95 protein-coding genes, 1 tRNA gene and 21 pseudogenes (2 of these 117 cut by a window edge) are annotated in these 113,135 nt (G+C 60.8%); 75 read left to right on the top strand and 42 right to left on the bottom strand.

Going from position 1 to position 113,135, the window contains the following annotated elements:
- The 5 genes from L0Z65_RS16735 to ccoS all read left to right on the top strand — a co-directional run.
- A protein-coding gene (locus tag L0Z65_RS16735) for a transglutaminase family protein (protein WP_405109353.1) crosses the window boundary here: on the top strand, positions 1 to 564 show its 3' portion. Its footprint begins 162 nt before the window's first position; 564 of the gene's 726 nt are visible here — the last part of the coding sequence; its start codon lies off the left edge, out of view; its stop codon occupies positions 562 to 564.
- Positions 565 to 1,171: 607 nt separating this feature from the next.
- A complete protein-coding gene (ccoG, locus tag L0Z65_RS16740) occupies positions 1,172 to 2,611 on the top strand; it encodes a cytochrome c oxidase accessory protein CcoG (RefSeq protein WP_102898148.1) in 1,440 nt (479 codons plus the stop codon).
- A complete protein-coding gene (locus L0Z65_RS16745; protein ID WP_040174570.1) occupies positions 2,608 to 3,078 on the top strand; it encodes a FixH family protein in 471 nt (156 codons plus the stop codon). Before ccoG ends, L0Z65_RS16745 begins: the two co-directional genes overlap by 4 nt.
- Before the next feature lie 3 nt (positions 3,079 to 3,081).
- A complete protein-coding gene (locus L0Z65_RS16750; protein WP_405109358.1) occupies positions 3,082 to 5,262 on the top strand; it encodes a heavy metal translocating P-type ATPase in 2,181 nt (726 codons plus the stop codon).
- A gap of 43 nt (positions 5,263 to 5,305) precedes the next feature.
- Entirely contained in the window at positions 5,306 to 5,464 is a 159-nt protein-coding gene (gene ccoS / locus L0Z65_RS16755; protein ID WP_024095921.1) for a cbb3-type cytochrome oxidase assembly protein CcoS, read from the top strand.
- An 85-nt stretch (positions 5,465 to 5,549) separates the two neighbouring features.
- Here the strand turns inward: ccoS and L0Z65_RS16760 are convergent, their stop codons facing one another.
- From L0Z65_RS16760 to L0Z65_RS16770, 3 genes and pseudogenes are all read right to left on the bottom strand, one after another.
- Positions 5,550 to 7,139, bottom strand: coding sequence for a D-alanyl-D-alanine carboxypeptidase family protein (locus L0Z65_RS16760; RefSeq protein ID WP_405109361.1), 1,590 nt, complete (start codon positions 7,137 to 7,139; stop codon positions 5,550 to 5,552).
- Between the two features lie 333 nt (positions 7,140 to 7,472).
- A complete protein-coding gene (locus L0Z65_RS16765; protein WP_096872628.1) occupies positions 7,473 to 7,811 on the bottom strand; it encodes a hypothetical protein in 339 nt (112 codons plus the stop codon).
- A 40-nt stretch (positions 7,812 to 7,851) separates the two neighbouring features.
- Positions 7,852 to 8,566, bottom strand: a pseudogene (locus tag L0Z65_RS16770) (HAD family hydrolase).
- Positions 8,567 to 8,654: 88 nt separating this feature from the next.
- Between L0Z65_RS16770 and clpS the strand changes: the two are divergent.
- The 5 genes and pseudogenes from clpS to L0Z65_RS16795 all read left to right on the top strand — a co-directional run bounded on the left by clpS (position 8,655) and on the right by L0Z65_RS16795 (position 12,810).
- Positions 8,655 to 8,996: an ATP-dependent Clp protease adapter ClpS gene (gene clpS / locus L0Z65_RS16775; RefSeq protein ID WP_014875880.1), complete on the top strand. Its 342-nt coding sequence runs from the start codon at positions 8,655 to 8,657 to the stop codon at positions 8,994 to 8,996.
- A 14-nt stretch (positions 8,997 to 9,010) separates the two neighbouring features.
- Entirely contained in the window at positions 9,011 to 10,003 is a 993-nt protein-coding gene (locus L0Z65_RS16780) for a class I SAM-dependent methyltransferase (RefSeq protein ID WP_405109365.1), read from the top strand.
- A 106-nt stretch (positions 10,004 to 10,109) separates the two neighbouring features.
- Positions 10,110 to 10,913: an SDR family NAD(P)-dependent oxidoreductase gene (locus L0Z65_RS16785; protein ID WP_118068810.1), complete on the top strand. Its 804-nt coding sequence runs from the start codon at positions 10,110 to 10,112 to the stop codon at positions 10,911 to 10,913.
- Positions 10,914 to 10,949: 36 nt separating this feature from the next.
- Positions 10,950 to 11,844: pseudogene (gene hemF / locus L0Z65_RS16790) on the top strand (oxygen-dependent coproporphyrinogen oxidase).
- 126 nt (positions 11,845 to 11,970) lie between these two features.
- On the top strand, positions 11,971 to 12,810 hold the full coding sequence (locus L0Z65_RS16795; protein ID WP_405109369.1) for a GH25 family lysozyme: 840 nt from the start codon (positions 11,971 to 11,973) through the stop codon (positions 12,808 to 12,810).
- A 77-nt stretch (positions 12,811 to 12,887) separates the two neighbouring features.
- On the opposite strand, the pseudogene hemC reads toward L0Z65_RS16795, so the two are convergent.
- A pseudogene (gene hemC, locus L0Z65_RS16800) lies at positions 12,888 to 13,852 on the bottom strand (hydroxymethylbilane synthase).
- A 110-nt stretch (positions 13,853 to 13,962) separates the two neighbouring features.
- Here hemC and hemE point away from each other — a divergent pair.
- Complete coding sequence (gene hemE, locus L0Z65_RS16805) at positions 13,963 to 14,997, top strand: uroporphyrinogen decarboxylase (RefSeq protein WP_405109372.1); 1,035 nt, start codon at positions 13,963 to 13,965, stop codon at positions 14,995 to 14,997.
- 99 nt (positions 14,998 to 15,096) lie between these two features.
- Positions 15,097 to 15,264, top strand: coding sequence for a hypothetical protein (locus L0Z65_RS16810; protein WP_405109375.1), 168 nt, complete (start codon positions 15,097 to 15,099; stop codon positions 15,262 to 15,264).
- A 1-nt stretch (position 15,265) separates the two neighbouring features.
- Here the strand turns inward: L0Z65_RS16810 and L0Z65_RS16815 are convergent, their stop codons facing one another.
- On the bottom strand, positions 15,266 to 16,366 hold the full coding sequence (locus L0Z65_RS16815; RefSeq protein ID WP_405109377.1) for a CaiB/BaiF CoA transferase family protein: 1,101 nt from the start codon (positions 16,364 to 16,366) through the stop codon (positions 15,266 to 15,268).
- Positions 16,367 to 16,581: 215 nt separating this feature from the next.
- Here L0Z65_RS16815 and L0Z65_RS16820 point away from each other — a divergent pair, with 215 nt between their 5' ends.
- A complete protein-coding gene (locus L0Z65_RS16820; RefSeq protein ID WP_405109380.1) occupies positions 16,582 to 18,762 on the top strand; it encodes a heavy metal translocating P-type ATPase in 2,181 nt (726 codons plus the stop codon).
- 29 nt (positions 18,763 to 18,791) lie between these two features.
- Here the strand turns inward: L0Z65_RS16820 and L0Z65_RS16825 are convergent, their stop codons facing one another.
- Positions 18,792 to 18,986 (bottom strand): SlyX family protein, encoded by a 195-nt coding sequence (locus L0Z65_RS16825; protein ID WP_096873209.1) that lies wholly within the window; start codon positions 18,984 to 18,986, stop codon positions 18,792 to 18,794.
- Positions 18,987 to 19,191: 205 nt separating this feature from the next.
- Between L0Z65_RS16825 and hisS the strand changes: the two genes are divergently transcribed.
- The 4 genes and pseudogenes from hisS to L0Z65_RS16845 all read left to right on the top strand — a co-directional run bounded on the left by hisS (position 19,192) and on the right by L0Z65_RS16845 (position 23,393).
- On the top strand, positions 19,192 to 20,679 hold the full coding sequence (gene hisS, locus L0Z65_RS16830) for a histidine--tRNA ligase (protein ID WP_096872619.1): 1,488 nt from the start codon (positions 19,192 to 19,194) through the stop codon (positions 20,677 to 20,679).
- A 3-nt stretch (positions 20,680 to 20,682) separates the two neighbouring features.
- Positions 20,683 to 21,771, top strand: coding sequence for an ATP phosphoribosyltransferase regulatory subunit (locus tag L0Z65_RS16835; RefSeq protein ID WP_405109383.1), 1,089 nt, complete (start codon positions 20,683 to 20,685; stop codon positions 21,769 to 21,771).
- Positions 21,768 to 22,462: pseudogene (hisG, locus tag L0Z65_RS16840) on the top strand (ATP phosphoribosyltransferase). The gene L0Z65_RS16835 and the pseudogene hisG overlap by 4 nt, the downstream one beginning before the upstream one ends.
- Before the next feature lie 268 nt (positions 22,463 to 22,730).
- Positions 22,731 to 23,393, top strand: coding sequence for a hypothetical protein (locus L0Z65_RS16845; RefSeq protein ID WP_118068794.1), 663 nt, complete (start codon positions 22,731 to 22,733; stop codon positions 23,391 to 23,393).
- A 55-nt stretch (positions 23,394 to 23,448) separates the two neighbouring features.
- Here L0Z65_RS16845 and L0Z65_RS16850 read toward each other — a convergent pair.
- The 5 genes from L0Z65_RS16850 to L0Z65_RS16870 all read right to left on the bottom strand — a co-directional run bounded on the left by L0Z65_RS16850 (position 23,449) and on the right by L0Z65_RS16870 (position 27,878).
- Positions 23,449 to 23,525 (bottom strand) — tRNA-Pro (locus L0Z65_RS16850).
- Between the two features lie 43 nt (positions 23,526 to 23,568).
- Complete coding sequence (locus L0Z65_RS16855; protein ID WP_102896265.1) at positions 23,569 to 24,525, bottom strand: DMT family transporter; 957 nt, start codon at positions 24,523 to 24,525, stop codon at positions 23,569 to 23,571.
- Between the two features lie 213 nt (positions 24,526 to 24,738).
- Positions 24,739 to 25,842: a 3-isopropylmalate dehydrogenase gene (leuB, locus tag L0Z65_RS16860; RefSeq protein ID WP_040174534.1), complete on the bottom strand. Its 1,104-nt coding sequence runs from the start codon at positions 25,840 to 25,842 to the stop codon at positions 24,739 to 24,741.
- A 141-nt stretch (positions 25,843 to 25,983) separates the two neighbouring features.
- Positions 25,984 to 27,048, bottom strand: a complete 1,065-nt coding sequence (locus tag L0Z65_RS16865) for an endonuclease/exonuclease/phosphatase family protein (RefSeq protein ID WP_405109388.1) — start codon at positions 27,046 to 27,048, stop codon at positions 25,984 to 25,986.
- Positions 27,045 to 27,878 carry a hypothetical protein gene (locus L0Z65_RS16870; RefSeq protein ID WP_405109391.1) on the bottom strand — a complete coding sequence of 278 codons (834 nt, stop codon included), beginning with the start codon at positions 27,876 to 27,878 and terminating at the stop codon, positions 27,045 to 27,047. Before L0Z65_RS16870 ends, L0Z65_RS16865 begins: the two co-directional genes overlap by 4 nt.
- A gap of 368 nt (positions 27,879 to 28,246) precedes the next feature.
- Between L0Z65_RS16870 and L0Z65_RS16875 the strand changes: the two genes are divergently transcribed.
- Positions 28,247 to 29,236, top strand: a complete 990-nt coding sequence (locus L0Z65_RS16875; protein ID WP_405109394.1) for a DUF2332 domain-containing protein — start codon at positions 28,247 to 28,249, stop codon at positions 29,234 to 29,236.
- Positions 29,237 to 29,293: 57 nt separating this feature from the next.
- On the opposite strand, the gene leuD is transcribed toward L0Z65_RS16875, so the two are convergent.
- From leuD to L0Z65_RS16890, 3 genes and pseudogenes are all read right to left on the bottom strand, one after another.
- Positions 29,294 to 29,899 carry a 3-isopropylmalate dehydratase small subunit gene (leuD, locus tag L0Z65_RS16880; protein WP_096872613.1) on the bottom strand — a complete coding sequence of 202 codons (606 nt, stop codon included), beginning with the start codon at positions 29,897 to 29,899 and terminating at the stop codon, positions 29,294 to 29,296.
- A 12-nt stretch (positions 29,900 to 29,911) separates the two neighbouring features.
- Positions 29,912 to 31,316, bottom strand: a pseudogene (gene leuC / locus L0Z65_RS16885) (3-isopropylmalate dehydratase large subunit).
- A 55-nt stretch (positions 31,317 to 31,371) separates the two neighbouring features.
- Positions 31,372 to 31,485 carry a hypothetical protein gene (locus L0Z65_RS16890; RefSeq protein ID WP_027248644.1) on the bottom strand — a complete coding sequence of 38 codons (114 nt, stop codon included), beginning with the start codon at positions 31,483 to 31,485 and terminating at the stop codon, positions 31,372 to 31,374.
- Positions 31,486 to 31,622: 137 nt separating this feature from the next.
- Between L0Z65_RS16890 and L0Z65_RS16895 the strand changes: the two genes are divergently transcribed.
- The 3 genes from L0Z65_RS16895 to rlmH all read left to right on the top strand — a co-directional run bounded on the left by L0Z65_RS16895 (position 31,623) and on the right by rlmH (position 34,139).
- Positions 31,623 to 32,984, top strand: coding sequence for a mechanosensitive ion channel family protein (locus L0Z65_RS16895; protein ID WP_040174518.1), 1,362 nt, complete (start codon positions 31,623 to 31,625; stop codon positions 32,982 to 32,984).
- A gap of 230 nt (positions 32,985 to 33,214) precedes the next feature.
- Entirely contained in the window at positions 33,215 to 33,583 is a 369-nt protein-coding gene (rsfS, locus tag L0Z65_RS16900; protein WP_024095960.1) for a ribosome silencing factor, read from the top strand.
- 85 nt (positions 33,584 to 33,668) lie between these two features.
- The gene (gene rlmH / locus L0Z65_RS16905) at positions 33,669 to 34,139 is read left to right on the top strand and encodes a 23S rRNA (pseudouridine(1915)-N(3))-methyltransferase RlmH (protein WP_405109400.1); all 471 of its coding nucleotides are present in this window, start codon (positions 33,669 to 33,671) and stop codon (positions 34,137 to 34,139) included.
- Between the two features lie 39 nt (positions 34,140 to 34,178).
- On the opposite strand, the gene L0Z65_RS16910 is transcribed toward rlmH, so the two are convergent.
- A complete protein-coding gene (locus L0Z65_RS16910) occupies positions 34,179 to 34,547 on the bottom strand; it encodes a hypothetical protein (protein WP_405109403.1) in 369 nt (122 codons plus the stop codon).
- Positions 34,548 to 34,583: 36 nt separating this feature from the next.
- Positions 34,584 to 35,342 carry a DUF599 domain-containing protein gene (locus L0Z65_RS16915; RefSeq protein ID WP_405109406.1) on the bottom strand — a complete coding sequence of 253 codons (759 nt, stop codon included), beginning with the start codon at positions 35,340 to 35,342 and terminating at the stop codon, positions 34,584 to 34,586.
- Positions 35,343 to 35,432: 90 nt separating this feature from the next.
- Here L0Z65_RS16915 and L0Z65_RS16920 point away from each other — a divergent pair, with 90 nt between their 5' ends.
- The 6 genes and pseudogenes from L0Z65_RS16920 (at position 35,433) to L0Z65_RS16945 (ending at position 41,795) form a co-directional block, all read left to right on the top strand.
- Positions 35,433 to 36,881 (top strand): FAD-linked oxidase C-terminal domain-containing protein, encoded by a 1,449-nt coding sequence (locus L0Z65_RS16920; RefSeq protein WP_405109409.1) that lies wholly within the window; start codon positions 35,433 to 35,435, stop codon positions 36,879 to 36,881.
- 84 nt (positions 36,882 to 36,965) lie between these two features.
- Positions 36,966 to 38,067 (top strand): annotated as a pseudogene (locus L0Z65_RS16925) (FAD-binding protein).
- A gap of 3 nt (positions 38,068 to 38,070) precedes the next feature.
- A complete protein-coding gene (gene glcF / locus L0Z65_RS16930; protein ID WP_405109412.1) occupies positions 38,071 to 39,405 on the top strand; it encodes a glycolate oxidase subunit GlcF in 1,335 nt (444 codons plus the stop codon).
- Between the two features lie 130 nt (positions 39,406 to 39,535).
- Positions 39,536 to 40,390 carry a trypsin-like serine peptidase gene (locus L0Z65_RS16935; protein ID WP_405109415.1) on the top strand — a complete coding sequence of 285 codons (855 nt, stop codon included), beginning with the start codon at positions 39,536 to 39,538 and terminating at the stop codon, positions 40,388 to 40,390.
- Positions 40,387 to 41,202, top strand: coding sequence for a serine protease (locus L0Z65_RS16940; protein ID WP_096872605.1), 816 nt, complete (start codon positions 40,387 to 40,389; stop codon positions 41,200 to 41,202). The genes L0Z65_RS16935 and L0Z65_RS16940 overlap by 4 nt, the downstream gene beginning before the upstream one ends.
- Before the next feature lie 133 nt (positions 41,203 to 41,335).
- Positions 41,336 to 41,795: pseudogene (locus L0Z65_RS16945) on the top strand (Hsp20 family protein).
- A gap of 102 nt (positions 41,796 to 41,897) precedes the next feature.
- On the opposite strand, the gene L0Z65_RS16950 reads toward L0Z65_RS16945, so the two are convergent.
- Positions 41,898 to 44,087 carry an esterase-like activity of phytase family protein gene (locus L0Z65_RS16950; RefSeq protein ID WP_405109418.1) on the bottom strand — a complete coding sequence of 730 codons (2,190 nt, stop codon included), beginning with the start codon at positions 44,085 to 44,087 and terminating at the stop codon, positions 41,898 to 41,900.
- Positions 44,088 to 44,219: 132 nt separating this feature from the next.
- Positions 44,220 to 45,695, bottom strand: a complete 1,476-nt coding sequence (locus L0Z65_RS16955) for an NAD-dependent succinate-semialdehyde dehydrogenase (RefSeq protein WP_096872602.1) — start codon at positions 45,693 to 45,695, stop codon at positions 44,220 to 44,222.
- A 198-nt stretch (positions 45,696 to 45,893) separates the two neighbouring features.
- Here L0Z65_RS16955 and L0Z65_RS16960 point away from each other — a divergent pair, with 198 nt between their 5' ends.
- The 11 genes and pseudogenes from L0Z65_RS16960 (at position 45,894) to L0Z65_RS17010 (ending at position 57,979) form a co-directional block, all read left to right on the top strand.
- Entirely contained in the window at positions 45,894 to 46,679 is a 786-nt protein-coding gene (locus tag L0Z65_RS16960) for an alpha/beta hydrolase (protein WP_405109422.1), read from the top strand.
- 218 nt (positions 46,680 to 46,897) lie between these two features.
- The gene (locus L0Z65_RS16965; protein WP_405109425.1) at positions 46,898 to 48,106 is read left to right on the top strand and encodes an aminopeptidase P family protein; all 1,209 of its coding nucleotides are present in this window, start codon (positions 46,898 to 46,900) and stop codon (positions 48,104 to 48,106) included.
- A 307-nt stretch (positions 48,107 to 48,413) separates the two neighbouring features.
- Positions 48,414 to 49,167 (top strand): annotated as a pseudogene (locus tag L0Z65_RS16970) (CDP-alcohol phosphatidyltransferase family protein).
- A gap of 18 nt (positions 49,168 to 49,185) precedes the next feature.
- Positions 49,186 to 49,812, top strand: a complete 627-nt coding sequence (locus L0Z65_RS16975; RefSeq protein WP_040174489.1) for a class I SAM-dependent methyltransferase — start codon at positions 49,186 to 49,188, stop codon at positions 49,810 to 49,812.
- Between the two features lie 218 nt (positions 49,813 to 50,030).
- Complete coding sequence (locus tag L0Z65_RS16980) at positions 50,031 to 51,113, top strand: hypothetical protein (RefSeq protein WP_102896281.1); 1,083 nt, start codon at positions 50,031 to 50,033, stop codon at positions 51,111 to 51,113.
- A gap of 319 nt (positions 51,114 to 51,432) precedes the next feature.
- Positions 51,433 to 52,554, top strand: coding sequence for a hypothetical protein (locus L0Z65_RS16985; RefSeq protein WP_405109430.1), 1,122 nt, complete (start codon positions 51,433 to 51,435; stop codon positions 52,552 to 52,554).
- A 143-nt stretch (positions 52,555 to 52,697) separates the two neighbouring features.
- Positions 52,698 to 54,637, top strand: a pseudogene (locus tag L0Z65_RS16990) (ATP-binding protein).
- 163 nt (positions 54,638 to 54,800) lie between these two features.
- A complete protein-coding gene (locus L0Z65_RS16995) occupies positions 54,801 to 55,673 on the top strand; it encodes a putative phage abortive infection protein (RefSeq protein ID WP_405109433.1) in 873 nt (290 codons plus the stop codon).
- Positions 55,670 to 57,055, top strand: coding sequence for a DUF6638 family protein (locus tag L0Z65_RS17000; RefSeq protein WP_405109436.1), 1,386 nt, complete (start codon positions 55,670 to 55,672; stop codon positions 57,053 to 57,055). Before L0Z65_RS16995 ends, L0Z65_RS17000 begins: the two co-directional genes overlap by 4 nt.
- On the top strand, positions 57,055 to 57,321 hold the full coding sequence (locus tag L0Z65_RS17005) for a hypothetical protein (protein WP_024095981.1): 267 nt from the start codon (positions 57,055 to 57,057) through the stop codon (positions 57,319 to 57,321). The genes L0Z65_RS17000 and L0Z65_RS17005 overlap by 1 nt, the downstream gene beginning before the upstream one ends.
- Before the next feature lie 10 nt (positions 57,322 to 57,331).
- Positions 57,332 to 57,979, top strand: a complete 648-nt coding sequence (locus tag L0Z65_RS17010) for a DUF1523 family protein (protein WP_405109439.1) — start codon at positions 57,332 to 57,334, stop codon at positions 57,977 to 57,979.
- A 55-nt stretch (positions 57,980 to 58,034) separates the two neighbouring features.
- On the opposite strand, the gene L0Z65_RS17015 is transcribed toward L0Z65_RS17010, so the two are convergent.
- Positions 58,035 to 59,612, bottom strand: coding sequence for a DUF5928 domain-containing protein (locus tag L0Z65_RS17015; RefSeq protein WP_040174474.1), 1,578 nt, complete (start codon positions 59,610 to 59,612; stop codon positions 58,035 to 58,037).
- Between the two features lie 141 nt (positions 59,613 to 59,753).
- Here L0Z65_RS17015 and L0Z65_RS17020 point away from each other — a divergent pair, with 141 nt between their 5' ends.
- The gene (locus L0Z65_RS17020) at positions 59,754 to 60,572 is read left to right on the top strand and encodes a sulfotransferase family protein (RefSeq protein WP_040174472.1); all 819 of its coding nucleotides are present in this window, start codon (positions 59,754 to 59,756) and stop codon (positions 60,570 to 60,572) included.
- Between the two features lie 129 nt (positions 60,573 to 60,701).
- Here the strand turns inward: L0Z65_RS17020 and L0Z65_RS17025 are convergent, their stop codons facing one another.
- From L0Z65_RS17025 to L0Z65_RS17035, 3 genes and pseudogenes are all read right to left on the bottom strand, one after another.
- Positions 60,702 to 61,169 carry an NUDIX hydrolase gene (locus tag L0Z65_RS17025; protein ID WP_102896288.1) on the bottom strand — a complete coding sequence of 156 codons (468 nt, stop codon included), beginning with the start codon at positions 61,167 to 61,169 and terminating at the stop codon, positions 60,702 to 60,704.
- Positions 61,170 to 61,283: 114 nt separating this feature from the next.
- Positions 61,284 to 63,129: pseudogene (gene ilvD, locus L0Z65_RS17030) on the bottom strand (dihydroxy-acid dehydratase).
- Between the two features lie 120 nt (positions 63,130 to 63,249).
- On the bottom strand, positions 63,250 to 64,455 hold the full coding sequence (locus tag L0Z65_RS17035; RefSeq protein ID WP_405109444.1) for a benzoate/H(+) symporter BenE family transporter: 1,206 nt from the start codon (positions 64,453 to 64,455) through the stop codon (positions 63,250 to 63,252).
- 149 nt (positions 64,456 to 64,604) lie between these two features.
- On the opposite strand from L0Z65_RS17035, the gene L0Z65_RS17040 reads away from it, so the two are divergent.
- The 6 genes from L0Z65_RS17040 to L0Z65_RS17065 all read left to right on the top strand — a co-directional run bounded on the left by L0Z65_RS17040 (position 64,605) and on the right by L0Z65_RS17065 (position 69,728).
- Positions 64,605 to 65,159: a helix-turn-helix domain-containing protein gene (locus L0Z65_RS17040; protein ID WP_096789847.1), complete on the top strand. Its 555-nt coding sequence runs from the start codon at positions 64,605 to 64,607 to the stop codon at positions 65,157 to 65,159.
- A gap of 174 nt (positions 65,160 to 65,333) precedes the next feature.
- On the top strand, positions 65,334 to 66,197 hold the full coding sequence (locus tag L0Z65_RS17045; protein WP_405109447.1) for a DMT family transporter: 864 nt from the start codon (positions 65,334 to 65,336) through the stop codon (positions 66,195 to 66,197).
- Positions 66,198 to 66,261: 64 nt separating this feature from the next.
- Positions 66,262 to 66,738: an SsrA-binding protein SmpB gene (smpB, locus tag L0Z65_RS17050; protein ID WP_040174459.1), complete on the top strand. Its 477-nt coding sequence runs from the start codon at positions 66,262 to 66,264 to the stop codon at positions 66,736 to 66,738.
- A 212-nt stretch (positions 66,739 to 66,950) separates the two neighbouring features.
- Positions 66,951 to 67,526, top strand: coding sequence for a hypothetical protein (locus tag L0Z65_RS17055; RefSeq protein WP_405109451.1), 576 nt, complete (start codon positions 66,951 to 66,953; stop codon positions 67,524 to 67,526).
- Between the two features lie 139 nt (positions 67,527 to 67,665).
- Positions 67,666 to 68,517 (top strand): 3-mercaptopyruvate sulfurtransferase, encoded by an 852-nt coding sequence (gene sseA / locus L0Z65_RS17060; RefSeq protein WP_040174456.1) that lies wholly within the window; start codon positions 67,666 to 67,668, stop codon positions 68,515 to 68,517.
- Positions 68,517 to 69,728, top strand: coding sequence for an aromatic amino acid transaminase (locus L0Z65_RS17065; RefSeq protein WP_405109454.1), 1,212 nt, complete (start codon positions 68,517 to 68,519; stop codon positions 69,726 to 69,728). Before sseA ends, L0Z65_RS17065 begins: the two co-directional genes overlap by 1 nt.
- A gap of 133 nt (positions 69,729 to 69,861) precedes the next feature.
- Here the strand turns inward: L0Z65_RS17065 and L0Z65_RS17070 are convergent, their stop codons facing one another.
- Both L0Z65_RS17070 and L0Z65_RS17075 read right to left on the bottom strand, forming a co-directional pair.
- Positions 69,862 to 71,205: an ammonium transporter gene (locus L0Z65_RS17070; RefSeq protein WP_405109457.1), complete on the bottom strand. Its 1,344-nt coding sequence runs from the start codon at positions 71,203 to 71,205 to the stop codon at positions 69,862 to 69,864.
- Between the two features lie 26 nt (positions 71,206 to 71,231).
- Positions 71,232 to 71,570, bottom strand: a complete 339-nt coding sequence (locus tag L0Z65_RS17075; protein WP_024095995.1) for a P-II family nitrogen regulator — start codon at positions 71,568 to 71,570, stop codon at positions 71,232 to 71,234.
- A 271-nt stretch (positions 71,571 to 71,841) separates the two neighbouring features.
- Here L0Z65_RS17075 and L0Z65_RS17080 point away from each other — a divergent pair.
- A pseudogene (locus tag L0Z65_RS17080) lies at positions 71,842 to 74,103 on the top strand (transglycosylase domain-containing protein).
- A gap of 132 nt (positions 74,104 to 74,235) precedes the next feature.
- On the opposite strand, the gene L0Z65_RS17085 reads toward L0Z65_RS17080, so the two are convergent.
- Together L0Z65_RS17085 and L0Z65_RS17090 are read right to left on the bottom strand one after the other, a co-directional pair.
- Positions 74,236 to 74,844, bottom strand: coding sequence for a phospholipid-binding protein MlaC (locus L0Z65_RS17085; RefSeq protein WP_096872585.1), 609 nt, complete (start codon positions 74,842 to 74,844; stop codon positions 74,236 to 74,238).
- Positions 74,834 to 75,613 (bottom strand): VacJ family lipoprotein, encoded by a 780-nt coding sequence (locus L0Z65_RS17090; RefSeq protein WP_096872584.1) that lies wholly within the window; start codon positions 75,611 to 75,613, stop codon positions 74,834 to 74,836. Before L0Z65_RS17090 ends, L0Z65_RS17085 begins: the two co-directional genes overlap by 11 nt.
- Before the next feature lie 185 nt (positions 75,614 to 75,798).
- Between L0Z65_RS17090 and L0Z65_RS17095 the strand changes: the two are divergent.
- From L0Z65_RS17095 to L0Z65_RS17120, 6 genes and pseudogenes are all read left to right on the top strand, one after another.
- Positions 75,799 to 77,530, top strand: a pseudogene (locus tag L0Z65_RS17095) (type I secretion system permease/ATPase).
- A pseudogene (locus tag L0Z65_RS17100) lies at positions 77,527 to 78,844 on the top strand (HlyD family type I secretion periplasmic adaptor subunit). Before L0Z65_RS17095 ends, L0Z65_RS17100 begins: the two co-directional pseudogenes overlap by 4 nt.
- A gap of 125 nt (positions 78,845 to 78,969) precedes the next feature.
- Complete coding sequence (locus L0Z65_RS17105; RefSeq protein ID WP_072503792.1) at positions 78,970 to 79,428, top strand: RidA family protein; 459 nt, start codon at positions 78,970 to 78,972, stop codon at positions 79,426 to 79,428.
- Positions 79,425 to 80,198: a glycerophosphodiester phosphodiesterase family protein gene (locus tag L0Z65_RS17110; protein WP_405109462.1), complete on the top strand. Its 774-nt coding sequence runs from the start codon at positions 79,425 to 79,427 to the stop codon at positions 80,196 to 80,198. The genes L0Z65_RS17105 and L0Z65_RS17110 overlap by 4 nt, the downstream gene beginning before the upstream one ends.
- 46 nt (positions 80,199 to 80,244) lie before the next feature.
- A complete protein-coding gene (locus L0Z65_RS17115) occupies positions 80,245 to 81,432 on the top strand; it encodes a GNAT family N-acetyltransferase (RefSeq protein WP_405109465.1) in 1,188 nt (395 codons plus the stop codon).
- Positions 81,429 to 81,719, top strand: coding sequence for a 4a-hydroxytetrahydrobiopterin dehydratase (locus L0Z65_RS17120; RefSeq protein ID WP_040174427.1), 291 nt, complete (start codon positions 81,429 to 81,431; stop codon positions 81,717 to 81,719). The genes L0Z65_RS17115 and L0Z65_RS17120 overlap by 4 nt, the downstream gene beginning before the upstream one ends.
- A 76-nt stretch (positions 81,720 to 81,795) precedes the next feature.
- Here the strand turns inward: L0Z65_RS17120 and L0Z65_RS17125 are convergent.
- A pseudogene (locus L0Z65_RS17125) lies at positions 81,796 to 82,285 on the bottom strand (peroxiredoxin).
- A gap of 123 nt (positions 82,286 to 82,408) precedes the next feature.
- On the opposite strand from L0Z65_RS17125, the pseudogene L0Z65_RS17130 reads away from it, so the two are divergent.
- From L0Z65_RS17130 to L0Z65_RS17145, 4 genes and pseudogenes are all read left to right on the top strand, one after another.
- Positions 82,409 to 83,619 (top strand): annotated as a pseudogene (locus L0Z65_RS17130) (NAD(P)/FAD-dependent oxidoreductase).
- Entirely contained in the window at positions 83,616 to 84,170 is a 555-nt protein-coding gene (rsmD, locus tag L0Z65_RS17135; RefSeq protein WP_405109468.1) for a 16S rRNA (guanine(966)-N(2))-methyltransferase RsmD, read from the top strand. The pseudogene L0Z65_RS17130 and the gene rsmD overlap by 4 nt, the downstream one beginning before the upstream one ends.
- Positions 84,171 to 84,194: 24 nt before the next feature.
- A complete protein-coding gene (locus tag L0Z65_RS17140; RefSeq protein WP_405109471.1) occupies positions 84,195 to 84,863 on the top strand; it encodes an HAD family hydrolase in 669 nt (222 codons plus the stop codon).
- 186 nt (positions 84,864 to 85,049) lie between these two features.
- On the top strand, positions 85,050 to 85,376 hold the full coding sequence (locus L0Z65_RS17145) for a hypothetical protein (RefSeq protein ID WP_040181163.1): 327 nt from the start codon (positions 85,050 to 85,052) through the stop codon (positions 85,374 to 85,376).
- Positions 85,377 to 85,461: 85 nt separating this feature from the next.
- Here the strand turns inward: L0Z65_RS17145 and map are convergent.
- Positions 85,462 to 86,272, bottom strand: a pseudogene (map, locus tag L0Z65_RS17150) (type I methionyl aminopeptidase).
- 157 nt (positions 86,273 to 86,429) lie between these two features.
- On the opposite strand from map, the pseudogene L0Z65_RS17155 reads away from it, so the two are divergent.
- Positions 86,430 to 87,349: pseudogene (locus L0Z65_RS17155) on the top strand (mechanosensitive ion channel family protein).
- Positions 87,350 to 87,353: 4 nt separating this feature from the next.
- Here the strand turns inward: L0Z65_RS17155 and sfsA are convergent.
- Complete coding sequence (sfsA, locus tag L0Z65_RS17160) at positions 87,354 to 88,052, bottom strand: DNA/RNA nuclease SfsA (protein ID WP_405109474.1); 699 nt, start codon at positions 88,050 to 88,052, stop codon at positions 87,354 to 87,356.
- 50 nt (positions 88,053 to 88,102) lie between these two features.
- Between sfsA and L0Z65_RS17165 the strand changes: the two genes are divergently transcribed.
- The 4 genes from L0Z65_RS17165 to L0Z65_RS17180 all read left to right on the top strand — a co-directional run bounded on the left by L0Z65_RS17165 (position 88,103) and on the right by L0Z65_RS17180 (position 91,122).
- Entirely contained in the window at positions 88,103 to 88,825 is a 723-nt protein-coding gene (locus L0Z65_RS17165; protein WP_040174416.1) for a molybdopterin-binding protein, read from the top strand.
- Positions 88,822 to 89,565, top strand: coding sequence for a GNAT family N-acetyltransferase (locus tag L0Z65_RS17170; RefSeq protein ID WP_405109478.1), 744 nt, complete (start codon positions 88,822 to 88,824; stop codon positions 89,563 to 89,565). The genes L0Z65_RS17165 and L0Z65_RS17170 overlap by 4 nt, the downstream gene beginning before the upstream one ends.
- Positions 89,566 to 89,568: 3 nt before the next feature.
- Positions 89,569 to 90,144, top strand: coding sequence for a peroxidase-related enzyme (locus tag L0Z65_RS17175; RefSeq protein WP_096872559.1), 576 nt, complete (start codon positions 89,569 to 89,571; stop codon positions 90,142 to 90,144).
- 75 nt (positions 90,145 to 90,219) lie between these two features.
- Positions 90,220 to 91,122 (top strand): OmpA family protein, encoded by a 903-nt coding sequence (locus L0Z65_RS17180; RefSeq protein ID WP_405109481.1) that lies wholly within the window; start codon positions 90,220 to 90,222, stop codon positions 91,120 to 91,122.
- Between the two features lie 87 nt (positions 91,123 to 91,209).
- On the opposite strand, the gene L0Z65_RS17185 is transcribed toward L0Z65_RS17180, so the two are convergent.
- On the bottom strand, positions 91,210 to 92,115 hold the full coding sequence (locus L0Z65_RS17185; protein ID WP_014875799.1) for a LysR family transcriptional regulator: 906 nt from the start codon (positions 92,113 to 92,115) through the stop codon (positions 91,210 to 91,212).
- Positions 92,116 to 92,312: 197 nt separating this feature from the next.
- On the opposite strand from L0Z65_RS17185, the gene L0Z65_RS17190 reads away from it, so the two are divergent.
- From L0Z65_RS17190 to L0Z65_RS17205, 4 genes are all read left to right on the top strand, one after another.
- Positions 92,313 to 92,768: a DUF4399 domain-containing protein gene (locus L0Z65_RS17190; RefSeq protein WP_405112610.1), complete on the top strand. Its 456-nt coding sequence runs from the start codon at positions 92,313 to 92,315 to the stop codon at positions 92,766 to 92,768.
- A gap of 98 nt (positions 92,769 to 92,866) precedes the next feature.
- Entirely contained in the window at positions 92,867 to 93,190 is a 324-nt protein-coding gene (locus tag L0Z65_RS17195) for an NIPSNAP family protein (protein ID WP_102896308.1), read from the top strand.
- The gene (locus L0Z65_RS17200; protein WP_405109484.1) at positions 93,187 to 93,543 is read left to right on the top strand and encodes an antibiotic biosynthesis monooxygenase family protein; all 357 of its coding nucleotides are present in this window, start codon (positions 93,187 to 93,189) and stop codon (positions 93,541 to 93,543) included. Before L0Z65_RS17195 ends, L0Z65_RS17200 begins: the two co-directional genes overlap by 4 nt.
- A complete protein-coding gene (locus L0Z65_RS17205) occupies positions 93,540 to 93,938 on the top strand; it encodes a hypothetical protein (protein WP_405109487.1) in 399 nt (132 codons plus the stop codon). The genes L0Z65_RS17200 and L0Z65_RS17205 overlap by 4 nt, the downstream gene beginning before the upstream one ends.
- Positions 93,939 to 94,007: 69 nt before the next feature.
- On the opposite strand, the gene L0Z65_RS17210 is transcribed toward L0Z65_RS17205, so the two are convergent.
- Complete coding sequence (locus L0Z65_RS17210) at positions 94,008 to 94,559, bottom strand: type 1 glutamine amidotransferase domain-containing protein (protein ID WP_096873203.1); 552 nt, start codon at positions 94,557 to 94,559, stop codon at positions 94,008 to 94,010.
- Between the two features lie 152 nt (positions 94,560 to 94,711).
- Positions 94,712 to 96,740, bottom strand: a pseudogene (locus L0Z65_RS17215) (FAD-dependent oxidoreductase).
- Between the two features lie 158 nt (positions 96,741 to 96,898).
- On the opposite strand from L0Z65_RS17215, the gene L0Z65_RS17220 reads away from it, so the two are divergent.
- Together L0Z65_RS17220 and L0Z65_RS17225 are read left to right on the top strand one after the other, a co-directional pair.
- Positions 96,899 to 97,381, top strand: coding sequence for an RNA pyrophosphohydrolase (locus tag L0Z65_RS17220; RefSeq protein WP_040174398.1), 483 nt, complete (start codon positions 96,899 to 96,901; stop codon positions 97,379 to 97,381).
- Between the two features lie 39 nt (positions 97,382 to 97,420).
- Positions 97,421 to 97,924, top strand: coding sequence for a hypothetical protein (locus L0Z65_RS17225; RefSeq protein ID WP_405109492.1), 504 nt, complete (start codon positions 97,421 to 97,423; stop codon positions 97,922 to 97,924).
- On the opposite strand, the gene L0Z65_RS17230 is transcribed toward L0Z65_RS17225, so the two are convergent.
- Entirely contained in the window at positions 97,921 to 98,814 is an 894-nt protein-coding gene (locus tag L0Z65_RS17230; protein ID WP_405109495.1) for an EamA family transporter, read from the bottom strand. The genes L0Z65_RS17225 and L0Z65_RS17230 overlap by 4 nt on opposite strands.
- 81 nt (positions 98,815 to 98,895) lie before the next feature.
- Here L0Z65_RS17230 and L0Z65_RS17235 point away from each other — a divergent pair, with 81 nt between their 5' ends.
- The gene (locus L0Z65_RS17235) at positions 98,896 to 99,384 is read left to right on the top strand and encodes a MarR family winged helix-turn-helix transcriptional regulator (protein ID WP_040181242.1); all 489 of its coding nucleotides are present in this window, start codon (positions 98,896 to 98,898) and stop codon (positions 99,382 to 99,384) included.
- Between the two features lie 109 nt (positions 99,385 to 99,493).
- Here the strand turns inward: L0Z65_RS17235 and L0Z65_RS17240 are convergent, their stop codons facing one another.
- Together L0Z65_RS17240 and nth are read right to left on the bottom strand one after the other, a co-directional pair.
- A complete protein-coding gene (locus L0Z65_RS17240) occupies positions 99,494 to 100,483 on the bottom strand; it encodes an adenosine kinase (RefSeq protein WP_040174395.1) in 990 nt (329 codons plus the stop codon).
- Positions 100,480 to 101,126 (bottom strand): annotated as a pseudogene (nth, locus tag L0Z65_RS17245) (endonuclease III). Before nth ends, L0Z65_RS17240 begins: the two are co-directional and overlap by 4 nt.
- 177 nt (positions 101,127 to 101,303) lie before the next feature.
- On the opposite strand from nth, the gene L0Z65_RS17250 reads away from it, so the two are divergent.
- Positions 101,304 to 102,161: a methylated-DNA--[protein]-cysteine S-methyltransferase gene (locus L0Z65_RS17250; protein WP_405109500.1), complete on the top strand. Its 858-nt coding sequence runs from the start codon at positions 101,304 to 101,306 to the stop codon at positions 102,159 to 102,161.
- On the opposite strand, the gene L0Z65_RS17255 is transcribed toward L0Z65_RS17250, so the two are convergent.
- On the bottom strand, positions 102,116 to 102,400 hold the full coding sequence (locus tag L0Z65_RS17255) for a hypothetical protein (RefSeq protein ID WP_096872539.1): 285 nt from the start codon (positions 102,398 to 102,400) through the stop codon (positions 102,116 to 102,118). The two genes, L0Z65_RS17250 and L0Z65_RS17255, sit on opposite strands and share 46 nt — an antisense overlap.
- 103 nt (positions 102,401 to 102,503) lie before the next feature.
- Here L0Z65_RS17255 and L0Z65_RS17260 point away from each other — a divergent pair, with 103 nt between their 5' ends.
- The 3 genes from L0Z65_RS17260 to L0Z65_RS17270 all read left to right on the top strand — a co-directional run bounded on the left by L0Z65_RS17260 (position 102,504) and on the right by L0Z65_RS17270 (position 104,749).
- Positions 102,504 to 103,211, top strand: coding sequence for a helix-turn-helix transcriptional regulator (locus L0Z65_RS17260; RefSeq protein WP_405109503.1), 708 nt, complete (start codon positions 102,504 to 102,506; stop codon positions 103,209 to 103,211).
- Between the two features lie 125 nt (positions 103,212 to 103,336).
- The gene (locus L0Z65_RS17265) at positions 103,337 to 103,996 is read left to right on the top strand and encodes an OmpA family protein (RefSeq protein WP_096872536.1); all 660 of its coding nucleotides are present in this window, start codon (positions 103,337 to 103,339) and stop codon (positions 103,994 to 103,996) included.
- 210 nt (positions 103,997 to 104,206) lie between these two features.
- Positions 104,207 to 104,749 carry an NADPH-dependent FMN reductase gene (locus L0Z65_RS17270; protein WP_096872534.1) on the top strand — a complete coding sequence of 181 codons (543 nt, stop codon included), beginning with the start codon at positions 104,207 to 104,209 and terminating at the stop codon, positions 104,747 to 104,749.
- A gap of 74 nt (positions 104,750 to 104,823) precedes the next feature.
- Here the strand turns inward: L0Z65_RS17270 and L0Z65_RS17275 are convergent.
- Positions 104,824 to 105,242, bottom strand: a pseudogene (locus L0Z65_RS17275) (VOC family protein).
- Positions 105,243 to 105,265: 23 nt separating this feature from the next.
- Positions 105,266 to 106,333, bottom strand: a complete 1,068-nt coding sequence (locus L0Z65_RS17280; RefSeq protein WP_405109507.1) for an NAD(P)/FAD-dependent oxidoreductase — start codon at positions 106,331 to 106,333, stop codon at positions 105,266 to 105,268.
- Positions 106,334 to 106,391: 58 nt separating this feature from the next.
- Between L0Z65_RS17280 and mnmD the strand changes: the two genes are divergently transcribed.
- Together mnmD and L0Z65_RS17290 are read left to right on the top strand one after the other, a co-directional pair.
- The gene (gene mnmD / locus L0Z65_RS17285) at positions 106,392 to 107,090 is read left to right on the top strand and encodes a tRNA (5-methylaminomethyl-2-thiouridine)(34)-methyltransferase MnmD (RefSeq protein ID WP_405109510.1); all 699 of its coding nucleotides are present in this window, start codon (positions 106,392 to 106,394) and stop codon (positions 107,088 to 107,090) included.
- A 92-nt stretch (positions 107,091 to 107,182) separates the two neighbouring features.
- A pseudogene (locus tag L0Z65_RS17290) lies at positions 107,183 to 108,012 on the top strand (DMT family transporter).
- Here the strand turns inward: L0Z65_RS17290 and L0Z65_RS17295 are convergent.
- Positions 107,986 to 109,944 carry a lytic transglycosylase domain-containing protein gene (locus tag L0Z65_RS17295; RefSeq protein ID WP_405109513.1) on the bottom strand — a complete coding sequence of 653 codons (1,959 nt, stop codon included), beginning with the start codon at positions 109,942 to 109,944 and terminating at the stop codon, positions 107,986 to 107,988. The pseudogene L0Z65_RS17290 and the gene L0Z65_RS17295 overlap by 27 nt on opposite strands.
- 141 nt (positions 109,945 to 110,085) lie before the next feature.
- Here L0Z65_RS17295 and dapA point away from each other — a divergent pair, with 141 nt between their 5' ends.
- Positions 110,086 to 110,958, top strand: coding sequence for a 4-hydroxy-tetrahydrodipicolinate synthase (gene dapA / locus L0Z65_RS17300; protein ID WP_014881062.1), 873 nt, complete (start codon positions 110,086 to 110,088; stop codon positions 110,956 to 110,958).
- Positions 110,959 to 111,325: 367 nt separating this feature from the next.
- Here dapA and sigJ read toward each other — a convergent pair whose 3' ends face one another.
- The 3 genes from sigJ to L0Z65_RS17315 form a co-directional block, all read right to left on the bottom strand.
- Positions 111,326 to 112,207 carry an RNA polymerase sigma factor SigJ gene (gene sigJ, locus L0Z65_RS17305; protein ID WP_405109516.1) on the bottom strand — a complete coding sequence of 294 codons (882 nt, stop codon included), beginning with the start codon at positions 112,205 to 112,207 and terminating at the stop codon, positions 111,326 to 111,328.
- The gene (locus L0Z65_RS17310; protein WP_405109519.1) at positions 112,204 to 112,674 is read right to left on the bottom strand and encodes a carboxymuconolactone decarboxylase family protein; all 471 of its coding nucleotides are present in this window, start codon (positions 112,672 to 112,674) and stop codon (positions 112,204 to 112,206) included. Before L0Z65_RS17310 ends, sigJ begins: the two co-directional genes overlap by 4 nt.
- Positions 112,675 to 112,819: 145 nt before the next feature.
- On the bottom strand, positions 112,820 to 113,135 hold the 3' portion of the coding sequence (locus L0Z65_RS17315; protein ID WP_405109522.1) for a dimethyl sulfoxide reductase anchor subunit family protein. Its footprint extends 572 nt past the window's final position; only the last 316 of its 888 coding nucleotides appear in the window; the start codon falls outside the window, past its right edge; the stop codon is at positions 112,820 to 112,822.

Genomic DNA, 113,135 nt, shown 5'->3' on the forward strand with positions numbered 1-113,135 from the left:
GTGGCCGACACGCGCCCCGCCTCGTTGGTACTTGCGGATGGCTACGGTCAGTGCAACACAAAGGCGACGCTGCTGATGGCCGTGTTGCGCGCGCTTGGCATTCCGTGTCGACTGCACGGGTTCACCATCGATAAGAGCCTGCAACGCGGAATAGTGCCTGAACTTGTGTATTGGATGGCCCCACGCAACATCCTGCATTCTTGGGTTGAGGTTCGTCTGGACGCCCGATGGATCAATCTTGAGGGGTTCATTCTAGATCAGCAGGTCTTGGGTTCGTTGCAAGCGGCGTTTCCGGGCCGGACGTCGTTATGTGCCTACGGCGCGGGCACGGATTGTCTGCAAGCGCCAATGGTCAGCTGGCAGGGGCGAGATACCTACATTCAGCGAACCGGTATCAATGGCGATCTTGGTGTTTTCGACAGTCCGGATGCGTTTTTTGGCGCATATGAACAGGCACTGACGGGGGTGCGGGGGTGGCTCTACCGAAACATAATTCGTCATTGGATGAACCACCGGGTGGCTGCGATCCGGCGCGGGGCTGTCGCTGGCGCTGCCTGGCGGTGATAACGCACTGATGCCGGATGTTTCCGCTCGAGTTTTTACGGATCGCTGAAATCGCAGCACCTATTTTACGGGTCTTTGATCCCTGTCAAATACCCAAGCAGCGTTCCTGGGTAATATCCCTTCTTGAGACAGTGCCGTCGGTTCGCCCTTTCCAGCGCCGATGGCTGTCCAGTTCGCCCTCCTGCTTTGCAGCGGCGGACCCGGCGTCGGCTTTTCGATCTGTTCGCGCGTTTCCTGAAAAGCCGACGCTCTGACGCTCCCAGAGGACTGACAGGGCTGATGTGTCCTTGTGAACGTCGCGCTACCCAGCGCGCAGCGATCACGCTATGCTCTTTCTCAGAGAGAAGGTGCTTAGCGAATGGGCCTGCGCTCTGGTGTCACATCTGCGACGCGGCGACGCGCGGGGGCTTGTCGCAATAACATGTAAACACCTGTATTATATGAGATTATGGTGCGTGCTGTAATTTCGGACAGAATGCCGCGCCCGGTTGACGGCGTCCGAGTAGCGGCAAAGATGCGTTCCGTATATGCGTTTGATCCACGTCAAGGTTCGTCCGTGGCGCATCTGGGACAACCGCTGCAACAAAGCAAGATTTGGAGTGAGTCCGTGAGCGATTCCGATCCCGCCCCCAGCCTGTATGCCGCCCATGAGCCGATATTCCCTCGCCGTGTGTCCGGGCCGTTTCGAAACCTGAAATGGTATATCATGGCGGTGACGCTGGGGATCTACTACCTGACGCCCTGGATCCGCTGGGACCGGGGGCCCGCACTGCCGGATCAGGCGGTTTTGCTGGATCTGGCCAACCGGCGCTTTTATTTTTTCTGGATCGAAATCTGGCCGCATGAATTCTACTTCGTCGCGGGCCTGCTGATCATGGCCGGTCTGGGGTTGTTTCTGTTCACCTCGGCGCTTGGCCGTGTCTGGTGTGGCTACACCTGTCCGCAGACTGTCTGGACCGACCTGTTCATTCTGGTGGAACGCTGGATCGAAGGGGATCGAAACGCACGATTGCGTCTACACCGCCAGAAAAAGCTGGATTTCCGAAAGGCGCGGCTGCGGGTAACCAAATGGGTCGTCTGGCTCCTGATCGGGCTCGCAACCGGGGGCGCATGGGTGTTCTACTTTGCGGATGCACCAACCCTGCTGCGGGATCTGCTGACGGGTCAGGCCCACCCCGTTGCCTATACCACGATGGCCATTCTGACCGGCACCACCTTCCTTTTTGGCGGCTTTGCCCGAGAGCAGATCTGTATCTATGCCTGCCCTTGGCCGCGTATTCAGGCCGCGATGATGGATGAGGACACTTTGACCGTAGGCTACCGCGAATGGCGCGGAGAGCCACGTGGCAAGCCTCGCAAGACCGATGAGCCCGGTTTGGTGCATGGCGACTGCATTGATTGTATGGCCTGCGTCAACGTCTGCCCGATGGGGATCGACATTCGCGATGGGCAACAGATGGAGTGTATTACCTGCGCCCTCTGTATTGATGCCTGTGATGATGTGATGGAGCGGATCGGCAAACCGCGCGGATTGATCGACTACATGGCGCTGAGCGATGAGGCGAATGAGCGCGCAGGACATGCACCCAAGAACATCTGGAAACACATCCTGAGGCCGCGGACCATCATGTATACGGCGCTATGGGGGAGTGTCGGTCTGGCGCTGTTGTTTGCCCTGTTCATCCGCTCTGACATCGAACTGACGGTTGCTCCGGTGCGCAACCCAACCTTTGTGACCCTCTCCGACGGATCGATCCGCAACACCTACGACGTGCGGCTGCGCAACAAGACTGGTGAGCCTCGTCCATTTGAGCTGTCGATCAAGGGGGAGCCTGCAATGCAACTGGAACTGGAAGGGGTCGATGGCACGATTGTCACCGTACCTGCGGATACCAGCTTCCTTCAGCGGGTCTATATCGTGGCACCAAAAACCGCCGAGGCTGCATCTGCACGCAGTACGCCGGTGCGGATCTGGGTCGCTGATCTCGACAATGGAGAGCGCGCGTATAAGGATACCAGCTTTAATGGGCGGGGAGCCGGGCAATGAGTGAAGGTAAAACACCACGGCAGTTCACCGGCTGGCACATGCTCATGGTCTTTGGCGGGGCGTTCACCGTGATCATCGGCGTCAATATTGCGCTGGCAGTCAATGCGGTGCGCACCTTTCCAGGGCTTGAGGTGAAGAACAGCTATGTCGCCAGCCAAAGCTTTGATGCCCGCCGCGATGCGCAGCAGGCGCTGGGCTGGTCGGTCTATGCCTCGGCTATTGGCGATCAGGTGAAACTGGAAATCACCGATGCCGATGGTGCCCCGGTTGAGGTCGCCGCGTTGCGCGCGACCCTTGGCCGCGCGACCCATGTGAAGGATGATCAGACCCCGGATTTCCGGTTTGACGGCACGGCTTATGTTGCTCCGGCTGAGTTGAGCGCTGGAAACTGGAACATCCGAATGGTCGCACGGGCGGAGGACGGTACGGAGTTTACGCAGCGTGTCATCCTGCATGTGGCGCGGTAAACGATGAGCACCGCCGTCCGCCCTCAGCTTGCGGCCTGTCCGGGCTGCGTTGCCGCACCAAATGGCACAGTAGAACAGGCGCCAACGGAGGCGCGTCTGGCGCTGTCACTGCCCAGCATCCACTGTCAGGCCTGTATCTCAACCGTCGAGCGCGGATTGAACGCGGTGCCGGGCGTGCGGAGCGCGCGTGTGAATCTCACACTGAAGCGCGCGCTGATTGAGGCGGACCCCGAAGTGCGCGCATTGGATCTGGTGCCGGTGCTGGAACGTCTGGGGTTCGAGGCGCATGAGCTGGACCTCGCGGCGCTAAGTGCAACCCAGACAGATCAGGCCGGTCGTGACCTGTTGATGCGGTTGGCGGTTGCCTTCTTCGCCTCCATGAACGTAATGCTGCTGTCGATTTCGGTCTGGTCCGGGGCGAGCGACGCAACCCGCGATATGTTCCATTGGATCTCTGCGGCGATCACCTTCCCGGCGATCTTGTTTGCGGGGCAGCCGTTCTTCCGCAATGCCTGGCAAGCCCTTCGGGTGGGGCGGTTGAATATGGACGTGCCGATTGTTCTGGCAATTGTTCTGGCCCTGCTGACATCGCTGTGGGAGACCTCCCTGTCCGGAGAGCATGCGTATTTCGATGCGGCGCTGACGTTGACCTTCTTCCTGCTGGCCGGGCGGTATCTGGATCATCGCACCCGCGCGGTCGCCCGGTCCGCTGCGGAGGAATTGGCCGCCCTGGAAGTGCCGCGTGCGCTACGCCTGGAGTCGGCGGGGCAACCGGTGGAAGTGGCGGTCGCAGATCTGGTCATTGATGACCATATTCTTGTGCGCCCCGGTGGGCGAATGCCCGTAGATGGCGTCGTGCTGGACGGGCAGTCTGAACTGGACCGATCCCTGCTGACCGGCGAAACGCTGCCGGTTTTTGCCGAAGTCGGAAGCTCGGTTTCGGCAGGTGAGGTCAATCTGACCGGTCCCTTGGTGATCCGCGCGACGGCGGTCGGGAACGAAAGCTCTCTGAATCAGCTGGCGGATCTTGTCGCCATCGCGGAATCCGGACGCTCGCGCTATACCTCATTGGCGGATCGGGCTGCAAAGCTCTATGCGCCGGGGGTTCACATTCTGTCGGGGCTGGCCTTCCTCGGCTGGTATCTCTTCACCTTCGACATGCGGGTCGCGCTGAATATCGCGGCAGCTGTCTTGATCATCACCTGCCCCTGTGCGCTGGGCCTGGCCGTGCCTGCGGTGACCACGGCAGCTTCGGGCCGGTTGTTCAAAAAAGGTATGTTGATCAAACATGCAACCGCGCTGGAACGTCTGGCTGAGGTGGATACCGTCGTTTTCGATAAAACCGGCACGCTGACCAACGGGCAGCCGCGCTGTGATGATTTCGACCAATTGTCATTGTCGGACCAGAGGCTGGCCTATGCGTTGGCGCAGGGATCGGACCACCCGCTGTCAGTCGCAATCTGCCGTGCGGCCGTGCAGGCCGGGATCAAGGCGGCCGTCGTGACCGCACAAGAAGAAGTTCCCGGATATGGCAGTGAGGCCTCGTATGAGGGCCAACGAGTGCGTCTTGGTCGTGCGGCCTGGGTCGGGGCCGAACCGGGAGAGAAGACAGCGGCCTATCTTGATCGGGGGGCAGGCGCACCGCAGGCTCTGACGTTTTCCGACAGTCTGCGGCCCGGCGCTGCTGATGCCGTTGAGGCGCTTTTGAACGCGGGCAAAGATGTCTGGCTGATCTCCGGTGATGCAGAGGGGGCGGTTCGTGATCTCGCAACGCGTCTAGGAATTAAGAGCTGGATTGCCGCAGCCTTGCCGCAGGACAAATGCGACCAGGTATCACTGTTGTCGCAGCAGGGGCATCGGGTGTTGATGGTGGGCGATGGGCTTAATGACACGGCAGCGCTGGCGGCGGCCCATGTCTCCATCTCGTCGGCCTCAGCGCTGGATGCAGCACGGGTGGCCTCAGATATTGTTCTGCTGGGGCAGGATCTGTCACCTATCGCTGAAGCCTGCACCGTTGCCCAGAAAGCCACCCGCCGCATCCGCGAGAATTTCCGCATTGCGACGCTTTACAATGTGATCGCAGTCCCCCTCGCAGTCGCTGGGCTTGCGACCCCATTGGTGGCCGCCTTGGCGATGTCGACCTCGTCGATTACAGTATCCCTGAACGCGCTGCGCCTGCGGTAATGAACTGCGCGCACGACTGCGGCCCCAGACCAAGAGAGTTTTGATGAGCGTACTGACCTATCTGATCCCGATATCCCTGTTCCTGGGGGGCGTTGGCCTTGTCGGGTTTCTTTATACCGTGCGTTCGAATCAATATGATGATCCTGAAGGGGACGCCCGCCGCATCCTGAGCGATGAGTGGGACGACCATCCAAAGCCCTGATAAGGCCCTTTCCAACCTGTAGCAGTCAGTCAAAAGAAAAGGCGCCTCAGGGGCGCCTTCTCCTGTTGGCTCTGCGATCCCGCGCTTAGGAGGGACCGACCGTTTCGCAAGTGATATTGCGGGCAGAAAGGCGGCGGCAGGCGAGGGCCGCACTCTCTTTGGTCATGCCAAGAAAATTGGCATCAAAGCCACGAGGTGTTCTGACAACTTTGCGTAGGCTGCCGTCCAGGGTGGCCATTTCGGCCAAGGCCGTACGCAGCAGCACCTTTTCAGCCTGATAGCGGCTGCCGTAGCGCCCGACATTGATCCCCCAGTACCGCCCGCCTGATGTAGACAGGCGGGTGACAACGACGGGTTCCGGTTCTGCGGTCGTCTGGTTTTCGGCCAGCCGCGCGGGACGGGCCATCGGACGCAGCCCGACAAAGGGGCGCGGCTTGGCGATCGGGGTTGAGGCTTGCTCGGCGACGGCAGCGATGACTTCTGCCTCGGCAATTGCTGCCGTGATGCTGGCCTGTAGCACATCGCGATCCAGCTTTGGTGCGGCTTCGCTTGCGGCCGAAGGTGCTTCGGTGGTTGGCGCATCGGCGGTCGTGGTGCTTGTCTGCGCCTCTGCCAGCAGCGTCGATGTGTCCGGTTCGGCGGATGCCGGGCGACCTTTGGGACGCAGGCTGGTTTTCACCAGACCCGAAACGCGAATGGTTTTGCCTGCGGCACCATTTGGCGCGCTGTCGCCAGCGTCGGCCAGCTGCGTTCCAAGACCCCGATTGCCTTGATAAGGCGGGCGGGCTGGGCGGCGGAGTTTGGCGCGACTGGGCGCGCGGCGAAAGCCGAGATCCAGCAGTTCGGCCACTTTGGCATTGCGGGAGGTAGAGGATTTGCCACCAAAAACCGTAGCTATAACCCGTTCATTGCCACGTTCGGCCGAGGCGACGAGGTTGAAACCGGCGGCACGGGTGTAGCCAGTCTTGATCCCATCGGCGCCACGGTAGGCCGCCAGCAAGCGGCGGTTGGTGTTGGGCACCTTGCGCACGCCCGCATCCGTCGATCGGCGCGAGAACAGGTTGTAGTATTCGGGATAGTCATAGAGCAGGTGCCGCCCCAGCGTTGTCATGTCGCGGGCAGTGGACATATGCCCTTTCTGGGTCAGGCCGTGCGCGTTTTTGAAAGTGGTGCGCGACATGCCAAGCGCCTTGGCAGTGCGGGTCATGCGCCGGGCGAAAGCGGCCTCAGATCCGGCCAGTGTCTCGCCGATGGCAGTGGCGGCATCATTGGCGGATTTCACTGCAGCAGCGCGGATCAGGTAACGAAAGGCAATGCGCTGACCAGTTTTCAGGCCCAGCTTGGAGGGCTGTTCGGAGGCGGCGTTACGGCTGATTTTTACCTTGGTATCAAGGCTGATCTCGCCGTTGCGAACCGCCTCGAACGCGATATAGAGCGTCATCATCTTGGTCAGGGAGGCGGGGTGCAGCCGGGTATCAGCGTTGCGCGAGTGCAAGACCTCTCCAGTCCGGGCATCAATCACCATCGCAGCGTATGGCGCAGCCATTGCATCGGGGGGCGCAGTTGCGACCATCGATAGGAAAATAACCAGTCCCAAGACCCAACGCCCCAGACGGGAACACGCCCGTCCTGCGCGGATCAGCGGAGTCCGCCTGACCTGCACGATATCTGCCATTTTTGCCTCTTGCCGCCGGTTTTCCGACTGACGTTTTTTGCCTGTATTAAAAAAGCGTAACACAGGGTCTGTTCGGAATAAACAGTGAGGTTTTTAAGGGAAAATCGCGAACAGGCCAGAGGCTTCGATATCTAGTGGAACGTCTGGAGAGTACCCACTACATCGGCGGTTGGTTAAGGAAGTGTTAGCAAAAAAAGTCGCAGAGCTTGGGGTCTTGAGCGGTTGTGCGCTGCCATCTGGTGCAGGGATGCAACAAGGTCGAGCGCAGGCACGTCCTGTTGGCTCCTCGTTAGTGTGACGGGTCGCTTGCAGCGCTTTTGCCCGGGCGCCTCATCAGGGGTGATGCTGGCCGGTAAAGTAGAAGGGACCTGTATAGGCCAGTTCCAGAGAAAACGCACAGGGGGCAGAGATTCGCGCGGTGATAGCCGCCCGCAGCGCTGCAAGTAACCTGTTGGAAAAATCTGCATCGCGATGGGGCTTCACCAGCACGGAGACCTTCACCGCAACATGGGTGTGGTGATAGGTATCGGTCGGGTAACCGCGCCCCTTGCAATCGCCCGCACCGTCGTCGTGGGACAGGATGACCTGTTCGATCTCAGCAAGGATCGCGGGGATATCAAGATCGAGATCGCTGCTGTATTTTATTTCGGCATGAGGCATGAGCGTGTCCATTGTGTTGGGTCTTGGGGCGTTTACTGAGGTAGAAAGTGTATCAACTGATCCGCGCCACCAGCGCGGGCAGGGCGCTCAGATCGGCAATTTCTGTATATCGGGAACTGTGAACCGGGGCCGGGGCGTATTCGACTTCCCAGACCAAACCATGCGGTACATAGGTGCCCCAGCCACCCGCCTCGATGATGGGCACCACGTCTGATCGCATAGAGTTTCCCACCATCATCGCATGTTCGGGGCCATCGCCGTGTCGTGCAAAAATCTCGGCATAGATCTGTGGCGTTTTCTCCGAAACGATCTCAACGCCGTCGAACAGATCCCCCAAACCGGACTGTGCCAGTTTGCGCTCCTGATCCAGAAGATCGCCCTTAGTGACCAGCACCACCCGGTGGCTGTCAGCCAACGCCTCAACCGCGCTTTGCGCGTTGGGCAGCAATTCGATCGGGTAGGACAGCATCATCTGGCCTGCGACAATCAACTCCTGAATCACGCTTGCTAAGCACGCGGGCATCCGTCACCTCAATGGCGGTTTCAATCATCGACAGGGTGAAGCCTTTCACGCCGTAGCCATAGCGGCCAAGGTTCTGCTTCTCCGCGGCCAGCAGACGCGCGCCGAGAGCTTGCGAATCGAGCTCCCGCGGGACGTGGTCCATCAGCAATTCGGCAAAGCGATCCTGAGTAATGCGGAAAAATCGTTCATTATGCCAAAGGGTATCATCGGCATCGAAGCCAATTGTTGTCAATTTTCGGGTCAATACGACACGCTCAATGCCTTTTCCTATTCACCAGAAAGGCTATATAAGCGGAACACCAAAATCCATCCACGATCGGAAGTCTGTGCCAATGCTGCCCACGCCAGTTATGATGTCGGATCATTCAGATGACGATACCGATCTCGGTGTCCTCACCAAGACCCGGCCCAAAACGCAGCGTCCGCCGCGCTATAAGGTGCTGTTGCTGAACGATGACTATACCCCGATGGAATTCGTGGTCATGGTGCTGGAACGGTTCTTCAACATGACCCATGCCGAGGCGTTTGAAGTGATGCTGACCGTGCATAAAAAGGGCGTCGCTGTGGTTGGCGTGTTTAGCCACGAGATCGCCGAGACCAAGGTCGGGCAAGTTATGGATTTTGCCCACCGCCATCAGCATCCTCTGCAATGCACGATGGAAAAAGAAGAATAAAAAGAGGCCCCTAGATGTCTGTGCGTCTGTCACTGGCCGTCGAGACGGGTGGTTTTCCCGTGCCCGAAACCGGCCATATCGCAGTGTTTTACCCCACCTCTGATTTGGATCTGTCGGCACTGCCGAAAGAGCGGGTTCTGATCGTGCAGCCCTTTGCTCCTGATCATGCTGGGCTTGTGGCGCGGGGCTATGACTGCGTGCCTGAGGTGCCTGCTGAGGCACGGTTTGCGGCAGCGGTTGTGTTCCTTTCGCGTGCTAAGGCGCTGACGCGTGGCCTATTGGCGCAGGCGGCAGAGCTCTGCGATGGGCCTGTCCTGGTCGACGGCGGCAAGACGGACGGCGTCGATTCGGTGTTGAAAGCTCTGCGCGCGCGCTGCGAGGTGTCAGCACCTATCTCAAAAGCTCACGGGAAGGCGTTCAGCTTCGATGCGACAGGCACAGATCTGAGCGACTGGCAGGCTGCAACCACGCAGATTGACGGAGGGTTTCAGACCGCTCCGGGAGTGTTTTCCGCCGATGGTGTCGATCCGGCCTCGGCCCTGCTTGTCGCTGCACTGCCGGAGAAGCTGGGCCGTAATGTGGTCGATCTTGGCGCAGGCTGGGGGTATCTGTCCTCAGCGGTTCTTCAACGAGAGAGCGTGCAGGCGCTGCATCTTGTCGAAGCTGACCACAGTGCGCTTAACTGTGCACGACAGAATATAAACGATCCTCGCGCCCAGTTTCACTGGGCGGATGCCCGCAATTGGCAGACAACCGAGCGGGTCGATTGTGTCATCTCCAACCCGCCGTTCCATACCGGTCGCGCGGCTGAGCCATCGCTGGGACAGGCCTTCATCACCGCAGCCTCCGGGATGCTGGCACCTGCCGGGGTGTTCTGGCTGGTTGCCAACCGGCATCTTCCCTATGAGGCCACGCTTGCCGAACAGTTCGCTACGGTGACGGAGGCCGCAGGTGACAACCGCTTCAAAGTGCTGCAGGCCAGCCGCCCACGCCGTCATCGCCGCTGACGCAGGCGGACGACAAAGGATGGTTCACTTGTTTCTGTCCGCAGTCTAGGTTGCAGAAAAGAGGCTGGCCGCTGGTCCGTCCTCTCAGTCCTGACGGAGGTCATTCATGTCTTTTTCCATTTCTGGCAAAACGGCCATCGTCACCGGCTCGGCCAGTGGCATCGGCTTGGCCATAGGTAAGCAATTTGCTGCGGCTGGTGCCAATGTGATGTTTGCCGATACCGATGAACGGGCCTTGCTGAGTGAGCTGGGCACCCAGGCGGATGAGAGCAATATTCGCTATTTTGCCGGAGATTTGCGGGAACGGCTGACCATCGCCAATCTCCTGTCGGCAACGATTGATGCCTTTGATGAGGTCGATATCCTGGTCAACGGCGCCCGGCAGGTGGTGCCGACCGATCCGCTGGATCCGGAAGATGAGTCGATGGAACTGCTGCTCAATGAAACCCTGCTGCCGACCATGCGTCTGTCACAACAGGTGGCACGACGTATGATCAAGCAGGCGGAGCAGCGCGACAGTAGCGGACCAAATGGCGCGATCATCAACCTGTCATCCATCGCAGCGCGCCGGTCCCACCCTGAACTTATGGCCTATTGCGTGGCCTCCGCCGCACTCGATCAGCTGACGCGCTCTTTGTCGGTGTCGCTTGCGCCGCATCGGATCCGAGTCAATTCCATCGCTTTCGGCTCGGTGATGAGTGCCTCGATGCAGGCCACGTTGAAGGACAACCGCGCTTATCGGCAGGATATCGAACGGCATACGCCGCTGGGCCGGATCGCCTCTCCCAGTGAGCTGACCGAAGCGGCGCAGTTCCTTGCTTCCGACGCAGCCGCCTTTATGACCGGACAGATTGTCACATTGGACGGTGGGCGCACGTTGCTGGACACGGTTGCTGTGCCGGTCCATTAAACCATCTCCACCTCTCCTGCGGACATAGGCGATCAGATGAGCACCGATATGATTAACGAAAAGGCCCGCGCAGCGGCCTGGTTCAAATCTTTGCGCGATGACATCGTCGCGGCTTTCGAAGCACTGGAAGACAGCCACAACAGCGGCCCGCTCTGGGATCAGCCTGCCGGTCGGTTTGAGGTCAGCGAAACCACCCGTCGCGCCGAGGATGGCAGCGATGCTCGGCGGCGGCATGATGAGTGTGATGCGCGGTGGCCGGGTGTTTGAGAAGGTTGGCGTCAATATCTCCGAGGTTTACGGCACCCTGGGGGCACGCGCCCAATCTGCCATGGCGGCCCGCAAGGGGATCCCTGGCATGCAGGGCGATCCGAGGTTCTGGGCCTCCGGCATTTCCCTTGTTGCCCATATGCAGAACCCCCATGCGCCCGCAGTCCACATGAACACGCGGATGTTCTGGACCCCGCATGCCTGGTGGTTCGGCGGCGGCTCCGACCTTAACCCTTGTATTGAGTATGACGACGATACGGCCCATTTCCACCGCACCCAGGAACAGCATCTGGCACCGCATGGGGACGCGCTCTATGGAGAGCTGAAAGACTGGGCGGATGAGTATTTCCATATCCCCCATCGCCACCGGGCGCGAGGCGTTGGCGGGATCTTCATGGATGATCGCAACACGGGTGATTGGGAGGCTGATTTTGCCCTGACGCAGGACATTGGCCGCGCCTTTCTTCCCGCCTATCTGCCATTGGTTGAAAAACGGCGGCCGATGGCGTTTGGCGCACCGGAAAAGGACATTCAGCTGGTCCATCGTGGTCTCTATGCTGAATATAATCTGGTCTATGATCGTGGGACCAAATTCGGGCTCGAAACCGGTCATGATGCCAATGCGGTGCTGATGAGCCTGCCACCAATGGCCAAATGGATCTGACGTCGCGGTGTTTTGCTGATTGCGGCATGGGGATGCCTTGATCATTGCTCTGATCGGTCGGTCGCGCTTTACTGAGGCAAAGCGTGGCATTGCACGCAGATCCGGGGCAGATCAGGGCAGGTCCATATGAGCAGACTTTGGCTGTTGATTGCAGCAGTGTTGATGCTGGCCTCTTGCGGGTCACGCACCTCATCTGTCGCGCCGCCTTCACCGCCGATCGGTGAGCCGGTCCAGCCGGGGGAGACCGCTGCCAGCCTCGCCGTGGCGCGCGCGCGGTTGATCACCCAACCCAAATTTGGCGACAGTGATCCACACCCCTGGGATGGCCGCACGCCCTGGTCCTATCCGATCCACGGGATTGATGTTTCGCGCTGGCAAGGCGACATCGACTGGCACCGGGCGAAGGCGGCGGGCATCAGCTTTGCTTATCTCAAGGCGACCGAAGGCGGCGATCTGGCGGATCCGAAGTTTCGCGATCACTGGCGCGGCGCGCGGCGGGCCGGTGTGAAACGCGGGGCTTATCATTATTATTATTTCTGCCGCCCTGCGGCCGAGCAGGCGCGCTGGTTCATCCGCCATGTCCCGCGCGACAGCGCCGCCTTGCCCCACGTGCTGGATATGGAATGGACGCCCCATTCACGTACTTGCACAAAACGGCCTTCCGGCAGTAAAATCCGTGCTGAGGCGGATCGGTTTCTCGATATTCTTGAGGCGCATTACGGACGTCGCCCGGTGCTCTACACCACCGTTGATTTCTACCGTGATACTGGCATCGGCCGCCTGAGGGGCACCGAATTCTGGCTGCGCTCTGTTGCGGATCACCCCCATGTTACCTATCCCGGCGCGCTTTGGCGGTTCTGGCAATATACCGGCACCGGGCGGGTGCCGGGGATTGAGGGGAACGTTGATCTGAATGTCTTTGGTGGCGGGCCAGAGCGTTGGTTGCGCTGGTCCGGTCAGATCTGAGGCACCACACTTTGCGCATCTCCTGGCTGAAAATATCCCGGAGTGCGAGGCAGCGCCTCACATCCCTTGGCCAGCCCTTAGCTTTTCCAGTCGAAGAAGCCTGCCCCGGCTTGGGCCAGCAGCTTTGCCGCCATCTCACGGCCCAGTTCCGCGCCGTCCTCAATCGGGCAGAACTGCTCATCGCTGATCGCCTCGGAACCGTCAGGGCGTAGAACTTCGCCGCGCAATCGCAGTGTTCCGCCGTCCAGGGTGGCCAGCCCGGCAATCGGGGTTTCGCAGGAGCCGTCAAGTGCAGCCAGAAACGCGCGCTCTGCCGCCAGCCGCTCTCCGGTTTTGCGGTCGTGAAGGGCGGCCAGCATATCGCCGGTGCGGCTGTCATCCGCGCGCCGCTCAATCCCGATGGCGCCCTGGGCAACGGCGGGCAGCATGTCCTCAGGCGGAATGGGGGTTGCGGGCACCTGATCTGCGCCGAGCCGGTTCAGGCTTAGGCCATTGCCAGGAATGTGCATTCCGCGACACCATCACGCAGCTTGGTCAGGCGTGTCTGAACGTTACCGCGAAACTCCACCACCTGCAGATCGGGGCGACGATGCAACAGCTGGGCGCGTCGCCGCAGCGAGGAGGTGCCGACAACCGCCCCTTCGCGCAGATCAGCGATGGCAGTGACATCTGGCGAGACGAAGGCGTCACGCACGTCTTCGCGGGGCAGATAAGTTTCCAGCAGCAGCCCGGCAGGCTGTGCCACGGGCATATCCTTCATCGAATGCACCGCGATATCGATGGCTCCAGACAACAGATCCTCTTCGATTTCCTTGGTGAACAGACCTTTGCCGCCCAGTTCCTTCAGCGGTTTGTCCGCCGCGATCAGCGCCTGATTGTCCCCACTGGTTTTTATCACCACGATCTCAAAGGCATCTTGTGGCAGATCGAAGGCCGCAACCAGCCGGGCGCGTGTTTCATGGGCCTGGGCCAGCGCCAGAGGCGAACCGCGGGTGCCGATTTTCAGGGGCGAAGCGGGGGAGGGCAGATCAATCTGTGTCATGTATTGACCCTTAATCGCGACATAATGCCATGACAAGCACCGGTCCTGCTGCCCTTGACAATTTGCCGCCAAGGCTAGACCTCAGATGCAACACAGATATGAGGGTGACCATGGCCGAACAGAAGAAACTGCTGCGCGCATTGGCGGGCGAGACACAGGATGTGCCGCCGATTTGGATGATGCGTCAGGCCGGTCGCTATCTGCCGGAATATCGCGCCACACGGGCCGAGGCGGGCGATTTTCTGTCGTTATGCTACAATCCGGAGCTGGCAACCGAGGTCACCCTGCAGCCAATCCGCCGCTACGGGTTCGACGCCGCGATCCTTTTTGCCGATATTCTTCTGGTGCCGCAGGCTTTGGGGGCGGATCTGTGGTTCGTAACCGGCGAGGGGCCGCGCCTTTCGACAATCACCACCGAAGCGGATTTCGCCAAGCTGGGCCCGGTCAGCGATATTCACGAAACGCTGAACCCCATCTATGAGACGGTGCGCTTGCTCTCTTCGGCGCTGCCTTCTGAGACCACGCTGATCGGCTTTGCCGGTGCGCCTTGGACTGTCGCGACCTATATGATCGCCGGGCGCGGCACCCCAGATCAGGGGCCTGCGCACTTGCTGCGTCAGGATAACAACCCGCTGTTTGAGGCCCTGCTGGCGCGCATCACAGAGGCGACCATTGAATATCTGTCGATGCAGATCAAAGCCGGTGCAGAGGTGGTCAAAATCTTCGACAGCTGGGCAGGCTCGCTGCGTGGCGAGGCGTTTGAGAAATACGCGCTGGAGCCGTGCCGCCAGATCACCGAGGCGTTGAAAAAGCGTCATCCGGGCATCCCGGTCATTGGCTTCCCGCGTGAGGCCGGTGACAAATATGTCGGTTTTGCCAAGGCAACCGGGGTGGATTGCGTCGCGCTCGATAATTCGGTGGATCCTGAATGGGCCGCAGCCCATGTTCAGGTAGACGGCTGTGTGCAGGGCAATCTTGCCTCGCGTCATATGGTCACCGGCGGTCAGGAACTGGTGGATGACACCCGCCGCATCGTCAAAGCCTTTGGCAATGGGCCGCATATCTTCAACCTTGGTCATGGCATCACGCCTGATGCGGACCCGGACAATGTGCAGCGCATGATTGATGCGGTACGGGGCGGCTGATCCGTTTGCACTCTACAATGTAATGCTTGCGATAGTCTTGCGCGCTGAGGCCAATTGCGGCATCAGCGCCTTTTGCGATCACGCCGAAAGGGCAAGTCGATGGACTACAAGAAATCTGGTGCCCCTAAAAAGGGCAAGAACAGCCCGCGCCACCAAGAACACAACGCCAAAGGGTCCGACAAGAACCCCTACGGTGGTCGCGAAACAAAAGCGGACCTGCTGGCGCGGATGAAGGCGGCGGCTGAGAAAACCAAGAAAGTCGACTGACCTAGCGTCGGCGCTGCATCAGGTCCGCCAGTATCTGGGCCGTATGCTCACCGCGTTCTGGCGCGGGAGGGGCGGTCCAATCGCCCTGATCTGAAAATCGCGGCGCGGGTGCCGCCTGCAGGCCATTGTCTGCCATGATCCAGGTCCTGCGCGTGTTCATTGGGTGGTTCATGGCTTCTTCTGGCGACAGGACTGGGGCCACGCAGGCGTCGCTGCCATCGAACAGATCGGCCCAGTAGTCCCGCGTCTGGGTCGCAAAGATCCCGGTCAGCCGCGCGGCGAGCACGGGCCACAGCCTTTTGTCATGCTGCTGGGCGAATTGTGCGTCCTCGTCCAGATTCAGGCATGACAGAAACTTTGCATAGAACTGCGGTTCGAGACATTGCACGCTGATGTGGCCGCCGTCGGCGCAGAGGTAGCAACGGCTCCAATGGGGCCCATCCAGCAGGCTTGTCCCGCGCGCCGTTGCAAACTGCCTGCCCTGTTGCAATGTCATCAGCAGGTTCATCATATGGGCCGATCCATCGTATATCGCTGCGTCGACCACACATCCGGACGGGCTATCATCGTGGGCGCTTCCGCGCTTCACAAGTGCCGCAAGAATACCAGCGACCAGATAAAGCGCACCTCCACCAATATCGCCTACCAGCGTCGCAGGCGGCTGGGGTGGCGTTCCTGGCGTCGCGTCATACCAGAGTGCGCCCGAGAGCGCGGTATAGTTCAGATCATGGCCTGCAGTCTGCGCCAGTGGGCTGTCCTGCCCCCAGCCTGTCATGCGACCATAGATGAGATCAGGGTTGCGAGCATGGCAGTCCGCAGGCCCAAGGCCGAGACGCTCCATCACGCCGGGACGAAACCCCTCAATCAACGCATCGGCGCTTTCGACCAGCTGCAGCAGCGTCTCCACGTCGGCCGCTGATTTCAGATCCAGCATGATTGAGCGTTTGCCCCGGTCGATGATCGGATGGGGTGGCATCAGGCCTGCGTTGTGCCCTTTGCGGTGGACGCAAATCACGTCAGCCCCAAGATCTGCCAGCATCATCCCGGCAAAGGGCGCAGGCCCCAGCCCTTCAATTTCGATCACACGAATACCCTGCAGCACGGCGGCGCCTCCTTGGTCGTGATGCTGGCGGATCGGCCAGGCGTTCTCGGGAGCTTAGCGGCTTTCTGCCCTTCCCCAACAAGGCCGTTGCGGCACGTCCTGAGCAAAACTGAGTTTGTATCGGGTTTTTCTGAAGAAATGTCTTGAAGCTCTAGTGGCTGTAGGAACTACATAGCTCGCTGACAGCATATAAGAGCAGGAAAGGCGGCGTTTACATGGCCAAGGATACGGGTGAGCAGCTGGAGTGGCGGGTCACGGGCATGGACTGTGGATCCTGCGCGACCAAACTGCGCGGTGCGGTTGAGCGATTGCCGGGCGTCAGTGGCGTTGAGGTTGCGATGATGGCCGAACGGCTGCGTCTGGATCTGGACCCGCAAGAGGGGTCGGTGATTGCCGTGGAGAAGGCGGTGCGCAAGTTAGGGTTTGACCTGATGGCCCGTGGTGACGGTGCGGGGACCGACCGGAACTCCTGTTGCGACACCACGCAGGCCGACGCTGCCACCGTGGCCGAGGCACCCGCATGGTATCGCAGCGGTAAGGGGCAACTGCTCCTTGGGACTGGTTTTCTTCTGGTGCTGGCCTGGGGGATCAAACTCATGGCAGCCCCTACGGTGGGTCTCTGGGCGTTCATGCTGGCAACCCTGATTGGCGTGGCCCCCATCGCACGCCGCGCCTTTGCGATGCTGCGGGCGGGAATGCCTTTCACCATCGAAATGCTGATGTCGATTGCGGCGATTGGTGCCTTGTTTATTGGCGCTGCCGAAGAGGCCGCGCTGGTGGTCTTCCTCTTTGCCGTGGGCGAAATGCTGGAAGGATTGGCCGCGAACAAAGCACGAGACGGGATTCGTGCGCTGGCCGATCTCGTGCCCAAAACTGCGTTGGTGGAGCGGGGAGATGTATTGGAGGAGGTCGCAGCAGACAGTCTGCGTGAAGGTCAGATCGTTGTGGTGCGCCCCGGTGACCGGGTGCCAGCGGACGGAGCGGTTATCGATGGGATCTCCGGCGTCGACGAAAGCCCGGTGACAGGTGAAAGCGTCCCATGCCTGAAAGAGCCCGGATCCGAGCTTTTTGCCGGATCCATCAATACCCAGGCCGTCCTGCGGGTGCGCGTGACCCGCGCGGCGGCGGATAACACGATCTCGCGGATCATTCGCTTGGTCGAAGAGGCCGAAAGTGCCCGCGCCCCGACTGAGCGATTTATCGACCGTTTCAGCCGTGTGTACATGCCCATCGTTGTTGGGGTCGCCTTGTTGGTAGCGCTGGTGCCACCGCTTGGCTTCGGTCTGGATTGGGACACCTGGATTTATCGCGCGCTTGCGCTGCTGCTGATTGGTTGCCCCTGCGCGTTGGTGATCAGTGTTCCGGCGGCCATTGCGTCGGCTTTGTCAGCTGGTGCGCGCCATGGTCTGTTGCTGAAGGGAGGCGCGGTCATTGAGGCTGCGGCGGGCACCACACATGTGGCTTTTGACAAGACCGGGACATTGACCCGCGGGCGGCCGCAGGTCACGGATATCGTCGTACATCATGGCAGCGAGGATAAGCTGTTGGAACTGGCCGCCGCGGTTGAACGCGAGTCGAGCCACCCGCTGGCGGAAGCGATCTGCACGCGGGCGTCGGACAGCGGCGTGGAGATTCCGTTGGCACAGGAGGCCCGCGCGGTGCCAGGCAAGGGCGCCTCAGCCAAAGTCGGATCCGTTATGATCACAGTCGGGTCCCCGCGTTTTGCCTCAGAGACCTGTGTCATGACAGAGGCCGCCCTTGCGCAGGCGGCCAAGCTGGAATCGCAGGGCAAGACGGTCGTCGTCCTGTTCAGCGAAGAGATACTCTACGGGCTTATCGCGCTACGTGATGAACCCCGCGAAGATGCGGCTGACGCGGTGCAAGCGCTGGCGCGGATGGGGATCACCGCGACCATGCTGACCGGAGATAATGCCCGCACGGCAGAGGCAATTGCCGGGCACTTGGGCTTGGACCATCACGCGGAGCTGATGCCGGAGGATAAGGTTACGGCGCTACAGGCGCTCACCAAGAGCGCTCAGGTCATGATGGTTGGCGACGGGATCAACGATGCGCCTGCGCTTGCGACCGCTCAGGTCGGGGTTGCAATGGGATCGGGCACTGATGTGGCGCTAGAGACCGCAGATGCGGCGATCTTGAGGAACCGTGTTCGCGACGTGGTTGGCGTAATTCGGCTGTCCCGTGCGACGTTGACCAATATCCGTCAGAACGTCGCCGTTGCGCTGGGGCTGAAGGGGGTGTTCCTTGTCACATCGGTCCTGGGCATGACCGGCCTATGGATCGCCATTCTGGCTGACACCGGCGCCACGGTGCTGGTGACGCTCAATGCGTTGCGCTTGCTGTCGTTCAAACCGTCCCCGGCGAGCAGCGACAGCTGACAGGCGCCCCAGCCAATCGTCCCATAAGATCAGTAATGCGGTGGGCGTTCGTCACCGATGACAACCCCGCCGCCGCCATCCTGGTCACGGGCAGCTTCGCGCTGATACAGCATCGCGACACGGTGGGTCAGCCGGTCGATCTCTGATTGCTGCCGGTTGATGACCTCGCTCAGCTCATCGACGGTGCGCGTCAGGTGGGCGATCTGCTCTTCGAGATGTTGCATGCTTGTCTCCTTGGGGCTCACGCTCTCATATGCGCTGGCGGCGGGCGCGTCCATGCTGTCACAAGTCTGAAACACGGTGCCTTCATGTGAGGCAGCGCAGAGACGCCTTGCTGGGTGTGCACCTCTGCCGCCTTGCTGTCAGCCCGCCCTTGGGCTAGACCGCCGGGCGAGTATCTGACCCATTTGACACCCCGAGGAGGCCAAGATGGCCAAAGTCAAGAAACAGCCCCGCCCCAAGGCGATCACGCCCAAGGGCTTCCGTGACTATTTCGGCGAAGAGGTGAGCCAGCGCAGCGAGATGCTGCAGGCCATCGCGGGGGTTTATCATCGCTACGGGTTTGATGCGCTGGAATCTTCTGCGGTGGAAACCGTTGAAGCGCTGGGCAAATTCCTGCCCGATGTCGATCGTCCCAATGAGGGCGTCTTCGCTTGGCAGGAATACGACGAAGGCGGCAACGGTGATTGGATGGCGCTGCGCTATGACCTGACCGCCCCTCTGGCCCGGGTTTATGCCCAGCACCGCAACGATCTGCCGACGCCATATCGCCGCTACGCGATGGGGCCGGTTTGGCGCAATGAGAAGCCCGGTCCGGGGCGCTACCGCCAGTTTTACCAATGTGACGCCGATACCGTTGGCACTGCTTCTATGGCTGCGGATGCTGAAATTTGCGCGATGCTCTCTGATACGCTGGAAACCGTCGGCATTCCGCGCGGCGACTATCTGGTGCGGGTGAACAACCGCAAGGTCCTGAATGGCGTGCTGGAGGCCATGGGGCTTGAGGCAGGCGATGCCAAGCGCGACGATGTGCTGCGCACCATCGACAAGTTCGACAAGGTGGGCGAGGCTGGCGTGCGCGAATTGCTGACCAAGGGGCGCCTGGATGCCTCTGGTGCCTTTATTGACGGTGTTGGTTTGTCGGAAGATCAGGCCGCGCCGGTGCTGGCCTTCCTGACGTCCAAGGGGGTGGATGCCGCCAAGACCCTTGCCAACCTCCGCGACGCGGTCGGCAGCAGCTCCATTGGGGCTGAGGGTGTTGGCGAGCTGGAGCAGATCGGCGATCTGCTGGCCGCAGGCGGTTACGGTGCAGACCGCATCGACATCGACCCATCGGTGGTACGCGGTCTGGGCTATTACACCGGGCCAGTTTATGAGGCCGAACTCACCTTTGAGATCCTTGACGAGAAAGGCCGCAAGCGGCAGTTCGGCTCGGTCTCCGGCGGTGGTCGTTATGATGATCTGGTAAAGCGGTTCACCGGTCAGGAAGTTCCTGCAACCGGCGTGTCCATTGGCGTCGACCGCCTGTTGGCGGCGCTGCGCGAAAAGGGGCGGATCAAGGCCGAGGCCACTGGACCCGTTGTCGTTACCGTGATGGATAAGGCCCGCATGGCGGATTATCAGACCATGGTCGCTGAGCTGCGCAGTGCAGGCATCCGGGCTGAGGTCTATCTGGGCAACCCCAAGAATTTCGGCAATCAGTTGAAATATGCGGATAAGCGCAATTCGCCGATCGCCGTGATTGAGGGTGGTGAAGAAAAGGACCGCGGTGTGGTCCAGATCAAGGATCTGATCCTTGGCGCTCAGATTGCTGAAAACGCCACCCTGGAAGAGTGGAAAGAACGCCCCAGCCAGTTTGAAGTGCCACGCGGTGATTTGGTCGCCAAGGTGCGCGAAATCCTTGCAGGGCAGGGCTGAACGATGGGGGATCGTCTGAGCGCCCTGACACTGGCCGCCCGGCTGCGCATGAGTTTTGAGGCTGCTGGCGCACGGGTGGTGGAGCCGCCCTTCCTGCAGCCTGCGGAGACCCTGTTGGATCTCTATGGTGAGGACATCCGTGCTCGCGCTTACGTGACCTCAGACGCGCTGCGCGGAGAGCAGATGCTGCGCCCCGATTTCACCGTGCCAGTGGTCGAGATGCACATGCGCGACGGTGCAGAGCCTGCGCGTTACACCTATGCAGGCGACGTATTTCGCCGTCAGGAACACGACGAGGACCGCGCCAACGAATATCTTCAGGTGGGGTATGAGGTCTTTGAACGCCATGATCCGGCGGGATCCGATGCCGAGGTTTTTGCGCTGATTGCGCTGCAGCTGCGCGACCTGCCCGTGCGCGCCGCAACCGGTGATATCGGTATTCTGATGGCTGCGGTTGAGGGGCTTAACACCACGTCGTTGCGCAAGGCAGCCCTGATGCGCCATATCTGGCGGCCGCGCCGGTTCCGGGCAATGCTCGACCAGTTTGCCGGACGCAGCCCAGTTGCGGAAAGCCGTCGCAAGTTGCTGTCTACCGAAGGGGTGCTGACGGGGAAGGTGCCCGCCATTGGCAAACGTCGCCCAGCGGAGGTGGATGCCCGTGTTGAGGCTCTGCGCGCTGATGCAGCAGCCCCGCCAATTGCGGAGAATGAACTGACCGCGCTAGAGGCGCTGATGGCGGTGCGTGAGACCATTCCGTATGCATCTGAACAGCTGCGCGATATCGCGGTGGACCTGCCTGCGATCAACCCTGCGCTAGACCGGCTTGATGCGCGTACCGCGGCGATGAAGGCGCGTGGCATTGATGTCGACAGCCTTGATTTTGAAGCTTCTTACGGTCGCACGTCGATGGAATACTACGATGGCTTCGTGTTCGGCTTTTACGCCGATGGGCGTCCAGATCTGCCGGTGATTGCCAGCGGTGGTCGCTATGACGCGCTGACGCGGCAGCTGGGACAGTGGGCAGAAATTCCCGCCGTTGGCGGTGTGGTTCGTCCCGATCTGATGCTGCTGCTGGAAGGGGCGAAGTCATGAGCCTGAAGCTTGGGGTGCCGTCCAAGGGGCGGCTGATGGAGAAGACCTTCGAATGGTTCGGCAAACGCGGAATTACCCTGTCACGCACGGGGTCGGACCGTGAATATGCTTAAGCGCAGTCGAGGGAATTGAGGGGATCGATCTGGTGCTGCTATCCGCAGGGGAGATGCCCCGCGAACTGGCCGCCGGACGCATCCATCTTGGGGTGACCGGGACCGATCTGGTACAGGAAAAACTACCCCTCTGGGAGCAGCAGGTTGAAGAAATCGCAGGGCTCGGCTTTGGTCATGCCGATCTCATTCTGGCGGTGCCACAAATCTGGGTCGACGTGGAGACCATCGACGATCTGGATGCGGTCGCCGCCGCTTTCCGTGCGAAACACGGCCATCGGCTGCGGATCGCGACGAAGTATCACCGTCTTGTGCGTGAGTATCTGATGGATGCAGGTGTTGCGGATTATCAGCTGGTAGATAGCCAAGGCGCGACCGAGGGCACCGTCAAGAACGAGACGGCTGAAATGGTTGCCGATATCACATCGACCGGGGAAACCCTGCGGGCCAACCACCTAAAGCTGATGTCAGATGGTCTGATCCTGCGCTCGCAGGCCACGCTGTGGCGCAGCCGGGTGGCGAAATACAGCGCCGAGGAAAAGGCCACATTGGGCAACCTGTTGGAACGCCTGCACGGGTAATCCTGGCAAGAGATTCGAGCCTAATTGGCGGATCAGAGCCAAACTCGCGATATGAGAGACAAGGCCGCACTGACACCACTCAGTGCGGCCTTGTTTTATTATGACGCTCACTCTTGGCGGACATGCTTGACCTTTGTTTGAAAACCCCCTGGTGGCTTCTACCTAAAAGACTGGGAGGCGTATGCGCGCGCAGGGCAGGATCCGTGACTGTAGTTTCTGTCGAGAGGCGGTCAGGCGCCCCGTTCGATACAACAGGGGAGACCATAAGATGACAGTGACCATAGCTGCGGCCAAAGCCGCGCTGATCTCTATTCCGCTGCTCTTGAGCGCCGGTGGGGCTGCGCTGGCCCAGGACACCAGCATGAGCTTTTTCGTGACCAGCGTCGGCTCAGGAAAAGGCGGCGATCTCGGCGGACTGGAGGGCGCAGACGCACATTGTGCCAGCCTCGCCGAAGCGGCCGGTATCACGGGCAAAACCTGGCGCGCCTATCTCAGTACGCAGGAAGAGGGGAAGCGCGGGACTTCAGCGCGTGACCGGATTGGCAGCGGTCCATGGCACAATGCCGAGGGCGTACAGATCGCAGGCAATCTGGATGAGCTGCATCTTAGTCCCAATATCGTCAAATCCACTGGGCTGGATGAAAATGGTAATCTGGTAAATGGCCGGGGCGATCGCCCAAATGTCCATGATCTGCTCACTGGCACCATGGCGGATGGCACCGCTTATTTCCCGTGGATGGAGGGCGATAAGACCTGTAGCAATTGGACCAGTTCCGGAGAGGGCAGTGCCACGGTCGGACATCATGATCGCCATGGTGGCGGCAATACATCCTGGAATGCGGCGCATGACACGCGTGGCTGTTCGATGGAAGCTCTTGCCATGACAGGTGGCGCCGGACTGTTCATGTGCTTTGCCACAAACGGCGGCTAAGGGCGGATCACGAACCTGGAAACACAAAAGGCGCCCAAGGGCGCCTTTGCATATTTGGTCGGAGCGAGAGGATTCGAACCTCCGGCCCCTGCCTCCCGAAGACAGTGCTCTACCAGGCTGAGCTACGCTCCGACCGTGGCGCGGGATTACACGGCAGGGCTTGGATATGCAAGCCCTATTCCGCCGGTTTATCCTCGCTTTGCCGTTTCAGCATGAGTGATACATTGGTACCGCCCGCAGTATATCCACGGCTCCGGGTGCGCAGAACCGGAGTATTGTCGGAGCGCCCGCCAAAGGCTTCACGCAGCACAATAAAAATGCCGCTGGCGATGATGATGGCAGCACCGACCAATGTCATCAAATCGACCTTTTCGTTGAAAAGAACCACGCTGAAGATGGTGGCCCAGATGATCTGGGAATACTGCATTGGGGCGACGATCGCCGCCTCGCCGATGGTATAGGCGCTGACCGTCAGCAACGTCGCGCAAAACCCAAACAGGGCCACAATCGCGATGCCGCCAAAGGTCACACCTTCCAGTGGGACATAGACCAGCGGCAGTGCCAACCCCATGACCGCAAAGGTCATCAGCATCGGATAGATCATCAGTACGACCCGGCGTTCATCCGCGCTGATTTTGCGCAGAACGACCGACTGAAAAGCGGCGCAGAAAGAGGCAAAAAGCGCGGCCGCATGACCCAGGCCAAAGCTGGTCGCACCGGGGCGCAGCACCACCATCACGCCGATAAAGCCGACCACGACCGCCGCCAGTCGCGGCAGCCCGACACGCTCGCCCAAGATTGGGATCGACAGCAGGGTGATCAGCAGCGGCGTGGCAAACAGCAACGCATAGGTTTCCGCCAGCGGCAGTTCGGAAAACGCGTAAAAGGCACTTGCAGGGATCACAGCCATGGTTGCCGACCGCGCGGCCATCCACCAAGGGTGGACCGGGCGCAGGTGGCCGGGGGTCGCATCCTTGATCAGCATCAAAACCAGCAGGGGAAAGGACAACAGGCTGCTGAAGAACACCAACTGAACCGGTGACACATCCGCACCGAGGATCTTGACCACCACATCATGGGTGGAAAAAATCGCATAGGCCAAGAGGGCAAGCAAAGCGGCTTTTATGTTCATTGGGTCATCCGGGTCGGCGCAAAAATACGGCAGATGGCCTGCACTATAGCGCTAACACTGTCAGGGAAATACTAAAAAAGCCGTCAGCTGTCGCGGATCGAACCGTCAGTCCGCGCGCGCAATCTGGGCTGTTGCCTGCCAGGTCTTAGATCGGTCTGAGCAGGATGTGGCGGGGCCATTGGCGGCCCGCGCCGCGATTATATACCGAAGCCCTTAGAGGCTGGCGTCGAGGGCTGCGATGATCACATCGCCCATTTCAGACGTGCTGATCGGCGAGACGCCTTCTTCGCCCAACAGATCGCCGGTGCGGTGACCATCAGCCAGAACTTGCTCCACCGCAGTTTCCAGACGGTCCGCCTCGGACCCTTGATCAAAGCTGTAGCGCAGCGCCATCGCAAAGCTGAGGATACAGGCAATCGGATTTGCCTTGCCTTGACCCGCGATATCCGGCGCGGAACCGTGTACCGGCTCATACAGCGCCTTGGGTCGGCCGTTTGCCATCGGCGCGCCGAGCGAAGCAGACGGCAGCATGCCCAGAGAGCCGGTCAGCATTGCGGCACAGTCGGACAGGATGTCGCCAAAGAGGTTGTCGGTGAGGATCACGTCAAACTGCTTGGGCGCGCGCACCAGCTGCATCGCGCCATTGTCAGCATACATATGGGACAGCTCGACCTCTGGGTAGTCGGCGGAGACGCGGGTTGTCACTTCGCGCCACAGGATGCCGGACTCCATCACGTTGGCTTTTTCCATCGAGCAGAGTTTTTTGTTCCGGCGCATGGCCAGTTCAAACGCAGACCGTGCGGCGCGTTCGATTTCACTCTCAGTATAGCGCTGGGTATTGATGCCGACGCGCTCGTTGCCCTCTTCGAAGATGCCGCGTGGCTCACCGAAATAGACACCCGAGGTCAGTTCGCGCACGATCATGATGTCGAGACCGGCAACGATGTCCTTTTTCAAGGAAGAGAAATCCGCCAGCGCGTCAAAGCATTGCGCCGGGCGCAGGTTGGAGTAGAGATCCATCTCCTTGCGCAGACGCAGAAGGCCGCGTTCTGGTTTGACGGAGAAGTCGAGATCGTCGTACTTGGGGCCGCCCACGGCGCCCAACAGAACCGCATCGACTTCTTGTGCCTTCTCCATAGTCTCATCGGCCAGCGGTTTGCCGTGCACATCGTAGGCGGCACCACCAACAAGATCCTCGCTCACATCGAACTGTAGATCGCGCTTTTCGCCATACCAGGTGATGACCTTGCGGACCTCGGCCATGACCTCGGGGCCGATCCCGTCGCCGGGCAGAATCAGAATCGATGGGTTGGACATATGGGTACTCCTTGAAAGCGTTGCAGCCGGGGTAACGGCACATCGCCCTTGGGTCAATGTTCCGGGCGCAGATAGCGGCTGATCGCTTTGTTTTTATGGCTGAGAGGGCGGTTTTCGCGCCATCTTGTTGCAGTGAAACTGCTACGGAATTTGCAGATCTGTCCAGACCAGCGCATGACGGCTGGCAGGGCGGTCCGCGTCGCCGTCTTTGGCCGGGATATTAGCAGGCCATATCAGCCCTGACGCGACAACCTGCAACGCTTGTGAGGGCAGGACGTAGTCGACACGCATCGGACCGGATGTGCCCCAGTTGACGGTATCTGTGTGTCCTGCATTATCCCGTGGTCGTGGGTCTTGCAGGCGCGGATCGCGGAGTAGATCCGCGATGGCCGCGCGGCGACCGGCGCCTTTCTCCGGGTCGAGGTTGGCCCCGCCTACGATGACCCATGGTTCGGCTGGTGCGGGACCAAGCCCGCCATCCAGCAGGACCTGCCAAAGCCTGATTTCGTCTTGGTTGCGCAGTCCGTTGCGGTCTTCCGGCCCGTCAAACAGCGGGGGTGTTGCCTGAAATGCCAGAACTGACAGCGGCTCACCACTGGGCAGCAGGACAGGGACAACCCAGTGCCCGGTTGTCGACAGGCGCTGAGCTGCCAGCGCGTTAGGGCTGGGGAAGGGGGTATCATCGGGGTATGTTGGCAGCGTGGCACCGGGCAGATCCTGCCAAAGCAACGCAGACAAATCTCTCACGTCATCGCGCAGAATGGGCAGCCGAGAGAGGATGGCCATGCCGTCCTGCCCGGTGAACCGGCCATAGCCCTGTGCATCCCGCGCGGTGCCCAAACGCCCATCGCCGTCCATGTCGTGCCCGGTCTGCATGCCAGTATTGGGCCGCGCGGCGTAGATATGCCCATAACGGGGGATGCGTTTGGCCAAGAGGTTGCGTAGTTCGGCCAGGCTGCGGCCTTCGTAGTCCCAATCAATCCCCTGCAAGACAAGTACATCAGCATCGGCCTCGGTGAGTGTTTGCAAAATGGCGGCTATCTGCGGATCCTTGCCGCGTTGCAGATCCCGCAACAACAGGCCGGGTCCCTTGCGGGACAGCTCCGTATTGAAGCTGGCGATGCGCAAGGTCTTTGCAGGGTCCGCTTCGGCAGGGTTGATCAATGGAAGGAGAACGGCCAGCAGGAGCGTGGCCAGCTGTCTCATGCGGTTTGCAATGCCTCTGAACTGGCATAGGCGGCACGGCGCTTCTGCGCGATCAGATCTGAAATCCGCAGCATTGCGAGCCCGCGCATAATCATTGACGCAGGAACAAAGGCCCAGGCCGAAACGACCCAGACTAGGGTCTGCGGGGCCGCCAGCAGGCCGGGGTCCACGATACCGGAGGTGAGCTTCACCATCGCAGGCAGCGCGAAGGGCAGAAGCACGCCACCAACGATATTGATCCGGGCATCCCGTTGTAGCCGCTCAACCACGTCGCCGCCGGTCGTCGGGTCGAAGAGAGGCAGGTTGGTCCAGACATTGAAGGGCCCATTACTGAGCGGCCAGTCCCGAAGCCGGATCGCCAGCGCAAAACCAAGGATGGTGATGAGGGCAATCATATAGCTGAGCGCCGCTGCCGCCATTACCTGTGAGATAAGATCCGGCGCCACATGGGCGGGCATCATCAACCCGGTCAGCTGGATCGGGGAGAACGCGAAATCAAGTGTGTCGCCCAGCCCTGAGGCCAGACCATGCACCAGAGAGGTGAGGGCAGTTGCTTCCATCGGATGGCGGGTCACCAGGCTGACCAGAATGACGATCAGGGCCAGCGATATGAACCGCATTCTGTTCAGCGGAGGCGCCTCGCGAAACTCCACGAAACTTGGATAGCTTGAGAAATACTCGGCGAAGGTCAGTGCTGCGGCGAGGATGGCAAGCAGGGCGATCACCTCGGGTGACCGTGTCGCTGCATCCGGCAACAACAGCGATGGCATTGCAATCAGCAATGCAACAAAGATGCCGCGGATGGCCGCGCCTGTAATCCGTGCTATCACGCCTCGATCCCTTCAAACTGGACTGGCCGGTGCATTGCCGTGCCGTTGTTCCAACTTGATGCCCGCATGCATTTCTTGGTGAAATGTCTCTGCTGAGCGCTGCCTCATTTCCGCCTTATTTGTGCCCGTCAGCGGGATATTGCTCAAGTTCGCACCAGGGTTTCAGCAGGGTTTTGCGTGTTTTGGGTGGTAGGGTGGTGCTGGTTTGCATCAGTGATCGTGGCTGCGTGTGAGTGAAAACAAGGGTTTATGCGGTGGTCCACAATATGTTGTGGGAGAGCCGCGCAACTGGGATAGTGGGGATCAGGGCAGATTTCGGCGCAGGTCAGTCGCCGCGCGTGCTGCTCGCGGTTTGGTTGGAGGCTGGGATGATCCCTCACATTGCAGAACGCTACGTCAGATTCGCGCAATGGGAGGCCGCAGGTCAGTCGCCCATCTATGAGAGGCTGGCGCTGCATGTGGCTCACTCGCAAAACTGTCTCGGCTTTTTGTCGGCGTTGCCTGCAGATCGTCAGCAACCCAATCTTCTGTTTGCGGCAGTGCGCCACGTTGCAGGCCACATTTCCTGTCCGGAAGCATTTGACAGGGTCATCCGCGACCGGGCCGAGGAAGTTGCCGCGGTCATGCGAAGACGGACGACGCAGACGAATGAGCCGGGACGCTGTGCTGTCTTGCTGCCCCTTTTGGCGCAGATCACTGGGCCGATCGCGCTGATTGAGGTGGGCGCCTCCGCTGGTCTGTGCCTGTTGCCAGATATCTATGGGTACGATTGGGGCGACCATAAGCTGCCCCCGCCGCCGGAGTTTGCAGGTTGTGCCCCGGTATTTCAGTGCAGCGCGTCACCGGGTACACCGCGACCGATGGCGCACCCTGATATTGTCTGGCGGGCGGGGCTGGATCTGAACCCTCTTGATGTCAGTTGTGACGCTGACGTGGCTTGGCTGGAACAGTTGGTCTGGCCTGAACATCAGTTGCGCCTTGATCGGCTGCGGTCCGCGATTTCGGTCGCAAAGCACTGTCCGCCACATGTGGTCTCCGGAGATTTGATGCAGGATTTGCCTGCGCTGGTCGCTGAGGCACCGGGCAATGCAACCGTTGTCATCTTTCATACCGCAGTTCTGACCTATGTCGCCGATCAACAGCAGCGGGATGCCTTCGCGAAGCAGATGCTTGAGAGTGACGCAATCTGGATCAGCAATGAGGGGCCGCGCGTCTTCCCTCAGTTTGCAGCCCGTGCAGGTCAGCCTCGGGGCGATATGTTCTTACTTATGCAGAATGGCCAGCCCTTGGCATGGACCGGCCCGCATGGGCAGCAGATCGCGTGGCTGTCTGCAACTAAAGCATCGCGCGCAAGATAAAAAGCCGCCCATGAGGGCGGCTTTTTGCGGTGATATCAAAGGTGACCTGATGTCGGGTCAGACCCAGGGGCGCTCTTGCGCAGCCTTGTCTTCAAAGCTGGTGATAGAGGCGGATTTCTCCATGGTCAGGCCAATATCGTCGAGCCCGTTCAGCAGGCAGTGCTTTTTGAACGCATCAACCTCGAACGTGATCACCTCACCATCGGATGTGGTGATTTCCTGCGCTTCCAGATCGACAGTCATGCGCGCGTTTGCGCCTTTTTCCGCGTCCTTCATCAGCAGATCCACCTGCTCTTGCGGCAGGACAATTGGCAGGATGCCGTTCTTGAAGCTGTTGTTGAAGAAGATGTCGGCAAAGGATGTTGACACAATGCACTTGATGCCAAAGTCGGCAATCGCCCAAGGCGCGTGTTCGCGCGAGGAGCCGCAGCCAAAGTTGTCGCCCGCGATCAGGATCTCTGCATCGCGGTACTGCGGCTTGTTCAGCACGAAGTCCGCAATCTCAGTGCCGTCGCGGTTATAGCGCATCTCGTCGAACAGGTTCTTGCCGAAACCGGTGCGCTGAATGGACTTCAGGAACACCTTGGGGATGATCATGTCGGTGTCGATATTGACCAGCGGCATGGGGGCAGCGATGCCTTGGATTTTTGTGAACTTTTCCATTTTGCTGGCTCCTTAGTTCAGCTCGCGCACATCGGTCAGCTTGCCTGTCAGGGCAGCGGCGGCAGCCATGGCAGGGGACACCAGATGGGTGCGACCCTTGTAGCCCTGACGACCTTCGAAGTTCCGGTTGGAGGTTGCGGCACAGCGCTCGCCTTCGGACAGCTGGTCGGGGTTCATAGCCAGGCACATGGAGCAGCCCGCAAGACGCCACTCGAAACCGGCATCCTGAAGGATCTCGGCAATGCCTTCTTCCTCAGCCTGAGCACGGACCAAACCGGAGCCCGGTACGACCATGGCGCGCATGCCGTCCTTGATCTTCTTGCCCTTCACGACCTCAGCCACGGCGCGCAGGTCTTCGATGCGGCCGTTGGTGCAGGAGCCGATGAACACGGTGTCGATTTCAATGTCGGTCAGTTTCTGACCGGGAGTGAGCCCCATGTATTCAATCGAACGGCGGGCCGCCTCAACCTTGCCGCCGGTGAAATCCTCAGGTGCGGGCACCACACCGGTGATCGGCAGCACGTCCTCAGGGCTGGTGCCCCAGGTCACAATCGGCTGGATGTCTTCGCCCTTCAGGGTGACAACCTTGTCGAAATGGGCGCCTTCGTCGGTGAACAGGGTCTTCCACCAGTTGAGCGCGGCTTCCCACTGGGCGCCCTTCGGGGCGTGCGGGCGGCCTTTGACATACTCGAAAGTGGTCTCGTCCGGCGCGATCAGACCGGCGCGGGCGCCGCCTTCGATTGCCATGTTGCAGACGGTCATGCGGCCTTCCATCGACAGATCGCGGATCGCTTCGCCGCAGTATTCGATGACATAGCCGGTGCCGTGCGGCGGTGCCGGTTTCGCCGATCACGGCCAGGGTGATGTCCTTGGCGGTCACACCCGGCTTCAGCTTGCCGGTGATCTCCACCTTCATGTTCTTGGACTTCTTCTGGATCAGCGTCTGGGTGGCCAGCACGTGCTCCACCTCGGAGGTGCCGATGCCGTGCGCGAGCGCGCCAAAAGCGCCGTGGGTGGCGGTGTGGCTGTCGCCGCAAACCACGGTCATGCCGGGCAGGGTCCAGCCCTGTTCCGGGCCGACGATATGCACGATGCCCTGACGGACGTCATCCACCGGGTAGTAATGCACGCCGAATTCGCGGGCGTTCTTGTCGAGCGCTTCGACCTGGATGCGGCTTTCCTCGTTCTCGATGCCTTTGGCGCGGTCGAGCGTGGTTGGTACGTTGTGGTCCGGCACCGCGATGGTTTTATCCGGGGCATGCACGCCGCGGCCTGCCATGCGCAGGCCTTCAAACGCCTGTGGGCTGGTCACTTCGTGGACCAGATGGCGGTCGATATAAAGCAGGCTGGTGCCGTCCTCGGCTTCATGCGCAACATGCGCATCCCAGATTTTGTCGTAAAGCGTCTTGGGGGACATGAGTCCTCTCCCGTAGTTTTTGGAATGTAGCTGGCAAAAGGGCTTGGCGGCAGCCTTATAGCCGCGCCAGGACCGTGCGGGCGGCACCAAAGAACCGTTCGCGCAGGCGTGCGCGGTCTTGCAGCTCGATATGATGGGCCAAAACGAGGGTCATGGCTGTCAGATACATCTGCTGGGCGTGGCAATCAAGATTCGTTCTGAAACGCAGTGAACAGGATGGTCGCACCTGGGATTGCGATATCCCCCAAAGTCGCGCCTTGATTGGAACCTGAAGGCGCGTCAGACTCGCAAACAAAAGGGAGCGTCATGGATCCGGACGAACAGATCGAGACCAAAGATGCGCTGGCCGAAAGCACGGCCGAGGCGATTGAGCTGGGGCAGCAGCTGTGGGATTTCCTGACCAACACGGCGGAGGTTCTGCTGCGCCCATGGAATGCCTATCAGCTCGGGATCGCAGCCGGTCTGTTGGTCCTGGCCGCGGTGTTGGCCAAACCCATCGCCGGGGCTTTTCACGATTGGCTGCGTGGCCGCACCGGCTGGCCGCGTTGGCGTATGCGGGCAGGGCTTGTCTTGCACAGGCGTATTCGTGGCATCCTTTTTGTATTGCTGATCTGGACCACGGTTCTGATCATGCAGGATATCACTTGGCCCAGCCGATCACGCCTATTGGTGGTGATCGCAAACCTGTCTCTGGCCTGGCTGATCGTGTCCTTTGCGACGCGGCTGGTTGCCAATCCCCTGCTGCGAAAGCTGGTAAAATATGGCGCCTGGATCTGGGTCACCCTACGCATCCTCGGCATTACAGCTGAAGCAACGGCGTTTCTCGACAGTGTGGCGATTGATTTCGGGGATTTGCGGATCTCGCTGTTCTTGATCGTTCAGGCGGTGGTCATTCTGGGTGTGATGCTCACGCTGGCGCGTGCGATTTCATCCGTTGCCGCGAACCGGATCCGCAACAATCCGGATATCTCACCGTCAATGCAGGTGCTTGGTGCCAAGCTGGCGCAGATCCTGCTGCTTGGCGGTGCCTTCTTCATTGGGTTGAAGGCGATTGGAATTGACCTGACGGGCCTTGCGGTTCTGTCTGGTGCCATTGGTGTTGGTCTTGGTTTTGGTCTACAGAAAGTTGTGTCCAATCTGGTGTCAGGCCTCATCATCCTGCTGGATAAATCCATCAAGCCGGGGGACGTAATTTCGCTCGGCGAGACCTTCGGCTGGATCAATTCCCTAGGCGCGCGCTATGTGTCTGTGGTGACCCGGGATGGGCGCGAATACCTGATCCCGAACGAGGATTTCATCACCAATGAGGTGGTCAACTGGTCCCATACAGACCGATTCGTACGGCTGGATCTGAAGTTTGGCACCGGCTACAGCGATGACCCGCATGAGGTGCGCCGTGTCGCGATTGAGGCGGCCAAGACCGTGGGGCGTGTGCTGAGTGGCGGCAACCGGGCGCCGGTCTGTCACATCGTCGGATTTGGGGACAGCAGCGTGGACTATGTGCTGCGGTTCTGGATCAGCGATCCGACCGGCGGGCTGACCAATATTCGCGGGAACGTCTATCTGGCGCTCTGGGACGCCTTCAAGGAGGCCGGAATCTCGATCCCCTTCCCGCAGCGGGAGGTGCGTGTGCTGAACGAGGCCCTGCCTGTGGCAATGCAGGACTGAGACGCGTTCTGACAGGGAAGGCAGCTCAGTCACATCGTCATTTCACGCTGATCTTACGCCTGCGCGGCGCGCATAGCAGCTCAGCCGTCAAGGTTCATTGAAAAACCGCATATGGCTTGCTACATTGAGGCAACCCCAGCGCCGGGGGACCGGCGGCGCGTTACAAGGAGGACAATGTCCTGTCACCCGAACCTCAGGCGGCCCCAGATGCTGGCCGCGGAGTGGCCGTAATGGCTACCAAATCACAGCCAACCAGCGATGAGCTGCTGGCGCGTGTTCTTTCCTCGCTGAATGACGACAAGGCTGAAGATGTCGTGCAGATCGACCTGCGCGGCAAAACGGCTATTGGCGATCATATGGTTATTGCCTCGGGTCGCTCCACCCGGCAGGTGGCGTCTATGGCTGAAAAGTTGGCTGACCGCCTGAAGCAGGACTACGGCATGGTCTGCAAGGTCGAAGGCAAAGACACCGGCGACTGGGTGCTGATCGATACCGGCGATATCATCGTCCATCTGTTCCGTCCGGAAGTGCGCGAATTCTATCAGCTCGAAAAAATGTGGCTGCCTGCGGGCACGTCACCTGCCCAAAGCGAGAACTGATCACCAGATCGGATCCGGTTCCATCAGATCGGCCCGTGCAGAGCGTAGGATGCGCCTGGCGCGGGCCTGTATCGAAAGTGTCCTCATGAAAGTTCATTTCTGTGTGGTCGGGCGGCTGCGGGCCAGCCCGGAAAAGCAGTTGATTGACGACTATATTGAGCGCTTCGACCGCACGGGTCGGGCCCTTGGTCTGGGCCCTTGTCGCATTGTCGAAGTCGAGGACAAGAAAAACGCAGGCATGGCCGCCGAGGCGGAGCTGCTGCGCAAGGCAATCCCCAAGGGGGCTGTCATCTGCACATTGGACGAACGCGGCAAGCTGCTGAGTTCGCCTGATTTCTCAAAACGCCTTGCCGATTGGCGCGATACCGGTCGCCAAGATGTGGCCTTCGTGATCGGGGGGGCGGATGGGATTGATCCCAGCTTGCGTGCTGAGGCCGATTTCTCGATCTCTTTGGGCAAGATGGTCTGGCCACATATGCTGGTGCGGGTGCTGTTGGCAGAGCAGATCTATCGCGCCGCCACTATTCTGGCAGGCAGCCCGTATCACAGAGCCTAGCCTAAAGGGCTCCTCAGCAGAGCGGTGCCATCGATGGCGTCAGCAGGAGGAGCAGGCAAGAGGCAGCACATAGGTTGCTTCGGACCAGCCATCGACATTGCAGCGGGCCTGGATCAACACGGTGTCCAAACCCTCCGGTATTGCCACACCAGCCAATGACCTGGTGAAGGGCTGTTCGTTTACATGCGGATGGGCAAGTTCGCGCAGGCCGAGCACATTGCCTTTGGTGTCCAGCACTCGCCAGCCGTCCGCATAGTGGTCCCAGCCGCTGTCCGGATGGGCCAGTGTGACACTTATGCGCCAGCTGTTGCCCGTCTGCTGTGCAGTCGCTTTAGTTATCTGTGGGTCATCGGCCAGCGCCACCGCAGGCAGCCAAATCAGAGAGAGTAGAGTGATGCATCGGATCATGGCCCGAGTATAGGCGTGACGCGCATTCTGTCGCGGTCACATCTGCGTGTTGCTTCGGTCGGCGCCTACGGTCGCGCCGGGCGCAGGTGGCGTCGTGTTCGCGGGAACCCGTTGCAATATACTGCGTGATTGTGAGGCAAACTCGCGGCGGTAGAGCACGGCAAAGGTCACAAGGCTGGCCGCAATCAGCGCCCATGAGCCGATCAGCCAAGCCACGGCGGCAAGGGCAAAATAGGTGGATCGCATGGCGCGATTGAAACTGCGCGCTGCGGTAATGCTGAGATCCGCCGCCTGACTGGCGCGGGGATAGGCCTGCGCCTCCGCGTCGGTGTTGGGTACCGCCGCCATCAGCACAAAACAATAGCCGAACAATCGGTGCGCCCAGACATACTTCAGAAACGCATTCGACAGTAGCAACAGCACCATCAAGATTTTGACATCCCAGACAAAGGCTGGCGCGCTCTCCAGGCTCAGGTCCTGCGCGACACCAGCCAGTTGATCTGTGTTGCCGATCAAGGCGAGCCCGCCGCCAATGGCGATCATTGAGGCAGAGGCAAAGAAAGCACTGCCTTGCCGCAGGTTCGAGATCAGCTGCGCATCAAAGATTCTCGGATCGCGTTGCACCATCTGAATCATCCAGGCATGCCGGAACTCAGCCATCAGGCTGGAGACGGAAGGATGCTCTTCCGTGGCATTTTCGATGCGCCATCCAATGCCGAGCCAGCACAGGATCAAAAGCACGCAGGCTGCCAGATCAGCGGGTGAAAACAGGGCAATACGGTCGAGCAGGGTCATGCGCTGACCCTAGCTGTGGAACTGCGGACTTGCCAGCTGTGAAAATTGGTAATATTAATTTACCAAATCATGCATCCACAGGAGAGCCCCATGGACATGCCCATCCCAGATCAGACAGTGCTGTCACAGAAAGCTGCGCTGGCATCGCGGCTTGCGGCGGTCTTGCCGGATGATGCGCTGGTTCAGGGCCCGGCGGAGACTCGCGCTTATGAATGCGATGCGCTGACGGCATATAAATGCCCGCCGATGCTGGTTGTCCTGCCGCGCACGACCAAGGAAGTTTCCGATGTGCTGCGGATCTGCCATGCGGCTGGTGTTCCTGTGGTGCCGCGCGGCGCGGGCACCTCGCTTGCCGGTGGCGCTCTGCCGACAGCTGATTGCGTGATCCTTGGTGTCGCGCGGATGAATGCTGTGCTGGAGACGGACTACGACAACCGTATTATCCGGGTGCAGACCGGGCGAACCAATCTGAGCGTATCAGGCGCGGTGGAGGAAGAAGAGTTTTTCTATGCGCCGGATCCATCGTCGCAGCTGGCCTGTGCGATCGCTGGCAATATCGCGATGAACTCCGGCGGTGCCCATTGTCTGAAATATGGCGTCACCACCAATAACCTGATGGGGGTGACCATGGTGATGATGGATGGCACCGTGGTGGAAATCGGCGGCGCCCATCTGGATGCGGGTGGGCTGGACCTGCTGGGTTTGATCTGTGGCAGTGAGGGACAGCTGGGGGTGGTGACCGAGGCCACTTTGCGCATTCTACGCAAACCTGAAGGGGCGCGCCCCGTGCTGATTGGCTACGACAGTAATGAAGTCGCCGGTGCCTGTGTCAGCGATATCATCAAGGCAGGTGTGCTGCCGGTCGCGATTGAGTTTATGGACCGCCCTTGCATTGAGGCCTGTGAAGCCTTCGCCAAGGCGGGCTATCCGATGTGCGAAGCCCTGCTGATCGTCGAAGTCGAAGGCAGCGATGCGGAGATCGACCACCAGTTGCGGCTGATCACCGAGATTGCCCGCTCTCATAATCCGGTGGAACTGCGCGAGGCCCGCGACAGCGATGAGGCCGCCCGCATTTGGCTGGGTCGGAAATCAGCCTTTGGTGCGATGGGGCAGATCAACGACTACATGTGTCTGGACGGCACAATACCGGTCACATCGCTGCCCCATGTTTTGCGTCGCATTGGAGAGATGAGCCAGGAATTTGGCCTGGATGTCGCCAATGTGTTTCACGCAGGCGATGGCAATATGCATCCTTTGATCTTGTTTGATGCCAACAAACCCGGCGATCTGGAAACCTGCGAGGCCTTTGGCGCTGAAATCCTGAAGCTCTGTGTGGAGGTGGGTGGCTGCCTGACAGGGGAGCATGGTGTCGGGATCGAAAAGCGTGATCTGATGCTGGATCAATACGGCGCTGCGGATATCGAGGCACAGCTGCGGGTGAAGGATGTGTTTGATCCCAAGTGGTTGCTGAACCCGGCCAAGGTTTTCCCCCTCTCGACCACGCAAAGCCGTCGAACCCCGGCAGCTGTCCCCCTGTAACAGTGGCCCATGGCAGACCCTGTGCGGGTCTGCGGCGGGGGCTTTGCCCCCACGACCCCCAGAGTATTTTGGAAAGGTGAAAGAATGACACCTCAGAGCGAGGCCGAGCTGGCCAAGATCATCGCAGGGGCAACAGCGCCTCTGGCTGTCAGCGGCGGAGGCACCCGTGGTCTGTCGATGGGCGGTGAGACGCTAAGTGTGGCGGGTCTCAATGGCGTCACACTTTATGAGCCCGGCGCCCTGACACTGGTTGTGCAGGCGGGCACATCGGTGGAGGAGGTGCAGGCGCTGCTGGCGGGGGAAAATCAGCGCCTTGCCTTTGAGCCGATGAATCATCGCGGGCTGCTTGGAACCACAGGAACGCCAACCATGGGCGGGGTGTTTGCTGCCAATGTCTCCGGCCCCCGGCGTATTCAATGCGGCGCGGCGCGGGATTTTCTGCTGGGGGTGCGTTTTGTCGATGGGCGCGGCGCGGTGCTGAGCAATGGCGGCCGGGTGATGAAAAACGTGACCGGTTACGACCTGGTGAAGCTGATGGCTAAGCTCTCATGGCACCCTGGGGGTGTTGAGCGAGGTATCGCTGAAGGTGCTGCCGTGTTCGGAGGCCTGCGCGACGGTGACGGTGCATGTGGCGGATCTGGGGTTGGCGGTTGCTGCGATGTCGACGGCACTCGGTTCGCCCTATGATGTGACCGGCGCGGCGTATGATCCGGCTTTGGCCGCGGTTCATATTCGGGTCGAGGGGTTTGAGGCCTCCGTTACCTATCGCGCCGAGGCCTTGAAAGCGGCGCTGGGTCGATTTGGAGAGGTGAGCCTTGCCCTCGGCGCCGGGGATGCGCTGTGGGATGGGATCCGCGATGTCGCGGCGTTTCATGACCAGCCCGGCGACGTCTGGCGAATTTCGGTCAAACCGTCGGATGCGATTGCACTTGCGCCTGCGTTGCAGGCGGAGGGCTTGCTGTTCGACTGGGGCGGAGGGCTGATCTGGGCGCTGGTTCCGGCAGGGAGCGATCTGCGATCCCGGCTGACGATGCCGGGTCATGCGACCTTGGTGCGCGCCAGCACGCAGACACGGGCTGAGCTGGGCCAGTTCCAGTCACAACCGGGGCCACTCGCTGCGATATCTGAGGGGCTGCGGCGCCAGTTTGACCCGCGCGGCATTCTTAATCCGGGACTGATGGGGTAGACGATGCAGACGACATTCAGCGAAAAACAGCTGCGCGACCCGGGCACCCAGCGTGCCAACGAAATCCTCAGGTCGTGTGTGCATTGCGGCTTCTGCACTGCGACCTGCCCGACATATCAGGTGCTGGGCGATGAGCTGGACAGCCCGCGCGGTCGGATCTACTTGATCAAGGATATGCTGGAAAACGAGCGGGTCCCGGATGCCAAGACCGTGAAGCATATTGACCGTTGCCTCAGCTGCCTGGCCTGCATGACCACCTGTCCGTCGGGGGTGCATTACATGCATCTTGTGGATCATGCGCGCGCCTACATCGACAAACACTATGACCGGCCATGGAGTGATCGTGCCCTGCGTTGGTTGCTGGCCCGGATCCTTCCGTATCCGGGGCGGTTCCGTCTCGCCCTGATCGGGGCCAAGCTGGCACAGCCTTTCAAAGGGCTCATGCCTGATGCTCGTCTGCGTGCCATGCTGGATATGGTGCCGCGGCATATCCCGCCGGTCAGCCGCAACGACGACCCCCAGAGCTTTGCCGCGAAGGCACCACGCAGGAAACGCGTTGCCCTGATGACGGGTTGTGCGCAGAAGGCGCTCAATACCGATATCAATGATGCCACCATTCGTCTGCTGACCCGGCTGGGATGTGAGGTGGTTGTGGCCGCGGGGGCGGGCTGCTGCGGAGCGCTGACCCATCACATGGGGCGCGAGGCGGAAAGCCACGCCACCGCCGCGAAGAACATCCGCGCCTGGACAGACGAAATCGACGGGCAGGGCCTGGATGCGATCGTCATCAACACCTCGGGCTGCGGCACCACGGTCAAGGACTATGGTCATATGTTCCGCAATGATGCGTTGGCAGAGGATGCGGCGCGGGTTTCGGCGCGCGCAATGGATATCTCCGAGCTGTTGATGCAGCTGGACCTGCCGGAAGGGGAGGATAAGGAAACAACGGTGGCCTATCACGCGGCCTGTTCCTTGCAGCATGGGCAGCAGATCAAGACCCACCCGAAAACGCTCCTGAAGCGCGCAGGCTTCACGGTGGTGGAACCTGCCGACAGTCACCTCTGCTGCGGTTCGGCCGGGACTTACAATTTGCTGCAGCCGGAAATTTCGGCTGAGCTGAAGGCCCGTAAGGTGAAGACATTGGAAGCCAGGCAACCGGACCTGATCGCAGCGGGCAATATTGGATGCATGATGCAGATCGGCTCCGCCACGGACATCCCAATCCTGCACACGGTGGAATTACTGGATTGGGCCACCGGAGGTCCGAAACCAAGGGCGTTGGTGGCGGGTGGGCCGGGCGCTGATCCCCGCGCGGGAGAGATCCCGATCCTTAGATGATGCAGGTCGGCAAGATGTCGCTGCCGACCACCCACAGGCCGGGTGCATTCCGGATCCTGCTGCCGTAATTTCGCCCCAAGCAAAGCATACCCTGAAACGGGAGCAATTGGGACATGGGGCTGGCAGGGTTATGAGCGTAAAGAAACCGATCCGGCAGCGGATGCTGCCACTGGCGGCAGCGCTGGTCTCCATCGGGCTGGCCTGTGTCGCCGCGCCGACGGGAGCAAGCGCTGACGACAGCCGCCTGCAACGGCTGGAAACCACTGAGGCGGGGCGTGATTGGCAGGCGGTCGGACGGCTTGACGTCAATGGCGAAGGTTTCTGCACCGGTGCATTGATTGCGCCTGATCTGGTGCTGACAGCGGCGCATTGTCTTTATGACCGCGACAGCCGTACTAGGATCGCACCGCAGACCATCGAATTTCTTGCGGGATGGCGCAACGGGCGCGCCTCGGCCTATCGCAGCATCCGCCAGGCGGTCATCCATCCCAGCTATATCTACGATGGCAAAGTCTCGACAGACCGGGTGCGCAACGATATCGCGCTGCTGCAGTTGCAGCGGCCCATCCGCAACACCACCGTGATGCCATTCGAAACCGACCAGCGTCCGCAAAAAGGCGCTCGGATTGGGGTAGTGTCCTATGCACACGACCGCTCGGAGGCTCCGTCGCTGCAGGATGTCTGTGCGGTGATGGCCCGGCAGGAGGGCGTTTTGGTGATGTCCTGCGACGTGGACTATGGCTCGTCCGGTGCGCCGGTGTTTTCCTTTGACGCAGGGCGCCCCAAGATCGTGTCGGTGGTCTCTGCCAAGGCGGAGGTTTCCGGTCAGCAGGTCGCGCTTGGCTCGGCTCTGGCAGAGGAATTGGCGTTGTTGCGTGCGCAGCTCACCGGTAGCCGGATTGGCGGCCAAATGCCCCCCGGAGTTGGCCGCGTGAAAGTGGGCGAACGTCGGAGCAATTCCGGCGCAAAGTTCATCAGCCAATGAGACTCTGCGCACTTGTCCTGACTGTGGTGACCGCGCTCTGTGCGACTGTGGCAGCCGCGCAGGATACCGGGTTGCGGCGTCTGACCGACCGTGATGACCTCCTGGGGTGGGAGGCAGTCGGGCGGCTGGAGCTGAACGGGCAGGGGTTTTGCACCGGCACGCTGATTGCGCCGGATCTGGTGTTGACTGCGGCGCATTGCGTCTATGATCAGCGCAACAACTTGCGCCCGGCTGATCAGATCACCTTTCGCGCGGGCCTGCGCGATGGCGTGGCCATTGCCGAGCGTCAGGCCTTGCAGATTGCAGCGCACCCGGGGTTTCGATCGGGTGGGCGGCTTGATCTTGAGAATATCCGCCATGATGTTGCATTGATCCGGCTGGCGGCCCCAGTGACCAGTGGTTTGGCGAATGCCTTCGTGCTGCATTCCGGCCGGGACTACGGAAGCGATATATCGGTGACGTCCTACGGGATGGGCCGTGCCGAGGCCTTGTCACGCCAGCGCCATTGCAATCTGATGGCCGAACGCGCGGATGTCTTGATGATCGACTGCAACGTCACCTTCGGCTCCTCCGGTGCGCCAGTGTTCTCGCAGGTGGGGGGACGCGGGCGTATTCTGGCGTTGATTTCTGGCGGTGGCGCGTACGGTGGGAAGCAGGTGGCCTTTGGCATGAAACTGCCGCAAAGGGTGGCCGAGCTGAAAGCACAGCTGCGCCGCAATCCAGTGGCGGCACCGGATCGGCGAATTAAGCGTATCCGCGTGGGCAGTGGCACGTCGGCGGGCGGTGCGAAATTTGTCCGCCCCGGCGGATAAGCCACCTCTTGAACCGACAAATTCAGCCCTTATCTCAGTTCTGTTCGGATCGCCGATGATCGGGGTCCGACACTCCAAACGCCTGTCCCTGATGGGAGGGCACGTAGAAATCGCTCACGAATGAGGATGACACATGCGTAGTTTTGATTTTGCACCGCTGCACCGGGCCACCATTGGCTTTGACCAGATCGCCGACCTGATGGATCGCGCCCTGAGTTCTGACGTCGCGCAGCCGAGCTATCCCCCATACAATATCGAAAAAACCGCTGCAGATGCCTATCGTATCTCGATTGCTGTTGCTCGGCTTTTCCGAGGCTGATCTGGGTGTCGAGGTGAAGGAAAACGCGCTGGTCGTTTCGGCGAAGAAGTCCGAAGACGACAGCGACCGTACCTACCTGCACCGTGGCATCGCCACCCGCGCGTTTGAACGCCGGTTTACCCTGGCCGACCATGTGCGCGTCACCGGTGCCAGCCACTCCGACGGTATGCTGCACATCGATCTGCAGCGCGAGGTGCCTGAGGCGCTGAAACCGCGCCGGATCGAAATTGCAACAGGCAAGGCGCCTGAACTGGACGCCAAGACCGTAAACTGATGCTGCCCTGATCTTCCTGATCTGACAGCTTTGAACGCGGCAGCCCCCCCGATGCTATCGGGGGGGCTGTTTTGGTATGTCGGACACGCGGAGTGGATGAGGTCAGTTGACGGTCGGCGTGTTCATCTGACCGATGGAAAAGAACATCGTCTCGCCGGAGGCATCATCGACGCCATCGTTGTCGGTAACGATGAACCCTTCGCCCTCGGCGGTGATGGCCAGCCCTTCGACCTTGTCCAGAACATAGCCGCCGGTCGCGGTCAGATCCGGCAGCAGATCACGCACCAGTTCTTTGCTGACCACCGGCAGATCACCACCCAACGGGGCCGGTGTCATCTCGGCCAGCGGAATGCGATAGACCTTCTTGGTGACGGCACGGAAATCATGCTGGTTGTCGCGTTCAATCACGTAGGCATAGTCGCCATAGGCCACGATCTCCGACAGGCCAACCCAACCGGTGTCCGGTTCTGCCTTGGGATAGTGGACCGCGCCCCATTCCTTGGTCTCAAGGTTGTAGGCTACCAGTTTGACGTGGTTTTTGGGGTCATCTTTCCATTCGCGCTGTACTGCCATCCAGAGCGTGTCGCCGACCTTGGTGATGCCTTCAAAACCAAAGCGTTTTTCAACGGCCATCAGCTCGGCAGGCAACCCGATTTCTCCACTCTTGGCTTTGATGAGCCCGTCTTTGGAGACGTGATAGATAGCATGTGGGGTCACCCGATCAGTGCGCCCTTCAGAGGCAACATAATAGCCACCTTTGCCGTCCAGCGTGATGCCCTCCAGATCCAGTTTCTGGGCCGGGTTGCCGTCTTGGCGATGAATGCGGATCACGTCGGTGATACGGGCAGGTGTCTGGCTGGGATCAATTTTGAAGATCGACGGCTGGAAGCCATAGAAGCTGTCGTTGACCGCATAGATCATACCATCCGCATCCGCCACCATGCCAGAGAGCGCGCCCCAGCCGATCAGTTCATCCGCTCCGGCAGAGGTCAGATGCGGATAGGTCGGTGCGCCGTCTTGCAATTCATACATCATGACGTGGGCGCGGGGGCCTTTGTCTTCGATCAGATCCTTCTCATTGGCCGAAACCAGCAGATTGCGCTCGGGGATGACGGCGTATCCTTCTGGCCCAACCCCAGACGGCAGCAGCTGGGTGAGAACCGGATTGGCAGGATCCGTAACATCATAGACCCCCACCACCGACGCGCGTTCTGCACCGACGAACACATAGGGCATGCCGTCGAATTCGGCGAAGGTCACGCTTTCGGGTTCGACGCCTTTGGCGTCGGAGCGTTTGTCCGGGTAGTGTCCGATCTGCACGATCGCGTGTTCAAAGGAGGTGCCGCTGTCGTAAACGATGGTGCCGTCCTTGTTGAAGATCGTCCAACCCCGCGATCCTCCCTGATAGTCGCCTTCGTTTGCGGTGGCGAAGTGCGTGTCGTCAATCCAAGTGACGGCATCGGGTTCACGCAAGCGCTCTGTCTGGCTTTCGCCAAATATCAGCGCACCGCGTTCGTCCGTGGCATCGATACTGTCAAGGTCCACAGAACCGGCAGAGAAATGGTTCAGGATCTCGCCGTTCTTCGAGACGATCACGAGGTGGTTGTTTTCCTGTAGCGTGACGACGGTTTCCCCAAGCCCGTTGATCGCGACATATTCAGGCTCCGGATCCTCGCCTGCGATATCTGAAAGACCCGTGAGGCTGACAACTTTCATCGACGCGCAATCAAGGCCCTCCTTGGTGGTGTTCACCAGCACCAGATTTCCCGCAGGCATCTGTGGCAGCATGCCACCGTTCAAGTCTTCGTCCCGCTCGTTTTCAATCGCCACAGCGAGAAATCCGCCGTCCTTGGATTTCGCGACAGAATCCGGCTGGCCACCCAAATCACAGGAGCCCGTTTCAGCGCCGGTTTCCGTGTCGATAGATTTCAGCAGGCCCGAGGGCTGTGTGTAGCTTTCGGAGGTATTGATGCCGACATAGGCGGTGCTGCCAATGACTGCGACCGATGTGGGTTCGCCCGGCAGTGCGATATTGCCCTTGGGGGCTGGGGTGGCCGGATCGGTGATATCAATCAGCCCCAGAGCCTCCAACGGACTGTCGGTGTAGACCAATGTCATGCCATCGGCTGTGACGTCGATGATTTCTGGCGAGGTTTCGCGTGATGTATCTTCTCCGGCGGCCATGTTCTGGACCACCGGGAAGGCGGCGATGCGGTTAAAGGATTTTTCTGCCTGGGCAATACCAGCGGTAAGGGCCAGCGCAGAGGTCAGGCACATGAGACGCGGAAACATCGGCTACTCCGAAAATTGGACAGTTGATTGCCCAACCTCCTGCCGTGCCCGCGTAAAAGGACTGTGACGGTTCAATGTCGTTTTGACGATGATCGGCCCCGGCTGCCGTCAGCCGAGGCCTTCTGAGGCGGATCAGACCGACATGCAGATGTATTTCATCTCCAGATAGTCTTCGATGCCGTGATGGCTGCCTTCGCGACCAAGGCCCGACTGTTTGACGCCACCAAATGGGGCCACCTCTGTCGAGATGATGCCGGTGTTGACGCCGACGATCCCATATTCCAGTGCTTCGGCCACCTTGTAGACCCGGCTCAGATCCTTGGCGTAGAAGTAGGAGGCCAGGCCAAAGATAGTGTCATTGGCCATGTCGATCACGTCATCTTCGGTCTCAAACTTGAAGAGAGGGGCCATGGGGCCAAAGGTCTCGTCCTGAGAGAAAACCATATCCTGCGTCGCGCCCGTAAGAATGGTCGGCTCAAAGAAGGTGCCGCCCAGCTCCGATGGATTGCCGCCCAGGATCACCTCAGCGCCTTTTTCCTTTGCATCGGCGATATGCGCCTGCACTTTCTCGACGGCTTTCTCGTTGATCAGAGGGCCAAACTGGGTGCCCTCAGCCAGACCATCGCCCACGGTCATTTTGGCCACGGCGTCCTTTAGCTTCGCAGCAAAGGCATCGTAAACGCCTGCCTGCACATAGATTCGGTTGGCACAGACACAGGTCTGGCCGTTGTTGCGGAACTTGCACATGATCGCGCCTTCGACGGCGGCATCAAGATCGGCATCATCAAACACGATGAAGGGCGCGTTGCCGCCCAACTCCATCGAGCACTTCATCACGGTATCGGCCGCCTGCCGCATCAGGATGCGGCCAACTTCGGTGGAGCCGGTAAAGGTCAGCTTGCGCACAGCGTTATTCTCGCAGAACTCCTTGCCGGTCTCAGATGCATTGGAGGAGGTGACGACGTTGAAGACACCTGCCGGAATGCCCGCGCGCTCTGCCAGAACGGCCAATGCGGTTGCAGACAGCGGTGTCAATTCGGCAGGTCGCGCGACAAAAGCGCAGCCCGCCGCCAGTGCCGGACCGGCCTTGCGGGTGATCATCGCATTGGGAAAATTCCACGGCGTGATGGAGGCGGCCACCCCGATGGGCTGCTTCAGCACCGTGATGCGCTTGTCGCGCTGATGGCCGGGAATGGTCTCGCCATAGATACGTTTGGCTTCTTCCGCAAAGAACTCAATGAAGGACGCGCCATAAGCGATCTCGCCGCGCGACTCGGCCAGGGGTTTGCCCATTTCGGCGGTCAGAATGACGGCCAAGTCTTCCTGATTCTCCATCATCAGATCAAACCATTTGCGCAGAACATTGGCGCGCTCCTTACCGGTCCATTTGGCCCAATCCTTCTGAGCGACTTCAGCCTGCGCGATGGCCCCTGCCACCTGCGAGCGGCTGACGTCCGCCACATTGGCAATCACATCGCCACGCGCCGGGTTTTTCACCTCGAACGTGCCATCCTGGCCATCGACAAAACCGCCGCCAATATAGGCACGCGGTTCCAGCAGGCTGGGATCGGTGAGCAGTGATTTCAGATCAGTGGTTGCGTCGAGCATTGCGGGCCTCCCGTATGTCATTTGCGAAATGCAAATCAGCTGTGACTTGATATATCCAGAAAGATAGGTGAGTCCAGAATTTGATCAAATTCAGGGCGCGACCTCCACGGCATCGCTGCTCAGCAGGGAGCGGGTCATTTGACATGTTCTGTGCCAGACTGTCAGGTAGCGGCAACAAGAAGAACAGGGAGATTGGGCATGGAGCTCGACGACGCGTATTCAAATGGCGCCTATATCGAAAACGCTGACAGCTACCCGCCGCGCTGGGCCGCCTCGGCCGAAGATTTTCGCAACGCGATGCGGGACCGGTCCCGTCTGGATGTGCCCTACGGCGACGGTCCCCGGCACCGCTATGATCTGTTTCATCCCGAAGGGGCTGCCAAGGGACTGATGATCTTTGTGCACGGTGGCTATTGGATGGCGTTTGATAAATCCAGCTGGTCGCATCTGGCGGTGGGGGCGTTGGCGCATGGCTATGCGGTCGCCATGCCCTCCTATGATCTTTGCCCGGACGTACGGATCGCTGATATCAGCCAGCAGATCGCCGCGGCTGTCACCGCTATCGCGGCTGAGGTAGAGGGACCGATTGCGCTGGCGGGCCATTCTGCAGGCGGGCATCTGGTCGCGCGCATGTTAGACCGGGATCTTTTGCCGAAGGAAGTGGGTGAACGAATTACTGCGGTTGTGCCAATCTCGCCGCTCGCGGATCTGCGGCCACTGCTGCGCACCTCCATGAACGGAAAGTTCAAACTGGACGCAGCAGGCGCTGCCGCAGAAAGCCCAATTGACATGGAACATCGCTACCCGGCGGAGGTAACAGTCTGGGTGGGCGGTGACGAGCGCCCGGCCTTTCTGGATCAGGCGGTCTGGCTGACCGAAGCCTGGGGGGCCGATCACGTCATTGCGTTCGGCAAACATCATTTCAACGTGATTGAACCCTTGGCTGATCCCGAAAGCGATCTGGTTGCGGTATTGGTCAAGTAATCCGACCCTTCAGAAAAAACGACAAACGCCGTAGAAACCTGCGGCGTTTGTCGTTTTTCGACCCTATCGCGGGGAATCAGACTTGCCAGCATCGCAGCTCTGCCGCATCCTTTGCGCCAAGGGCCAGGCGATGGCGTCGCCGCATGGATCCATGCTGCCCTCACTCACAACATTGTCCTGAACGCCGGGACCTTTCTTGTAAGATGGAAGGGTCGACTATGACTGCACGTCCTGAAATGTATCGTTTTCACAATGGTGAAAAGGCGCCGCTGCAATTTGCTGTCTCCGAATATGAGGCGCGGATCGCAGGTCTGCGCAAAATCATGGCAGAGACCGGCGTAACCGCCGCTGTCTTCACCTCGATGCACAATATCTCCTACTATTCGGGGTTCACCTACTGCGCCTTCGGTCGCCCCTATGGCATGGTGGTGACCGCATCCGAGGCTGTGACAATTTCAGCCGGGATTGACGCAGGCCAGCCCTGGCGCCGGTCGTTCTGCGACAACATCACCTATACCGACTGGCAGCGCGACAACTTCTGGCGTGCGATCAAATCGGTTTCGGGCGACGGTGCGGTTGTCGGCTATGAGAGCGATCACCTTACCCTGCTGCAGAAGGCAAAACTGGAACATTTCCTGGCGCCATCGCAGCTGGTTGACCTCTATGAACCGACGATGCGCCAGCGCATGGGCAAATCCGCCGCAGAACTGGACATGATCCGCGCTGGGGCTGCGGTGGCTGACGTCGGCGGCTTCGCGATTCGGGATGCGGTAAAGGAAGGCGCGCGGGAGATCGACGTGGCGATGGCCGGGCGCGATGCGATGGAGTTGGAAATCGCCAAGCGGTTCCCGGATGCGGAGTACCGCGACAGCTGGGTCTGGTTCCAGTCCGGGATCAATACCGATGGCGCCCATAATCCAGTGACCGCCCGCAGGCTGGAACGTGGCGATATCCTGTCGCTGAATACCTTTCCAATGATCTCCGGCTACTACACCGCGCTGGAACGCACCATGTTCGTGAAGGAAGTGGATGCCGAGTCCCTGCGCATCTGGGAGGCCAATGTGGCAGCCCATGAGCTGGGTATCTCGCTGCTGAAACCAGGCGCGAGCTGCGCGGAAATCACCCATCAGATCAACGCCTTCTTTGAAGAGCAGGATCTGCTGCAATACCGCACCTTCGGCTATGGCCACTCCTTTGGTGTGCTGTCGCATTACTACGGTCGCGAGGCCGGTCTGGAGCTGCGCGAGGACATCGACACGGTGCTGGAGCCGGGGATGGTGATCTCCATGGAGCCGATGTTGACCATCGCGGATGGTCAGCCCGGTGCAGGCGGCTACCGCGAGCATGACATTCTGATCATCCATGACGATGACAACGAGAACATCACCAAATACCCTTATGGGCCGGAGTTTAACGTCGTCGGCTAAGGGCGCTCCTAGGCACTGTGATAATTGGCAGGCGGGGGCTCCCGCCTGGTCTTCGCCTCCCTTGGGGGAGGTAATCCCAGTTGGGCGTGGCACCGTGCATTGCACGGTGCTTTCGCATTCTTACTGAGAGGTGGTGCTCAGGCCGCGATATCGGCACCAGCGTCCTGCCACGGGTCGCAAAGATTGCACCAGCGCCTTGGTTAAGGCATATGTGCGCAAAGGCGACACCTGATCCTGCGATTATGCCCCGCTTCGGGGCGCTGGGAGTGTGGTGGCTCCCTGCCGTGAACAAGGAAACACCACCGCTATGCACCACCCACCGGAAAAGCGAAAATCCGAATACGCGCTGATCCAGCTGTTGCCGAACATGATGACCATTGCGGCCATCTGTGCCGGGCTGTCTGCGATCCGTTTTGGGGTGCAGGGCAACTATACCCTGGCGGTGCAGCTGATCCTGGCGGCGGCGATTCTGGATGGGTTTGACGGGCGTCTGGCGCGGATCCTGCGCAGCGACAGCAAGATGGGTGCGGAACTCGACTCACTGGCAGATTTTCTCAACTTCGGCGTCGCCTCACCGCTGGTGATCTACTACTGGGCTCTTCAGGACATGCGTGGTCTGGGCTGGCTGGCGGTGCTGGTGTTCTCGGTCTGCTGCGTGGTGCGGCTGGCGCGGTTTAACGTCTCGACCAAGTCCGAGCAGAAAGTCACCGCAAAAAGCGTTTATTTTGAAGGGGTCCCATCCCCGGCTAAGCGCGCTTCTGGCGATGCTGCCGATGTTCATCTCTTTTGCCTTCGCTGATGCGCCGGTCATTCCGGATATTTTGATCTGCCTTCATATGGGTGTCATCGGATTGCTTATGATCAGCCATGTGCCAACCTGGTCGCTGAAGGCAGTCAAAATTTCGCGCGAAAACGTGAAGTATTTTCTGGTCGGTTTTGCCTTTGCGGGGGCAGCCGTCCTGATTTACGCATGGATTACATTGGTGATCCTATGCCTTGGCTATGCTGCGATGGTGGCCTGGGGATTGGTTAAAAAGAAAACGCCGGAGACCGGCGCATAAACGAGTAAGGGTGGATAATTGGATATCAAGGCTGTTGAATCGTCGTATGCCCGTTGGGCCCCTGTCTATGACAAAACATTCGGGGCAATCACCAATGTGGGCCGTCGCCGTGCTGTCGGCTACGTCAACGAACATCGCAGCGGTCGGGTGCTGGAGGTGGGTGTCGGCACCGGACTGTCCTTGCCTCTCTACAAATCCCACCTAAAGGTCACCGGCATCGACTTCAGCGAGGATATGCTGAAAAAGGCGATGAAACGGGTGGAGGAACATGATCTCGACCACGTTGAAACCCTCCGCCAGATGGATGCCCGTGCACTGGATTTCCCCGATGCCACCTTCGACACTGTTTCAGCCATGCATGTGCTGTCCGTCGTACCGGACCCGGAACAGGTGATGGGTGAAATTGCCCGCGTGCTCAAGCCGGGTGGCAAAGTGGTGATTACCAATCATTTCCTGCGCGAACAGGGCGTGCTGGCGTTTCTTGAACGGGTTTCTGCGCCGTTTGCCAATGTGCTTGGCTGGCACTCGGATTTTGAGATCGACACCGTGCTGGGCGCGGATCATCTCTCGGTGGAGCATCACCAGCCCTTGCCGCCCTTCGGTCTGATGACCTTTCTGGTGCTGTCCAAAATCAAACCCGTCTGAGGCGCGACAGCGTCCCGCGTGTCAATATCTGTAGGCTGTGACCGATCGGGCCGCCGGTCGGTCTTCCCTTTGCGGATCGGCTCTGCAAAACTGCTGGCAACGGATCTGTGCGGTGCTGCGTTATGGCTGCAGCAAGAGCGGGTTTTCTTTACATAGGGGATGTAAATCATGTTCACATTCCCCATATGACACATAAGACATTGCAGAAAGGGCACTTTATGAGCCAATCACAATTTGACGAGATGGTGCGGGCCTCACAAGCCAAGGTGAGCGAGTCGCAGCAGAAGATCACGGCGCTGACCTCGCGGATCGAAACTGCGCGGGCCAAGATTTCGGCCGGAGAAGACGCCAGCATCGACATTGAGAACGCAACGCTGGATGACGTGCACGCCCATACCGAGGTGATGAACGCCAATATCGCCGAGCTGATCATGGGTCTGGATGATGTGACCACGGCGTTCTCAAAGGATTTCGACGAGATGCGGTCGAAAACGGGCTGGGAGAGCTTTGTTGGCTTTTTCAGCCGTGGCAAATCGGATTCGATGCGCCAGGAACGGATGCGAACGGCCAGTATCGACGACAAGCTGCAGGACCTGATTGCCAAGTCGGATGTGATCGTGAAGCTGCTGGAGGGTCAGCTGGCGACGCTGGAAGATCAGCGTGAAAAGGTGCAGGTGAACCTGTCGGCCACATTGGACGACCGCGAATTCACCGTGCAAGAGCTGGAAGCCGTCCGCGCCGAGATCGTGGCCCTGGATCCGCAGATCATTGAGCTGGAGAACAAGATTTCAGTCGAGCAGGACGCCGCCGCGCGCACCAAGCTGGAGACCGAACTGGCGGATATCAATGCGAAATACAACGCCTTGGTGCAGGAGGAGCAGGTGAAGCTTGCGAAATCCCAAACGCTGGAGCGTTATATCGAGAAGGGCAAGACCTGGGTCGATAGTTTGCAGAACCAGGCCGCGACGCAGATGGTGCTGATCAACAAGCTGCAGACGGACACGGCGCAGCGGGTGGTGCTCTATGATGCGCTGACCAAATCGCTGAAGACCGCGCAGCAGCAGGATGTGGCGCACCGGATCAACGAGATCGGCGTGCAGACCGACAAGGAAGCCCAGACCGCGATGGCGGCGATTGGCACTGCGACCAACCAGAAAATGGCCGACATGCTGGAAAGCCATGAGGACAACATGGTGTTTGCCCGCGACGTGCTGGAGAAGAAGGCCAAGGCGGATGAACGCTTTGCCCGCCGGTTTGCCGCGATTGTCGAGAAGCACGACAAGAACCTGTATGGGGGGTGAGTGTGGATTGGCTGGAGTTCCTGAATATCCCATCCCCACCGAACTGGTTTTGGTGGAGCATGCTGGCGGTCGTTTTCGGAACTTTGGCCACTCTCTACTACGCCGTTGACGGCCCTTTTTCAGGTTGGGTTGCCGTTGCAGTTGCTGGGGTATTTGCAGGCTTTGCTTGGGACCTGTGTAAGGAACAGGACGGTTAGACACTTCGGGTCACTAACTAGTGGAATTGAGATGATCAGGAAATTCATCAGAGGATTGCGCCCGGCCGCACGGACGGGCGCTGTCCTTACCGCAAGCTACACGTCCGGAAAGCGGGCTTGGCATGACTGATCCCGCACACGACCACGCTGGCCTCACCGACACCTTCGCCTCGCGCCGGTATTTCAAGAAGTTCGAGACCATCATACGGCACCTCACCCGGGTGGCGGCGGCGATGCAGGCGGAGGGGCGGCTGTCGAAATCCGATGTGAAGGTGCTGACCGCCTACCTGATGCGGCTCAACTTCACCTTCCGCGCGCTGTCGATGAAATACCTGATGGCGGGGCGCGATACGGGCCGTTTCTTTGGCAGCCTCGCGATGGACAAGCGCGACAGCGGCTTTCCGGTGGCGGCGGAGCTGATGACCATGGCCAACGACGCTATGCAGGCGGAGCGGCATCTGGCCAATATGGCCGGTGAAGACGCGCTGAAGAACGACATGGTGCGCACCATCATCGCTGACCGCACGGTGCCGTCGAAGCTGCAATTCGCCCTGTCGCAGCGGCTCTATTATCAGGAACTGCTGAAAGGGCAGCTGTTCTGGACCCAGAACGATCCGGTTTGTGAATGGCTGGAGAACATCAGCGAGCGCCGCCGCCGCTTCCTGTTGCATTGGGCCGCCTATGACAGCCAGGTGAACCTGCCGGTGATCTACCTGATGGAACTGGAGGACAGCGGCAAGGTGGCGCTGCCGAAGGACGAACGCCGCTGGCCGGAGGTGCAGGCGCATCTGATGGCGCAGGCCCTGGCGGGGCTGAAGTTGGTGACCATCGCCAAGGGGTTTGACGAGGATTTCGACGATCTCCACCCTAAACATCTGCGCCGCTTCCATGTGGGGCCGATGTATTCCTCCGCCTATACCGAGCAATCCGGCCCGCTGCACCGGGTGCTGGAGCAGGCAGAGGCACCAGCGGGCCAGGACTGGGCGCTGGCTTGGACGTTGGAAGAGCTGGAGAGCGAGAACGTGCGCGAGGAGCGCTCGGGCTGGTTCGGCACTGTGGAGCGGGAGATCTTTGCGCTGGATCCCTTTGGCGGGCGGGGCGCGGATACTGGGGCGACCCGGACCCAGCGCGCCATCATCCTGCCGCAGCGCCCGTTTCAGGTGCTGGCAGAGCTGGACCCGCCGGGGTTCGCCGATGTGCAGAAATTCGTGGTGAGTGAGGCCGGGCAGGTGCTGCGGTATTGAGCCCCTGCGTTTGTTGAAGCAGGGGAAGCCTCCCCCTCTCGGCGGCAAAGCCGCCTGCCGGGCAGGGGGACGGGAATATTTTTAGCCAGAAGATGGGCGGGCCGGATTTTTTGCTTGACGATGAGACGAATTGAGAGGGTGAGATGAGCATTTCAGGCAATCAGATGGAACTGCGGGAAGAGGATATCCGTAAGCACTACGTGGCAGCTGCGGCAATGCTGGAGGGGTTTGACCACACCCCGCGCATTGCCAAGCCCGCTGTGGAGGCAAAAGCGCCTGAGCGTTCGCCCGGGATTGCCCGTACGCGGCGCTTCCGCTCGACCACGCCGGGGCTGGTGACGCGGTCCACGGCGCGGCCCGAAGGGGTGCATCTGATCGCCCGGATTGAGGCGGCGGATGACGATGACCCGCTGACCTCGCCTCTGCAGGCGACCTTGCAGCAGGCCTTGCGCCGAGCGCTGGCAATCTCTTTGGCGATGGGGGAGGCTTATGCGGATGTTTCTGGCCTCGCCGATCTGAAACGGGCCAATCTGGCAGGCTCGCTGGACGGCGCCCGCAAGGGGGAGTTCACCGAATTGCTGGCGGCGGAGGCGCTGATTGCGGCGCATGTGTTTGCCAATGCCGTCGCCTATCTGCTGGCACCGCATGGGTCTGAGGCGCAGGCCGAGGTGGGCGAGGCGGAGGAGCTGCTCACAGACAATGCGCCCCTGGCCCTGCACGGGGCGCTGTGGGAGCTGGACCAGAAGCTGGCGCAGCATGCCCCAGATGATACGCATCTGATTGCAGCCACGGCCGGTTATGCCGAACAGCTGATGGAGAAGGCGGCCCTGCGGGCGCAGAGCGCACCACGTCTGGAAGTGTTCACCGCCGCCGCCTGGCGGGTGGAGGCGGATGATCTGACCATCAGCGGCTTTGAACCCGCCACCAAGGCGAAGTCCACAACCCTCACCATGGCGTTCAAAAAACCGCATGAGGTGGTCGGTAACCATATCGCCAAGTATCAGGCCTTAAGGCTCTCCAAGATGCTGATGGCCTATGATTTTGACCGGCGTCTAAACCCCTTTGCCGAGATGGGCGGTTTCATCTTCACCTTCATGGGCGACGGTAAGCCGGGGACGGGTAAGACAACGCTCATTCAGATGATGGCGGGCCTCATCCATGACTATTGCCAGAATGCGGGCTATGCCTTCCGCTATCAGAATTTCGGCATCGACAATATCGACAGCTATCAGGGCAAATCCGGTCAGAACGCAAAATCCTTCATCCAGAATGTGATCGATCCGGGCGTCATCGGCTTTGGCACCATCGACGACATCGACCAGATCGCAGGGAAGCGCGGCGACCGCCAGTCCAGCAGCCGACCAGCAGGAGGTGACGGCGGTCTTCATGGAGGCCTTTGCTTGGCGCCAACACCGTGGTGCGCGGCAACTGCACCTTTGGCATGTTCTCCAACTACCCGGAGAATGTCGACGACGCGCTGCGCCAGCGAGCGGGTGCGCGGTTTCTGGTGGACGGGCCGCAGACGCGGGAGGATTACATCGATATCCTGACGCTTCTGATGGGCAAAAACCATGAGATCCCGCTGGGCGATCATGACCTATACGGCGCGCAGGAGATCAAACAGGCCGTCGCGCGCTCGTTCGAGGCGCACAACCGCCCGCAGGAGCCGGGGCTGGCGGAGGTCTTTGGCCGGGTCCACGATCAGATTGGGGAATTGGACAGCCTTGCCAAACTGGGCACCTACCTGAAGGCCATTCAGCAGGCGGATGAACGCTTCACCGGCCGCGCCATCAAGAACATCACCGATGCGGTGAAGGTGCGCGCGATGGATTTCGAGCTGCCGGATGACTGGATGGAGAACCCGGAGCTGTTCCTGTTCAAGGATTACGACACCAAATCCGCAATGATTGCGGAGCTACGGGTGCCGGTCACCATCGACATGGTGGTGCAGGAGATCAACCGCTACGCCGACAGCGAGTTCCGCTATGCCGACAAGTCGGATGAGGTGGCGATTGACAACATGGTGCGCGATTTCGGGCGGCAGGAAGAGGCCAAGCGGCGGTATCTGGAGGGGCGGGGGTGAGTGTTTTCCGCGATATGTGGGCAGAGCCTGTCCGTGGGAGGAAGCGGAGCGCCCGCCCGTTTTGCCGGAGGCAAACCTTCGGTTTGACCGGGCGGACGGGGGCTGCCCGAGCCGCAAGCGCCTCGGGCGGGGAGGTTCTCCAACGTTTTCAGTGGGTTTTCGAATGATTAACTGGGCTGCAGATCACTGGCGCTCTATTCGAAACGGTTTGAAGAGTGACCGCCCGATGGACGTGGGCAAAGCGATTACAAAGGCCTTTCTGGCGATAGTCATCGCGTTAGCGCTGCTGCCGCAGTTCACGAGTGACGGCGGTTGGCAGTTACGCGGCTGGGCGTTGATCACGTCGCCACCAAATGAGATTGGAGACACCTTTGCAGGTGTTGCCGGAGTTCTCGCCTTTCTATGGATTATCGTAACGGTTTGGCTTCAGAGCCAAGAACTGGCTGCGCAGCGAGAAGAATTGCGATTGACTCGTGGGGAAATAAAAGATCAGAGGCAAGCTACACAGGACATGGCGTTTGCAGTTGCTGAGCAAAGTTTCGACAATTTCGTTTTCGAGCTGATAGCAACACACAACTCTATTCTGAATTCAATGGACATCAAGTCCAACAATAAAGACCGATCTCTTTATGAGGGAAGGGACTGTTTTAGGTACTTTTACAGGGAGTTTTCAAAGCCAACGACCGCAGACGCCATGTACCCCACAATGGCACAGGACAAAACGATTGAGCGCTATGAACAGATGTATGACAAGCATCATTCAGACCTTGGGCACTACTTTCGGTTCGTATACAATATGTTGCGGGCTGTGAGCGAATCCGATGCTGTAAAAGAAAAGCACAAAAAACTCATCCGGGCGCTCTTTTCCGATGATGAACTTCTGGTGATTTTTTATAACTCACTCGCAAATAACGGAAGAAATTTCGTTCAGTACGCGGAGGATTTTCAGCTTTTTGATAATCTTCCTCAAGAACGCCTAGTGAGACCAGAGCACAAAGAGCATATTCCCGCGAAGTGTTTTGGAGAGACAATATGAAACGCCTCATCCAGCATGGCCTGATGTTCGGCAATCTTTTCCATGTGGCCTCGCCCGCATTGGTGGAGCGGTATAGGCGCGCGCTGAAGCATCTGACGGGTAAGACCACGCGCCTCACCGATTTTCACGTTGATATCTCCGGCTACTCCCCTGAAGTGGGCGATGAGCTGGGGGATGACCACTATCTGAACCATGCGGGTGTGAACCGGCAGTTCATTCTCCTCAGCACCGAGCAGAAGCGCTGCCCGCTTCTGAATGTGAAATTCTCCACCAGCCGGGACATCCTGCGCCGGTTCATTGCCGCAAATGAAAGCCAGCTGTTTGCGCTGACCGCGACCGATGCGGTGGCGGGTGAATTGGTCAATTCGGTGTTTGAGGTCGCAACGCCCGCGCAGCTTTTTGACATTCGGCAGGTCAGGGTCGAGGCGGACACCACAAGGGGCACGCTGCGGCAGGCCGATCAGCTGGCCGAACTGGTGGACCGGTTCAAGAGTGAGGAAGACGGCTGGTTTGACGATGCGCTGATCGCTGAGATGATCGCGACGGCGGAAAAAACCGGCGATGTTACCCGCAACCCGGTGCGGTTGAAGCACGAGGTGTTTGAGCAGCAGAATTTCTGGACCGCGCATTTTGGCGGGCTTTATGTGTTTCAGGATGTCGAGCATCCGGCCCTGATCGCCAGTGGGGAAAAACCCGAAGGCGTGCCGCTGGACCGGGTGTTCGACCTAACGCAGGACAATGCGATTGCGAAGTTTCTGGAACTGAACGGGCTGGTGGAGCCGATCATCCGTGCGCGCGGCGTCGATGGTGCGGCCATCCTGCGTCAGAAGATGGGGTTTCTGGCCATCAGCGTGCTGGCCGACAAGGGGATGGACCTCTCGGGCCTGTCGCGCAGCGATCTGCGGCGCATGGCGGCCCGCCACGCAAGCGAGCTACCGGAGGAGTTCGAAGGCATGGCGGCGATGGTTCGCTGGGCCGAAAGCGGTGGCAAATGGCCCCGGATCAAATCGGATCACCCGGCCTATTTCTACTGCCTGCGGGCCACCAACACGCCGAACCGTGATCTGGTCAATATGCTGCTGGCAGAGCTGACGCCGCTGGATTTCCGCCAGCTGTTCATCTGCCACAAGGAAGCGTTTTATCAGCAGTATCGCAGCTGGCCGGAGGCGAAGAAGGACCACGTCGTCGCCTTCCTTGCGCGCGAATACGCGATGGACAAGGCCGGCGCGCGGGCGGCGCTATTTGGCCATGAGCCGGACATGAGCGGTCGCAGCACGATGGCGCAGGATCGACCGAAGCAGCGCCGAAAAGACAGTCTGGTTGAACGGGTCGGCCCCTGGGGCGCTGTCAGCAGCAGATCTGGCAACAGGGGGCGCCGCTGATGTTTGCCTTTATCCGCCTGATGGCGATTTTGCTGGTGGTGCTGACAGTGATCTACGGCATTGTCTCGCTCTACTCGCGTGAGGTGCGGCGCGCCAAGCTGAAACGTCGTTGGGCCGAGAAGGGGTTGACCGGAGACCGTTCCGCCTTCATCCAGCGCGGGTTGCACCAATATGACAGGTCACTGCGGCGCAGATTGATCCTGTTGGTCTATGTCGTGCCGCTGGGGGCCATTGCGCTTCTGGTCTATGTCATGAATTTCATGTGAGGTCGCTGAGATGCGTTATATCAAATGGGTGTTCATTCTCACCATCTGGCTGCTGGCAGGGGCCTTTCTGCATTACACGCTGCCGCAGAATGATGTGGTGCGCGTGGTCAAGACTGAGGTGCGCCGGGTGGATTTCGGCGAAAACTCGATTTTCTGGGCGCAGCAGGACACGGCACAGGAAAGCGCGACCAGCGTCAATCGCGATGTTCGCTTCGTGGAGGCGTTCCTGCCCAATGGCCGCCCCATCGTTTATCGCAACGAGGACACCGGCTGGGGCTGGCCGCCCTATTTCAAGCTGGACAGCTCCAACCTGCAGGCCGAGCTGACCGATCTCGCCTCCACCAAGGCTGATCCGCAGTGGGTGCTGCTGCGCCACTATGGCTGGCGCAATGAATTTCTGTCTATCTTCCCGAATGCGGTTGCGGTGAAGCCTGTGAGCGGGCCGGAGTATAGCCAGGTGAATTGGTTCAACATCATCTTCCTGACCATGTTGGCGGCGGTGATCTGGGCGCTTTATGTGCGCTGGCGCCGCTTCCGCCGTGCACGCATCGACCCAATGGTCGAGAATGTCGAAGACAGCCTTTATGCCGCAGGGGATGCGCTGTCAGAGCGGCGTGGCCGGTTCCGGCGCTGGCTGGACAGCTGGAAACAGAAGTAACCAACCGCGCGCGGACCATAACACCAGACCGGGGCGGCCTGATGGTAGGGTTGCACTAGTCAGAGAAGAGATGCTCGGTCCGCGCGAGTGTCAGGGCGGCCTCATGATCCAACGCCAGAAACGGCATCAGCTGTTCGGCGATCTGCTCATCACTGTCGCTTTCGCGGATCAGGCTGTGGTGGTCAAACCCAACATCGCGGATACGGTCGGATTCGTGCTGGATATCGTTGCGAATGGTCGGCAGCAACCGTTCCAGCGCGGCGGTGGCGGTCTGTTGGCCAGCCAGCCCGATGCGCTCGGCATGGCCGGTTAAGTAGTCGTCGCTGAGACTGCATTCGATCTGCAGGATGCGCGTGATGGCCCGATCCGCACAGAAATCCTGCATCAGCTCCAACGCTGACGGATCAAGGCAGATCACCAGGCGGTCAGTTTCATAGTAATCAAACAACATCCGCACCAGTGCGCGACGGTGGCGCGTGCGCTTCCAGAGCGTCGCCTCGATGCCGCCAAGATCGGGCATGTCGGTGCCTTCCTCGTCAAAGAGATAGGCCAGGGCCGGGACGTTGCTGACCTCGCGCAGCCGCTCAATCAGGCGCTTGGCGACATGCCATTTCTTACAGCTGATGATCAGCAGTTCGCGATTGCGCCCCAGCGTACTTTCGGTTTCCCAGAACCGGGGGGCAAAGCGCAGCCCGTTGCGCCCGCGTTTGGTTAGAAACCCATAAAGATTGCGCCCTTCGTTCGAAATCTGAAATTCAACACCCTGCTCGGCATACAGCGCGCCAAGACGGGATTTCAGCTCCTGCGCTTCGGGGCTGATCTTGCGGGCAAAGAGGAAATCCTGCCCCATCAGCATGTCGTAGTGATCATTGTAGAACTGCACCGGCATCCCGTAGTCCGAGAACATCAGCAACGTCAGCGTGCGGCTTTCGATCTCCTTCGTGGGGACCAGGTGACGCACCAGGGTCTGAAAGAAGGTCTCATCCGGGATCCAGGTGGTGCGGAAAAACCGCAGCACATCGCGCCGCTCACTCAGGAAGGACAGGATCCACTCGACGGTGCGACGACGCAAGCACCACCATTGGCTGCCGATCTGGATCTGCATGTCCTCAGGCAGGGCGCGGGTCAGGCCTAGGCGCTTCTGCAGGCTGTGGCTCAGATCGAAGAGGCGCTTGTTTTTGCGTTCGTTGAAGACATGGCGATAGATCAGCCGGTCCTCTTTCATGCCGGTCTTGATCCAGTTGCTTTCAAAGAAATCAAAACTCTCGATATAGTCACAATCCCGGCTGTCCAGCAGCTGATGGGCATATTCCGCGGTCTTGATCGCCATGCAGTCGCCCGACACCATGTAGAAATGTGTCGCCCGCCGGAAGGTGGCGACCGCGCTTTCCAGCGCGTAGAGCGTTGCCTGAACCAGCGACCATTCCCCCCAGCCGCATTTGACCCGCTTGCGGGCAAAGCAGATGTTGGGATTGTCCTTCAGGGCCGTGCGGATCTGCTGATAATCGCTGGCCGGAGAGCGCCCATCGAAGTGGATCGCCATATAGTCACCGGCTGCGGTTAGTCGCTCGGCCTGCTGAATAATCGCCTCTGGGTCTTTATGGCACAGCAGAACATATGCGATTTTTGCCATGACAGCGCCCCGGTGTCGTATTTTGATTGATTGTTTCCTTGATACTGACGAATTCTCACTGAATAAACCGCATTATTTCGCTTTTAACGACTAGAGTCGTACGTGGCGCCAATTGCGGCGCATGGGGACGGGGAGAGACAGATGGGATTTCCAGGCACCTGGATGACGGAGAGCGAAAGCGTGGTCTATCGCGTGGTGCCCAAATGTGCCTGCTCCACCATCGGCCAGATCATGTATTACTCCGACCACGGGCAGTTCTTTGACGGTGATATTCACGATGCCAAGGGCGGTCTGCACAAATGGGCGCTGCCTGACAGCCAGCCGTTGATCACCAGCAATGTTCAGGCGCAGAAATCCTACGCATTTACCTGCGTGCGCAACCCTTACACCCGCGTGCTGAGTTCCTTCTTCGACAAGATTTGCGGCATTCAGCGCAATGGCAAACGTTACCGGGGCAATCTGGTGCCGCGGCTCACCTACGACTACGGGATTGACGTGGGCGGCGACGACGGCAAAGAGCCGTTTGATCAGATCAAGAGCTTCCGCCGTTTCCTGCTGTTTGTCCGAGACACGGTGAAGTTTCGCCGCCCGATGGAGCCGGACATCCACTGGTCGGCCACGTCGGGCCATGTCTCGACCTTCATCTGCAATGGTGGCCGGTACGACAAGGTGATCTGGACCGAAGCCTTCAACGAGGGCATGCAGGATGTGCTGGACGCGATCGAGACCCCGCATCAGGTAGATCTGACCCAGATCCCCCGTTTCAACGAAAGCGAAGGCCACGGCCCCAAACGCGCCCACCCGGTCGAAGACTATTTCGACGATCTGTCGATGCATCTGATTTATGAAATCTATAAGCGGGATTTTGAAGTGTTCAAATATGACTTCGAAAACCCCGCCAACAAGATGCCGGTGGGTGAGATCGACCTTGATGAGGTGCACGCCAAATTGGGTGAGTGATCCCAAGCCGCGCGATGCTCCCGCCCGGGGTGGCGATCATTGACATGATCTGACCCGGTTGGGCCTGGCGCCGCTGGCGCGGCGCGCCTCCGGCGGGAGTATTTCGGGAAAGGTGAGGGGGTTCGTGCCTTATGCGCGGGTCGGGGATCCCAGATCTTGCAGATGCGCTTTTAATCCGGTTGGAAACAGCTCTGTCCTGTCGGCCTCCAGTGTATCAGGGTGAAACCATCTGGCGATACATTTCAGACCGTTGTCTTCGAAAAACTCAATTGTATCGCCTGCCAGATGCGGGGTCTCTGGCCAGGTGACCTGCGCGGCGAAGATGATCTCATGACCGGTCTGGCCTTCGTGCTGATAGATGTTTTCCAGTACCACCGGCGCGCCGATGATGGTGATCTCCACACCGAGCTCCTCCTGAAACTCCCGTTGCAGCGCCTGTTGCCAGGTCTCGCCAAATTCAACCGTGCCCCCCAGAGGGCGGACACCTTTGGTTCGGCCACTGTCATCGGGAACCTCCGCCGCGAGAAAATGGCCTTTGCGCCAGGGCAGACCAATGGTTTTCACGCGAATGGTTTGGGCGGGGCGCCAAATGGTCATGTCGGATCTCCAGCGATGCTGCGGTGTGTCGAATAGGGTCCGTCTCCTATGATAGAAAAAGCCCCGACATCCAAGATGCCGGGGCCTTCAATGCGGAGTACCTGACAGCGTCGATTATTCGTCGTCAGGCAGGGCGCGCACGGCGCCTTTGGCGGCTGATGTAGCCAGCAGCGCATAGGCCTTGAGCGCGGTGGAGACTTTGCGTTTGCGCGGCTTTACCGGTTTCCAGCCCGCTGCGTCCTGAGCGGCGCGGCGTGCGGCCAGTTCTTCGTCCGAGACCGCAAGATGGATGGTGCGGTTGGGGATGTCGATTTCGATGGTGTCACCCTGTTGGACGAGCCCGATGGTGCCACCCTCTGCCGCCTCAGGTGAGACATGCCCAATCGACAGGCCCGAGGTGCCGCCGGAGAAACGGCCATCGGTCAAGAGCGCACAGGCTTTGCCGAGGCCCTTTGATTTCAGGTAGGAGGTCGGGTAGAGCATTTCCTGCATCCCGGGGCCGCCGCGCGGACCCTCATAGCGGATCACCACCACGTCGCCCTCTTTCACCTTGCTGGTCAGGATGTCGTTCACCGCCTGATCCTGGCTTTCACAGACATAGGCGGAACCGGTGAATTTCAGGATGTTTTCATCCACACCGGCGGTTTTCACGATGCAGCCGTCACGCGCGATATTCCCGAACAGCACCGCCAGACCACCATCCTGGCTGAAAGCATGGTCTTTTGAGCGGATAACGCCCCCCTCGCGGTCGGTGTCCAGCTCTTTGTAGCGATTGGACTGCGAAAAGGCTTCGGTGGTGCGCACGCCACCCGGGGCAGCTTTGAACAGCGCTTCGGCGTCGGGGTTGTTGGCGACCTTGATGTCCCATTTGGCGATCGCTTCACCCATGGTGCTGGAATGCACGGTGCTGCATTCATTGTGCAATAGGCCCGCACGGCTCAACTCGCCGAGGATGGAGAAGATGCCACCGGCGCGATGGACGTCTTCCATATGCACATTCTCGATATTCGGTGCGACCTTGCACAGGCAGGGGACCTTGCGGCTGAGGCGGTCCATGTCGGTCATGGTGAAATCAACCTTGCCCTCATTGGCGATTGCCAGCAGGTGCAGCACGGTATTGGTGGAGCCGCCCATGGCGATATCGAGGCTCATGGCGTTCTCAAACGCATCAAAGGTCGCGATCTCACGCGGCAGCAGGCCTTTTTCCTCGCCCACGTAGTGGCGCTTGGTGATGTCGACGATCTTGCGGCCTGCTTCCAGGAACAGATGCTTGCGGTCGGCATGGGTGGCGAGGGTTGAGCCATTGCCCGGCAGCGCCAGACCCAGCGCTTCGGCCAAGCAGTTCATCGAGTTCGCGGTAAACATGCCGGAGCAGGACCCGCAGGTCGGGCATGCGTTTTCCTCGATGTGCTGCACTTGCTCATCGGTCATCGTGTCGCTGGCGGCGGCAACCATGGCGTCCACCAGGTCGATCTTTTTCATGTCGAGATCGGCGATGTCGATCTTGCCAGCTTCCATAGGGCCACCGGAGACGAAGATCGCCGGAATATTGAGGCGCATGGCGGCCATCAGCATCCCCGGCGTGATCTTGTCGCAATTGGAGATGCAGACCATGGCGTCGGCACAATGGGCGTTGACCATATATTCGACGCTGTCGGCAATCACCTCGCGGGAGGGCAGGGAGTAGAGCATACCGTCATGGCCCATGGCGATACCGTCATCTACCGCGATGGTGTTGAACTCCTTCGCGACACCGCCGACCGCTTCAACTTCGCGGGCGACCATCTGGCCCAGGTCCTTCAGGTGGACGTGACCGGGCACGAACTGGGTGAAGGAATTGACGATGGCGATGATCGGCTTGCCGAAATCATCGTCTGTCATGCCTGTGGCGCGCCACAGGCCGCGTGCGCTTAGCCATGTTGCGGCCATGGGTGGAGGTTCTGGATCGGTACATTGGCATCTGGCTGGTTCCCTTGTCTTTGCCCCTCAGGGACACGATTTGCGCAACAAAGGCAACATGTCGGGGCTGTCTGCGGTAATTATCTGGTGGTTTCTGCGATATTTTGCAGGCTTTGGCGGATCATGGTCGGGCCGGATTCGCGGCAGTGCCCGCTGTTGCCGTGTTTGGTGGCGGGGGTGTGATCAGGTGATTCACGGCAATACCCACCACAAGCGCCCAGAACGCAGCGCCAATTCCAAAGAAGCTGACGCCGGACACCGTGACCATGAAGGTGATCAGGGCCGCGTCGCGCCCCCGTGCATCCGCCAGTGCCGCCGAGAGGCTGTTGCCGATGGTCGACAGAAGCGCAAGCCCTGCCACAGTGGCAATCAGCGCCGTGGGGGCGATCAGGAACAGGCTGATGACCGTTGCACCGCCAAGCCCGACGAGGATGTAAAACACCCCCGTCATCACCCCGGCCATGTAGCGGGTCTTGGGGTTTTCATCCGCCTCCGGTCCGCAACCGATGGCGGCGGTGATGGCGGCGAGGTTGAAGGCAAACCCACCAAAGGGCGCGAGCACGAACGAGGCGGCACCAGTCACGATCAGGCTGGCGGAGACCGGTGGCGCATAGCCTGCGGCCTTCAGCGTGACCACGCCGGGCATATTCTGCGAGGACATGGTGACGATATAAAGCGGCAGACCAACCCCGATCAGTACCGGCAGTGAGAAACTCGGCATCATAAAGACCGGCTCAGCCATCGTCAGATCCAATGAGGCAGAGTGGGTGAAACTGCCATCGCCAAGGCACCACAGGATGCCCACAGCTAGCACAGCCGGGATGGTATAGCGTGCAAACAATCGCCGTCCGGCCACAAAGGTGACCGCCATGGCCGCGACCAAAGCGGTGTCGGATTGAACCGCGCTGAAGGCCGCCAGACCAAAAGGGAACAACAACCCGGCCAGCATGGCATTTGCCAGCGCATCCGGGATCAGCCGGGACAGCGCGGCAAACCAGCCGGTCACCCCGGTGAGGATCAGAAGGGCAGCGCAGAACAGAAACGCGCCAATCGCATCGCTCAAGGGCACATCTGTCAGACTCACAGCGAGCAGAGCAGCACCCGGCGTGGACCAGGCGGTCAGGATCGGCATTCGGTACATCAGTGACAGCGCAAGGCTGGTCAGCCCCATGCCAAGCCCCAGCGCCAGCATCCAGCTGTTGGCCTGTGCCTGACTGGCGCCGGAGGCCTCAATCGCCTGAAAGATGATCGCGACAGACCCGGTGTAGCCCACCAACACGGCAACCGCGCCTGCAACGATATGCGAGAGTTTCAAGGAACTGAGCATCCGGGTTTTCCTGAGGTGACGGATCCGCTAGAGATCGGAGGGGCGTACGTTATAGCGCACAGTAATGCTTGTGCGTTATAGCGCACAAGTGTTTTTTGAGCGGCGGCTTGAAACGCCGTGTGACCGACAGAAAAGCGACGGGCAGCACAATGAGCGAAGCGGGCATCACTCTGAATTTGCGGGACATTCGTCAGGGCGCGGGGCTCAGCCTGTCCAAAGCGGCTGAGATCACGGGTGTTAGCAAGGCGATGCTGGGCCAGATCGAACGAGGCGAATCAAGTCCGACAATTGCGACGCTGTGGAAGATCGCCAAAGGGTTTCATCTGCCTCTGACAGCGCTGATCGGTGAAGCCTCGCAGCCTGAAGGCAGCAGTGGCCGCAGCTTTCGCTCTGTGCAGTTCCCCGGTTCTATCGCGGTGAAAATGGTGTTCCCCTTCGATCCTGTGCTGGGGGCGGAGACCTTTCATGTCAGCCTGCGACCCGGCCAATCGCATCAGTCGCAGCCCCATGATACCGGCGTCACCGAAGAGGTCTTTGTGCTGGAGGGCGCCATGGAGGTGCTGCGGGATGGCAGCTGGGTACCGCTGGAGACCGGCCAGGGGTTGCGGTTCGCGGCCGATCAGCCGCATGGGTACCGCAGCGGCGACAGTGGGGCAGCATTCCTGAACATGCATCACTATCGTCGTGTGGGTCGCACTGACTAGGCTGTTCTGGCGGATCAATTCGCCGCAGCTATGTGGCTTGTTCCGTAGTCGCGGTCTGCCTAATGCTTGCACCATTGCGCACCGCAGTTGAAGCCTTGGGGAACGTGCGAATACCGACCTTCTATGACCCATCGCCGGTGCATTTTCCGGCCCTTTAGGAAAGCGATTTGATCCATGGATACACTGCGCGGCAGCCTCCTGATGGTGCTGGCCATGGCGGCCTTCGCGCTGGAAGACATGTTCATCAAATCCGCCGCCCGCAGTCTGCCTGTGGGCCAGATCCTGATCCTGTTCGGCGCAGGCGGCATGGTGATTTTTGCAATTGTGGCGCGTGCGCAGGGGCATCGCCTGTGGAACCCGGTGTTCTGCACGCGCGCGCTGCTGGTGCGCTCGGTTGCGGAGGTTGCGGGGCGGCTTTGCTTCACGCTGGCGATCGCGCTGACACCGTTGTCCTCGGCCTCTGCCATTTTGCAGGCGACGCCGCTGGTGGTCTCCGCCGGGGCGGTGGTATTTTTTGGCGAGCATGTGGGCCTGCGCCGCTGGCTGGCGATTGCGGCGGGGTTCATCGGCGTGCTGATGATCCTGCGTCCGGGGGCGAGCGGGTTTGAACTGGCCTCACTTTTTGCGGTGGCGGGAACATTGGGGTTTGCCGGGCGCGATCTGGCCACGCGGGCAGCGCCAGCGGGGCTGTCGAATGCGCATCTGGGGCTTGCGGGTTTTGCCATGCTGGTGGTGGCGGGGCTGATCGCGTTGCCTTTTGGGGCGCCGATGGCGATGCCGGATATAGAGACCACCATTGATTTGGTTGCCGCAACACTGGTGGGGGTGGTGGCCTATCAGGCCCTGACCGGGGCCATGCGGGTTGGTGAAATTTCTGTCGTGGCGCCGTTCCGCTACACCCGGCTGATCTTTGCCATGGTGCTGGGGGTGGTGGTCTTCCATGAACGTCCGGATATGTGGACCCTGATCGGCAGCGCTGTCATTGTGGTCAGCGGTGGCTTCACCCTGATGCGCAGCAATCGCCGTCAGGTGGCCTGAGGTTGGCCTCTCATCTGCATCACCATCTTGCACCTCTGTCTCCGGCACCTTACATCTGCGCCCCATGGCCAAGCAAAAATCAGACCCGAACTACAAAGTGATCGCAGAAAACCGCCGCGCGCGGTTTGATTACGCGATTGAAGACGATCTGGAGTGCGGGATCCTTCTGGAAGGGTCCGAGGTCAAATCCCTGCGCGTGGGTGGCACCAATATCGCCGAGAGCTACGCAACGGTTGATGATGGCGAGCTTTGGTTGGTGAACTCTTACATCGCGCCTTATGAACAGGCGAAGATGTTCAAGCATGAAGAGCGCCGTCGCCGTAAGCTTCTGGTGTCCCGCAAGGAGCTGTCGACCCTTTGGAATGCAACACAGCGCAAGGGCATGACCCTGGTGCCGCTGGTGATGTATTTCAATCATCGCGGGCTGGCCAAGATCAAAATCGGCATCGCCAAGGGCAAGAAGAACCACGACAAGCGCGAGACGGAGGCCAAGCGCGATTGGTCACGTCAGAAGCAGCGCCTGCTGAAAGACCACAGCTGATCCGCGAACAGCTAAGCAACCTTCGGTATATCTGCTGCGTGGCTCCGTCACGGAGGCATGAGTGATCCCATCTACCGAGGTATCGCAGCGACAACCGCTGCAAGCCACAGCAGAGCGTTGCAATATCTGACTGAATAGGTCAGATAAGCCGCACCCAGCAGACTCATCCCTCGGTCAGGCCCGGCATCCTTCGTGTTCCCGTTTGAAAGAGGATGACTCCCGTGCCGATTTCTGAGCCGCAGACCCCCGCGCAATCTCTGCCCGCCGCACTCGCCGCCGCAACCGTCTCACCGGGAGAGGCCGCGCTGGCAGATCTTGGGCTTGATGCGTTTGAGGTGGCCCTGCTGCCGCAGCTGCGCCATTTCAACACCTGTCTTCAGACGCCGCAGAGCCAGGCCTGGCAGTTGGCCTATCGCAGTGCGTCAGAACGCTGGGGGGATACATTCGGGCTGGCTGTGGCCCATGCGCTGTTCAAGGTGGTGCGTTGCCTCTATGACCTGCGTGGTGATCACTACGTGGGGCATGACGCGCTGACACTGGAAACACGTACAGTGGTGACAGCGGATGAGGCGGCGTTTCTGCGCATGATCCACCACATGCGCCGTGATGACACCCCGGCCGCGCGGGACGCGGTTGCGGATCTGACCGGCGGCTGGATGGATCCCCATGTGATCCGCGCCGCGTTGTCCTTTGCCGATCGGTTTCCGGCTGGCAAGGCGCACCCCGCTGAGATACCGCAGGCCAACGCCAAGGTCGATCAGCTGCCCCGCCTGCGGGTGGTCCGCTAACGAACGCCGTTTCAGGGCCTGTAGGGTAACACAGGCTGACCCGTGAGACAGATTGTTGCGCTACGGCTCCGGCGTCCCTTGCGACTCTGCCCGCACGGTTGTACGGATGCCTCAGCACATATGAGGGGAGACGGTAACGTTGGACGATCCTAAAACGCTTGTGTCGACAGACTGGCTTGCTGCGCATCTGAAGGACCCCGATCTGCGGATCCTCGATGCCTCGTGGTATATGCCGCAAGAGGGGCGCGACCCCAAAGCTGAATACGCTGCGGCCCATATCCCCGGCGCGCGCTTCTTTGACATTGATGATATCGCTGACAATCGCTCCGACCTGCCGCATATGGTCCCACCGGTGGAGAAATTCATGTCCCGCTTGCGGGCCATGGGGGTCGGCGATGGCCATCAGGTTGTGGTCTATGACGGCACCGGTCTGCGCTCTGCGGCGCGGGTGTGGTGGCTGTTCCGTCTGATGGGGCAGACCAATATCGCGGTTCTGGATGGCGGTTTGCCGAAATGGCAGGCCGAGGGCAATCCGGTTGAGGATCTGCCGCCGGTGATCCGCGACCGCCATATGACCGTGCGGGTGCAGAACCACCTCTTGCGGGATGTGACACAGGTCTCCTCCGCCGCCAAGCTGGGCGATCACGAGATTATCGACGCCCGCGCGGCAGAGCGCTTTCAGGGTGCCGTGGCCGAACCTCGCGAAGGCCTGCGTGCAGGTCACATCCCCGGGTCCCGGAACGTGCCCTATACGGAGCTATTGAACGCTGATCAGACCATGAAATCGCCGGACGCTCTGCGCGCGGTGTTTGAGCAGGCCGGCGTCGATCTCAGCAAACCAGCCATCACCACCTGTGGGTCAGGTGTCACCGCTGCTGTCCTCAGCCTCGCTATGGAGCGTTTCGGCAAGACCGATCATGCGCTCTATGACGGTTCCTGGACGGAGTGGGGCGCCTTCCCGACACTGCCCGTTGCAACCGGAGAAGCCTGATGTTCGAAACCCTCAAAGCCCAGCCAGCGGATAAGATCCTGGCGCTGATGCAGATGTATCGCGACGATCCGCGCGACAGCAAAATCGACCTCGGCGTCGGCGTCTACAAGAACGCCGAAGGGGTGACGCCGGTGATGCGCGCCATCAAGGCGGCAGAGCATAAGCTCTGGGAAGAACAGACGTCCAAGTCTTATGTCGGTCTGGCCGGGGATCCGGCCTATTCCGACGCCATGATCAAGCTGATCCTCGCCGACAGTGTCGCGCGCGCCAATGTCGCTGCTGCGGCCACCCCCGGTGGCACCGGCGCTGTGCGTCAGGCGTTTGAACTGATCAAGATGGCCAACCCCGGCGCGCGTGTATTCGTGTCGAACCCGACCTGGCCGAACCACATTTCGATCCTGAACTATCTGAACATCGAAACCGTCGCTTACCGTTATTTTGATCGCGAGACCTGCGGCGTGGATTTCGACGGCATGATCGCGGACCTGAAAACCGCCAACAAGGGCGATGTGGTGCTGCTGCACGGCTGCTGCCACAACCCGACCGGTGCCAACCTCAACATGGTTCAGTGGCAGGAAGTCGTCGCCATCCTGAACGAACGTGGCCTGATCCCGATGATCGACATTGCCTATCAGGGCTTTGGCGACGGGCTGGAAGAGGACGCACAGGGCGTGCGTTATGTTGCTGCCAATACGCCGGAATGCCTGATCGCGGCCAGCTGTTCGAAGAACTTCGGCATCTACCGCGAACGCACCGGTCTGTTGATGGCGGTCTCCCAGGACGGCGGCGCGCAGGCGCTGAACCAGGGCACTCTGGCCTTCCTCAACCGTCAGAATTACTCTTTCCCACCGGACCACGGCGCGCGACTGGTGTCAATGATCCTGAACGATGACGCGCTGCGCGCCGATTGGGCAGCTGAGCTGGAAGAGACCCGTCTGGGCATGCTGGCGCTGCGTCAGCAGCTCGCGGATGAATTGCAGCGCCTCACCGGCTCTGACCGCTTTGGCTTCTTGGCGCAGCACCGTGGCATGTTCTCGCTGCTTGGCACCACGCCTGAGATGGTCGAGAAAATGCGCGCTGACAGCGGTATTTACATGGTGGGCGATAGCCGGATGAATATCGCAGGCCTGAACACGCAGACTGTGCCGATCCTGGCTCAGGCGATTGTCGACGCTCGGCGTTTGACGCTGAGAAAACCCAAAATGACATGAAGCGCTCCGCCACAGCGGGGCGCTTTTTCGCGGCGTGGTCCCAGACTTTTGGGCAAGATCAGGCGGTGGGCGCCACATACAAAAGCGGCCCCCATTTCCGGGAGCCGCAGTGATATCTCAGGATCTGGTCGGATCAGCTGGGAGAGAATTCGGGATAGGCTTCCATCCCCAGTTCCGCCATATCCAGCCCGTTCACCTCATCCTCTTCGCCAACCCGGATCCCTGTCACAGCCCGCAGGATCAGCCAGACCACAGCGGAGGAAATCACGACGAAGAGCGCAATCACCACGATCCCGGTCAGCTGGGTGACGAGGCTCGCTTCGGGGTTGGTCAGAACGACCGCAAGGGTGCCCCAGATCCCGGCAACCAGGTGCACAGGGATAGCGCCGACCACATCGTCGATCTTCATCTTGTCCAGCATCGGTACGACGAAGACCACGATAACACCGCCAACAGCGCCGATTAGGGTCGCCATGCCAAGGCTCGGGGTCAGCGGCTCAGCGGTGATTGACACCAGGCCAGCCAGCGCGCCGTTCAGCACCATGGTGAGATCGGGTTTCTTGAACAGCAGCTGGGTCAGCAGCAGGGCCGCAACCGCACCACCCGCCGCAGCGGCGTTGGTATTGGCAAAGATCCGGCTCACATCGGCCACATCGCCCACGGTGCCCATCGCCAGCTGCGATCCACCGTTAAAGCCGAACCACCCGAGCCACAGGATGAAGGTGCCCAATGTGGCCAGCGCCAGATTGGAACCCGGCATCGGGATGGTTTTGCCCGCTTTGTATTTTCCCAGACGCGGGCCAAGGATCAGCGCGCCGGTCAGCGCAGCCCAACCGCCGACGGAATGCACCACTGTGGAGCCTGCAAAGTCAAGGAATCCCATCTCATCCAGAAAGCCGCCGCCCCATTTCCAGCTCGCTTGCAGCGGGTAGATCACGGCGGTCAGCACGATGACAAAGGCGAGGAACGGCCAGAGCTTCACCCGCTCCGCCATTGTACCGGACACAATCGACGCCGTGGTCGCGCAGAACATCAGCTGAAAGAAGAAATCAGACCCGGTGGAGGCATAGGAGTAATCATCCGCCTGCTCAGCCGTGATGCCGACCGCTTCCAGCACGCCCGGCCCCCAGACACCCGACAGCACACCGTCAATCGACCAGGTACCCAGCGGATACATCAGGTTGTAGCCTATAAGGTAGTAAAAGATCGCCGCGAGCGAAAACAGCGCCACATTCTTGGTGAGCTGCATGGTGACATTCTTGGAGCGGACAAGCCCGGCTTCCAGCATGGCAAACCCGGCCGCCATCCAGAAGACTAGGAAGCCGCCCACCAGAAACAGCAGCGAGTTGAGGATAAACACAGTGTCGGTTGCCGCAGCACCGGCCGGGGCGGCGGTTGCGGTCTCCTGCGCAACGGCGAGGCCGGGCAGCGCCAGCGCCGCCGTCACAGCCGCAAGGGTGAGGGGTGATTTACGCATAACGGATTTCCTTCCTTTGCGCGTTTTCACAGCGCGTCGTGATTGGTTTCGCCGGTGCGCACGCGGATTGCCTGCTCAACGTCGAGAACAAAGATCTTGCCGTCACCGATTTTGCCGGTGCGGGCGGTCTGGGTGATGGTGTCGACCACTTGGTCAGCGAGTCCGGAGGGCACCACCAGATCGAGCCGCATTTTCGGTACGAAATTCACCTCGTATTCCGCACCGCGATAAATTTCTGTGTGGCCTGACTGGGCGCCGAACCCCTTGATTTCCGTGACCATCAGCCCGGACACGCCGATGGATGTCAGCGCTTCGCGGACCTCCTCCAGCTTGAACGGCTTGATGGTTGCTATGATCATTTTCATCCCCGAACCCCTGTCATGATGACGGCGCGTGATGAGAGCGCCTGAACTGTTTGCAGGTGCAGCAAATCCGCAGAACCGAGTCGGTGGAACGTTTTGAGGGCGGTTTCAGGGGGATGTCGCAGCGGGACGGTGAAAAAATAGGCGGTCTTTTGCTGGTGCGCTTAAAAAACACCCGGCTTGCAGAGGGGAATTGCGGTCAAACTGCCCCTCAACAAACCGGATGGGACGCGGTATTGTTCGCAAAACGGGCAAACCGGGCAGGATCTGGAAGATGGCACAAGGAACGCGGCGCCGACCTCTGGTCGCAGACAAGCGCTACGCGACAGCGGGGCGCGGCACGCAGGGCAAACCCTCTGCGCGCAAGGCCAAACCACGGCCAAAATCCACCACGACACGGCGCAAATCCGGCTGGTTTGGCCTGTTCGGTGGCGGGCGCAAAACCGGTGGTAGAGCTGGCGGCGGGGGCGGTGGCAGAGGGCCACGCAAACCACAGAAGCCCAAGACGCTGCTGGGGCGGGTTCTCGCGCTGATCCTGGCCCCGTTTCGTTGGGCGTTCCGGCTTGCGTGGGGGTTCACCTGGCGTGTCGGCATGATCTCCACCGCATTGGTGGCGCTGGCGGTGGGGTATCACTACATGAAACTGCCGGACGCCTCAGCCCTGCTCGACGGGCGCGCACGCGGCTCCGTCACACTGACCGATCGTAACGGTGAGGTCTTTGCCTGGCGCGGAGATCAATTTGGTGGCGTGGTCACCAGCGAAACCGTGTCGCCCTTTCTCAAGAACGCCATCGTCGCGACTGAGGACAAACGGTTCTACCGCCACTTTGGCGTGTCGCCCCGCGGTGTCGCCAGTGCTGTGCGCATCAACCTGCGTGAAGGCCGCGGTCCGCTGTCCGGTCATGGCGGCTCCACCATCACCCAGCAAACCGCCAAACTGCTTTGCCTTGGTGTGGTCTATGATCCCACAGAATGGGAGAGCGAGCGGGCGTATGAGCGCGACTGTCGCCAAGGCTCGCTTTGGCGCAAGGCCAAGGAAGCCATCTTCGCGATGGCGATGGAGGCCAAATACACCAAGGATGAGATCCTATCGATCTATATGAACCGCGCCTATCTTGGGGGCGGCGCCTATGGTGCGGAGGCTGCAGCGCAGCGCTATTTCGGCAAATCTGCCAATCAGGTGGATGCAGCGGAGGCGGCGATGCTGGCGGGTCTGTTGACTGCGCCATCAACGCTGGCACCGACCAACAACTTGCAACGCTCGCAGGATCGTGCCGCCACCGTGCTGCGGCTGATGCAGGAGCAGGGCTATCTGACAACGGCTGAGATGCGTTCAGCCCAGAACAGCCCCGCTGTGCTGAGTGAGGCTGCTGCCGCCCGTGCGGGGGGTATTTTGCCGATTGGGTCATGGATACCATTCCGGACTTCTTTGGCAGCGAGACAACAGAAGATGTGGTGATCCGCACCACCATCGACCAGCGCCTGCAACGCGCCGCCGAGGACGCGCTGAACCATGTGTTTGATACCAAGGTCCGCAAGGGTTCCAAGGCACAGGCCGCCATCGTGGTGATGAGCGCGGATGGCGCAGTCCGCGCCATGGTGGGCGGGCGCAAGTCGCGTGTGTCGGGCGTGTTCAACCGCGCCACACAGGCCAAGCGCCAGACCGGCTCGGCCTTCAAACCCTTCGTCTATGCCACGGCGCTGGAGCTGGGGTATTCACCGCTCGACCGGGTTCTGGACGCACAATATTGCCTGAATGTGCCGGGTTCTGGCCAATGGTGTCCCAAGAACTACACCCGTAAATTCTATGGCGAGGTGACGTTGGCGCGGGCTCTGCGCGACTCGCTGAATATCCCGGCCGTCAAGGTTTCCGAGGCCGTGGGCCGCGATCTGGTGCGCCGCGTCGCGGGTGATTTCGGGCTGGACAGTGAACTGGCCGCTGGCCCGGCGCTGGCGCTTGGCGCATCGGAAAGCACGCTGATCGACATGACCGGTGCCTATGCCGAGCATCCTGAACGGTGGTTCATCGGTGACCCCTTACGGGGTGACGGAGCTGACATTGATCGGTGACAATACACCCATGATGGGGGCCAGTGGCGGCCTGGGCGAGCGGGTGATCCAGACCAAGGCCGCGCGGGAGTTGATCTGGATGATGGAGCAGGTGGTTTCACAAGGCAGCGGTCGCCGCGCCCAGATCCCCGGCTGGCAGGCCGCCGGTAAAACCGGCACCACTCAGGCCGCTCGCGATGCCTGGTTCGTTGGGTTCACCGCCGACTACGTGGCCGGTGTCTGGATGGGCTATGACGACAACACGCCGCTCTCGGGTGTGACGGGTGGGGGCTTGCCCGCTGATATCTGGCGCGAGGTCATGGTGCGGGTGCATGACGGGCTGACGCCCAAACCCCTGCCGATGATTGCGCCCAAACCCATCGCCCCGCCGCCGCAACCGCAGCCCCAACGCCGCCAGCGCCCCAATGTCGGACAGGAGCTGGGCCGTGCGGTGGATGGCCTGCTGCGCGATATCTTCGGGAACTGATCAGACCTACCGGATAGAAGGCGGCGCGGTACGCAAACGCTGCTCAGTACCGCCTCTGCCGTAAACTCTGACATGAAAAAGGGGCCGCCTGGCCCCTTCTTTTGTCCTGTTCTAAGCGGCGCTGTAAGCCGCTCAGCTCAACCGCTTCAGCTCGGCGATCAGCTTGTTGATGTCGCCCTTGTTGCGGTCAAGGATGGCGCCGATCTCAGTCCGTTCGGTCAATAGCAGGTTCACGCCTTCGATGAACATGTTGTAAAACTTGTCGCGCCCGGATTTATCAGACACGAGGAAGGTCACCTCGAACGGGGCCTGACCTTGCAGCTTGGCCAGTGATTTGATCTCATAGCCAGCCTTGATCTTGCGCGCGGATTGCACCTCGACAGAGCCGCCGATGAACTCTCGGAAGCGCTTGCCGTATTTGCGGGCGATATAGCTCTGGAAGGCACCGGAAAAGGCCCGCATCTGCGCGGCGCTGGCACGGCGGGCATCCACACCCAGGGCATAGCGCGCCATGATGTTCACATCCGCGTAGCGCACAAAGATCTTTTCAAAGTCGCGGATCATCGCGCCTTCGGACTTACCGGAGGCAATGACCTTGTTGATATCGCCCACGACGCTGCCAACAAGGGAGCGTGCACCGGCTTCGGTCAGGGCAAGCAGTTTGCCGGGCAGGGCAGCCAGACCAAGAAAGGCAACGCCAGTGGCCAGAAAACTGCGACGGGTCAGAAAATTACTCGGCATAGATGTCCTCATACGGATCTGAATAGGGATCGCCATAGACCCCTTCGTATTCGCTTTGATCGCCGCCCAACTCAAAACGGCGGTTTTGCAGGTAGATCAGCCGCGCCTGCGCGTAGCTGTCTGCACTCTCATACAAAATCGAGTCGATGGTGTCGGAATATGTGCCACGATCCCCCAGACGGCGCACCACTTCGGCATAAACGCCGATGTTGTCGGCTGGATTATGCCGAGCATAGCTGATCGGGTTGGTGAAGAAATCGACCAGAATGCCGGTGCCATCGCGTGCGGTTGACGGGCCAAAGAACGGCAGTTCCACATACGCCCCTTCGCCAACGCCCCAGACATGCAGGGTTTCGCCGAAATTCGTATCCACCCGCGGCATATTAAAATCCGACGCCGGATCGCCAAGGCCACCAATGCCAAAGATCGTGTTGACCACAAATCGCGACATCGCAATGCCGGATTCCTTCAGGTTGCCTTGCAGCAGCGCGTTTACCGCCTGACCCGGCATCGACAGGTTCTCGGCGAAGTTGTTGAAACTCTTCACCATATCCGGGGGGACAACTGCCACGTAGCCCTTGGCAGCCGGGCGAAAGGCAAAGCGGTCAACACCGCGGTTGAAGTTGTGGATCGACCGGTTGGTGTTCTCATAGGGATCAAACACCTCACCCGAGTTGCGCGAGACGCTATCTTGGGTTGCACAGCCTGCCAGTGCCGACGTAACAGTTACCAGGGCCATCAATACAAAAGGTCGCAGCGGGAAGGTCATGCGCTTCGGTGTCCAATCTGTCTGCTGTGGGCATATCGGACCCACTTATAATGTTTCTCGTCTCTGCCTAGTCAGAGACTGAGCTTGTTTACACTGTTGTGGCAGATTTGGAACATGTGAAGACCCAGTTTTCTGCGCGCGTGGCTGATACATAGGGCATATCGATAGGGAATTGCAGACCTCTCATGACGAAAACCTCTCATAAATCCGGATTGGAGGAGCTGCGCGCGCATCGTCGCCGCAGCCGTGGCCTCTATTGGTCGGTCGGCATTTTCAGTTTCTTCGTGAACATGCTGATGCTGACAGGCCCTCTCTATATGATGCAGGTCTATGATCGCGTGCTGGGCAGCCGGTCGGTGGCGACCCTTATTGCGCTGTCGCTGTTGGTGGTGTTCCTCTACGGCACCATGGGGGTTCTGGACTATGCGCGGGGCCGCATTCTGGCGCGTGTCGGGGCGCGGTTTCAGGCTGGGCTGGACCAACGCGTGTTTGATGCGATGATCCGCCGTTCTGCCGTGGCGCAAGATCCAGTGGCCCAGACCGGACTCAGCGATCTTGAGGCCATACAGCGGCTGATCGCCTCGCCGGTGCTTGGGGCTGCATTCGACCTGCCGTGGACGCCGATCTTTCTCTTTGGCATTGCCCTGTTTCATCCTTGGCTGGGGCTGCTTGCCCTTGGTGGCGGCGCTGTTCTGATTGCCATCGCGGTGCTGAACCAGTTCCTGTCACGCCGCCCGCAGATGCAGGCGGGCATGTCCGGCCACCGCGCCAATCTCATGTCGGAGGAAATCCGTACCGAGGCGGAGATGATCCAGTCGATGGGCATGCGCCGCGCGGCCTTTCAACGCTGGAAGGCCTAGCCGTGACGCCGCATTGGTCGACAGTGTCACCGCCAGTGATGTCGGGGGAGGCTTCACCACGCTGACCAAGACCCTGCGCCTGTTCCTGCAATCGGCAATGCTGGGTCTGGGCGCCTATCTGGTGCTGCAGAACGAGGTGACAGCGGGCGCGATGATCGCAGGCTCCATTCTGATGGGCCGAGCACTGGCGCCAATCGAACTGGCGCTTGGTCAGTGGGCCATGGTGCAGCGCGCTCTCAAAGGATGGCGCAATCTTGCCGAGTTGCTCGACAAGGTGCCGGAAGAGGCCGAGCGCACCGAATTGCCCAAGCCGACCGCCAATCTGGAGGTGCAGGCCCTGGCCGTGGTGCCGCCCGGCGACAACCGCCCGCAGCTGCGCAATGTCAGCTTCCGGGTGCAGCCGGGACAGGCAATTGGCGTGATTGGTCCGTCCGGCTCGGGCAAATCCACCCTCGCACGGGCGCTGACCGGGGCCTGGCGCCCTGCGGCGGGCACTGTCCGGCTGGATGGGGCGTCGCTCGATCAATACGCGCCAGAGGTGCTGGGCCAGAACATTGGCTATCTGCCACAGCGGGTGCAGCTGTTCGAAGGCACCATCGCCCAAAACATTGCCCGCCTGTCCTCCACCCCGGATTCCGCCAAAGTGGTCGCCGCGGCGAAGAAAGCCGCCGCCCATGACATGATCGTGCATTTGCCTGACGGCTATGACACCCATATCACTGCCGGGGGCGGGCGGCTGTCCGGTGGGCAGATGCAGCGGGTCGCACTGGCCCGCGCGCTTTATGACGATCCGGTGATCGTCATTCTGGATGAGCCGAATTCAAACCTCGACAACGACGGATCGGTGGCTCTGAACCGCGCGATCAAGCAGCTGAAGGCCGATGGCCATTCGGTGCTGATCATGGCCCATCGCCCCGCCGCGATTCAGGAATGTGACCTGCTGTTGGTGATTGATCAGGGGCTTCAGACTGCCTTCGGGCCCAAGGATAAGGTGCTGCGCGAGATGGTGTCCAACCACCAGAGCATTCAACAGGCAGCGCCGGGAGGTGTGCGATGAACCAGAGCAAACCCGAGACCAATTCCTGGTCCGCCCGTCGCCCGCTGATCATCGGGCTGATTGGGGTGCTGATCCTGCTTGGCGGTTTTGGAACATGGTCGGTGGCCACGTCGATTGCCGAGCGCGGTTGTCGCCTCAGGCCGGATTGAGGTCGACCGCAACCGGCAGGTTGTCCAGCATCTGGATGGCGGCATCGTGCAGGAAATTCTGGTGGAGGAGGGTGACACCGTCGCCGAAGGCGCGGTCCTGCTGCGTCTGGATGCGAAGGAGCTGCGCTCTCAACTGGTCATCACCGAAGGACAGCTGTTTGAGCTGATGGCCCGCCGTGCCCGCCTTGATGCGGAACGTGACAGTGCCGAGACGGTAGAATTCGACACCGAACTGCACGACCTGTCCGAGACCCGGCCAGAGGTGGCCGATCTGATGCAGGGGCAGGTCCGCCTGTTCGAGGCTCGGAAAGATTCCGTCGCGCGGGAGATTGATCAGCTGGAGAAGCGCCGTACCCAGATCCAGGATCAGATCACCGGTGTCCGCGCCCAACAGGCCTCGCGCCGCACCCAGCTTAACCTGATCGAGGAGGAACTGGCCAACCAGCAGTCCCTGCTGGACCGTGGATTGGCGCAGGCCGGCACCGTCCTGAACCTGCGTCGGACCGAGGCCGATCTACAAGGCTCGCTGGGCGAGTTAATCGCCACCGAAGCGCAGGCCGAGGGGCGCATCACCGAGATTGATATCGAGATCCTGAAACTCGGCACCCAGCAGCGCGAAGAGGCGATCACCCGCCTGCGTGATTTGCGCTACCAGGAGTTGGAACTGGCCGAGACCCGCCGCGCGCTGAAGGACCGTCTGGCGCGGCTCGATATCACCGCGCCGGTCTCCGGCATCGTCTATGGCCTGCAGGTGCATACGCCCCGCTCGGTGATCCGGGCGGCGGATCCGGTGCTGTATCTGGTGCCACAGGACCGACCGCTGGTGATTGCCGCGCAGGTGGCGCCCACGGATGTTGATCAGATCTTTGTCGGTCAGGCGGTGACCCTGCGCTTCCCGGCGCTGGATCAACGTTCGACGCCGGAACTGTTCGGCTCGGTGAAACAGGTCTCCGCCGATGCGTTTGAGGATCAGGCCAGCAAGCTCTCCTACTACCGGACCGAAATCGAACTGAACCCCGGTCAGCTGGAGACCCTGCCCGAGGGCACCGTTCTGATCCCCGGCATGCCGGTTGAGGGCTATATCCGCACCGCTGATCGAACCCCGCTTGGCTATCTGGTGAAACCGCTTGCGGACTACTTTGTCCGCGCCTTCCGGGAAAGCTGAACAGCAAGGCGTCGCCCAGTGTGCCCCGGCGTCGCAAAACCGTCCCTTCGGGGGCGGTTTTTTGCTTTCCGCCCTGCCGCTTCCCGGTTAGCGTTCCGCAAAACCCGACGCAAAGGACCACATCCATGGATATCGAAGCCAAACTCAAAGATCTGGGCATTCAACTGCCAAGCGCACCGGCCCCCGCAGCCAACTATGTGCCCTATGTGGTGGTCGATAATATGGTCTATATCTCCGGTCAGATCTCTGCCGGGCCTGAGGGACTGATCACCGGCAAACTGGGTGCGGATATGGATGTAGCCGCCGGTCAGAAAGCCGCCCGCCAATGCGCCATCGCGCTGCTGGCGCAGCTGAAAGCTGCCTGTGACGGTGATCTGAACCGTCTGAAGCGCGTTGTGAAACTGGGTGCGTTTGTCAATTCTACCGACAGCTTCACTGACCAGCCGCAGGTGGTGAACGGGGCGTCTGACCTGATGGTTGAGGTGCTGGGCGATGCTGGTCGTCATGCCCGTGCCGCCGTCAGCGCGCCCTCGCTGCCGCTGGGTGTGGCAGTCGAAATCGACGGCGTGTTCCAGATCTCATGACCTCTGATCTGCCTGCCGCATTCCTGCGCCAGCCCATCACCCATCGCGCGCTGCACGACGTGCGCGATGGTCGCCCGGAGAACAGCCGCGCCGCCATTCTTGCGGCGATTGAAGCGGGCTATGGCATTGAAATGGACCTGCAACTGTCCTCCGACGGGCGCGCCATGGTGTTCCATGACTACAATCTGGAACGGCTGGCTGAGGGGGCTGGGCTGGTCGCGGATCACACCCGCGACCAGCTGCGCGCCATTCCTCTCAAGGGCGGTGATGGCGAATGCATCCCGGATCTGGCTGAGGTCCTCGACCTGGTTGATGGGCGCGTGCCGCTGTTGATTGAGCTGAAGGATCAGGACGGCAATATGGGGCCAAATATCGGCGCGCTGGAGGCCGATACTGCGGAACAGTTGAAAGACTATAAGGGCGAGGTCGCGCTGATGTCTTTCAATCCGCATTCCGTGGTCGAACTGGCGCGCTTGGCGCCTGCTCGGCCGCGCGGTCTTACCACCAGTAGCTACAGGGTTGAGCATTGGCCCGAGCTGACGGCGGAGGTCTGCGACCATCTGCGCGCAATCCCGGATTTTGACCGCTCCGGCTCCTGTTTCATCAGCCATGAGGTGGCCGATCTCGCCAGCCCGCACGTCGCGGAACTGCGCGCCCAGGGTGTGCCGGTGCTGTGCTGGACCGTCACCTCCGTCGCGATGGAAAAGGAGGCGCGCAAAATCGCGCATAATGTCACCTTTGAACGCTATCTTTCTGATATCCCGGCTTGATCCCATCCGCGGCGGACCCAGATACTGTCTGTCGCGGAGGAACTGAATGGAACAGGCGCAGATTGAAATCGAAGTGCTAGGCGCGTTGTCGCAGCTATCGGCCGAGGAATGGGACGCCTGCGCCTGTCCTGAGGCCGCTGACGGCGGTGCCCCACGAGATCCCTTCACCACGCACCGGTTTTTGAGCGCGCTGGAGGACAGCGGCTCTGTCGGGCGCGGGACCGGCTGGCAGCCGCAGTACCTGACCGCGCGCCGCGACGGCGAGCTGATCGCCTGCGCGCCGATGTATGCCAAATCCCACAGTCAGGGCGAATATATCTTCGACCACAACTGGGCCCATGCCTATGAACAGGCAGGCGGGCGCTATTACCCCAAGCTGCAGATCGCAGCGCCTTTTACCCCGGCCACAGGGCGGCGTTTTCTGGTAAAGCCGGAATTCGAAGGTCTGGGCCAGTCCGCACTGGTGCAGGGGGCTGTACAACTGGCCGCGGACAACCGCGTCTCCTCCCTGCATGTGACCTTCTGCACCGAGGATGAGGCGCAGATGGGTGCCGAAATGGGGCTGATGGCCCGTGTCACGCAACAGTTTCACTGGCTGAATGACGGCTACCGCAGTTTTGACGATTTCCTTGGCGCACTCTCATCACGCAAGCGCAAGACCATCCGCAAGGAACGCGCGCAGGCGCAGGGCTTTGGCGGTGAGATCCGCGCCTATCACGGCAGCGATCAGCGCCCCGAACATTGGGATGCCTTCTGGACTTTCTATCAGGACACAGGCGCGCGCAAATGGGGCTCGCCCTATCTCAGTCGCGCCTTCTTCGACATCGCGCATGACACCATGGCGGACGACATGGTGCTGATTCTTGCCGAACGTGACGGGATGCCGGTTGCGGGTGCGTTGAATTTCCTAGGCCGTGACACGCTTTACGGGCGCTACTGGGGGTGCCGCGAACACCACCCCTGCCTGCATTTCGAACTGTGTTACTATCAGGCCATCGATCAGGCGATTGCCCGCGGGCTGGACCGGGTCGAGGCGGGCGCGCAGGGGGAACACAAGCTGGCGCGTGGCTATCTGCCGACGCAAACGCATAGTCTGCATTGGGTGGGCGATCCGGGATTTGCCGATGCCATTGCCCGCTATCTGGAGGCCGAACGCGGCGCCATCGAAGAAGAAATCGAGATCCTGACGGACTACGGTCCGTTCCGCAAACCCCATGTGGAGGAGCAACAATGACCGAGAAACTCTCAGACGCCACGCGCGGCCCGCTGCTGGATCCGCTGTTCAGCGCCGGTTGGCAGGTGGTCGACGGCCGCGATGCCATCACCAAGACCTATAAATTCGACAGTTTTGTCGATGCTTTCGGCTGGATGACCCGCGCCGCAATCTGGGCCGAAAAATGGGATCACCACCCGGAATGGAGCAACGTCTACAACTCCGTTACCGTGACCCTGACCACCCATGATGTCGGCGGCATCAGCGCGCTGGATGCAAAACTCGCCCGCAAGATGGAGAGCCTTTAGCGGCCACCACCCGACAGATATGAATAGACAAAGGCGCGGCTTGGATCCGCGCCTTTGTTTGTTTGATCCTTGCGGATCAGCCGATGGAGTCCAGCAGCGCCTCGCCCGCAGACAGTTCACATTGGCCGGGATTGTCTTCGGCGTTCATGACTTCAACCTTGCCATCGCGCGCCAGCATCGCATAGCGCAGCGACCGCCCGATCAGACCCGCCGCAGGTGCATCCAGCCGCATCCCGATCGCATCGGTAAACCCGCATTCGGCGTCCGACAGCATGGTGATACCGGCAGCACCGGCACCCGTGGCCTCCGACCATGCTTGCATCACAAAGGGATCATTGCTAAGCGATGCAGATGATTTCATCCACGCCTTTGGCAGCCAACGCGTCCTTATTGCGGATGAAGCTGGGCACATGGGCCGAATGGCAGGTCGGGGTGAACGCGCCCGGCACCGCAAAAATGGCAACCGTGCGCCCCTTGGTCAGCTCCGCCATGCTCACCTGTTCAGGGCCCTCCGCCCCCATGCGGGTCAGTGTCGCCTCAGGCAGGGTTTCTCCAACGGAAATCATGATCTGTTCCTCTCCCGTGATTGTGTTTTATATCCCCACACATATAGGGTCGGGCAGCTGGCATGCCAGAGGCGTGTGACAACCAGCAGCCGCAGACCGGGACAGCAGAAAGAGAGGGGAACCATGACCCATTTCGTCGTGATCGGGGCAGGGCAGGCCGGGGCTTCGCTGGTGGCTCAGCTGCGCAAGAAGGGCTTTGACGGGAAAATCACCCTGATCGGCAGCGAACCGGTCGTGCCCTATCAGCGTCCCCCCTCTCCAAGGCCTATCTGCTAGGCGAGATGGAGCTGGAGCGGCTCTATCTGCGCCCTGAAAGCTTCTACGCCGATAGCAATATCACCCTCAAGCTGGGCCGACAGGTGCAGGCCATTGACCCAGCGGAGAAGACCGTGACCCTCGCGGATGAGGTGCTGCACTACGACCAGCTGGCGCTCACCACTGGGTCCAGTCCGCGCCGTCTGCCTGCCGCTATTGGTGGTGATCTGAACGGCGTTTACGTGCTGCGCGATCTGGCAGATGTGGACGCCATGGCGCCCGTGGTCAAAGACGGCGCGCGCACGCTGATCGTGGGCGGCGGGTACATCGGGCTAGAGGCCGCCGCCGTCTGTGCCAAACGCGGGGTCTCCGTCACGCTGGTGGAAATGGCCGACCGCATCCTGCAACGGGTCGCAGCCCCTGAAACCTCGGACTATTTCCGCAGCCTGCACACAGGCCATGGTGTCGATATTCGCGAAGGCATCGGACTGGAGCGGCTGGAGGGCGAGGGTGGGGCCGTCAGCCGCGCCGTGCTCAGCGATGGCTCAACGGTTGAGGTGGATTTCGTCATTGTCGGCGTTGGCATCACCCCCGCATGCGAACTGGCAGAGGCGGCGGGCCTGGCGCTGGAGAACGGCATCAAGGTGGATGAGCAGGGACGCACTTCTGATCCCGCGATCTGGGCCGCCGGGGATTGCGCCTCCTTCCCCTATCGCGGCAGCCATATCCGGCTCGAAAGCGTGCCCAACGCCATTGATCAGGCAGAGGTCGCTGCCCGCAATATGCTCGGCGCGGGGGAGACCTATGTGGCGAAGCCCTGGTTCTGGTCCGATCAATATGACGTCAAACTGCAAATCGCGGGCCTCAACACCGGCTACGACAATGTCGTCTCCCGCGCGGGACAGGATGGCACCATGTCCTTCTGGTATTACACCGGCGATCAACTGGTGGCGGTGGATGCAATGAATGATCCCCGCGCTTATATGGTCGCCAAACGCCTGATTGAGGCGGGACGCACCGCCGACAAAACCGTGGTGGCTGACCCTGAGGCGGATCTGAAACCGCTGCTGCGCGCATGAGGATCATCGCCGGAGATTTCCGAGGCCGCGCGCTCACCAGCGTGGGCAAGGGGGATGCAGGCGCCCATCTGCGCCCCACCACCGACCGGGTGCGCGAAAGCCTGTTCAACGTGCTGAGCCATCTGGTCGATTTCGATGGGCTGCGGGTGCTGGATCTGTTTGCGGGCACCGGTGCCTTGGGGCTAGAGGCGCTGTCGCGCGGCGCGGCGGATGCGGTGTTTGTCGATGATGGCCGGGTTTCGCAGGGGCTGATCACTAAGAACATCGACCTGCTGCGCATCAAAGACCGCGCACGGCTCATCCGCCGCGATGCAACCCGCCTGCCGGTCAATGATGGCGCGCCCTGTGATGTGATCTTCCTCGATCCACCTTATGGTAAATCGCTGGGGCAGAAGGCGCTGATCGCCGCGACCAAAGGCGGTTGGCTGGCTGAGGATGCGCTGGTGATCTGGGAAGAAAGCAGCCCCATGCAAGCCCCCGCAGGATTTACCCTGCACGACAGCCGCAAATACGGCGACACGCACATCACCCTCCTGTGGCGCGAGAGCTGAACACCAGAACAGAGGATACATTTCATGCCGATCACATATCCGACGCCGAAACTGGTGATTTTCGACTGTGATGGCGTTTTGGTCGACAGCGAAACGCTCAGCAATCAGGTGCTGGTCGACAACCTCACACGCCACGGACTTCAGCTGTCACTTGCGGAATGTATGGATCTCTTTGTCGGTGGCACCATGGCAGATGTGCGCACCAAGGCCATCGCCCGTGGCGCTGACCTGCCCCAAGATTGGATCGCTGAGATCTATGAGGAAACCTACACCCGTCTGCGGCAGGGGGTCGATCTGGTGCCGGGGGTGTCTGATCTTTTGGCGCTGTTGCAGGCGCAAGGCATCGCCTTTTGCGTGGCCTCCAATGGCAGCGAGGAAAAGATGCGCATCACCCTTGGCCAGAACGGCCTCTGGGATCTGTTTCATCCCCACGCCATGTTCTCCGCTCATACGCTCAAGACCGGCAAACCGGACCCTGATCTGTTCCTTGCCGCCGCCTGCCATTTCGATGTGCAGGCCCGCGACTGCCTGGTGATCGAGGACAGCGAAAACGGCGCCATCGCCGCCGCCCGCGCCGGCATGCGCTGCCTCGGCTTTGATCCCCACGGCACGGGCCACCGCCTGACACCGCATAACGCCGAGCATATTACCACCATGACAGACGTCCCACGTCTGATCGGCCTGCGTCCCTAACGGTACTCTCAGGTAGAGTGCGACATTTTCACAGCAATCTATGCGTTTTGCTTGGCGGAACTCCCCGCAGTCCGACCGCAGGATTTACACGCACCCATGTTCGCCATATTCGGCCTGGGAAACGGACGATCAATCGGCCCGTTCGGCATCTCAATTCAGATGCTCAGAATTGAAGTAGGACACAATATGAAATTCAATCTCCGCATCGGCCTGGCCCTCGCCAGCGCCTTGGCCCTGTCGGCCTGCGTATCGCCCGATGTTGTCACCAAAACGCAGGTGGGTGATGCCAAGCTGACCTGCACCGAAATCGCGGTGCAGCTGAACCAGCTGGAAGAGATCCGCAAAGAAGCCAAGAAGGGCAAGAGCATGTCCGGCGAGAATATCGCAGCCGCGCTGTTGTTCTGGCCCGCGGTGATCGGCAACCATTCTAACGCCAAGCAGGCGCTTGAAGCCGCGAACGAGCGTCACGAGGTTCTGGTGGCCCTGGCAGAGCGCAAACGCTGCAAGCTCTGATACCGGTACGGGTCAATCTGTATCGCTGAACGACAAAGGGGCGCGCCAGATGGTCCGCCCCTTTTTTTAGTGGAGTGATACGGTCTCAGCCGTAGGTCGGGTGGAACTTCCCGCTGGGGGAGAGGGTAAAGATCTCAGCGCCATCTGCCGTCACCCCGACCGAATGTTCAAACTGCGCAGACAGCGATTTGTCGCGGGTCACGGCGGTCCATTCATCGGCCAGAATCTTGGTTTCCGGGCGGCCCAGGTTCACCATCGGCTCAATGGTGAAGAACATGCCTTCCTCCAGCACCGGACCGGAGCCCGCGCGGCCATAGTGCAGCACGTTTGGCGGCGCGTGGAACACCTGACCCAGACCGTGGCCGCAGAAATCCCGCACCACGCTCATGCGCTGCGCTTCGACGTAGGACTGGATGGCGTGGCCGATATCACCGAATGTGTTGCCGGGTTTCACCGCCTCGATCCCCTTCATCAGGGAGTCATGCGTCACCTGGATCAGCCGTTCGGTTTTGCGCGACAGTTTGCTTAGCCACATACATCCGGCTGGTATCGCCAAACCAGCCGTCAACAATCACGGTGACGTCGATATTCAGGATGTCGCCATCCTTCAGCTTTTTCTCACCGGGGATCCCATGGCAGACCACGTGATTGACGCTGATGCAGCTGGCGTGCTGATAGCCTTTGTAGCCGATGGTCGCTGAGGTCGCGCCTGCGTCCTCCACCATCTGGGTGATCAGCCGGTCCAACTCACCGGTGGTCTGACCGGGCACGACATGGGCGGCAATATCGTCAAGGATCCGGGCCGCCAGCGCCCCGGCCGCGTGCATTCCGGCGAAATCGCCGGGCTCATAAATGCGAATGCCGTCTTTTGTGGTGCGGCCGTCTTTCGATCTCATCAGATGAGGCTCCATCGGGTGTCTTTGACATAGCTATGTAAGCGGTTCGCGCCCAAAGGGCCAGAGCTGGCACACCCCCGTGTCGGGAACTTTTTACCGGTGGCATGCGTTCCCCTCCCTGACGAATTGCAACCGCACCACGGAGGGAGGCGCACATATGGACAGTCTGAATGCCCTGATGCAGACCGAAATCTACAACGGCAAATCGCTGGCTGATCTGGTCACGCTGGAGTTTCTGGCCCAGGCCATGGGCAGCGTGCTTGCCGCCATCGTGATCCTGCTGGCCGGGTTTATCGTTGCCAGCTGGGTCAAACGCCGCATCGTGCAGATCGGTGACAGCCACGCCAGCCTCGATGTGACCCTGTTCCACTTCCTCGGCAATCTGGCACGCTATGTGATCCTCGCCTTTGCGCTATTGTTTGTGCTCAACACCTTCGGGGTTGAGACCACCTCTATTATTGCCGCCATCGGTGCTGCTAAGCCTCGCTATTGGTCTGGCAATGCAGGGCGCGCTGTCTAATGTCGCGGCTAGGCATCATGCTGATCCTGTTCCGCCCGTTCAAGCTGGGCGATTTCATTGAGGTGAATGACGAAATGGGCACGGTGAAGGAAATCACCCTGAACAACACCGTGATCGCCAGCCTCTCCAACCTGAAGGTGATCATCCCCAACTCAGAGGTTTGGGGCAACACGATCACCAACTATTCCGAATTCGACACCCGCCGGGCCGAGTGGAGTTTTGGTGTGGGTTACGGTGCCAATCTTGCCACCGCCGAGCAGGTGATCCGCGACACCATCATGTCCGACAGCCGCTCTCATGCAGAGCCGGAGCCGTTCATCCAGGTCAATAACCTGAACAGCAGTTCGGTTGATTTTCTGGTCCGCGTCTGGGTCGATGCGGCAGAGTATTTCCAGTATCAGGCCGACATGAAACGCAAGGTGAAAGAGGCGCTTGATGAGGCCGGGATTGATATTCCGTTCCCAACCCGTACGCTGGTTCAGGCGGCCCCCGATGCGTCGCAGGACGTCGCGGACACATCTAACGCCCACGCCGACGAGCGCAGCGCCGCCGCCTGAGGGATCAGCCCGCGATCGTACCTGCGATCTCAACGCCTTGCGGGCTGATGCGGGTGCCGATCACCAGACGTTCCACACCTGCCGCCGCCGCCGCATCCCAGGCGGCGGCATAGGTCGGGTCGATGTCGCGGGCAATCTCAAAGCGATCACAATCCTCGCGCTGCACCAGATATAGCAGCACCGCGCGGTGTCCGGCGCGGCACATATCCGCCAGATTTCCCAGATGTTTGGCGCCGCGCGCGGTCACACTGTCGGGAAACTCTGCCAAACCGGGCTGCCGGGATAGGGTCACACTTTTCACTTCAACATAGCAATCAGGCAGGCCGGGCTGGCTCAGTAGGAAATCAATGCGGCTCTTCTCGGCGTATTTCACCTCGGCCCGGGCCGTTCCGTATTGCGCCAGGGCCGGAATCTCGCCTGCCTCCAGCGCCGATTTCAGCGCGCGGTTTGGCACAGATGTATCCACGCCGACCAGAGCGCCGCCCGCAACCTCAACCAGCCGCCAGCCGTATTTCAGCTTTTTCTTGGGGTCGTCATTGGGCTCCAGCCAGACCGGACTGCCCGGCTCGGCCAGTCCCAACATCGATCCGGGGTTGGCACAATGGGCGGTTACTTCGCGCCCATCTGGCAACTGGCAGTCCGCCAGAAACCTTTTGTAGCGTCGGATCAGCACGGCGGGCAGGAGAGGGGTTTGAAAGCGCATGTGACTGGGCCTATACCTGCGCTATCATTGGATCAAGAGGAGGAGCGCAGATGGCAAACCCAACCGCCGCAATGCTGGTGATCGGAGACGAGATTCTGTCCGGGCGCACCCGTGATGCCAATATGTATTACCTCGCCGGTGAGCTGACAAAACACGGCATCGACCTGCAGGAGGTGCGGGTGATCAGCGACAACGAGCCCGCGATCATCGCGGCTGTGACGGCGCTGTCTGATAGCTATGATCATGTCTTCACCAGCGGCGGCATCGGCCCCACCCATGATGACATCACCGCTGATTGCATCAGCAAGGCCTTTGGTGCCCATCTGGACGTACGCGACGATGCCCGTGCGCTGCTGCAGGCCCATTACGACAAATCCGGGCAGGAGCTGAACGCCGCCCGCCTGCGGATGGCACGGATCCCCGATGGCGCGACGCTGATCGAAAACCCGGTCTCCACAGCCCCCGGTTTCACCCTGCGCAATGTGCATGTGATGGCCGGTGTGCCCAGCGTGTTTCAGGCCATGGTCGCCTCGGTGCTGCCCACGCTCACCGGCGGCGCGCCGCTGTTGTCGCAGACGCTGCGGGTGCAGCGGGGCGAGGGCGATATCGCCCCCATCCTGACCGCCATTGCCGAGGCCTATGATGACCTCTCCATCGGCTGTTACCCGTTCCAACAAAACGGTGCCTTTGGCGCCAATGTGGTGGTGCGGGGCGCTGATGGCGCGCGGGTGGATGCGGCGATCACAGCGCTGGCGCGGGATCTTGATCTTTGACCACTGCTCACACTCTGACCGACCCCAAGTATTACGACGTCACCGACCACACATGGCCCGCCGCTGAAATGCGGCAGCTTGGCCCGGTAACCCTGCGCCGGGGCGCTGGCGGTGGCAGCCGCGTGTCAGCGGCCACTGTCACCACAGGTCACGCCAGCGAGGCGGAGATCACCGCCGCCGAACAGGCCATGGGCGATATGGGACAGTATCCTCTGTTCATGATCCGCGATGGTCAGGACGCCCTTGATGCGCAGCTCGCCGCGCGGGGTTATTTGATCAAGGATCCAGTGGTGCTTTGGACGTGCTCGGTTCAGCAGCTCTGCACGGTGGAGATCCCGCCCGTGACAGCCTTCTGCGTCTGGGAGCCGCTGGCGATCCAGCATGAAATCTGGGCCGAGGGGGGCATCGGCCCCGAGCGCTTTGCAGTGATGCAACGGGCTCAGGGCGCAAAAACCTCGCTGCTGGGCCGGTGTGACGATTCTCCGGGGGGCACCGGCTTTGTGGCGATCCACGACAGCATCGCCATGGTCCACGCGCTGGAAATCCTGTCTCATCAACGCCGCAAGGGTATGGGTGTTTGGCTGATGCACCGCGCTGCGCAGTGGGCCGCCGATCAGGGCGCACGCGAATTGGCGGTTCTCTGCACCGAGGCCAATGCTGGCGCAAACGGTCTATATGCCTCACTTGGCATGCAGCGCGCCGGGCGTTACCACTATCGCCACAACCCAGAGGGAGTGTAACCCATGACACGCGACACCAACGCACCCACCGCGCTTGACCTGCCGATGGTGGACCCGCTTCCGCCCGAGACGCAGAAATACTTCGACATCTGCCAGGAGAAGCTGGGCATGGTGCCCAACGTGTTGCGTGCCAATGCGTTCGACATCGACAAGCTCAACGCCTTTACCGGGATGTATAACGACCTGATGCTGGCGGACAGCGGGTTGTCGAAGCTGGAACGCGAGATGATCGCGGTGGTGGTCTCCGCCATCAATAGCTGTTTCTATTGCCTAACGGCCCATGGGGCGGCAGTGCGCCAGCTGTCAGACGATCCAAAGCTCGGCGAGATGCTGGTGATGAACTACCGCGTCGCCCCGCTGGAGCCGCGCCAGCGTGCGATGCTGGATTTTGCCGTAAAGGTGACCAAAGCCAGTGCCGAGATCGAGGAGACCGACCGTCAAACCTTGCGCGACCATGGGTTCAGCGATCGCGACATCTGGGACATCGCCAATGTGACCGGTTTTTTCAACATGTCCAACCGGGTTGCCAGCGCCACCGGCATGGTGCCCAACGACGCCTATCACGCGCAGCACCGGTGATCCGTCGCGCCGTTCTGACCAGCCGCTGGCTGGTGCCTGTTCTGGCGGGTCTGTTTTGCGCAGGCCTGCCGTTGGGTGTCGCCGCACAGGGGATCAATCTGCCCAGCCGGCGCGCGCCAGCTGGCCGAGCGTGCCACCGCCCTTGGCAGCTACGCAGTGCCGTTGGGCCCGGCCAGCGACGACGGTGTGCCCGAACGCCAGGTCGAGGGGCAGATCCTGCGCCGCAGCTGGCGTGTGTCCGGCGATTCCACAGTGTTGCAGATACTGGCACCGCTCCGCGCACAGTTGGTCGCGGCCGGGTATGAGCTGCTCTATCAATGCCCCGCGCGCAGCTGCGGCGGCTTTGATTTCCGCTTCGATATTGAGGTGATCCCCGCCCCGGACATGACCGTCGATGTCAGCAACTACAGCTTTGTCTCGGCGGAACATCCCGATGGGCGCATCGTTACGCTCTTGGTCTCGCGCTCCGGCAACGCCACCTTTGTGCAGGTGATCGAGGTCACGCTTGAAGGGGACAGCGCGCCGGTCCTCACTGATGGCACCAGCCCGGCAGACGGCGGCTCCGACGCAGCCCCGACTGCTGCGCTGCCACTCATTGGCGCGGCAGAGCTGATCACCGGGTTGCGCCGCAATGGGCGGGCCGTGCTGGCGGATTTGGAGTTCGAAACCGGCGCCGTGACACTGGGGGCCAAACCCTATGATAGCCTTACGGCTCTCGCAGAGTTCCTGATTCAGAACCCGGATTTCGATGTGCTCTTGGTGGGTCATACCGATACGGTAGGGTCGCTGACGCAGAATATTGCGATTTCTGAACGCCGCGCCGATGCGGTTCGTCGCCGCCTGCTAGCCGATAGCGCCGTTGATCGTGCACGGGTCGCGGTGGCAGGCGCGGGTTTTATGGCGCCGCTGACCACCAACCTCACCCCAGAGGGGCGCGAGGCCAATCGCCGGGTTGAGGTGGTGCTGATCAGACGCTGATGTGGTGCGGTCCCGCTCGGCCTGTCGGACAGATACAGAAAACCCGGCACAACGGCCGGGTCTTGTCCAATCCCAAAGAGGCGCGCCTCACCAGGTGATGCCATCCTTGTCGGCAAAGGCATTGGCGAGGAAGTCGATAAAGGCCCGCACCTTGGGTTGGGTGAAGCGGCCAGGAGGGTAGACCGCATAGATGCCTTGGGTTTCCATCGGCAGTGAGGGCATGACGTCCTCGACCAGCCCTTCGGCCATGGCATCTGAATAAAGGTAGCTGGGCAGATAGGCGATCCCCAGACCGGAGATTGCCGCATTCAGCAACGATTGTCCGTCATTGACCGATAGCCAGCCGGAGGTCCGCACCTGCCGCTTTTCGCCGGACGGCGCGGTGATCTTCCACATGCTGCCGCTGGATTGGTTGGAATAATGCAGCAGCTTGTGCATGTTCAGATCGTCGATCTTCTGAGGGCGGCCGAATTTCTCCAGATAGGCAGGAGAGGCGATCATCCGTTTGGTGGTTTCCGTCAGTTTGCGCGCCCGCAGGGAGCTGTCTTCCAGCTCACCGATGCGCAGGGCCATGTCGAACCCTTCAGAGATCAGCTCCACATAGCGGTTGTTCAGCACCATATTGACCGTGATATCGGGGAAGTCGCGCAGGAAATCCGACAACACGGGCGACAGGTGGTTGACGCCAAAATCCGTCGCAACAGAGATCCGCAACAGTCCCGAAGGCGCAGATTGCATCGAGGTCACCAGTGCATCCGCCTCTCCGGCATCATTCAGCACCCGGCGCGCCCGGTCGTAATAGGCGAGGCCGATTTCTGTGGGGGACACCCGCCGCGTGGTCCGGTTCAACAGCCGCGCGCCAAGACGGGCCTCGAGGCTGGACACATGTTTGGACACCGCCGATTTGGAGATCCCCATTTTCTTGGCCGCATCGGTGAATCCGCCCTGATCCACCACATTGGCAAAGGCCTCCATTTCGGTCAGTCGATCCATAGCACTCGCGTCCTTATCCATCCGTGTTCCCCTATTTTTCGCGGTGAAATCGGGCAAGAACGGGGCAGGGATGGGATAATTGCGAGGTTATTCACCCATAGTTTACCAGCTGGAAACACCTGCCCGCGCGACGGAAGATCGAAAACCCGCCCGCTTCCCCTATGTTGAAAGAGGTTATGTCAATGGGAGGACATCTTATGAATGCGATGATCAGATCCACACTGGCGGCTGTGGTGGCCTGTGCCTTGCTCGTCTCTGCGGCCCTTGCGGGTGGCGAAACCCCGGCGCCGGAGGGGGCCGAGGTCTATTTCGTGACCCCAAAGGATGGTGAGGTGGTGTCTGCACCGGTAACCGTGGTCTTTGGCTTGCGCGGCATGGGGGTGGCACCGGCCGGGACTGAAAAAGAAAACACCGGCCATCACCACCTGCTGATTGACCGCCCGCCACTGGGGGAGGGCGAAGACGGTGCGGATGAACTATCCTACGGCCTGCCATCGGATGAAAACCACATTCATTTTGGTGGCGGCCAGACCGAAACCACGCTGGATCTGGCACCGGGTGAGCATACGCTGCAGCTGGTGATGGGCGACTACGGTCACGTCCCACATTCGACACCCATCGTCTCAGAAGTGATCACCATCAAGGTCGAGTAGGCCTGTAAGGCAGGTGGGACACTTCGGTGCAGGGCGAAGCATTCCCCAAATCCTACCTGCTAGATCGGGGGCGTATTTTCCAAGAAGGGACGCCCCTGATGCTTACCTGTGTCATCCGCTATCATATTGACCCTACCAAACGAGACGATTTCGCCACCTATGCCCGCAACTGGGGGCAGGCGATCCCGCGCTGCGGCGCCAATCTGATCGGGTATTATGCCCCGCACGAAGGCTCATCAACGCTGGCTTATGGCATCTATGATGTGGCAAACCTTGCCGAATACGAAGCCTACCGCGCGCGGCTGGCGGCGGATCCGCTGGGGCGCGAGAACTATGCCTTTGCTCAGGAACGCCGCTTTATCCTGCGTGAGGACCGCACCTGGCTGAAAAAAGTCTCTGACCCGGAAGGATCCACAGGATGATTGCCGTTATCTTCGAGGTTGAAATCAAGGACGGGGCAAAGGACCGTTATCTGGATATCGCTGCCGATCTGAAACCCCTGCTGCAGGAGGTTGAGGGGTTTATCTCGGTCGAACGGTTCCAGAGCCTCACCACACCGGGCAAACTTCTGTCGCTCTCCTTCTGGGAAAACGAGGATGCGGTCGCCAACTGGCGCTGCCTCAGCGCCCACCGCGCCGGGCAGACGGAGGGGCGGGAGGCCGTATTCAGCGACTACCGTCTGCGGGTGGCAGGCGTGTTGCGCGACTATGGTATGACCAACCGCGATGAGGCCCCCGCCGATGCCCGCGCCGTCCATGATCCTGTTGCCACGTGAAACACCAGCTGCGCAAATTATGCCGCTGGGACTATGCGGTGATCGGCATGGTCCTCGTCACCTCACTCGTGGACATGGCAGGTGCGCAAGAGGGCGGCGCGGCGATCCTGTCGCCCCGTGACGGGGACATCGTCTCCTCTCCCGTGACAGTTGAACTCCAACTGCCGGAAGAGGGCGCATATCACCTCTATATTGATGGCGCTGCTTTCAGTCCCGAGACATTGCCGATCGGCGGAGTCCGTCTGACGTTGGATATGCCAACCGGGATCCACCAGATTGATCTGCGCCGCGGAGGCACCGCCTCCAGAGATCATGCCATCACCGTACTTGTTGATCGGGTCACTTTGCCGGACGACAAAAACTGCCTCAGCTGTGGTGGTCTGCGCCGCCCCTGATCGGTACGGCAAAGACCCCGGTTCCGTACCGGGGCCTTTGTAGAGGTAGACGTTTGGTCAGTCGTCGGATCAGCGCGCGTGTTGGCCTTCTTCGATTTCCTCGACAATCTTGCTGACGAAGGCCTTCAGATCATCGGGGTTACGGCTGGTCACGATGCCTGCGTCGGCCACCACTTCGTGGTCCTGCCAATTGGCCCCGGCGTTGATCATATCGGTTTTGATAGACTGGAACGACGTCATGGCGCGGCCCTTGACGACCCCAGCCTCGATCAGGAGCCAGGGCGCATGGCAGATCGCGGCGATGACTTTGCCGCTCTCGTGAAATGCCCTGATGGTCTCAATCGCTTTGTCCTCGATCCGCAAGACATCCGGGTTGATCTGGCCGCCGGGCAGAACCAGCGCGTCATAGTCCTCAACCCGCACAGCCTCCAGCGCCAGATCGGCTTCGGCCTCGCGGCCCCAATCGTCGCCCTCCCAGCCCTTGATCGGCTTGCCATCCAGACTGGCAACCGCGACTTCGGCGCCTTTGACCCGCAGCTGATCGCGGGGAAATTCCAGTTCGGACTGTTCAAAACCATCGGTGGCAATCATCAGGATTTTGGCGTCGCTGATACGGGGCATGGGAAACTCCTGTCTGTCGTCAACACTTGACGCCGCAAAGGCGGCGCCGTTCACGAAGAAAACGCGAAGGGGGTGCGCAGGGTTCCAGACAGAAACCCCCACCCCGCAGGCACGGGGAGGGGGGAGATCATCGTTTCACTATTTCGCAGGGGTCAGAGGCTGGCGGCCAGCCGTGTGCCCTGATTGATGGCCCGTTTGGCGTCCAGTTCGGCGGCCAGATCCGCCCCGCCGATCACATGGCAGGCGGTGCCCTGTGCCTCCAGCGTGTCGGCAAGGGAGCGTTCCGACAGCTGGCCCGAGCACAGCACCACGGTGTCCGCCGCAATCACAGTCGGGTTTTCGCGCGCCTCGCCAAAGCTGACATGCAGCCCGTCATCATCAATCCGTTCATAGTTCACGCCGCCGACGAAATTCACGTCCTTCATCTTCAGCGTGGCGCGGTGGATCCAGCCGGTGGTCTTGCCCAGCCGTTTGCCGTGACGCTCCGCCTTGCGCTGCAACAGAGTCACCTCACGCGCGGGCGCCTCAGGCTGCGGGCCTTCCGGGGACAGACCGGCACGGTGCTCGGCAGGGTCGGCAACACCCCATTCCTTCATCCACAGCGGCAGGTTCTCGGTCGCGCTGTCGCCTGCGTGCAGCAGGAATTCCGACACGTCAAAGCCGATGCCACCGGCGCCGATCACCGCAACCCGCTTGCCGACCTCGGCCTTGTGGCGCAGCACGTCGATGTAATCGACCACGTTGTCACGATCCTGACCGGGAATCTGCGGATCGCGCGGCACGACGCCGGTGGCAATCACCACCTCGTCAAACCCCTTGAGATCGCCCGCAGACACCTCGCGGTTCAGTTCCAGCGTGACATCGCTGTCCGCCAGCATGGTGCGATACCAATCCACCAAGCCCCAGAACTCTTCCTTGCCCGGCACCTGTTTGGCCATATTCAACTGACCGCCAATCTCGCTTGCGCGGTCAAACAGCGTCACCTTATGGCCGCGCTCCGCCGCCGCCAGCGCCGTCGACAGCCCCGCCGGACCCGCGCCGACAATGGCAACAGTCTTGGTCGTTTCGGCAGGCGTCAGCACCAGCTCGGTCTCGTGACAGGCGCGCGGGTTCACAAGGCAGGAGGTCAGCTTGCCGCTAAATGTATGGTCAAGACAGGCCTGATTGCAGGCAATACACGGCGCGATTTGATCGGCCTTGCCCTCGGCGGCCTTGGCCACAAAATCCGCATCCGCCAGCATCGGTCGCGCCATCGACACCATATCGGCGCAGCCGTCGGTCAGCACCTGCTCGGCGACCTCCGGCGTGTTGATCCGGTTTGAGGTAATCACCGGAATGCCGACCTTGCCCATCAGCTTCTTCGTGACCCAGGCAAAGGCCGCACGGGGAACCGAGGTGGCAATTGTCGGGATCCGTGCCTCATGCCAGCCGATCCCAGTGTTGAGGATGGTCGCCCCGGCTTTCTCGACCTCCTGCGCCAGCTGAACCACCTCATCGTAGGTGGAGCCATTGGGCACCAGATCAATCATCGACAGGCGGTAGATGATGATGAAATCCGTTCCCACCGCCTCGCGGGTGCGGCGCACCACCTCGATCGGCAGGCGCATCCGGTTCTCATAGGAGCCACCCCAGCGGTCTTCGCGCTTATTCGTATGGGTGACCAGGAACTGGTTGAGGAAATACCCCTCACTGCCCATGATCTCAACGCCATCATAACCCGCCTGCTGCGCCAGTACGGCGGCGTTGACGATATCTGCGATCTGCTTCTCGATGCCGTCTTCGTCCAGCTCATTGGGCGGGAAGGGCGAGATTGGTGATTTCACCGGGCTGGGCGCGACACATTTGGGTCCATAGGAATAGCGCCCCGCATGCAGGATCTGCATGGCGATCTTGCCGCGCAGCCTCATGCACGCGATTGGTGACTATGCTGTGGTTCTCCACATCCTGATCGCTGGTCATCATCGCCGCCCCCGGCAGAACCGAACCTTCGAGGTTGGGACCAATGCCTCCCGTCACCATCAGCGCCACGCCACCGCGCGCCCGGTCCGCATAGAACTCCGCCACCCGGTTCCAGTCCTTGGTTTCCTCAAGCCCGGTGTGCATGGATCCCATCAGCACGCGGTTTTTCAACGTGGTAAAGCCGAGATCCAGCGGCGCCAACATTTTCGGGTACGCAGTCATGACACTCTCCCTGGTAGTTCTCTGATACGTCTTAATATCTTGGTTTGCGCGAAAATGGCCCAGCCATAAAGGGATTGTCACTTCGGACGCGGCGTCACCCTCTTGCACGACGCTGGGGCATGGGTGCACAAGGGGGCATCCAACCGAGGAGAGCCTTGATGACGCCCGAAGAAATCGCCGCCTTGCCCTATCGGCCTAATGTGGGCGTGATGCTGCTGAATGCAGCGGGGGAGGTTTGGGTCGGGCAGCGCATGGACCGTCACAAGGACGCCTGGCAGATGCCACAGGGCGGCATTGACGCAGGCGAAGATCCCCGGCGCGCTGCCCTGCGTGAGCTGGAGGAAGAGACCGGTGTCACGCCTGATCTGATTGAGATTATCGCCGAAAGCGACGGCTGGCTGCCCTATGATCTGCCCGTCGATGTGGTGCCGCAGTTCTGGGGCGGGAAATATCGTGGCCAGGAGCAGAAATGGTATCTGATGCGCTTTCTCGGGCGCGATGATCAGGTCAATATCGCCACTGATCACCCGGAATTCTCCGCCTGGTGCTGGCAACCGGTGGATCAGCTGGTGAGCAAGATCGTGCCATTCAAACGCGAGGTCTACGAACGGGTTATTCAGGAGTTTCAGGACCATCTATGATGGTTCGGACCTAACTTGCGTCTGACAAAGGACAGCCTGATGCCACCTCTTCGCACGTTTTTTCTGCCCGTCGCCGTCCTGTCTGCGCTGGCCAGCCCTGCATCCGCCCTCAGCTGTCTGCCCTGGGGGCCGTCGGACGCCTATCTTGAGGCCGCGAAATCCGACAAGAGCTATGTCGTTGTCGAGGGCGTGCTCAGCTTTGACGAGGGCGCGTTGCCCAAGGCCCCGCAGGACAATCCCAATGCCGCCCCGCCGCGCAGCCTGATTCCGTCGCGGATTGAGGGCAAGCTGATGACCGCAGAAGGGTTTTCGAAACCCGTTGATCTGGGCATCACATTGGAAATCCTCTGCTTTGGCCCGTGGTGCGCGGGGGCCGCTGACGGGGTGGAGTATCTGGCGTTTCTGGAACAGCGCGACGGTGCCTATGTGCTGCGGATGGATCCCTGCGGCGGCTTTGGCTTTGGCGGCACTGACGGCGCCGCCCGAGATGAGGTGCTGGCCTGCCACGCGGGCAAATCCTGCACCCCCTGGTCCGAACGTTAACCCGCAGCCGGTTTGGCGGGCTGGGCGTCGGCCACCCGCCGTCTGCGCCAGCGCAAACCGCTTTGCCCAAGCCACAGGCTGAACAGCGCAAGGCCCGCGCCAATCGCCTGTTTCGCCGTTAGCACCTCGCCAAGGATTACCCAGCCCAGCACGACAGCTGACAGCGGGCTGAGCACCCCGAGAAGCGATACCACCGATGGCTCCAGCCGGGCGATGCCGCGAAACCACAACACATAGGTTGCAGCGCCACCGATCAGGCTCATGTACGCCAACCCCAACAGGTTTTCGGCGCTCAGCTGCGGCACGGCGGGCAGGGACCACAGCGTCACCGGGATCAGCAACAGCCCGCCTGCCGTCAACTGCCACGCGGTGAAGGTCAGTAGCGACACAGGCGGCTGCCATTTGCGGCTCAGCACCACGCCAGCCGCCATCGCAATGGCCCCGGCGAGCCCCGCAAAGACACCGATCCCGTCTAGCTGTGCACTCGGCGTCAGGACCAGCAGCGCCACGCCAAGGATGCTCAGGCCCGCCGCCAGAACCGCCGCCATCCGCACCGGTGTCTTCAGCATCAAAGCCGACAGAAACACCACCACCAGCGGCTGTACAGCGCCCAGCGTCGCGGCCACCCCGCCGGGCAGTCGGTAGGCGGCGACAAACAGCAGGCTCCAGAAGATCGAGAAGTTCAGCGCCCCCAGTACCAAGAGCCGTGGCACCCAGTTCAGTGGCGGCAATTGCCGCACCATCAGCATCAGCAAAAGCCCCGCAGGCAAGGCCCGCAACAGGGCGACCAGCAGCGGCGACTGGCCCGGCAGCAGGCTGGTGGTGACAATATAGCTGCTGCCCCAGATCACGGGCGCCAGCGCGGTAAGGATCAGATCGCGGCTCTGCATGGCAGTCTCCTTTTGATTTCTCGACATCAAGATATAATGGTTTTTCTTGACGTCAAGATATCATCCGATAAAACACGAGCCATGGACCATGTAGATTTTGTGACCCAGCAATGGGAGCGGGAACGCCCCGACCTTGATGTATCGGCGATGGCCGTGATCGGGCGGGTTGGACGATTGGCGCAGGCCTATCAAAAGGAAATGCAGAAAACCTGGGCGCGTTATGATCTGAACGGCGCCAAATTCGATGTGCTGGCCACCCTGCGTCGCGCTGGGGCACCGTATCGCCTGTCGCCGGGGGATCTGTTGCAGGCCACAATGGTGGCCTCGGGCACCATGACCAACCGCATCGATCGGCTGGTGGATGCCGGGCTGGTCGCGCGCAGCGTCAACCCCGAGGACAGTCGCGGTTTTCTGATTGAGCTGACCCCGGAGGGGCTGCGCCTGATCAATGAGGTGGTAGAGGCGCATGTCGCCACACAGGCGCGCCTGCTTGATGGTCTTGGTGCGGAAGAGCAGAAGGTTTTGACCGAGCTGCTGTCAAAGGCGCTGACCTCCGCCGACAACGCCTGATCCCGGTCAGCCCACGATCGGGGACAGCCAAAGTTTTGCCCGATGAAAAAAGCCGCCCCCGATCACTCCGGGGCGGCCTTGCTATCAGGTCTGCGGGAGAGTTCCCGGTTCAGATCAGCCCTTCGCGGCGCAGCACCTGGCTCATCACCGCCTTGGGGCGGGGGCCGATATGGCTGATCACCTCAGCCGCGCAGACATTGCCGATCTTGGCGCAGGTCTCGATATCCAGCCCCTTGGCCATGCCAAACAGGAACCCGGCTGCAAACTGATCGCCAGCCCCCGTGGCATCCACCGGTACCACCCGTTCGACCGGGACTGAGACGCGCGTGTCGCCCTCAACCACGGTGACCCCATCGCCGGAGCGGGTGCAGACCACCAGCGGGCAGATGGCAGCGGTCTTGGCCAGCGCCTCTTCCAGATCGTCGGTTTCAAACAGGGATTTGATCTCGGCCTCATTGCCGATCACGAAATCCAGATCGTTTTCGATCAGCGACAGGAAATCGGCACGGTGGCGTTCCACACAGAAGGGATCGGAAATCGCGATGCCGCATTTGCCGCCACCCTCGCGGCAGTCCCGCGCCGCTTCCATGAAGGCGGTCTTGCCCTTGTCCTTGTCGAACAGATAGCCCTCAAGGAACATCAGCTGGGCCTTGCCCGACACCACGTCCGGCACATCTGACGACGACAGCTCGGAGGAGATGCCCAGATAGGTGTTCATCGACCGCTCACCATCGCCGGAGACAAAGATCATCGAGCGCGAGGTGGGCAGCTCACCACCCTCAACCGGCGGGTTCACAAAATCGACGCCATCATCGGCCATCGCCTGCGCGTAAAACCGCCCCAGCGCGTCGTCATGGACCCGGCCGATAAACGCCGCCTCAAGCCCGAGGGCACCAGCCCCTGCAATGGTGTTCGCAACCGAGCCGCCGGGCGTCTGTACCCGTTCCTGCATCGCTGCATAAAGCACCTCGCCGCGATCGCGTTCGATCAGCTGCATGATGCCCTTTTCAATGCCCATATGCTCCAGAAAGCTGTCGTCGCATTGGCTGATCACGTCCACAACGGCATTGCCGATCCCGACGAGCTGGTAGGTTTTCATAGAGTTTTATCCTCAAACTGGCAGAGATCGCGGATGATGCAGGTGGGGCACATCGGTTTGCGAGCTTTGCAATGGTAGCGTCCGTGCAGGATCAGCCAATGATGGGCATGGAGCTGAAAATCTGCCGGAATATTGTCTTCGATGGCGCGTTCGACTGCATCGACATCCTTGCCTGGTGCGATGCTCGGCGCGGTTGCCAACGCGAAAGATATGGGTGTCCACCGCCTGTGCGGGCTGGCGCCACCACATGTTCAGAACCACATTCGCGGTCTTGCGCCCGACGCCGGGCAGCGATTGCAATGCTGCGCGGGAATTGGGCACCACACCGCCGTAATCCTCGACCAGAATGCGCGACATCTTGATCACGTTCTTGGCCTTCTGACGGTATAGGCCAATGGTCTTGATGTGTTCGGTCAGCCCCTCTTCACCCAGATCCAGCATTTTCTGCGGGGTATCTGCGATCTGAAACAGCGCGCGGGTTGCTTTGTTGACGCCAAGCATCCGTAGCCTGTGCGGACAGCGCCACCGCCACCACCAATGTGTAGACGTTGACATGCTCCAGTTCCCCTTTGGGTTCTGGATCCGCTGCCTGAAACCGCGTGAAGATCTCACGCAGGGTGTGATAATCGAGTTGCTTTGCCATCGCGGTCCTTAATGCCGCGCAGGTCCCGTCGGCGCAAACAGAAAAGCCGCGCTAGGTGAGCGAAGCGTTACCCTGTGGTTGCTGACCCATAGTCGGCTGTTCGCGCAAGATCCGGGTCGCGCAGCCGGGGTGTGACCCTATACTGAGGGGCAGGAACACAGGTCGGGAGGGGTCCCCATGAACATGCAGGCACGCGAACAGAGCTATCACTACGGTGTCATGCGCCGCGCGATTGAGCTGATTGACGAGGGCGGCGAGGCTTTGACCCTGGCCGAACTGGCCGCCGCCATGGATATGAGCCCGGCGCATTTTCAACGCCTGTTCTCGGCCTGGGTCGGCGTCTCCCCCAAGCGCTACCAGCAGTATCTGCGCCTTGGCCACGCCAAGGCCCTGTTGCAGGAGCATTTCACCACGCTGGAGGCGGCGCATGCGGTTGGTCTTTCCGGCAGTGGCCGTCTGCATGATCTGTTCCTGCGCTGGGAGGCGATGAGCCCCGGTGAATACGCCCGCAAGGGGGCTAGCCTGCGCATCCTCTGGGGCTGGTTTGACAGCCCGTTCGGACTGGTCCTGGTGATGGGCACGGAGAAGGGCATCTGTGGTATGGGCTTTGCCGCAGAAACCGGGGCGGAGCCGACCATGGCCGATATGCGCAGCCGCTGGCCCGATGCCGATTTTGTCGAGGATCCGATGGCCCTGCGCGCGATGGTGGAGGCGATCTTTGATCAGCGGGGCGAGGCCGCGCTGCATATGATTGGCGCGCCCTTGCAGATCAAGGTCTGGGAGGCGCTGTTGCGCATCCCCTCGGGGCAGGTCACCACCTATTCCGAGATTGCCCACGCCATCGGCGCGCCCCGTGCGGTACGCGCCGTCGGCACGGCGGTGGGGCGCAACCCGGTCAGCTGGCTGATCCCCTGCCACCGCGCGCTGCGCAAATCCGGCGCCCTTGGTGGCTATCACTGGGGCCTGCCGGTCAAACGCGCGATGCTGGCCTATGAGGCGGCGCGCGACGAGGGACAGCAGGACGGCGCGGCCTGACCCGCACCCGTCGCGCCCTGATCCGCGCGCCGCGCAAACAGGCGCCGCAGCAGTCCGGGGCGTTTGGCGGTCGACACCGGTTCTGCCTCCGCGCGCGCTGCGGCTTTGGCGGCTTCCTCAGCCGCCCCCCGGATCTGTGCGGCGTCTCGCTCCAATTCGTGAGATTTGGGAAACCGGCGCTGTGCCTCCCATTTGTCCTTGCCCAGCGTGATCAGAACAATCCAGTCATAGGTCAACATGGTGTCTCTCCTTCTGTCTGAAACGAGAAAACCACAACGCTGCTGACACGCTTTGTCAGCGGGGCGTGCTAAGATGTCAGCAGCCTGTCAGTGGAGAAAACCCATGGAACGCACCGGTCGCCTGTTCGAAGTCATCCAGATCCTGCGCGCCGCCAGCGCCCCGATCCGGGCGGAGGATCTGGCGGAGAAGCTTGAGGTCTCCAAGCGGACCGTCTACCGCGATATCGCCGCACTTCAAGGCATGCGCACCCCGATCGAGGGGGAGGCAGGCATCGGATATATGCTGCGCAAGGGCTATGACCTGCCGCCGCTCAACTTTGACGATGAAGAGCTGGAGGCGCTTTATGTGGGGCTGTCGATGCTGATCCGCACCGGGGATGGCGCCCTGCAGGAGGCCGCCATAAGGGTCTGCCGCAAGGTGATGGAATGCCGTTCACCGGGGGATCGGCTGCAAGTGGCCCCCTGGGGTGGCGCGCCGCCGGATGACCCCGAACTCGGCTGCGTCTCCAAGGGGCTTCTGCGTCAGGCCGTCCGCGAAAGCCGCAAACTGCGGCTCACCTATCTTGGCCCGGACAGTGGTGAGACCCAGCGGCTCCTGCGCCCGCTGGCGCTGATCTACAATGTCGAAACCACATTGTTGGCCGCCTGGTGCGAGTTGCGGGGAGGATTTCGTCACTTTCGCACCGACCGGATGCTCTGCGCCGATCTGCTTGAGGACAGCTTTGCTGACGAGGCAGATCTGCTGCGCAAACTCTGGATGGAACAGGAGGGCGGGGTCAGCGGCGATGAGGACCAGATCCCTTCAATCTAAAGCGGAAACTGGGCAGGTTTTCGCCGAGGCAAAAGAGCGTTACCTTGTGATGGCAGCGCCGCAGCACGATATTCTACCGGATGCACGGGCGCTGCCCGGATTGAGCAAGCAAAAGGCAGATTTTGATGATGCAGATGAAACTTACCACCGCCGCCATTGTGGCCGCTGGCCTTGGCCTGACCGCCTGTACCGATCCCGCAACCATCGGAACCCCTGGCAGCAAAACCCAGAACGGCGCGTTGATTGGCGGCCTGATCGGGGCGGGCGTTGGCGCCGCGGCCAATGATTCCGACCGGGGTCTGGGGGCTGTCACTGGTGCGCTGGTCGGGGCTGCAGCTGGCAGCGTGATCGGCAACCAGCTGGACGCACAGGAACGGGAGCTGCGCCAGTCGATCTCCAACGACGGTATTTCCATCGTCAACACTGGCGACCGCCTGATCGTGTCGCTGCCCAATGATTTGACCTTCGCCACCGACAGCGCGGCGATTTCGCCTGCGGTACGCTCTGACCTGAACAAAGTGGCCAGCAGCCTGGTGCGCTATCCCAACAGCCAGGTGCAGGTGATCGGTCACACCGACAGTGATGGCGACGCGGGCTATAACCAAGGCCTGTCCGAGCGCCGCGCCAATGCAGTCGCCGATCAGATCCAGGCCGGCGGTGTGCCCTACAACCGCGTGCAGATCATTGGCCGCGGTGAGAGCCAGCCGGTGGCCTCCAACCTCACTGCCGAGGGCAAGGCCCGCAACCGCCGCGTCGAAATCGTGGTGATCCCGCAGGGCGCCTGATCCCCAAATCGGCGTAATAGCTGCGACACTCATGAAAGACCGCGCTGAAGGGTGCGGTCTTTTTTGTGCGAAAATGTGCAGGTTTGGCGCTAATATGTGCGCATTGTGAACTTGTGCACATGAGTTGCGCAGGGTTTGGGCTTTTCTTGCGGCTGAAGCGGAATAGGTTGGGACCAGACAGACATTGCCAACCGAAAGAGGCCTCCTTCCATGTCCGACCCTAAAATTCTCACCATCTCCGGCTCGCTGCGCGCTGGGGCCACCAATCGCAAACTGCTCGCCGAAGCGGTGCGCCTGTTTGGCCCTGCCGAGGTCAGCGAGGCCGATCTCAACCTGCCGCTGTATGACGGCGATGATGAACAGGCGCGTGGCATTCCTGCAGCGGTTCAAACACTTGCCGATCAAATCGGGGCGGCGGATGCAGTGATTATCTCCACTCCGGAATACAATGGCGCGCCATCAGGTGTGTTGAAAAACGCCCTCGATTGGGTCAGCCGCACCAGCAACAAGCCCTGGCAAGACAAGCCCGTCGCCATCATGTCCGCCGCTGCGGGTCGTGCCGGCGGTGAGAAATCCCAGATGCTGCTGCGCACATTTCTCGTGCCGTTTCAGCCCCGCGTCCTGACTGCGCCGCAGGTACATCTGGCGGCATCGCATTCGGAATTCGACGAAGGCGGTCGGCTGCTCAGCGATCTCTACACCGAAACGCTTGAGGCGCTGATGACCGCGCTGCGGGCCGAAATCGCGCGCTAAGTCAGACAAAGACCCAGCAGACCCGGTGCGAGCTGATCGCTCCGGGTTTTTGCGGCCTGATGCGAGGTGCCGGGCTAGCCGTCGCGGCTCGGCTCATCCGGGTTACTGGAGAAAAGTGCAATCTTGTTGCCCTGCGGGTCACGCAGATATCCCACGTAGAACCCCGCACTATAAGCCGCGCGAAATCCCGGCGCGCCCTCATCCGTTCCCCCTGCCGCCACTGCAGCGGCATGCAGGGCACGCACCTGCGCCTGAGTGCCTAGCCTGAAAGGCCACCATTACCCCATTGCCCGCCGCAGCAGGCGCGCCGTCAAACGGGTGTTTGACATAGACATCCGGCGCGGTCGGAACCTCTCCCTCCGCCACCGGCAGGGCAAAGCTGAGGCCGTCGGACCCTTCGCTGAAATCATAGCCAAGTGCTCGGCAGGAACGCGGTGTAGAACGCCCGGGCGCGGGTTATGTCATTGGTGCCGATGGTGATATAGGCGATCATCTCTCTGCCCCCTGGTCTGTCATTCAGAAGTTATCTTCGACCCGGAAACCTTCGGGGATATCATCCCGCCCGTCCAGCAGAAGGTCGGCCATGGTCTCGGCCACCTTGGGCGCCATGCCAAAGCCGATCTTGAAACCACCGTTGGCGATGAAATGACCGCGCCGATCCGGCCAGCCCCCCAGCATCGGCGCGCGGGAGCGGGCACGGGGCCGCACCCCGGCCCAACGTTCGATCACCTCAGCCCCGTGCAGCACCGGCAGGGCAGCCCGCGCCCGGTCGATCACCTCGTCCAGCTGCGCATCGGTGCTGGCGGGATCTTCAAACTCGCGCTCGCTGGTGGAGCCAATCGCCAATGTCCCATCCGCATGGGGAATGATGTGCAGCCCATCCGCATAAAGCTGTGGCACCTCCGGGCCTTCGGCAAAGCGCAGGAGTGCGGCCTGACCCTTCACCCCATTGCCCACTATCTTGCCTGCCGCCGGGCCGTCGCGACCTGTCAGCATCCGGTTCAGCTCCAGCAATCCGGCATAACCCATGGCATGGACCACCAGCCCCTGATCGGGCGCCTCTGCCTGCACCGTGATCCCCATGACCGCCAGCCCTGCCACCAGCGCAGCACAGGCGCGGCGGGGATGCATCCGGGCGCTCAGCGTGTCGTGAATGACAAAACCGGTGGCGCTGGGCGGCACCCATGGCCCCATCTCAGAGACCGGGCAGACGCGCCATTCGGCATCGCCCTTCCAGTAGGTCTGCGCAGTCCCTACGCGGGCACGGGCCAGATCCAACGTGCGTTGATCCTGGATCGGTTGCAGCCGTCCGGTGCGACCATAACCGGGAGAGACCCCGCCGGTGGCCTCGACCTCGGCCCAGAACGCGTTGGCCATCAGCAGGCTTTCCAACTGGTACTGCTTCTTTGGGTTCCAGTTCTCCGGCACATGCGGGGCCAGCGCGCCGACCAGCCCGCCGCTGGAGTCAGCGCCCGCCCCAAAGGGATCAATCACCTGCACCGATGCGCCGCGTCGCGCACAGGTCCAGGCGATGGACAGCCCAAAGATCCCGGCGCCCCGGACGGTGATATCTGCCATTGCCATTTTCGCACCCTTTCGCCAGTGTCGCGCCGTTCCACCGCATCATTTAGGGGATAATAGCATGGCAGACCAGCAGGCGCGGCTCAGCTGGCGGGATGGCAGCATTCCGGTATCCGATCAGTTCGACGACCCCTATTTCTCCATCCACGATGGGCTGGCCGAGACCGGGCATGTGTTTCTGGACGGCAATGATCTGGCCACCCGCTTTGCCAGCGCGGCAGAGGCGGGGACCGACTTTCACATTGCCGAGCTGGGCTTTGGCACCGGTCTGAACCTGCTGGCGGCCTGGCGCGCCTGGGAGACGGCGCAGGAGGGCTGCGCCGCACCATCGGTGCTGCATTTCACCAGTTTCGAGGCCTTCCCGATGGCGGTGGAGGATATGGCCCGCGCGCTGGAAGCCTTTCCCGAGGTGGCGCCCTGGGCCGAACGGTTTCTGGCGGTCTGGGAGGGCGCCGGGGCGTGCGATCTGGGCAATTTGCGCGTCAATGTCATCACCGGCGACGCCCGCGTGTCGCTGCCGGAGTGGACAGGCAAGGCGGATGCCTGGTTTCTGGATGGGTTTTCACCGGCCAAGAACCCGGAGCTGTGGCAGGAGGACCTGCTGGGCGAGGTCGCCCGCCACACCGCAACCGGCGGCAGCGCGGCGACCTATACGGCGGCAGGATTTGTCCGCCGTGGGTTGGAGGCCGCCGGATTTGAGGTTTCCCGCACGCCCGGTTTCGGGCGCAAGCGGCATATGACAAAGGCACAATTGCGATGACCATGCGCCCCGATGCGAAGATCCTGGAGCCTCATCCGCCCCGGATCACGCCGATCACCCAGAAGAACAACGTCACCGCCGGTGTGCTTTTGATGATTGCTGCAACGGTGGTCTTTGCCATGCAAGACGGGATCTCGCGGCATCTGGCGGGACAGTACAACACCTTCATGGTGATCATGGTGCGTTACTGGTTCTTTGCGCTGTTTGTGATCGCGCTTGCGGCGCGCGCGCCGGGGGGATCCGGGCAACGGCGCGCACCGACCAGCTGGGGTTGCAGATCTTTCGTGGGGTGCTGCTGGTCGCGGAAATCTGCGTTGCCGTCTATGCCTTTACCGTGCTGGGACTGGTCGAAAGCGTCGCAGTCTTCATCTGCTACCCGCTCTTGGTTGCGGCTCTTAGCGGGCCGGTGCTGGGGGAGCAGGTGGGATGGCGGCGGTGGGCGGCGATTTCGGTGGGGTTGATTGGCGTGCTGATCATCCTGCAACCCGGTATCGGCGTCTTTGATCCGCTGGCGATCATCCCGTTTATCTCGGCGCTGATGTTTGCGCTTTATGGCCTGATCACCCGCTATGCGGCGCGGCGTGACAGCACAGCGACCAGTTTCTTCTGGACCGGTGTTGCGGGCATGGTGGCGATGACCCTGGTGGGCATGTGGTACTGGGAGCCGATGAGCCAGGGCGACTGGATGTGGATGGGCGTCCTTTGCCTCACCGGTGTGACCGGGCATTGGCTGCTGATCAAATGCTACGAGATGGCCGAGGCCAGCGCAGTGCAGCCCTTTGCCTATTTCCACCTGATCTGGGCGGCGGCGCTTGGGGTGATTGTTTTCGGCGAGGTGATCCGCACCAATGTCGCCATCGGTGCGTCCATCATCGTGGCGGCGGGCCTGTTCACCCTATGGCGCGAACGCGTGAAGGGTTGAGCCAGCGAGCTCCTGCGAGAAGGGCACCGGCAGCGGCGTCTTGCCAAGGCGGGCGCGATAGACTGGCAGGCTTTCGGTGACGCGCATCACATAGTTGCGCGTCTCGTTGAAGGGGATGTGTTCGATCCAGTCGACAATCCCCGGCGTGCCGTCACGCGGATCGCCATAGCGCTCCATCCAGGCCTTGGGGCGATGTGGGCCTGCGTTATAACCTGCCGCCATCATCACCACATTGCCGTTAAAATCACCCGCCAGATCGGCAAGGTAGTTGCTGCCTAGAAGGGCGTTATAGGACCAGTCGGAGATCAGCCGTCCCGTTGTGTGATTGGCCTGAATACCCATGTTTGAGGCGACCAGCTTGGCGGTGGCGGGCATCACCTGCATCAGCCCCCGCGCGCCCGCATGGCTGATCACGATGGGATCAAATTCGCTTTCTCGCCGGGCAATGGCGAGGGTCATTTCGCGTGCCATCGGCAGGTCCCTCTGCGCGACGGGATGCAGCGGGAAATAAGCCGCCTCCAGCTCTTCGCCCTTTTGAGCGGCGCGCTTGGCGATCATCACCGCCAGATGCGGCTCTTCCATGGCGACGGCCATCTCCCCCAGCTGGCGCGCCTCGATCGGGCCGAGCCCCTCCACCAGATGGGTAAGGAAGCGTTCCGCCAGCGGCAGATCGCCTGCCTGCAACAGCAACAGCCCGGCCTCCGCCACGGTGGAGTTCAAAAACCCAGCCGCGCGCCAGTCAGGCAGCTGCGGCGGGGTGATGAGGTCTGGATCAAAGGGACGGCCCAGAACCTCTGCCGCCAGCAACCCGTAGAAGGATGTCTGATAATCGGCAGCCTTGGCATAGGCGGCATGGGCTTTCTCGATATCGCCATGGGCACCATAGGCCTGACCCAGCCAATAGCCGCCACGACCCACCGAAATCGGGCTTTCGACGGAGGCAAGGAACCGTTCAAAGTGATAGGCGGCGAGTTCCGGATCGTTCAGCTTGCGCAGGGCGATATAGCCTGCCAGCCATTCGCAATCGGAATAGCCATAGCCTGCGTCCTCCGGCGCGAAGTGATGCGCGGCCAGCTGGTAGGCGCGTTCGTGATTGCCGTCGCGCATGTCCTGCCGCGCCAGATCGCGGCGACGGCGCAGCCATTTGGCTGGCTCGCCCAGTTTTTCGGCGGTGGTGCTTCGATCCATCATCAGGGTGATGGCATCCTCCTGCCGCCGCTTGCGGTCGCGCCAGGCAAAGCGGTCATAGGCCAGGCCCGCGTTATCCTTCAGCGCGTCGGGGACGGCGGCGATCTTGCCATCCACACCCGGCTCCACCTCCTGTAGCGCCAGTCGGGCCTCTGCCAGCCTGCGCTGATCGGCGCTGACCAGCGGCAACATCCGCCGTGCGCTGACCTTGTGACCGTCCCACAGCAGCCGGTTCAGTCGGGCTGCGTGATGGGGGCCCAGAAGTTTGGCGTGGCGTTTCAGATAATCGTCCTGAATGACCGACCCCATGGGCATGGTGCGCCAGGCCAGAACCAGCTCTGCCTCGCCTTCGCCTTTCTGCCCGGCTGCGATCAGCGCGCGGCCATAGCTCAGCGCGCCTTCGGCCGTCTGCGGAGGGGTGTCTTTGTAGAAGGCAAGGATGGTCTTACGCCCGGCCTCGGCAATCTGTGGCTCATTCTTGCGCCGCAGCAGCGCCAGCCCCGGCCAGTCAGACCGCCGCGCCAGAAACGCTATCACATCGGAAGCCGATCCCATCCCGGCGCGCAGCCGGTGCCATTCGATCACATCGCGGGCGACGGTGGCTTCATGGTCGGCACTTCGCCCGGCCTCGCTCCATTTTTCCGAGCGCATCAGCTCCAGCGCGCGACCAAGGTCCACGGCCATGGCAGCGGTGCCGCTCACAGTGGCGGAAATGAGGGCAATAAGGGCCAGAATGCGTGTCATCTCTTGCATTTTCCAACGTTCCGGGGATAGAGCCAATGACGATAATCCGTGACCTGCCGGTATCAACTCAAATCCCCGGCATGTCCATCACTCAAGCCGGTGCAATTCTGCGCCCGCACGAACAGCAAAGGGAGCGTGCCCATGTTCAAAGGCTCTATGCCAGCCCTCGTCACCCCGTTTTCCAACGGCGAGCTGGATCTGGATACGCTCAAACGGTTGGTCGAGTGGCACATTGATCAAGGCTCTACGGCGCTGGTCCCGGTGGGCACCACCGGTGAAAGCCCGACGCTGACCCATGAAGAGCATGAGACCGTCATTGCCGAAGTGGTGAAAATCGCGGCAGGCCGGGTGCCGGTGATTGCCGGGGCCGGATCCAACAACACGGTTGAGGGCAAGCGGTTCGTGCAATTCGCCGCCGAGGTTGGCGCCGATGCCGCGCTGGTGGTGACGCCCTATTACAACAAGCCGACCCAGCGCGGATTGATCGCGCATTTCACCGAGCTGCATAACTGCGCCGATATTCCGATTGTGATCTACAATATTCCCGGTCGCTCGGTCATCGACATGACCCCTGCCACCATGGGCGAACTGGCCAAGCTGGAGCGTATCATTGGTGTGAAAGACGCAACCGGCGATATCGCCCGCGTGTCCCAGCAGCGCGCCTCTTGCGGTGCGGATTTCATCCAGCTGTCTGGCGAGGATGCCACCGCGCTGGGCTTCAACGCCCATGGTGGGGTTGGCTGCATTTCGGTCACTGCAAACGTCGCGCCGAAGCTCTGCGCGGAGTTCCAGGCGGCGACGCTGGCCGGTGATTACGCATTGGCGTTGGAGTATCAGGACAAGCTGATGCCGCTGCATGAGGCGATCTTCATTGAGCCGGGTCTGGCGGGGGCGAAATACGGCCTGTCGAAACTGGGCCTGTGCAGCGAGGAGGTGCGTCTGCCGCTGACCGGTCTGGAAGACAGCACCAAGGCGGCAATCGACGCCGCCATGGCGCACGCAGGTCTGCTGTAAGCGCAGCACAGCGATCATAGACACGTCATCTCAGGCCGGGACGCTGCTGCGTTCCGGTCTGTTTCGTTTTGGCTGTCTTCTGTCTCTAACCGGCAGTTTAGGGTCACATGCCTACGGTCAGACTTGGTGGAAATAAAAAGGCGGCGCCGCCCCGGTGAAGGTCCCGGGAATGGCTGGAAATTGCGGGGCGCGTCACTGCCCCGGTGCGAAACTGTTTTGCACAAACCCGATGGCAGAGTTGCCCTTTGGGTCGGTTTCCATGGTGTCCGGGGTCGTAAAGCCCGGACGTGATCGCGATCCACAACAGAATAGGGCCGTCAGATGTATCAGCGGTAAGCAGGGCGTGCGCTGCCTGGGCAACGGCAGATCACCCCAGCACAGATGCCAGATGCCGCGTTTTGTCCGGGTTGCGGGTGACATAGATGCGGGTGATCCGGCCCGCGCGAATATCCAGCGAGGTGGCTTGCAGAATGCCATCTTCACCGCGGCTCACAATCGCAGGCAGGCCATTGAGCTGACACAGGCGCCAGTGATCTGGCGCTGTGTGATGGGCTTTGCGGGCAAGCCCGGCCAGCAGCCGCAGCACCTTGTCGCGTCCATAGATCGGATTGAGTGCCGCCATCGCCTTGCCGCCGCCATCGGAGATCAGCTGCACATCTTCGCTCAGCAACCGGGTGAGGGCGGTCATATCCCCGGTTTTGGAGGCCCGAAAGAACGCTTCGGTCAGCGCCTCGCCTTGGTCTGGGCGGCTGGGGGCCTCCGGTCGCAAGGCCTGCACCTTGCGGCGCGCGCGGGTGGCCAGTTGGCGGCAAGCCTCGGGCGTGCGGTTCAGCGCGGAGGCCACGTCGCTATAAGAGCTGTCAAAGATATCATGCAGAAGGAAGGCCGCGCGTTCCAGCGGGGAGAGGGCGTCCAGCGCCAGCAGAAGCGCAACCGAAACGTCATGATCCAGCAGCTCGGTGGCCTCATCAGTTAGCACGGGCTCTGGCAACCACTCGCCGGGGTAGGTCTCGCGCCGTTTGCGGGCTGATTTCAACTGATCGAGACAGAGCCGCGTGGTGATCCGCATCAGGTACCCGGTCGGGTCCAGAACCTCCCCCTTGGGGGCCGACTGCCAGCGCAGATAGGCGTCCTGCAGGATATCTTCGGCATCGGTCACGCTGCCCAGCATCCGGTAGGCGGCCGCAAACAATCGCGGCCGCGCTGTCAGAAACGCATCGGTTCCTGTGTCTTTGGTCTGTGCTGTCACGCCGCGTTGGCCCCTGTTGTGCTCTCGCTCACAGGGTGGGCGCTGCGAAAGCCGATTGCAATGCGGTTCCAGCTGTTGATGGCGCCAATCAGCAGCGTCAGCAGCACCTGTTCGCGCGGCTCAAACAGCTCTGCCACGGCGTCATAGTCGGCATCGGGTGCGGCGGTGGCCTCCACCCGTGTCAGCGCCTCGCACCACGCCAACGCCGCGCGTTCGCGGGGCGTGTAAAGCGGCGATTCGCGCCAGGCGTTCAGCAGATGCATCCGGTCCTCGCTCTCGCCATGGGCGCGCATCTCATGGGTGTGCATATGGATGCAGAAGGCGCAGCCGTTGATCTGGGAGGCCCGCAGTTTCACCAGTTCCACCACACTGAATTCCAAGGTGCTGTTTTTGAACAGGGCTTCCTGCTCCATCATCGGTTTGAACAGATCCCCGGCGACAGAGAAATAATCGAGACGTTGCGACATCATTTGGTCCTTTCTGATGGGTTCAGAAACAGGACGAGGCAGCGGGCGGGTTTGTGACATGGCCGGTGGGATTTTTTGAAAAAAGATGTGGCCCACGAAAAAGGGCGCCGCTGGGGCGCCCTGATCCTCGTGGGTTTGGGATGGCTCAACGCTTGCCGTAATACAGCCCGACCACATGTTCGGCCTGGGCAAAGAACAGCCAGCGGGAAACCGCGATCCCTGCGATGTGCAGCAGTACGGCGACGCCTGCGAGCAGGTGTTTGAGCATTAGCCCCTCAACCGGCAGGATGAGGCAGATCAAGGGCAGCGCAAAGCCTGAGGCAAAGGCGATCACCCGCAGTTTCTGCGCATGTTTGCGCCCGACCACATGCACAAATTCACGCAACAGGTAGTTGGAGCCGGTATGGGGCGGTTCAAACGCACGCACTGTGCCGCGATCGCCAAGGCCGGTGGCGGTGCCC

Source organism: Phaeobacter sp. BS52 (assembly GCF_045040595.1).
Lineage (GTDB): Bacteria > Pseudomonadota > Alphaproteobacteria > Rhodobacterales > Rhodobacteraceae > Phaeobacter > Phaeobacter piscinae.

Bases quoted from the DNA above. Each gene is read 5' to 3' on its own strand.
- L0Z65_RS16920 (WP_405109409.1), top strand. From the start codon at position 35,433: ATGGACATGCCCATCCCAGATCAGACAGTGCTGTCACAGAAAGCTGCG.
- L0Z65_RS16820 (WP_405109380.1), top strand. From the start codon at position 16,582: ATGGCCAAGGATACGGGTGAGCAGCTGGAGTGGCGGGTCACGGGCATG.
- L0Z65_RS16825 (WP_096873209.1), bottom strand. From the start codon at position 18,986: ATGCAACATCTCGAAGAGCAGATCGCCCACCTGACGCGCACCGTCGAT.
- L0Z65_RS17280 (WP_405109507.1), bottom strand. From the start codon at position 106,333: ATGGCAATGGCAGATATCACCGTCCGGGGCGCCGGGATCTTTGGGCTG.
- L0Z65_RS16760 (WP_405109361.1), bottom strand. From the start codon at position 7,139: ATGGCAGATATCGTGCAGGTCAGGCGGACTCCGCTGATCCGCGCAGGA.
- L0Z65_RS17225 (WP_405109492.1), top strand. From the start codon at position 97,421: ATGCCACCTCTTCGCACGTTTTTTCTGCCCGTCGCCGTCCTGTCTGCG.
- L0Z65_RS16855 (WP_102896265.1), bottom strand. From the start codon at position 24,525: ATGAACATAAAAGCCGCTTTGCTTGCCCTCTTGGCCTATGCGATTTTT.
- L0Z65_RS17035 (WP_405109444.1), bottom strand. From the start codon at position 64,455: ATGCTCAGTTCCTTGAAACTCTCGCATATCGTTGCAGGCGCGGTTGCC.
- L0Z65_RS17175 (WP_096872559.1), top strand. From the start codon at position 89,569: ATGACACGCGACACCAACGCACCCACCGCGCTTGACCTGCCGATGGTG.
- L0Z65_RS17270 (WP_096872534.1), top strand. From the start codon at position 104,207: ATGTCCGACCCTAAAATTCTCACCATCTCCGGCTCGCTGCGCGCTGGG.
- L0Z65_RS16875 (WP_405109394.1), top strand. From the start codon at position 28,247: ATGATCCCTCACATTGCAGAACGCTACGTCAGATTCGCGCAATGGGAG.
- rlmH (WP_405109400.1), top strand. From the start codon at position 33,669: ATGAAAGTTCATTTCTGTGTGGTCGGGCGGCTGCGGGCCAGCCCGGAA.
- ccoS (WP_024095921.1), top strand. From the start codon at position 5,306: ATGAGCGTACTGACCTATCTGATCCCGATATCCCTGTTCCTGGGGGGC.
- L0Z65_RS16940 (WP_096872605.1), top strand. From the start codon at position 40,387: ATGAGACTCTGCGCACTTGTCCTGACTGTGGTGACCGCGCTCTGTGCG.
- L0Z65_RS17185 (WP_014875799.1), bottom strand. From the start codon at position 92,115: ATGGATCGACTGACCGAAATGGAGGCCTTTGCCAATGTGGTGGATCAG.
- L0Z65_RS17110 (WP_405109462.1), top strand. From the start codon at position 79,425: ATGACCTCTGATCTGCCTGCCGCATTCCTGCGCCAGCCCATCACCCAT.
- L0Z65_RS17000 (WP_405109436.1), top strand. From the start codon at position 55,670: ATGAAACGCCTCATCCAGCATGGCCTGATGTTCGGCAATCTTTTCCAT.
- L0Z65_RS17070 (WP_405109457.1), bottom strand. From the start codon at position 71,205: ATGCGTAAATCACCCCTCACCCTTGCGGCTGTGACGGCGGCGCTGGCG.
- L0Z65_RS16795 (WP_405109369.1), top strand. From the start codon at position 11,971: ATGAGCAGACTTTGGCTGTTGATTGCAGCAGTGTTGATGCTGGCCTCT.
- L0Z65_RS17220 (WP_040174398.1), top strand. From the start codon at position 96,899: ATGACGCCCGAAGAAATCGCCGCCTTGCCCTATCGGCCTAATGTGGGC.
- L0Z65_RS16995 (WP_405109433.1), top strand. From the start codon at position 54,801: ATGATTAACTGGGCTGCAGATCACTGGCGCTCTATTCGAAACGGTTTG.
- L0Z65_RS17065 (WP_405109454.1), top strand. From the start codon at position 68,517: ATGTTCGAAACCCTCAAAGCCCAGCCAGCGGATAAGATCCTGGCGCTG.
- L0Z65_RS16950 (WP_405109418.1), bottom strand. From the start codon at position 44,087: ATGTTTCCGCGTCTCATGTGCCTGACCTCTGCGCTGGCCCTTACCGCT.
- L0Z65_RS16750 (WP_405109358.1), top strand. From the start codon at position 3,082: ATGAGCACCGCCGTCCGCCCTCAGCTTGCGGCCTGTCCGGGCTGCGTT.
- L0Z65_RS17015 (WP_040174474.1), bottom strand. From the start codon at position 59,612: ATGGCAAAAATCGCATATGTTCTGCTGTGCCATAAAGACCCAGAGGCG.
- L0Z65_RS17090 (WP_096872584.1), bottom strand. From the start codon at position 75,613: ATGACCTTCCCGCTGCGACCTTTTGTATTGATGGCCCTGGTAACTGTT.
- L0Z65_RS16765 (WP_096872628.1), bottom strand. From the start codon at position 7,811: ATGGACACGCTCATGCCTCATGCCGAAATAAAATACAGCAGCGATCTC.
- hemE (WP_405109372.1), top strand. From the start codon at position 13,963: ATGGCCGAACAGAAGAAACTGCTGCGCGCATTGGCGGGCGAGACACAG.
- L0Z65_RS17230 (WP_405109495.1), bottom strand. From the start codon at position 98,814: ATGCAGAGCCGCGATCTGATCCTTACCGCGCTGGCGCCCGTGATCTGG.
- leuD (WP_096872613.1), bottom strand. From the start codon at position 29,899: ATGGAAAAGTTCACAAAAATCCAAGGCATCGCTGCCCCCATGCCGCTG.
- L0Z65_RS17020 (WP_040174472.1), top strand. From the start codon at position 59,754: ATGGGATTTCCAGGCACCTGGATGACGGAGAGCGAAAGCGTGGTCTAT.
- mnmD (WP_405109510.1), top strand. From the start codon at position 106,392: ATGGCAGACCAGCAGGCGCGGCTCAGCTGGCGGGATGGCAGCATTCCG.
- L0Z65_RS16845 (WP_118068794.1), top strand. From the start codon at position 22,731: ATGACAGTGACCATAGCTGCGGCCAAAGCCGCGCTGATCTCTATTCCG.
- L0Z65_RS17105 (WP_072503792.1), top strand. From the start codon at position 78,970: ATGGATATCGAAGCCAAACTCAAAGATCTGGGCATTCAACTGCCAAGC.
- L0Z65_RS16955 (WP_096872602.1), bottom strand. From the start codon at position 45,695: ATGCTCGACGCAACCACTGATCTGAAATCACTGCTCACCGATCCCAGC.
- L0Z65_RS17165 (WP_040174416.1), top strand. From the start codon at position 88,103: ATGGCAAACCCAACCGCCGCAATGCTGGTGATCGGAGACGAGATTCTG.
- L0Z65_RS17040 (WP_096789847.1), top strand. From the start codon at position 64,605: ATGAGCGAAGCGGGCATCACTCTGAATTTGCGGGACATTCGTCAGGGC.
- L0Z65_RS17085 (WP_096872585.1), bottom strand. From the start codon at position 74,844: ATGCCGAGTAATTTTCTGACCCGTCGCAGTTTTCTGGCCACTGGCGTT.
- hisS (WP_096872619.1), top strand. From the start codon at position 19,192: ATGGCCAAAGTCAAGAAACAGCCCCGCCCCAAGGCGATCACGCCCAAG.
- L0Z65_RS17025 (WP_102896288.1), bottom strand. From the start codon at position 61,169: ATGACCATTTGGCGCCCCGCCCAAACCATTCGCGTGAAAACCATTGGT.
- L0Z65_RS16915 (WP_405109406.1), bottom strand. From the start codon at position 35,342: ATGACCCTGCTCGACCGTATTGCCCTGTTTTCACCCGCTGATCTGGCA.
- L0Z65_RS17190 (WP_405112610.1), top strand. From the start codon at position 92,313: ATGAATGCGATGATCAGATCCACACTGGCGGCTGTGGTGGCCTGTGCC.
- L0Z65_RS17255 (WP_096872539.1), bottom strand. From the start codon at position 102,400: ATGTTGACCTATGACTGGATTGTTCTGATCACGCTGGGCAAGGACAAA.
- smpB (WP_040174459.1), top strand. From the start codon at position 66,262: ATGGCCAAGCAAAAATCAGACCCGAACTACAAAGTGATCGCAGAAAAC.
- rsfS (WP_024095960.1), top strand. From the start codon at position 33,215: ATGGCTACCAAATCACAGCCAACCAGCGATGAGCTGCTGGCGCGTGTT.
- L0Z65_RS16810 (WP_405109375.1), top strand. From the start codon at position 15,097: ATGGACTACAAGAAATCTGGTGCCCCTAAAAAGGGCAAGAACAGCCCG.
- L0Z65_RS16780 (WP_405109365.1), top strand. From the start codon at position 9,011: ATGTCTGTGCGTCTGTCACTGGCCGTCGAGACGGGTGGTTTTCCCGTG.
- L0Z65_RS17265 (WP_096872536.1), top strand. From the start codon at position 103,337: ATGATGCAGATGAAACTTACCACCGCCGCCATTGTGGCCGCTGGCCTT.
- L0Z65_RS16965 (WP_405109425.1), top strand. From the start codon at position 46,898: ATGACTGCACGTCCTGAAATGTATCGTTTTCACAATGGTGAAAAGGCG.
- L0Z65_RS17250 (WP_405109500.1), top strand. From the start codon at position 101,304: ATGAACATGCAGGCACGCGAACAGAGCTATCACTACGGTGTCATGCGC.
- L0Z65_RS16935 (WP_405109415.1), top strand. From the start codon at position 39,536: ATGAGCGTAAAGAAACCGATCCGGCAGCGGATGCTGCCACTGGCGGCA.
- L0Z65_RS16980 (WP_102896281.1), top strand. From the start codon at position 50,031: ATGAGCCAATCACAATTTGACGAGATGGTGCGGGCCTCACAAGCCAAG.
- L0Z65_RS17295 (WP_405109513.1), bottom strand. From the start codon at position 109,944: ATGACACGCATTCTGGCCCTTATTGCCCTCATTTCCGCCACTGTGAGC.
- L0Z65_RS17145 (WP_040181163.1), top strand. From the start codon at position 85,050: ATGAAATTCAATCTCCGCATCGGCCTGGCCCTCGCCAGCGCCTTGGCC.
- L0Z65_RS16895 (WP_040174518.1), top strand. From the start codon at position 31,623: ATGGATCCGGACGAACAGATCGAGACCAAAGATGCGCTGGCCGAAAGC.
- L0Z65_RS17310 (WP_405109519.1), bottom strand. From the start codon at position 112,674: ATGTCGCAACGTCTCGATTATTTCTCTGTCGCCGGGGATCTGTTCAAA.
- L0Z65_RS17235 (WP_040181242.1), top strand. From the start codon at position 98,896: ATGGACCATGTAGATTTTGTGACCCAGCAATGGGAGCGGGAACGCCCC.
- L0Z65_RS17120 (WP_040174427.1), top strand. From the start codon at position 81,429: ATGACCGAGAAACTCTCAGACGCCACGCGCGGCCCGCTGCTGGATCCG.
- L0Z65_RS16835 (WP_405109383.1), top strand. From the start codon at position 20,683: ATGGGGGATCGTCTGAGCGCCCTGACACTGGCCGCCCGGCTGCGCATG.
- L0Z65_RS17200 (WP_405109484.1), top strand. From the start codon at position 93,187: ATGATTGCCGTTATCTTCGAGGTTGAAATCAAGGACGGGGCAAAGGAC.
- dapA (WP_014881062.1), top strand. From the start codon at position 110,086: ATGTTCAAAGGCTCTATGCCAGCCCTCGTCACCCCGTTTTCCAACGGC.
- glcF (WP_405109412.1), top strand. From the start codon at position 38,071: ATGCAGACGACATTCAGCGAAAAACAGCTGCGCGACCCGGGCACCCAG.
- L0Z65_RS17005 (WP_024095981.1), top strand. From the start codon at position 57,055: ATGTTTGCCTTTATCCGCCTGATGGCGATTTTGCTGGTGGTGCTGACA.
- clpS (WP_014875880.1), top strand. From the start codon at position 8,655: ATGCTGCCCACGCCAGTTATGATGTCGGATCATTCAGATGACGATACC.
- L0Z65_RS17055 (WP_405109451.1), top strand. From the start codon at position 66,951: ATGACTCCCGTGCCGATTTCTGAGCCGCAGACCCCCGCGCAATCTCTG.
- sfsA (WP_405109474.1), bottom strand. From the start codon at position 88,052: ATGCGCTTTCAAACCCCTCTCCTGCCCGCCGTGCTGATCCGACGCTAC.
- L0Z65_RS16960 (WP_405109422.1), top strand. From the start codon at position 45,894: ATGGAGCTCGACGACGCGTATTCAAATGGCGCCTATATCGAAAACGCT.
- L0Z65_RS17240 (WP_040174395.1), bottom strand. From the start codon at position 100,483: ATGAAAACCTACCAGCTCGTCGGGATCGGCAATGCCGTTGTGGACGTG.
- L0Z65_RS16865 (WP_405109388.1), bottom strand. From the start codon at position 27,048: ATGAGACAGCTGGCCACGCTCCTGCTGGCCGTTCTCCTTCCATTGATC.
- leuB (WP_040174534.1), bottom strand. From the start codon at position 25,842: ATGTCCAACCCATCGATTCTGATTCTGCCCGGCGACGGGATCGGCCCC.
- L0Z65_RS17075 (WP_024095995.1), bottom strand. From the start codon at position 71,570: ATGAAAATGATCATAGCAACCATCAAGCCGTTCAAGCTGGAGGAGGTC.
- L0Z65_RS16910 (WP_405109403.1), bottom strand. From the start codon at position 34,547: ATGATCCGATGCATCACTCTACTCTCTCTGATTTGGCTGCCTGCGGTG.
- L0Z65_RS17140 (WP_405109471.1), top strand. From the start codon at position 84,195: ATGCCGATCACATATCCGACGCCGAAACTGGTGATTTTCGACTGTGAT.
- L0Z65_RS17045 (WP_405109447.1), top strand. From the start codon at position 65,334: ATGGATACACTGCGCGGCAGCCTCCTGATGGTGCTGGCCATGGCGGCC.
- L0Z65_RS17260 (WP_405109503.1), top strand. From the start codon at position 102,504: ATGGAACGCACCGGTCGCCTGTTCGAAGTCATCCAGATCCTGCGCGCC.
- rsmD (WP_405109468.1), top strand. From the start codon at position 83,616: ATGAGGATCATCGCCGGAGATTTCCGAGGCCGCGCGCTCACCAGCGTG.
- L0Z65_RS17210 (WP_096873203.1), bottom strand. From the start codon at position 94,559: ATGCCCCGTATCAGCGACGCCAAAATCCTGATGATTGCCACCGATGGT.
- L0Z65_RS16890 (WP_027248644.1), bottom strand. From the start codon at position 31,485: ATGTATCTGACAGCCATGACCCTCGTTTTGGCCCATCATATCGAGCTG.
- L0Z65_RS16785 (WP_118068810.1), top strand. From the start codon at position 10,110: ATGTCTTTTTCCATTTCTGGCAAAACGGCCATCGTCACCGGCTCGGCC.
- L0Z65_RS17115 (WP_405109465.1), top strand. From the start codon at position 80,245: ATGGAACAGGCGCAGATTGAAATCGAAGTGCTAGGCGCGTTGTCGCAG.
- L0Z65_RS17010 (WP_405109439.1), top strand. From the start codon at position 57,332: ATGCGTTATATCAAATGGGTGTTCATTCTCACCATCTGGCTGCTGGCA.
- L0Z65_RS16985 (WP_405109430.1), top strand. From the start codon at position 51,433: ATGACTGATCCCGCACACGACCACGCTGGCCTCACCGACACCTTCGCC.
- L0Z65_RS16745 (WP_040174570.1), top strand. From the start codon at position 2,608: ATGAGTGAAGGTAAAACACCACGGCAGTTCACCGGCTGGCACATGCTC.
- L0Z65_RS17195 (WP_102896308.1), top strand. From the start codon at position 92,867: ATGCTTACCTGTGTCATCCGCTATCATATTGACCCTACCAAACGAGAC.